Source organism: Pseudomonas mediterranea CFBP 5447 (assembly GCF_000774145.1).
Lineage (GTDB): Bacteria > Pseudomonadota > Gammaproteobacteria > Pseudomonadales > Pseudomonadaceae > Aquipseudomonas > Aquipseudomonas mediterranea.
In genome coordinates, this window is the sequence record NZ_KN322986.1 from 57,672 (window position 1) to 173,014 (window position 115,343).

Genomic DNA, 115,343 nt, shown 5'->3' on the forward strand with positions numbered 1-115,343 from the left:
CCGGCTTCAACAGCGCCCTGTCGGTGGACCGCTCGACCCTGGACCTGGGGATCTGGGTCAACCTCAACGAACGCAAACAGATGCTCGACCTGCTGCAACGTGACGGCTATGTCCGGGATTTCAGCTGCCATATCAGGCGCAACGATGGGCAGATACGGCTCTGCGAAGTCTCCAGCCGCCCGCTGCCCATCGGCAACGAAGACTGCATGTTGACCATCGCCCGGGACATCACCGAACGCCATCTGATGCAGGAAAAACTGCAACAGGCCGCCACCGTGTTCGAAAGCACGGCCGAAGGCGTGCTGATCACCGATACGCAACAGCACATCAGCGCCGTGAACCGCGCCTTTAGCGAAATCACCGGCTATAGCGAAACCGAAGCCTTGGGCCATACGCCACGCCTGCTGGCTTCCGGCTTGCACGACAGTGCGTTCTACGCCGCAATGTGGCACCAGTTGACGGCAGAGGGGCATTGGCAGGGGGAAATCTCCAATCGCCGCAAGAACGGCGAGCTGTACCCCAGTTGGCTGACCATCAGCGCGGTGCGCAATCGTGATCAGCAAATCACCCATTTCGTCGCCGTCTTCGCCGATATCTCCAGCCTCAAACACGCCCAGGCCAAGCTCGACTACCAGGCTCACCACGATCCGCTTACCGGCCTGCCCAATCGCACACTGTTCGAAAGCCGCTTGCTGACGGCCCTCAACAACCAGCAGGAGAACGGCGGACAGGGTGCCGTGCTGTTCCTGGACCTGGACCGCTTCAAGCACATCAATGACAGCCTGGGACACCCGGTCGGCGACCTGCTGCTCAAGGGCATCGCTGTGCGCCTAAGGGAACAACTGCGTGATATCGATACCGTGGCGCGCCTGGGCGGCGACGAGTTCATCATCCTGCTGCCGGGCCTGCAGCAGCCCAGCGACGCCGAGCACATCGCCCTGAAGCTGCTGAACTGTTTCGCCGCCCCCTTCCAGGCCGGCGAACACGAGTTCTTCATCAGCGCCAGTATCGGTACCAGCCTCTACCCTCAGGATGGCTGCGACGTCGCCACGCTGGTCAAGAACGCCGATGCGGCGATGTACCGCTCCAAGGCCAAGGGCCGCAACCGGGTGGAAAGCTACACCCGCGACCTCACCGCCCAGGCCAGCGAACGCGTAGCCATGGAATACGAATTGCGCAGAGCGATTGAACGTAACGAGCTGTCACTGTCTTTCCAACCGAAAATCAGCCTCGCCGATAATCGACTGGTGGGCGCCGAAGCCTTGATTCGTTGGACTCACCCGACGTTTGGCGACGTGCCACCGGAACACTTCATTCCCCTGGCGGAAGAAAACGGCATGATCCTGCAGATCGGCGATTGGGTCCTAGAACACGCCTGCCGGCAGTTACACGAATGGAACAGCGCCTACGAAAGCTTCGGTCCGCTGTCGGTCAACCTGGCAGGGGCGCAACTTCGCCAACCAAACTTGCTGGTACGCATCGAACAACTCCTGCGAGAGAACCATCTCAGGCCTGGTCTGTTGCAACTGGAAATTACCGAAAACTTCATCATGAGCCAGGCCGAAGAAGCCCTGACGGTGCTGCATCAACTCAAGAAGCTCGGCGTGCAACTGGCTATCGACGACTTCGGCACGGGCTATTCCTCCCTGAGCTACCTCAAGCGCCTGCCGCTGGACATCCTCAAGATCGACCAGTCTTTCGTCCGCGGCCTACCCGACGACCCCCACGATGCAGCGATCGTGCGGGCAATCATTGCCCTGGGCCGCAGCATGCAATTCACCATCATCGCCGAGGGCGTCGAAACCCTGGCCCAACAGCAATTCCTGGCTGAAGAAGGCTGCGAACAGATCCAGGGCTACATCGTCAGCCTGCCCCTGTGCGCCGACGAATTCGCCGCGACGTTTCTGCGTATGACCGTATCGGATTTTTCGGATAGCACAGCCGAGAAACCGTCGCTATAATCCGCGGCCTACTGAGGGCCTATAGCTCAGTCGGTTAGAGCAGAGGACTCATAATCCTTTGGTCCACGGTTCGAGTCCGTGTGGGCCCACCAACTCCAAAGCCGCGCATTGCGCGGCTTTCATCGTTTCAGATAGCTGAAAATCGCCATCTCCTCACCTTGCAAAACGCAGTTCCGTCTAAGGTCCGTCCAATTTAATTTGGACATCCCCATAGACAAAATCAGCCAAAGGTTTTCATAAAAGGCTCAGCACAGCGGCGGATCGCAGCCACCACATCAGGCGCCTGCTCACAAAGCTCAGTCGAGCGGGCCAGCACACGCTCCAATGCCTGTAATTGATTGCGGATTATCGTTTCCGGCTCGGCGATGTCACATACCTGAGCGAAGTCCAGCACGCCTTGTCGGGAAGCAAATAAGGACTTGTTTCCAACCAGATCAAGTGCCAAAACGTCCGCAGGAATGTACGCCGTTGTATTAACAATATCGTAGGCCGGAGCCAAGCGTGCGTCGCGCTGGGTTGGCTCGGAGTACAACAGTCCGAAGTTTTTCAGGTGGGCGTCACCATTACCAACGATACAGCTCAAGGCTACGATGGCAAATAGTTGCGCCAGTGAATCTTCTATATGCTCCGAAGGGCAGAACAGGCGTATAGCCTTGGCAATAGCCGAATAGCTCTTGCTATATTTTTGCTCGGCAGGAAGCCCCATCAGTACTGCCATATCCTCAAAGCCCACGGGATTGAGCTGCTCGTCCCGGTCAAAACGGCGCATGACAAACAGTTTGGCATTATCGGAAAGGTAAAACTCTGGAACAGGAATTCCCGCTTCTCTGGCCACGGACATGCACAGGAATTCGTTGATTGCCAATCCGGGAAATTCATCACGACCGCTTTTGATGATCAGATCAGAGGTCTTCGAGGTGGAACGCTGTGTGGCGCTAGCCTGACGCTCTGGAACCAGGACTTTTGGCTGCACACCCGATATCCCAGCACGCAAGATGTAACGATCGACCAAATCGACGAAGATGTCCTCCGCACCATCCCAAGCCAGGATTTCCTCCAGCTTTTCTCCGGGAAACTCTTGACGTCGCAGGAGCGCATCAACGTTCGCAGAGGTGATTGCTACACGCCCTATAGGCGAGCTGCTGCCAGACAAGGCCAGCAGCAACATGGGATCGACGTTTGCCACTTTAGCCAAGCGATTGCGCAACTGCTCCAGGACGTAACCCTCCGGCAAGTTCATCTGGAAGATTGGGTGCAGGTCCCGATGACGGTACTCATCCAGACGTACTGGCATCAACAAGCTGATCGCCGCCTGTGCTGCCGCATCCTCATGGTAGCGAAACAGATAGTACCCAGCGCTGCAGAGGATCTTTCCGCTGTCGCCTTCTGGCGTCGTGACCTGCAATGAGGCAACCATCAGTCAAACACTCCTTGGATTTCATCCAGCGTGGGCATAACTGCAGGAATTACAGAAAGTTCGCAGTCCAGGGCTGCCACAACCCGTGCATAAGCAGCCATGCCCACCGAGAGGTCACCCTTCTCGATTGCGATGACCTTCTGCCGGGTAATACCAGCTAATCCCGCTAGCCTGGCTTGTGTCAGCCCACGATTGAGGCGACGTTGCTTAAGCTGCTCGCCAAGGCGAGCTGTGATGAGAGGATAATCCATGTTCTGTATACATAACAATGCGAGACAAATGTAACGTATACAGAACTTTTCACGTAAGGCAAAACAAATTTTCTTCAAGATTAGGAAGCACGTGCGGTGTATAACCACGCATTGCACGGCTTTCCTGTTTTTGAGAGGGTAGCCGCCTCGCTTACCTACCTCCTCATCGAGATTCCATCATCGCCACCCCCACCCTCCCCCGACTGTTCCTGGAGCTGTTCTGGCAACTCGCCATCCTCCTGGTGCCGGCCTTTTTCGTCGCGGTCATGCCACCCCCGCTGGCACTGCTAACGGTGCTGTTCTTCGGCCTGTTGATGGGCATCGCGGCGAGGCTGGGCTCCTTATCAGTGGGGCGGGGCTGCGCCCGGTTGATGGTCGGCGCCGTGTTTGGCCTGGGTTTCAGTCTGGGCAGGGTGCTGTTCGAGTATTGGGGCATCCTGATAGCAATCGCCGTCATCATCGGCGGGCTCGCCTGCGTCAGCAAATGGGAACGACGCCTCGGCCTGGTGTCGGACCCTGTCAAAGGGCCAAGTGCCTGGGGCGGATCCGAGCCGCAACTGACGCCTGAGGGTGAGCCGATCCGGACGTTCAACCACGGCGAAATCGCCATGGGCGGGCCGACCTATTGCGACTATCTGTTTCCTGATGGCGTGCTCCTGCAAGGCCTCGGTTCCTCAGCGGTGTTTTCCAGCGATGGGCATTATTTCGCCGCGCCGGTGCCGTCCCGGCAGAGCTGGGGACTGGTCGTCCTGGATCGTCAACAGCGCCGGGTCTACCGCTGCGACAACAGTGAATTCTGGGAACTGGACACGTTGGACCTTGATAGCCTGAGCGGTCGTTATAGCCCGTTGGTGGACAACAGCGTTCGCCAGACTCGGATCGATGAGCTGTTGCGAGCCGCCAGCGTCACCGATCTGCTACCCGTTGCTGACCTTTGGCTGGAACCTGGTAGTTACCCGGACAATATTGCGCACACCTTCGAGCGACGCTCCGCTGACGGGCAACAATGCCTGGTAGGTGACATCGTCTTGCCTCCGGCTTTTCGCGATCTCCCCCAGCCTTTGGAACCATTGCGTTCACCGCGCTATGCCATCAGCGTCAATGGACAACCGTCGGCCCTGCTGATGGCTGCCGACACAGCATTGGTATGGAGCACCGATCAGCGCGCGTTGGTGTGTCAGGCCCAGGAACAAACCGGGCATCCAAGCGGCGACCGCTACTGGTTGTGGCAGGTTGACCAGGGCTGGCGCGCACTGCCTTCACCGTGGGTGAAGCGTGAGACCGAACCCTCTTTCTATTGGCATGACGTGTCGAGCCTCGACGAGCACCATGTGCATATCGAGTCGTACCTCGACTACCCGCGTCCATCCCTCGGTCGCTATGGCTATCGCCTCGACAGTATTCACAGCGACACCGAAATCCAGGCGGGCCATGACACCCAGGGGCGGGTGCAGGTCGCCGAGTTTCAATTGACCCGAATGAGCATTGCGATGCCGTTGGACAGCCAGGGCCGGCGGGGTGAGTCGTTCATAGCGACGCAGCCAATGCTGGGCGGTATCTGCGCGCATCTGATCTGGCTCTGCGACAACAACGAAGGGCTGGGGGCTTATCGCTGTCAGATCGGTGACTGGCAGTTGCCGGGGCGTTGGTTACTGGATCATCGGGTTTCCGACTGCGGTCGTTACCTGGCGCTGTTGCCCTTTGCAGAGTCGATGACCGTCGCGACCCACGCGGCGGTTGTCGACGTGAAGGCGCGTTGCCTGCTGGAAGGGCCCTCCATGTGGGTGGCCCGTCTACTCGATTTCCGCGATGGCCTGCTGAGTCTGGCGGCGATCACCGGCCGCATGGATCAGGACCTGAACGGCAATGCGCTGCAACGCTTCAATGTGCCTGCGCCGAAGGTCGGTGGCGATCCTTCGTTCTTTCACCCCGACCAGCCATCCCGTCTGTTCTACACCACCGTAGAGTTGCGGGTGACCGAGTCACAGCTCTACAGCGTTGCCCCTTGGCGCCTGGTGGATCGTCCGCAGGTAGCCGTTGCCGAGGGCGACTTCATCCAACCCTCGCCCACCCACCAGGATGCGGCCTGGCTGTTCGGCAGCGAGACGGAATATGCCGACAGTTGGGTCCGTGCGAATACACCGCGGCTCGGTGGCCATCTGTTGACCGCATCCGGCTGTGCGTTGAGTGACCTTGCGCCCTCGATGATCTGGTCGCCGGACGGTCGCTACCTCGCGCTGACCCGCATGGCCACCGATGTGACGGAGCTTTGTGGTAGCTATCGCGGCTGGCAGTTGCTGCTACTCGACGTTCAAGCGCACACGCTGCGGGTGCATCCACAATGGTTGGGCAACCGTCCGCTGTTTGAAGGTTTCGACGAACAACACGTGCACGTACGTTGCTTTGAACGGGATTGGGAAGCGGAGGACGATGAGGACCCAGGTTCCATACAGTCACTACCACTGGCGCTGCTGCAGCAACTGCCCGTTGAACAGTTGGTCTGCCAGGACGGTTTCTGGCTCAGGGCCTCGCACGTACATCTGGCGCCCGACTGGCAAGCGTTGGCATTACCCGCCAGCAGCTATTTCGGGCACCAGAGCCTGTAACATGCCCACCACCGATGCCCACGCCGGAGCCCACCTTGTCTGACACCCGCCCTCCCGTCCTCGACGAAATCGATCGCCAACTGATCGCCGCCCTGCAAATCAATGCTCGGGAAAGCGTCGCCATGCTTGCCCGGCAACTGGGCATTGCCCGGACGACCGTGACCTCGCGGCTGGCCCGACTGGAAAAAACCAAGGTGATTACCGGCTATGGCGTGCGCCTTGGACAGCGGGTGGTCGATGGCGGCCTACAGGCTTACGTCGGCATCAAGGTCCAACCGCGCTCCGGCAAGGATGTGCTACGGCGCTTGAGCGCCATGGCCCAGGTCCAGCAGTTGTGCGCGGTCAGTGGTGAATTCGATTATGTGGCCTGGCTGCGCACGGATTCGCCGGAACAGCTGGATCAATTGCTGGATCAGATCGGCAGCGTGGATGGCGTGGAGAAGACCACCACCTCGATCATTCTCAGCAGCAAGATCGACCGGGGCCAGCCGATCTAAAGGGCGAATCAATGTGGGAGCGAGCCTGCTCGCGATTGCGGTGTGTCAGTTCAGATGGATGTTGACTGGACTGACGCTATCGCGAGCAGGCTCGCTCCCACAGGGACTGAGTTTCGTCACTTTGTCTTGTGCACACTTCATAATGACTCCTAACAAACCAAAACGACGACACATTGCGTCTTATTAACGTGTTCCACGCTCTCTAGAATGGCCGGCATCTTTCCTATACTCAGACGCGAGCCAGCGTCGGGTCGCCCCTCAAGGTCAGCCATGAACAAGCACAATCGCCACCCAGCAGACGGTAAGAAGCCCATCACCATTTTCGGGCCGGATTTTCCTTTCGCCTTTGACGACTGGATCGAGCATCCGGCCGGTCTGGGCAGTATTCCGGCTGACAACCTCGGAGCGGAGGTGGCGGTCGTCGGGGCCGGGATCTCTGGACTGGTGGCGGCGTACGAGCTGATGAAGCTGGGCCTCAAGCCGGTGGTCTACGAGGCGTCGAAAATGGGCGGGCGGTTGCGCTCGCAGGCGTTCAATGGTGCCGAAGGGATTGTTGCCGAATTGGGGGGCATGCGCTTTCCGGTGTCGTCCACGGCGTTCTACCACTATGTCGACAAGCTGGGACTGGAAACCAAGCCATTTCCCAACCCGTTGACCCCGGCGTCCGGCAGCACCGTCATCGACCTCGAGGGCCAGACATACTACGCGCAGAAACTGGCGGACCTTCCCGCGTTGTTTCAGGAAGTGGCCGACGCCTGGGCGGATGCGCTGGAGGACGGCTCGCGCTTCAGCGAGATTCAGCAGGCGATTCGCGACCGTGACGTGTCGCGTCTCAAGGAGCTTTGGAACACCTTGGTGCCGCTGTGGGACGACCGCACCTTCTATGATTTCGTCGCCACCTCCAAGGCATTCGCCAAGCTCTCGTTCCAGCATCGTGAAGTCTTCGGCCAGGTCGGCTTCGGCACCGGCGGCTGGGATTCGGACTTCCCCAACTCGATGCTGGAAATCTTCCGCGTGGTGATGACCAACTGCGACGATCACCAACATCTGGTAGTGGGCGGCGTGGAACAGGTGCCCCACGGCATCTGGAAACACGTGCCGGAACGTTGTGCACACTGGCCGAAAGGCACCAGCCTGAGTTCGCTGCACCTGGGCGCGCCCCGCAGCGGTGTGAAACGCATCGCTCGCGCCGAGGATGACCGGTTCAGCGTGACGGACGTCTGGGGCGACACCCGGGAATATGCCGCGGTGCTGGTCACTTGCCAGAGCTGGCTGCTGACCACGCAGATCGAATGCGAAGAAGCATTGTTCTCGCAAAAGATGTGGATGGCCCTGGACCGCACCCGCTATATGCAATCATCGAAGACCTTCGTCATGGTCGACCGCCCGTTCTGGAAGGACAAGGACCCGGAAACCGGCCGCGACCTGATGAGCATGACCCTCACCGACCGCCTGACCCGCGGCACCTACCTGTTCGACAACGGCGACGACAAGCCAGGCGTCATCTGCCTGTCCTACTCCTGGATGAGCGACGCCCTGAAGATGCTGCCCCATCCCGTGGAAAAACGCGTGAAGCTGGCCCTCGATGCCCTGAAGAAGATTTACCCCAAGGTGGACATCGCCGCCCGGATCATCGGCGATCCGATCACCGTTTCCTGGGAAGCCGACCCGCATTTCCTCGGCGCCTTCAAGGGAGCCTTGCCGGGTCACTATCGCTACAACCAGCGCATGTACGCACATTTCATGCAAGACGACATGCCACCTGAACAAAGAGGGATCTTTATCGCAGGCGATGACGTCTCATGGACACCGGCCTGGGTTGAAGGCGCGGTACAGACCTCACTCAATGCCGTGTGGGGAATCATGAGGCATTTCGGCGGTGAAACTCACGCCGAGAACCCGGGTCCAGGTGATGTATTCAACGAGATCGGTCCGATCGCATTGCCTGAATGAAACGGCCCGAATAAAAGGAGTTGTCGATGCGCGTAGCCCTCTATCAATGCCCACCGCTGCCACTGGACCCGGTCGCCAACCTGCAACGCCTGCATCAGGTGGCGCTGGAGGCCAGGGGCGCCGATGTGCTGGTGCTGCCGGAGATGTTCATGACCGGCTACAACATCGGCGTCGACGCGGTGAATGTATTGGCCGAGGTCTACAACGGTGAATGGGCGCAGCAGATCGGCCGCATTGCCAAGGCCACCGGTTTGGCGATTCTCTATGGCTACCCTGAGCGCAGCGAGGACGGGCAGATCTACAACTCGGTCCAGTTGATCGACGCCCAGGGCGAGCGCCTGGCCAACTATCGCAAGAGCCATCTGTTCGGTGACCTCGATCATGCGATGTTCAGCGCGGGCGACGATTCATTGCCGATCGTGATCCTCAATGGCTGGAAGCTCGGTTTCCTGATCTGCTATGACCTGGAGTTCCCGGAGAACGCCCGACGCCTGGCCCTGGCCGGCGCCGAACTGATCCTGGTGCCAACCGCCAACATGCAGCCCTACGAGTTCATCGCCGACGTTACGGTGCGCGCCCGGGCTATCGAGAACCAGTGTTTCGTGGCCTACGCCAATTACTGCGGCCATGAAGGTGAATTGCAGTATTGCGGCCAGAGCAGCATTGCCGCGCCGGACGGCAGCCGCCCCGCCCTGGCGGGACTGGATGAAGCCTTGATCGTGGGTGAACTGGACCGTCAGTTGATGGACGATTCCCGGGCAGCCTACAACTACCTGCATGACCGCCGCCCTGCGCTTTACGGCGACTTACACAAGCACTGATTGAGAACATCGTCCAATCCGCTAGCATGAGCGCATCTCTGTTTTGGAAGCGCTCATGCCGGCCCCCGACTCCCTACGCCCCTCTACTGAAACCCTGGCCAACCGCCTGAGGGTGACATTGCGTCATGCATCCGGTCTCAAACGCAGCGCGGCCGTGCTGCGGGTGGCTGCTGGCAGTCATGATGCACCGCTGGCCTGGCCGGGCATGGCGCATTTCCTCGAACACCTTTTCTTCCTCGGTACTGAGCGTTTTCCTACGGGAGAACATTTGATGGCCTACGTGCAACGGCATGGCGGCCAGGTCAACGCGCGTACCAGCGAACGCACCACGGACTTTTTCATCGAGTTGCCACCCAGCGCCTTCCCCGGCGGACTGGACCGGCTGCAAGACATGCTTGCCCATCCGCGCTTCGACGAAGTCGACCAGTTGCGGGAGCGGGAAGTGCTGCAAGCAGAGTTCATCGCCTGGTCCCAGGAGGCGGCGGCCCAGCGTCAGATTGCCCTGCTCGAAGGCCTCTCGACAGCCCATCCGCTACGCGGTTTTCACGCGGGTAACCGTGACAGCCTGGCCGTGGAGCAGCCTGAATTCCAGACGGCACTGCGGGATTTTTACCGACGGTTCTACCACAGCGGTCAAATGACCCTGAGCCTGGTTGGCCCACAAAGCCTTGATGAGCTGGGCGCACTGGCTGAATCCTTCGCCAGAGACCTGCCCACCGGCGAAGTGGCTGCCCGGCAGTCGCCACCGAGACTGATGGAATCATCCGATACCGGCTATCGACAGGTTGACGACCGTTGCCTCGACCTGCTATTCGCCTTCGAAGACCTGCCCGGCGCCTCGCCCCAGGCTTTGGATTTTCTCTGCACCTGGCTGAGCAACGGCAAACCGGGCGGCTTGCTGGCCACCTTGCGCCAACGTGGGCTGGCCGACAGCCTCAACGCCAAGCCGCTGTATGAATTTGCCGGGCAGGCGCTGCTGCACATTGAACTCAAGCACGACGAACCTCAACGGCGCGACGAAATAGAGCCGTTGCTGCGCGACTGGTTGGGATTTTTTGCCGCTCAGGATGACTGGGCGTCCTTGCGCAAGGAGCTGGCCGCCCTGCTCCATTGCCGACAGGCCACAGGATCGGCGCTGCAACTGGCGCGCTCGGACAGTGAAGGGCGGGGAGCCCCGCTGTCGGAGAACGACCTCGTGCGGCTCAGGGAAATCCTCAGGCAATTGCAACCGGCGTCTCGCTTCACCGAAGCATGGCAACTGCCCGCGCCCAACCCGTTCCTGCAAACGACTTCCGAGCCACCCCGCGCCGGGCTGATACGCGGCCAGACGAGCGCCCACCGCGGTTTGCGGACCTTCGCCCAGGATCGCTCCCGGGGGCGGCGCGACCGCTCACCCATGCAGTTCAGACAAGGGCTGACGGATAACAGCCGCGAAGGCGTGGTGTACCTGCGCTGGCGTCTGCCGGCTCACGCACCGCATGACCTTCAAGCCAGGCTGGAACGGCACCTGCAGGATTTGCGAGAAGAGGCCCGGCAGGCCGGCGTGGAGGCCACTGTGGAAGCCACCGAAGGCCAATGCCTGCTGAAGCTGGTCGGTTTGCAGGCACCGATGCCGTTGGTGCTCGAACAGGTTCTGGCAAAATTGGGAGAACCGCTACCCAATGCGGTAAACCAAGCGCCGCTGATACCGATTCGACATTTGTTGAAAGCGCTGGCGGACCATTGCCGGCCGTCGTCCCGAGCGGAAACGCTGTCGCGGCCCGACAGCGACCAGAACCTGTGGGCAAGCGCCGGATGGGACGGCCTGGCCATCGGTCTTTCTGAAACGACCCAAGGCGTCATGGGTCCTATCCTGGCCAAGGTGCCCGGCATCGCCGGCCAGCCCGTCGAACCGGTGCCGCTCTTGGCCCAGCGCATCTGGCACACGTTGCCCACCCAGGGCGACGAACAGGCCGTGTTGCTGTTTTGTCCGACACCCACCCTGGCATTGTCCGACGAAGCCGCTTGGCGGTTACTGGCACAGCTGTGTCAAACGCCGTTCTACCAACGCCTGCGGGTCGAGTTGCAGTTGGGCTACGCGGTGTTCAGCGGATTGAGACAGATCGACGGGCAGACCGGCCTGCTGTTCGGTGCCCAATCCCCCCGCGCCTCGGCGGCTGAGTTGATCACTCACATCGACCTGTTCCTGAGGGGGTTACCGGAGTTGATCCAACAGATCGACGATCCGACCTTGCTTGGCCAACAACGGACACTCGCGGCCCAGTTCCACAGCGATGCCCTGCCCTGCGCCCAAGCGGCCGAGCTGCTTTGGCAGGGCAAGCTGGCCGGCCGCCCGTCGGATTACCTTGAGCAACTTTGCGCTGCGATCGCGGGACTGAATCGCGCGCAATTGCTCGATGCCGCCTGCCGCCTGAGCGATGCCGAAGGTGGCCGGTATTGCCTGAGTAACGGCGCTTGCCCGGACGAACATTGGCAGCGGCCGAAATGATCGTTACAGCGTCTGCAATGAGCTTTCTCGGAGAATCGAGGCGTACGAAATTGTTTAATTTAGTAACATAGCTGCCTAAGCATCTGAACATCTCCGAACGGAGGTGGACTATATGTATAGATCCGAACCGTCCCACCCCAACCAAAGGAGTATTTCCATGTCCTGGTCCAAACCCGCATATATCGACCTGCGTATCGGTTTCGAAGTCACCATGTACTTCGCCAACCGTTGATTGCTGCAGTCGGTTGAACGCGCAGCAAACGCCTCGGTCACCCGGGGCGTTTTTTATTTCGGTTTGCAGATGGAGCGGCCATGTTCGTCCAGATTCTAGGTTCCGCCGCTGGTGGCGGTTTCCCTCAGTGGAACTGCAATTGCACCAATTGCGCCGGCTTTCGCAACGGCAGCCTGCGGGCCCAGGCCCGTACTCAATCGTCCATCGCGATTTCCGATGACGGCGTGAGCTGGGTGTTGTGCAACGCCTCTCCGGACATCCGCGCCCAGCTCCAGGGCTTCGCTCCGATGCAGCCGGGCCGAGCCCTGCGGGACACCGGTATCGGCGCCATCATCCTGATGGACAGCCAGATCGACCACACCACCGGCCTGCTCAGCCTGCGTGAAGGCTGCCCGCATCAAGTCTGGTGCACCGACATGGTCCATGAAGACCTGAGCACGGGCTTTCCGCTTTTCAACATGCTGACCCACTGGAACGGCGGGCTGAGCTGGAACCGCATCGAACTCGACCAGAGCTTCACCGTACAGGCCTGCCCGAACCTGCGCTTCACCCCGCTGCCCCTGCGCAGCGCCGCGCCGCCCTATTCGCCACACCGCTTCGACCCGCACCCAGGGGACAACATCGGCCTGATCGTCGAAGACCTGCGCACCGGCGGCAAACTGTTCTACGCGCCGGGCCTGGGCAAGGTGGATGAGCCGCTGATGGAGATCATGGCCGGCAGCGATTGCCTGTTGGTGGATGGCACGATGTGGGACGACGATGAGATGCAACGCCGTGGCGTCGGCACCCGCACCGGTCGTGAGATGGGGCATTTGGCGCAGAACGGCCCCGGCGGCATGCTGGAAGTGCTGGAGCAATTGCCCGGGCCGCGCAAGGTGCTTATCCATATCAACAATACCAATCCGATTCTTGATGAAGATTCACCGGAACGGGCCGAACTTGTACGTCGAAAGATTGAAGTGGCCTACGACGGAATGAGTATTGAGTTGTAGGCGGAGCAGGACGATTGTGGGCTTGCAGCGTGTCAGCTGGGTTGATGATGGCTGGGCTGGCCCTATCGCGAGCAGGCTCGCTCCCACAGTAGTCCGAGTGCGCCACAGAACCCATGTGGGAGCGAGCCTGCTCGCGATGAGGCCAGCCCAGACACCACAGAACCCACGGTTATTCCCCGGAGAACCGCAATGATTGACACCCCCCTTTCCCCCGCCGAGTTCGAAGCGGCCCTGCGTGCCAAGGGCACGTATTACCACATCCATCACCCGTATCACGTAGCGATGTATGAGGGTCGTGCCACTCGCGAGCAAATCCAGGGCTGGGTCGCCAACCGCTTTTACTATCAGGTGAACATTCCGCTGAAGGATGCCGCGATCCTGGCCAACTGCCCGGATCGAGAGATCCGCCGCGAGTGGATCCAGCGCCTGCTCGACCACGACGGCGCACCCGGCGAAGACGGCGGCATCGAGGCCTGGCTACGGCTCGGCCAGGCAGTAGGGCTGGATCCCGATCAACTGCGCTCCCAGGAATTGGTGCTGCCTGGGGTGCGATTCGCCGTGGATGCCTACGTCAACTTCGCCCGCCGGGCCAGTTGGCAGGAAGCCGCCAGTAGCTCGCTGACCGAGCTGTTCGCCCCGCAGATCCACCAGTCGCGCCTGGACAGCTGGCCGCAGCATTACCCGTGGATCGATCCGACCGGCTATGAATACTTCCGTACCCGCCTGGGTCAGGCCCGCCGTGACGTGGAACATGGCCTGGCGATTACCTTGCAGCATTACACCACCCGCGCGGGCCAGGAGCGCATGCTGGAGATTCTCCAGTTCAAGCTGGACATCCTCTGGAGCATGCTCGACGCGATGAGCATGGCCTACGAATTGAACCGCCCGCCCTACCACAGCGTGACCGGACAACGGGTTTGGCACAAAGGAATCCCTTTATGAGTTTCGACCGCAGCAAAACCCCTCGCTGGCGCCCCGGCTATCGCTTCCAGTACGAACCGGCGCAGAAAGGTCATGTGTTGCTCTATCCTGAAGGCATGATCAAGCTCAACGACAGCGCTGCGCTGATCGGCGGCCTGATCGACGGTGAACGGGACGTCGCAGCCATCATCGACGCGCTGGCCAAGCAGTTTCCCGACGTGCCCGAACTCGGTGACGACATCGAGCAATTCATGGAGGTCGCCCGTGCAGAGCACTGGATCGAACTTGCCTGACCAGCCAGCGATCGGCTTGCCGCTGTGGTTGCTGGCGGAGCTGACCTATCGTTGCCCGCTGCAATGCCCCTACTGCTCCAACCCGCTGGACTTTGCTGAGCAGGGCAAGGAACTGAGCACCGAGCAGTGGTTCAAGGTCTTTCGCGAAGCCAGGGAAATGGGCGCCGCGCAGCTGGGCTTTTCCGGTGGCGAACCGCTGGTGCGCCAGGACCTCGCCGAACTGATCGGCGAGGCGCGCAAGCTGGGTTTCTACACCAACCTGATCACCTCCGGCATCGGTTTGACCGAACAGAAGATCAGCGACTTCAAGAAGGCCGGCCTGGATCATATCCAGATCAGTTTCCAGGCCAGCGACGAGCAGGTGAACAACCTGCTGGCCGGCTCGAAGAAAGCCTTCGCGCAGAAACTGGAAATGGCCCGGGCAGTGAAGGCCCACGGCTACCCAATGGTGCTCAACTTCGTCACCCACCGGCACAACATCGACAAGATCGACCGCATCATCGAGCTGTGCATTGCCCTTGAAGCCGACTTCGTCGAACTCGCCACCTGCCAGTTCTATGGCTGGGCGCAGCTCAACCGGGTGGGACTGCTGCCTACCCGGAAACAATTGGTACGTGCCGAACGCATCACCAACGAATACCGCGCCAGGCTGGAAGCCGAAGGGCATCCGTGCAAGCTGATCTTCGTCACGCCGGACTACTATGAAGAACGTCCCAAGGCCTGCATGAACGGCTGGGGCAGCCTTTTCCTGACGGTGACGCCGGACGGTACCGCGCTGCCTTGTCACGGCGCCCGACAGCTGCCGGTGCAATTTCCCAACGTGCGCGACCACAGCATGCAGCACATCTGGTACGACTCCTTCGGTTTCAACCGCTTCCGAGGTTATGACTGGATGCCCGAGCCGTGCCGCTCCTGCGATGAAAAGGAGCAGGACTTCGGCGGTTGTCGCTGCCAGGCGTTCATGCTCACGGGCGACGCCAGCAATGCCGACCCGGTGTGCAGCAAATCCGAACATCACGGGGTGATCCTCAAGGCCCGGGAAGACGCCGAGCATGCCACCCAGACCATCGAGCAACTGGCCTTCCGCAATGAACGAAACTCGCATCTCATCGCCAAAAGCTGACCCGTTCAGCGCCGCCCAGGCCGTTGCGGCGGGGATCGACTTCGCCGAGCTGCAGGTCGGCCCACTGGGCCTGTTCTGGAATGAATATCGCCCGGAAGACGGTGCCTGCCGGATCTGGCAATGGCAAGACGCCAAGGCCCGCTGCCTGACCCCGGACGGCTTCAGCGCGCGCAGCCGGGTCTATGAATATGGCGGTGGATCGTTCTGCCTGGGCGACAACGGCGTGCTGTTCGTCAACGACGCGGACCAGCAGCTGTACCACCAACTGTTGAGCGGCGAGACGCCCGTGGCGCTGACGTCGGGGGACTGTCGCTACGGCGATCTCAGTTTCGCCGCCGGCCAGGTATTGGCGGTGGAGGAACAGGCCAAGCGGCATCGCCTGGTCTCGATCGGCCTGGCAGATCGACAGCGGCACTTCTTGGCCGAAGGCGCTGACTTCTACGCCGCGCCGACTATGAGCCCCAACGGCCAGCGGCTGGCCTGGATCGAGTGGAGCCGTCCGCATCAGCCGTGGACGGCCACGCGACTGATGCTGGCCGAGCGCACCGCTTCCGGTTGGGGAGAACCACGCTGTGTGGCGGGCAACGCTGAAGAGGAATCCATCCAACAGCCGCGCTTCGACAGCACCAACCGCTTGTACTGCCTGAGCGATCGCGGCGGCTACTGGCAGCCGTGGGTTGAGTCGACCGACGGCTTGCAACCGCTGCCCTGCGCTGAAGCCGATCACGCTCCCGCGCCTTGGCAACTCGGTGGTTGTACCTGGCTGCCGTTGGATGGCACGACGTACCTGGCAAGCTGGACCGAAGCGGGTTTCGGGCGGCTTGGGCTGTGCCGCGAGGATGCTGGGCCGGAAGATTTCACCGGCGCCTACACCCGCTTTCGCAGCCTGGCGCTGGACGAGCGGTTCATCTACGCCATCGTCGCCTCACCGGTCAGCCCATCCGCCGTCATCGCGATTGAACGCAACAGCCACGACACACAGATCCTGGCCGGCGGCGTCGCGCCTCTGCCCGTCGAACAGATCAGCCGCCCGCAGACCCTGCACTATCCGTCGACCTCGGGCATGGCCCATGGGTTCTTTTACCCAGCCATGGGAGCGGAAACCAAGCCGCCACTGGTTGTATTCATTCATGGCGGCCCCACCTCGGCCTGTTATCCCCTGTTCGACCCGCGCATCCAGTACTGGACCCAGCGCGGCTTTGCCGTCGCGGACCTGAATTACCGTGGCAGCAGTGGCTATGGCCGGGCCTACCGGCAAGCGCTGCACTTGAACTGGGGCGTGGTAGACGTCGAGGATGCCTGCGCGGTGGTTGGCTACCTGGATGGACAGGGCCTGATCGATGGCCGCTGTGCGTTCATTCGCGGCGGCAGTGCCGGTGGCTACACAACGCTCTGTGCCCTGGCATTTCACGATGTATTTCGTGCCGGCGCCAGCCTTTATGGGGTCAGCGACCCGGTCGCCCTGGGCCGCGCCACGCACAAGTTCGAAAGCGACTACCTGGACTGGCTGATCGGCGACCCACAACGGGACGTCGAGCGTTACCGCGCCCGTACTCCGTTGCTACACGCCGACCAGATCCGCGCGCCGGTGATTTTCTTTCAGGGCGAACTGGATGCGGTAGTTGTGCCGCAGCAGACCCGCGATATGGTCAAGGCGCTGGAGAACAACGGCGTGACGGTCGAAGCGCATTACTACCCGGATGAACGCCACGGCTTTCGCAAGGCGGCGAACCAGGCCCATGCGCTGGAGCATGAATGGTTGTTCTATCGGAAGGTGATGGATCTGTAGGGAGATGAAGAATCTGTGGGAGCGACCCTGCTCGCGATAGCGCTGGATCAATCGACATCTACGTTGGATGACAGACAGCTATCGCGAGCAGGCTCGCTCCCACATGGGTTTTGCTGCAATGCTCAGCGCTTGGCGATGATATACACCGCATGCACGATGCCGGGAATGTAACCCAATAGTGTCAGCAGAATATTCAGCCAGAACGCCCCGCCGAAGCCGACTTGCAGGAACACGCCCAGCGGTGGCAACAGAATGGCGATGATGATGCGAATGAAATCCATGGTGGGCTCCTGATGGATGATGGCTACATTGCCACATAGCTCATTGACCCGTGACCGCTCGTCAGGGTTCAAACCATCAGTAATGAGTGCGAAGCCAGGCAGGAACAAAAAACGCAGGCAAAAGAAAACCCCGCCGAAGCGGGGCTTTGCAGACTGTTTCCCTGATATCCCTTTCACTCCACCATCCTGGTGGAATCCTACGTGTCCGTGTTGTTTCTCTGCGCATCCTGCGCGACGTCCATGTGAAGTAGATTAGCCTTGGATCCAATCGACCGATAGAGGGAAATCGACTTCACGTCATGTAAGCATTTGCTTACAAAGTGACATTTTTCAGAATTGCCCGGCTTCCAGCAGGAACAGCGACTCACTGCCAGCCTTCACCGAAGCACTCAAGGAATGAATCCGTGGCAGCAGGCGGGCGAAGTAGAACCTCGCAGTCCCCAGTTTGCTGGCGTAGAAGTCATCCTGGCTTTCCTTGCCCAGCGCCGCCTTGGCCATCAACGCCCACATATAGGCGTAGGCGGTGTAACCGAACGCCTGCAGGTACTCCACCGAAGCCGCGCCGATTTCGTTCGGGTTGCTTTTCGCCCGGTCCAGCAACCAGTCGGTCAGCTCATCCAAGGTACCGAGGGCATCATTCAACGGCTGGGTGAACTCGGCCAGATCGCTGCTCGCGGTGGCGGTGAAGTGGCGGATTTCGTCGGCGAACAGCTTGTAGAACGCGCCGCCGCTGCCGACGATCTTGCGCCCCACCAAGTCCAGCGCCTGGATACCGTTGGTGCCTTCGTAGATCTGGGTGATGCGCACATCACGCACCAACTGCTCCTGGCCCCACTCGCGAATGTAACCGTGGCCGCCGAAAATCTGCTGGCCATGCACGGTGGTTTCCAGGCCCAGATCCGTCAGGAACGCCTTCGCCACTGGCGTCAGCAACGCAACGAGGTCTTCGGCGCGCTTGCGAACGGCCGGGTCTTCGCTGAACTTGGCGGTATCCAGTTGCATTGCCACGTAGGTGGAGAATGCCCGCCCGCCTTCGTTCGAGGCTTTCATGGTCAACAACATCCGCCGCACATCGGGATGGACGATGATCGGGTCGGCGACTTTGTCCTTGTTCTGCGCACCGGTGGGAGAACGGCTCTGCAGGCGATCACGGGCGTATTCGATAGCGTTCTGGTAGGAGCGCTCTCCGGACGCCAGGCCTTGGATACCCACGCCCAGGCGCTCGTAGTTCATCATGGTGAACATCGCCGCCAGGCCTTTGTTCGGCTCGCCGACCAGATAACCCACGGCCTCATCGAAGTTCATCACGCAGGTGGCAGACGCCTGGATGCCCATCTTGTGTTCGATCGACCCGCAATTGGCCGCGTTGCGCGCGCCCAGGCTGCCGTCGGCGTTGACCATGAACTTGGGCACCAGGAACAACGAAATGCCTTTCGGGCCGGCCGGCGCATCCGGCAATTTTGCCAGCACCAGGTGAATGATGTTCTCGGTGAGGTCGTGCTCGCCGCCGGTGATGAAGATCTTGGTGCCGCTGACCTTGTAGGAACCATCGGCTTGGGGCTCGGCCTTGGTGCGAATAATCCCCAGGTCAGTACCGGCATGAGGCTCGGTCAGGCACATGGAGCCCGCCCAGATGCCGGCATACATGTTCGGCAGGTATGCCGCCTTCAACTCTTCGCTGGCGTGGGCATTGATCGACAGGCAAGCCCCGGCAGTCAGCATCGGGTACAGGCCGAAGGACAGGCTGGCGGAGTTGACCATTTCCTCGACCTGGGCCGAAACAGCCTTGGGCATGCCCATGCCGCCGTAGGCTGGATCGCCACCGACACCGACCCAACCGCCTTCAGCGTAAGTCTGGTACGCCTGTGGGAAACCTGCCGGCGTGGTGACGACACCGTTCGCCCAATGGCAGCCTTCTTCATCAGCCGCACGGCTGAGAGGCGCAATGCTTTTGCCGGTGACTTTGCCGGCCTCTTCCAGAATCGCTTCGACGGTTTCAGCGTCGACGGTCTCGGCCAGCGCCGGCAGCTCGGCCCAGAGTTTCGCGACCTCGAACACTTCATTGAGGACGAAGCGCATATCGCGCAGGGGCGCTTTGTAGTCAGCCATGGCAAACCTCGCAGGATCTAAAACAGTGGGTCCGTGGGAAAACGGTTTCGCAGTGGTCGGAGTGTACCTCAACAACTTTTGCGACACATAGGGTCAACCCATGACTGTTTTGTTATTTTTAGTCACCATCCGGAATTATCCATAAATCCCGTGGCGAGGAAGCCTGCTCCCGCTCGGCTGCACAGCAGCCCCATTGTGTGAGTACTGCGCACTCAAGCGGGAGCAAGCTCCCTCGCCACAGATGCTGCAACACATCAAAGGGCAAACAGCTCGGCCGGCAGATTCATCAGGCAGTCACTCCCCGCCTCGATGGCGGCCCGATGGGCAGCCGTGCGCGGCAACAGGCGCTTGAAGTAGAACTCGCAGGTCGCCAGCTTGCCTCGGCAGAAATCGGCATCGCCGCTACCACTGTCGAGTTGCGCCTGGGCCACCAGTGCCATGCGCAGCCACAGATAGGCCAGGATGAGGTAGCCGCTGTACATCAGATAATCCACGGAGGCGGCGCCCACTTCGTCTGGATTCTTCATGGCGGCCATGCCGACCCGGGTGGTCAGTTCGCCCCACTGCCGGTTGAGCCCGTCGAGTTGTGCGACGTAATCCTTGAGCTGCGGGTGCCCGGTATTCGTGGCGCAGAATGTATGGACGATCTTGGTGAACCCTCGCAGCAGCTTGCCCTGGCTGCCCAGCACTTTGCGCCCCAACAGGTCCAGGGCCTGGATACCGTTGGTGCCTTCATAGATCGGCGCGATGCGGCAGTCCCGCACCAACTGTTCCATCCCCCATTCGCGGATGAAACCGTGGCCGCCAAACACCTGCATGCCATGGTTCGTCACTTCCAGTCCGGTCTCGGTCATGAAGGCCTTGCAGATCGGCGTGAGGAACGCCAGCAGGTCCTCAGCCTCCTGACGGACGCTGTCATCGGCGCCCAGGTGCGCCATGTCCAGCAGTTGCGCGGTGAAGTAGGTCAACGCCCGATTGCCTTCGTTGAAGGCTTTCATGGTCAGCAACATCCTGCGCACATCGGGATGGACAATGATCGGGTCCGCGGCTTTCTCCGGCGCCTTGGGGCCGGTGAGCGAGCGCATCTGCAAACGGTCGTTGGCGTATCGGATCGCGCCCTGGAAGCTGGTCTCTCCCAGGCACAAGCCCTGCATGCCGGTGCCGAGCCGGGCATGATTCATCATGGTGAACATGCAATTCAGGCCCTTGTTGGGTTCGCCGATCAGGAATCCCTTGGCGTCGTCGAAATTCAACACGCAAGTGGCGGAAGCCTTGATGCCCATCTTGTGCTCGATCGAACCGCAGGTCACGCCGTTGCGCTCTCCCGCCTCACCCGTAGCGTCGGGCAGGAACTTGGGCACGATGAACAGCGAGATGCCCTTGGTGCCGGCGGGAGCGTCCGGCAGTTTGGCCAACACCAGGTGAACGATGTTTTCACTCATGTCGTGTTCACCGGCGGAAATGAAGATCTTGCTGCCGGAAATCCTGTAGCTGCCGTCGGCCTGGGGCGCGGCGCGGGTCTTGATGATGCCCAGGTCCGTGCCGCAATGGGCTTCGGTCAGGCACATGGTGCCGGTCCATTGACCGGCGGTGAGCTTGCTCAGGTAAGTCTGTTTCTGCTCTTCAGTGCCGTGGGCATGAATGGCCGACATGGCGCCGTGGGTCAGGCCCGGGTACATGCCCCAGGACGTGTTGCTGGAGGCGATCATTTCGCTGATGACCAGGCCCAGGGAACCCGGCAAGCCCTGGCCGCCATAGACCGGATCGGCGGCCAACCCGTGCCAGCCGCCCTCCACGTACTGTGCGAAAGCTTCTTTGAAACCTGTAGGCGTGGTCACCACACCGTTGTCGAAATGGCAGCCCTCTTCGTCGCCGGAACGATTGAGCGGCGCCAGTACGTTCTCACAGAAACGCGCACCTTCCTCGAGGATCGCGTTGACCATGTCCGGGCTGGCGTCGCTGGCCCCCAGTTCGGCATAACGGCCATGGAAATCGAAAACGTGGTCGATCAAAAAGCGCATGTCACGCAGGGGAGCTTTGTACTCGGGCATGGTGGTTTTCTCCGGTAGCAGATCGTTCAAACCTACTGCCGGCCACCGGGGCTCACAATCACAGTCCAGACGCTGAATGCGCCGTCATCACTCAACCCGCGGCGGTTTCCATGCGTACCGCGCCGCGGCGGTTCTGACCAAAGGCAACCACACAGTTGCGTCCGGCGCCCTTGGCGTTATAGAGGGCCTGGTCGGCGGACTTGAGAACTTCTTCAGGGGTACGCTGCTCGAGACGCTCCGCGACGCCGATGCTGACCGTTACCGATACGCTGGACGCACCCGCCCCGGAGCGGCGCTGGCGGCCTTGTTGGTCATCCTGGGGTCTGTCGGGATTGCGCAGTTGAATGGCGTAGGTCTCGATGGACTGACGGATGACCTCAAGATGAGGCATGCACTCGTCGATGGTTTTGCCTGCAAATACCAAGGCAAACTCCTCGCCACCGTAGCGATAAGCCCGACCACCGCCACCGATCTTCGACAGTTTGCTGGCCACCAGGCGCAGCACCTGGTCGCCCACGTCGTGACCGTGGGTGTCGTTGAATTTCTTGAAGTGGTCCACATCGCTCATGGCCAGTACATAGTTGCGACCCAGCCGTTGCATGCGCTCATTCAGCGCCCGCCGTCCCGGCAAGCCGGTCAGCTCATCCCGAAACGCCATCTGATAGGCCTCATGGGCAACCGCCGCCGCAATCATCAGCATCACCTGGCTGCACATGATGTTCAAGGTGAAGGGCAGGATGAAGGTTTTCGGCAACATCCAGAACAGCCCCAGCACACCCACCAGCTGCGCGGCGTGCAAGGGCCGGGGGTTGCGCCAGTATTGCCATGACAGCAACAGGAATACGCCGATGAACACTGGATAGGACAACTGGATCAGGCTCATCCACGCACCATGCAACGCCGGCCAGCGGATCTCTGAAAGCCACAGCAACAAGGCTTGGGGAAAGCTCTGCTCCAAGGCCAGGGCCACGCTGCCGAAGGCCAGCAGCACCGCAAAACGCGCCACCATATCCTGGAACAAGTGGGTGCGCTCCTGCCATGCCGCGAACAGGCCAAACAACAGCGGCAACAACAGGCAGACCAGGTGGAACACCACGGCGGCGTCTTCGCGCACCTTGCCGTTGTCCCGGTAGAAATCGGTCTGGGTGTCCAACAGGAAGTAGCCGATGTACACCGTAACCATCAGAAACAGCTCGCGTTGACGTCGGTAAACCGCGCAGTACGCGCCGCCCAACAGCAACACCAGGGTAGGAAGAACGTTGAACAACGAGGTGAAGAAGACGTTGAGATCCTTGACGTAGGCAGCCGCCAGCCCCGCCAGCAACAGCAGCAGCGAAGGTAGGAAATGACTGAAACGTACAGCGGAAGAACGCGGCAAGGGTAAAGCTCCAACCCGGCTGATCAAAGATGGCATTGTGCCTGCCATTGGGGCAATAAGGCACGAGAGATGTGACAGATGTCACACTGCCATCGCTGTAACGGCAGGAGGGAATATTTTCTTAGGGCTGGGCTGGATGAATATTGTTTCAGAATCAGTGCATACCCCTGTGGGAGCGAGCCTGCTCGCGATAGCGGTATATCAGACAGTATCTTGTCGACTGACACACCGCCTCGCGAGCAGGCTCGCTCCCACAGTTTTTCCGCGGGCATGAAAAAGCCGCTGCGTCCCGAAGGGAGCAGCGGCTTCTAGGAAGAACCGCTAAGGCTTAGTAGCCCAGTGCGAAGTCTTCTTCTTTCATGTCCATCAGGTTATTGGCACCCGACAACATGGCAGCCACGTGGGTACGGGTACGCGGCAGGATGCGCTGGAAGTAGAAGCGCGCCGTCTGCAGCTTGGCGGTGTAGAAGGCTTCTTCGGTGGTGCCGGCAGCCAGTTTTTCCGCCGCCAGACGCGCCATGTCGGCCCAGAAGTAGGCCAGGCAGGCGTAACCGGAGTACATCAGGTAATCCACCGAGGCCGCGCCGACTTCTTCGCGGTCCTTCATGGCTGCCATGCCGACCTTCATGGTCAGCTCGCCCCATTCCTTGTTCAGCGCGGCCAACGGCCCGACGAACTCCTTGACCGCTTCGTTGCCTTCGTTGCCCTGGCAGAACTTGTGGACGATCTTGGTGAAGCCCTTGAGCGCTTCGCCCTGGGTCATCAAGACTTTGCGGCCCAGCAGGTCGAGAGCCTGGATGCCGGTGGTGCCTTCGTACAGCATCGAGATGCGGCTGTCGCGAACGTTCTGCTCCATGCCCCACTCGGCGATGAAGCCGTGGCCGCCGTAGATCTGCACGCCGTGGTTGGCCGATTCGAAGCCGACTTCGGTCATGAACGCCTTGGCGATCGGCGTCATGAACGCCAATAGCGCATCGGCCTTTTTCTTCTCTTCTTCATCGACGCCGTACTTGACGATGTCGACCTGCTTGGCGGTGAAGTAGACCATCGCCCGGTTACCTTCGGCGAAGGCCTTCATGGTCAGCAGCATGCGGCGCACATCGGGGTGCACGATGATCGGGTCGGCAGCCTTGTCCGGCGCTTTCGGCCCCGTCAGAGAACGCATTTGCAAGCGGTCACGGGCGTATTTCAGGCCGCCCTGGAAACCGATTTCGGCGTGGGCCAGGCCTTGCAAGGCGGTGCCCAGGCGGGCGGTGTTCATGAAGGTGAACATGCAGTTCAGGCCTTTGTTCGCCGGGCCGATCAGGAAACCGGTGGCCGCGTCGAAGTTCATCACGCAGGTGGCGTTGCCATGGATGCCCATCTTGTGTTCGATCGAACCACAGCTCACCGCGTTGCGCTGACCGACAGTGCCGTCAGCGTTAGGCAGGAATTTGGGCACGATGAACAGCGAAATGCCCTTGGTACCGGCCGGAGCGTCCGGCAGGCGTGCCAGCACGATGTGGACGATGTTGTCGGCCATGTCGTGTTCGCCGGCCGAAATGAAGATCTTGGTGCCGGTCACCTTGTAGGAACCGTCGGCCTGTGGCTCGGCCTTGGTGCGCAGCATGCCCAGGTCGGTACCGCAGTGGGGTTCGGTCAGGCACATGGTACCGGTCCACTCGCCGGACACCAGCTTGGTCAGGTAGGCCTCTTGCTGCTCGGGCGTACCGTGCTCGGAAATCGTGTTCATCGCGCCATGGGACAGGCCCGGGTACATGCCCCACGACCAGTTGGCTTCGCCGACCATTTCGCTGACGGCCAGGCCCAGCGACTCCGGCAGGCCTTGGCCGCCATGCTCGACGTCATGGGCCAGGCTTGGCCAGCCACCTTCGACGAATTGCTTGTAGGCTTCCTTGAACCCGGTCGGGGTTTTCACGCCGGACTCGCTCCAGGTGCAGCCTTCGGTGTCACCCACGCGGTTCAGCGGAGCCAGCACCTGCTCACAAAACTTGGCGCCTTCTTCGAGAATGGCGTCAACCATGTCCGGAGTTGCGTCCTGGCAAGCCGGAAGGCTCTGATAATGCGCTTCATAGCCAAGCAGTTCGTCACGAACGAAGCGAATATCACGCAAGGGGGCCTTGTAGTCAGGCATAGCGATAACCTCTGCTGATGTAACCGGGGATGAACGACCGCGTGGATTTATTGTGACGGTCAAACAGTTGTTTGAAACATACGTTTACGCCTAAATCTTGTCAAGCGTCGATCTTTTGCCGTTCGTCATCGTCACATCGAAAAATGTCAGGCAAGTGAGTCCGGCGCGCTGTAAACCCACAGCCGTGCGTAGAAAAAGATTAGTTGAGCATGAAGGAGTCAGAGACGAAAACGCCGCGAATAGTCGCGGCGTTTTTTGCAAATCGGGAATTCAAGATCAAGCGAAGGTATCGATCAACGTACCCAGCATCTCGTTGGATGCCTTGGCTACATTCACGCCCGCTTGTACCTGGAACTTGCCCTGGGCCATTTCGACCATATTGCTGGTCAGGTCCGACTGCTGGCTGCGATCCACCGACCGCAGGCGATCGACCTGGACTTCGGACGACTGGCTGGTCACCGCACGCTCGATGGTGTTGTTGGCGATCTGGGAGGAGGCCTGATCGACGCGGTTCTGCCCTGTCTGAATAGTGCTCAGACCGGCATAGAATGCGGTATTTCCTGAGATTTCCATGGCAAGGCTCGTTTCTTGAAGGGTCGACGGAGCCATTGAATCAGAAGCAATAGAAAAAGGCCCGACAAAAACACTAATGGCACAGTGCCTTGTTATAGGTAAACCCTAATCCAGCAGGTCCAGATGCAGGTGCCCAGCCACGGCTTCCGCCGTCACGCCCTTGATTCGTGGCACCCGGCCCAGGCACGGTGCCGGAAGGCGCTCGGCGAGCGTGGCCAGGTTTTCCTCCAGGCGCGACGTCTTGGGGTCGACGATATTCGCCACCCAACCGGCCAATTGCAGCCCATCCCGGGCAATGGCTTCGGCGCTGAGCAACGCGTGGCTGATGCAGCCCAGCCGTACCCCTACCACCAGGATCACCGGCAGGCCCAGGGCCATTGCCAGGTCCGAGAGATTGTCCTGATCGGCCAACGGAACACGCCAGCCGCCCGCACCTTCAATCAAGGTGAAATCGGCTTGCAGGGCCAGTACGTCACGCATCGGCCCCAACAACGACTGAACCGTCAATGCCACGCCGGCTTCCCGGGCCGCCAGATGTGGTGCGATGGCCGGCTCGAACGCCACCGGGTTGACCTGGGCATACGTCAGTGGCACCGAGCATTCCGCGAGCAGGGCCAGAGCGTCGGCATTGCGTAGGCCTTTGGGCGTGACTTCGCAACCGGAGGCCACGGGCTTGCCGGCGGCGGTGCTCATGCCGGCCTGTCGTGCCGCGTGCAGCAAGCCAGCCGCAACAGTGGTCTTGCCCACGTCGGTGTCGGTGCCGGTGATGAAATAAGCCTGGCTCATAGGGATTTCTCCAGCACGGCGTAGACCACCTGATAGGTCGCGGGCAATCCTTCTGCCCGACGAAATCGCTCATAGGCTTCCATCATCCCCAGGATCCTCGCTCTGCCGGTCAACCCACCCGGGCGGCCGGGATTCAGATTATGAGCACCCAGGGATTTCAATTCATGGGTCAGGCTGCGTACGTCCGGGTAATACAACACATGGGGACGGTTCTCGAGGCTGACGACCTTCAACCCGCTTTCCATGCACAGCTGTCGATAGGTTTCGAATTCCCGGAAACGGTTGACGTGCACCAGGCCGTCCACCTGGCGCCAGCTGTCGCGCAATTCGTATAACGTACCGACACAGAGGCTGGTGAAGGCAAAGATCCCGTCCGGCTTCAGTACACGATGCACCTCACTCAACACCGAGGCAAAATCGGCACACCACTGCACTGCAAGGCTGGAGAACACCAGGTCGCAGCTCGACGCCTGCAAGGGCAAACGCTCCGCGTCACCGGCCACGAAATGCGCAGCCCCGCCCTGAGGCCGGGCATGAATGAGCATCCCTTCAGCGATATCCAGCGCAACGCCGCCCGCCACGCCGAAGCGCGCACCCAGCGCCCGGGTGAAGTGACCGGTGCCGCACCCCACGTCCATCCAGCGCCCCGGCACCAGCGAAGCAGGTAACTGCTGCAGCAACTGCTGACCGACGTCGCGCTGCAATTCGGCCACGCTGTCATAGCTGGCCGCCGCCCGGGAAAACGAAGCCGCCACCTGGCGCTTGTCAGGCAAGGCGCCGGGCAATTTGGGAAGGGATAGATCAGTCATCACCGGCCTCATGCAAAAAGGCCTGGATCGCCCCCGCGACACCGTGCGGGTCTTCCAGGAGGAATCCATGACCGGCCTGTTCGATCAGGCCGATTTCGACATCCGGCAACAATGCCAGCAGTTCACTCGCGGCCTCGGCCGGCACGAGGGCGTCGAGCCCGGCAAACAGATGCAGTTGCGGACCACGGAAGCGCTGCAAAGCGGCACGGGTATCCAACTGCGCCAGCACCTGCAGACCCGCCAACGACACTTCCGGTGCGGTGTTCGGTGCCCCGGCCAGTAGCAGCCTCGCCAACCCGCGGGGGTCGCTGCAACCCTGGGCACACAATAAACTGAAGCGTTTGAGGGTCTGGCGTGGATCGGCGGCACAGCCGGCGAGGAAGCCGTCGAACGTGTCTCTGGCCATCGCGCTCGGCCATTGTTCATGGGCCACAAACGCAGCATTGCTCGCCAGGGTCAGCAGCCCGCAGCAACGTTCGCCCCGGCGCGCAGCCAGCTCGGAGGCCAACATGCCGCCCAGGGACCAGCCGCCCAACCAGGCGTCCTGGGGCACGCAGGCGTCCAGTTCGTCGAGCCATTCTTCGGGATCGCTCGTGGTCAGGGCCGGCAACGGTTCGATCTCCACCCGCAGGTGTTCATCGAGCCCGTGCAGCGCAGCGGCCAGCGGCTCCAGCGGGGAAACGCCCAGACCCCAACCGGGCAGCAATATCAATCGATCACGCATGGCTTGCCTCCGGCCCCAGCAGGGCAAAACACTCGGCCAGTGCATTCAACAATAGTTGTACCTGGGCCTCGCTGTGGGCGGCTGTCAGGGTCACGCGCAAACGGGCGCTGCCGGCCGGCACGGTGGGCGGCCGTATTGCAGTGACCATCAGCCCCCGTTCGCGCAGCATCTGCGACAGGCGCATCGCTCGCCCGGCATCGCCGATCAGAATCGGCTGGATCGGCGTGAAGCTGTCCATCAGTTGCAGGCCGATCTGCTCCGCGCCATGACGGAACTGACGGATCAACACCTGCAGATGCTCGCGCCGCCAATGCTCGCTGCGCAACAGTTCAAGGCTTTTCAGCGTGGCGCAGGCCAGGGCCGGCGGTTGGCTGGTGGTGTAGATGTAGGGACGGGCAAACTGGATCAGGCTCTCGATCAGTTCTTCACTGCCGGCCACAAAGGCGCCAGCGGTGCCGAAGGCCTTGCCCAAGGTGCCGACCAGCACCGGCACGTCGTCCTGGCTGAGGCCGAAGTGTTCGACAATGCCGCCCCCGTTGGCGCCCAACGGACCGAAACCGTGGGCATCGTCGACCATCAACCAGGCGCCCCTGGCCTTGGCTTCACGGGCCAGGGCCGGCAGGTCGGCGATGTCGCCATCCATGCTGAAGACCCCGTCGGTGACCACCAGGGTATTACCGGTGGCCTTCTCCAGACGGCTGGCCAGACTTTGCGCATCGTTGTGCAGGTAACGGCTGAAACGCGCGCCAGACAACAGCCCGGCGTCGAGCAACGACGCATGATTGAGCCGGTCCTCCAGCACCGTATCGCCCTGCCCGACCAGCGCGGTCACGGCGCCGAGGTTGGCCATGTAGCCGGTGGTGAACAGCAGCGCCCGCGGACGACCGGTGAGATCGGCAAGGGCTTCCTCCAGGGCGTGATGCGGACCGCTATGGCCGATCACCAGGTGGGAAGCACCGCCACCCACTCCCCAACGAGCCGCTCCGGCACGCCAGGCTTCGATCACCTGCGGGTGATTGGCCAGGCCCAGGTAGTCGTTGTTGCAGAACGCCAGCAACGGTTGGCCATCCACCACCACCTCCGGCCCCTGTGGGCTTTCGAGCAGCGGACGCTGGCGGTAGAGGTTTTCGGCACGACGGGCAGCCAGGCGTGCGGCGAGATCGAAGGGCATGCTGGCCTCGGGGTGACCACTATTCAAAGATTGCAGGGTTCCCTTGTGGGAGCGAGCCTGCTCGCGATGGCGGTGTGTCATTCGACGTAAATATTGAATGCGCTATCGCCATCGCGAGCAGGCTCGCTCCCACAGGGCCCCCATTCCAAACAGAAAAATCGGGGATCGATCAGACAGCCGCGTTATAGAACTGCTCGCTGCTCTTCTGCTCCACCAGCGCCTGTTCAATCGCGGCCTGGTGCACTTCGTCGGCATGTTCTTCGCGGGCTTCGGGCTGGATGCCCAGGCGTGCGAACAATTGCATGTCCTTGTCGGCCTGCGGGTTGGCGGTGGTCAGCAGTTTGTCGCCGTAGAAAATCGAGTTGGCGCCGGCCAGGAACGCCAGGGCCTGCATCTGCTCGTTCATCGCCTCGCGACCGGCGGACAGGCGGACATGGGACTTGGGCATCAGGATCCGCGCCACGGCGAGCATGCGGATGAAATCGAACGGGTCGACGTCCTCGGCATTTTCCAGCGGCGTGCCGGCGACCTTGACCAGCATGTTGATCGGCACCGACTCCGGATGCTCCGGCAGGTTCGCCAGCTGGATCAGCAGGTTGGCGCGGTCGTCCAGGGACTCGCCCATGCCGAGGATGCCGCCGGAGCAGATCTTCATCCCGGAATCGCGCACGTAGGCCAGGGTTTGCAGGCGCTCGCTGTAGGTCCGGGTGGTGATGATGCTGCCGTAGAACTCCGGCGAGGTATCGAGGTTGTGGTTGTAGTAATCCAGGCCAGCCTGGGCCAGTGCCTCGGTCTGCTCCTGGTCGAGACGCCCCAGGGTCATGCAGGTTTCCAGGCCCATGGCCTTCACGCCTTTGACCATTTCCAACACGTAGGGCATGTCCTTGGCGGACGGGTGCTTCCACGCCGCGCCCATGCAGAAACGGGTCGAACCGATGGCCTTGGCACGCGCGGCCTCTTCGAGGACCTTCTGCACTTCCAGCAGTTTTTCCTTGTCCAGCCCGGTGTTGTAGTGACCGGATTGCGGACAATATTTGCAATCTTCCGGGCAGGCGCCGGTCTTGATCGACAGCAGCGTGGAAACCTGGACGCGGTTGGCGTCGAAATGCGCGCGGTGCACGGTCTGCGCCTGGAACAGCAGGTCATTGAACGGCTGGACAAAAAGTGCTTTGACTTCAGCCAAAGACCAGTCATGACGCAGGTTGGCAGTGGTGCTGGCGCTCATCGGTATTTCCTTGATTATGCTTGGCTGGCGACTGAGGGCACGCAATACCCACAGGCGCGACACGGATGTTCGGCATATTTAAGGAAGAGTCATGCGCTGTCAACCACGATACGAAGGACCGGTTTACATCTGGTTAAAAAACAAACAATCCTGCCTCCTGTGCGGCGACACCACCGATACGCAGCAGCCGATCTGCACACCCTGCGAAAGCGAATTGCCCTGGCTCGGTGATCAATGCGTCGTCTGTGCCCTGCCGCTGCCCATGGCCGGGCTGCGTTGCGGGCAATGCGCCGCGCAACCACCGGCCTTCGAGCGGGTCCTGGCGCCTTGGGCTTACGATTTCCCGGTGGACAGCCTGATCACCCGTTTCAAGCACCAGGCAAAATGGCCTCTCGGTCGACTCATGGGCGAACTGTTGGCGCAATCGCTGCAACATCATTTCGATGAAGGCCTGGAACGGCCCGACGCTCTTGTCCCGGTGCCGCTGGCAGGACGACGCCTGCGCCAGCGCGGCTTCAACCAGGCGACCCTGCTGGCGCGTTGGCTCGGCGCTGCGTTGCAACTTCCCTGCGAAGAGCACCTGCTGCTGCGCACCCACGACACCCCGGCGCAACAGGCACTCGATGCCAGGGCCCGGCGCCGGAATCTGCGCCAGGCCTTCACACTCGCGCCCGATGCTCCATTGCGCAACCGTCATCTGGCCCTGGTGGACGATGTACTCACCACCGGCGCAACCGCCCAGACGCTGGCCCAACTGCTGCTCGACGGCGGTGCCACCCGGGTCGATGTGTATTGCCTGGCGCGCACGCCCAAACCCGGTGAACCGGCTTGACGCGCGGCGACCGAGGCGCCAACGTCATTCATTCACCCTCGCGCACAGTTTCCGCCATGTCCTTACCCACGCTTCTGACCCAACACATTGTCCGGCGTCCACAACGCATCGCCCTGTTGCAGCACATCGCCGAGCAAGGCTCCATCACCCGTGCTGCCAAGAGCGCAGGGCTGAGCTACAAGGCGGCGTGGGACGCCATCGATGAGTTGAACAACCTGGCGAACCAACCGTTGGTGGAGCGCAGCGTCGGCGGCAAGGGCGGCGGTGGTGCCAGGCTATCGGAAGAAGGGCAGCGGGTGCTGCGCCTGTACCTGCGCCTGCAAACCTTGCAGGCGCAGTTGCTGGAAGCGAGCGAAGACGCCGGGGACTTCGGCCTGTTGAGTCGCCTGATGCTGCGCACCAGCGCCCGCAATCAGCTGCACGGCAAAGTCCTCGGCATCGAAACCCAAGGCCATAACGACCGGGTGCGCCTGGAGTTGGCCCGTGGCCTGGTCATCGATGCGCAGATCACCCACGACAGCACGGTACGCCTGGAACTGGCTATCGGCACCGAGGTGGTTGCGCTGATCAAGGCCGGCTGGCTGGAACTGTTTCCAAACGGGCCTTTGGAAACATCGGGCATGAATGTTCTGCAAGGCGTCATCGAGCATATCGCCACGGCCACCGACGGTCCCAGCGAAGTGCGCATCGGCTTGCCCAATGGCCAGACCCTCTGTGCCCTGGCCGACCCGCTCCAACTGCAAGCGCGCCACCTGAACACCGGTTCACCGGTGCAAGTGGTGTTTTCAGCAACGAATGTGTTGCTCGGGACCCCGCTATAAGCGCACTGAAACAAAAGCTTCATCGACCCGCTTTAAGGTGACTGCCAAAACCAGCAGGGAGCCTTAGATGAGCTTATTAGAAGAAAACCAATCCACCGACCTGGAAAAGATCGTCGGCCTGAGCCGCCGCAGCTTCATCAGCGCCGGCGCCCTGTGCGGCGCGGCGATGTTCCTGGGCGGCAACCTGCTCAGCCGCAGCGCCCTGGCCGCCGCCGTCAGCGAAGGCAACAGCAAGTTGCTGGGCTTCGACAGCATCGCCGCCGCCACGACCGACACCCTCACCCTGCCGCCCGGCTACAAGTCCTCGGTGCTGATCAGTTGGGGCCAGCCCTTGCAGAAGAACGCCGCCGCATTCGACCCCAGTGGCAATGGCACCGCCCGCGACCAGGAAATGCAATTCGGCGACAACAACGACGGCATGAGCCTGTTCCCGTTCCCTGGCGACGAGAATCGCGCGCTGATGGCGATCAACAACGAATACACCAACTATCGCTACCTCTTCGCCCATGGCGGCCAGCCGCAGTCGGCCGAAGACGTGCACAAGGCCCAGGCCAGCGAAGGCGTATCGGTGATCGAAGTGAAGCGCCAGGGTGGCCAATGGCAGTTCGTCCAGGGATCGCGCTACAACCGCAGGATCCATGGCAACACGCCGATTGAACTGAGCGGGCCGGCGGCCGGACATCAACTGCTGAAAACCAGCGCTGACAAGAGCGGCAAGAAAGTCCTCGGCACCTTCCAGAACTGTGCCAACGGCATGACGCCGTGGGGGACTTACCTGACCTGCGAAGAAAACTTCACCGACTGCTTTGGCAGCAGCACGTCCGATCTGCAGTTCGATGAAGCGCAAAAGCGCTACGGCGCCACCGTCACCAGCCGTGAGATCAACTGGCACCTGTTCGATCCGCGCTTCGACCTGGCGAAGAACCCCAACGAACTCAATCGCCATGGCTGGGTGGTGGAAATCGATCCGTTCGACCCCGAGTCGACGCCAGTGAAGCGTACCGCCCTGGGCCGTTTCAAACATGAGAACGCCGCCCTGGCACAAACCAAGGATGGTCATGCCGTGGTCTACATGGGCGACGACGAGCGTGGCGAATTCATCTACAAATTCGTCAGCCGCGAGCGCATCGATCACAAGAACCCCAAGGCCAACCGCAACCTGTTGGACCACGGCACCTTATATGTGGCGCGCTTCGACGCCGGCGACGGCAACCCGGACCATCCGAAAGGCAAGGGCCAGTGGATCGAGCTGACCCATGGCAAGAACGGCCTCGATGCCGGCAGCGGCTTCGCCGACCAGGCCGAAGTGCTGATCCATGCGCGCCTGGCTGCCAGTGCCGTGGGCGCCACACGGATGGACCGCCCGGAATGGATCGTGGTCAGCCCGAAAGACGGTCAGGTCTATTGCACCCTGACCAACAACGCCAAGCGCGGCGAAGACGGTCAACCGGTGGGTGGCCCCAACCCTCGGGCCAAGAACGTCTATGGACAGATCCTGCGCTGGCGCACCGACCGCGACGACCACGCATCCATGACCTTCAGCTGGGACCTGTTCGTGGTGGCCGGCAATCCGACCGTACATGCCGGCACGCCGAAAGCAGGTTCCTCCAACGTCAACCCGCAGAACATGTTCAATAGCCCCGATGGCCTGGGTTTCGACCAGGCCGGCCGGCTGTGGATCCTCACCGACGGCGACGTCAGCAACACCGGGGATTTCGCCGGCATGGGCAACAACCAGATGCTCTGCGCCGATCCCGACAGCGGCGAAATCCGCCGGTTCATGGTCGGGCCGGTGGGCTGCGAAGTGACTGGCATCAGCTTCGCGCCGGACCAGAAGGCCTTGTTCGTCGGCATCCAGCACCCTGGCGAAAACGGCGGTTCGACCTTCCCCGAGCACCTGCCCAACGGCAAGCCGCGCTCGTCGGTGATGGTGATTACCCGTGAGGATGGCGGCATCATCGGCGCCTGATAAGGCCCCATCGCGAGCAGGCTCGCTTGTATGGTAGGACTTGAAGGGAGGAGGAGGGACAAGGCTCGATTCTGACTGTTAGCCGCAGTACAGACCGTGGGAGATATCACCCCTCCTCCTTTCACCCAAGCGCCGATAAAGAATGCATCTGGCCTAGACCGACGATAGGAACAAGCCTGCGCCTCTGGGTGACCCCTTCAAGTGTTCAAACCTTAGCCCGGAGGACTTTCAATGGCAATGCCCGTCGCCATCACCCAGTCGATCGTAGGTGTCGATGTCGCCAAGGACGAGTTGGTGATTTATCACGCCGAATCTGATCGACTCGAAACGATCCCCAACACTAAAGCTGCGATCAAGAAGTGGCTCAAGGCATTGCCCGCGCCAGTGGATGTTGCCATCGAAGCCACCAATATCTATCACCAGGAATTCGTCAATCTGGCTTATGCGCAAGGCTGTGTGATCTATGTGATCGACGGTTACGAGCTCAGTCATTACCGCAAAGGTGTGAAGATTCGCGCTAAAACTGATGCGCTGGATGCTCGATTGCTGGCTCGCTACTTGAGCAACGAAGGCCACCTTCTGCACCCATGGACTCCACCATCGCCGCTGTATTGCCGGCTTATAAGCCTTTTCCGACGCCGGGCAGCTTTGGTTCAAGCACGTGTCAGCCTCAAGCAAAGCTGGGCGAACGAACCGTTGCTCAAAACGGCGTTCGAGAACCAGATAGCTGCAATGCAGAGACTGGAAACCTTGATCGACAAAACAATCCAGACGCAGTTGGAACAAGCCGGTTTGGCTCATCAGCTCAAGCGCTGCATGAAAGTCGAAGGCATCGGCTTGTTGAGTGGTGCCCGTTTAATCACGTCGTTTCAGCGTGGGGACTTCAGAAATGCCGATGCTTTCATCGCTTTTCTGGGCTTGGACTTGCGAATAGCGGACTCGGGGAAAAAGAAGGGGCGCCGTTGCTTGTCTAAACGAGGTGATCCAGAGGCGCGTCGTTTGCTGCACAACGCCGCAATGTCGGCGAGCCGCACCGCGGCGTGGAGGGGATTTTATGAGGCCCTAAGGGCTCGAGGACTTAGCACAACCCAAGCACTGGTGGCACTGGCCCGCAAACTGGCGCGAGTGGTATTCGCTCTGTTGAAGAACCAGAGCGAATACCTACCAAAATGCATCTAGGGGGCTAGTCCTGCACCATAGAATCTCCCACAAGGATCAGCAACATTGAAGATCCAATGTGGGAGCGAGCCTGCTCGCGATGGCTTCAGCACAGCCGCCACCTATCTGCCTCCGTCTGCGCTACCATGCTGGGCCGGACGCGGCAGCCCTGCCGCTGCGCAGGAGTCAGCATGTCCCATCCGTTCGAAACCCTCACGCCCGACCTGGTGCTCGATGCCGTAGAAAGTATCGGTTTCCTCAGCGACGCCCGTGTGCTGGCCCTCAACAGCTACGAAAACCGTGTCTATCAGGTCGGCATCGAAGACGCCGAGCCGCTGATCGCCAAGTTCTATCGTCCCCAGCGTTGGACCAACGAGGCGATCCTGGAAGAACACCGCTTCACTTTCGAGCTCGCCGATTGCGAAGTCCCAGTGGTGGCACCACTGGTTCACAACGGCGCCAGCCTGCACGAACACGCCGGGTTTCGCTTCACCCTGTTCCCTCGGCGCGGCGGCCGTGCACCGGAGCCAGGCAACCTCGACCAGTTGTATCGCCTGGGGCAATTGCTCGGGCGCCTGCACGCGGTAGGCGCCAGCCGTCCGTTCGAACACCGCGAAGCCCTGGCGGTGAAAAACTTCGGCCATGACTCACTGGCGACCGTGCTGGAAAGTGGTTTTGTCCCCCGCGGCCTGCTTCCGGCCTACGAGTCGGTGGCAAGGGATCTGCTCAAGCGTGTCGAAGACGCCTACGCTGCCACGCCCCACCAGAACATTCGCATGCACGGTGACTGCCACCCGGGCAACATGATGTGTCGCGATGAAATCTTCCACATCGTCGACCTCGACGACTGTCGCATGGGTCCGGCGGTGCAGGACCTGTGGATGATGCTGGCCGGCGACCGCCAGGCATGCCTGGGCCAGTTATCGGAATTGATGGATGGCTACCAGGAGTTCCATGACTTCGACCCACGGGAACTGGCGCTGATCGAACCCCTACGCGCCCTGCGCCTGATGCATTACAGCGCCTGGCTGGCACGGCGCTGGGACGACCCGGCGTTTCCCCGCAGCTTCCCGTGGTTCGGCAGCGAACGCTATTGGGGTGATCAGGTACTGGCGTTGCGCGAACAACTGGCGGCGCTCAATGAAGAACCGTTGAAGTTGTTCTGAAGGGCGCAGCCCCGACTATCACCATAAGTCCTTGTGGGAGCGAGCCTGCTCGCGATGGCGGTGCATCAGTCCAAACAGCTACCGACTGACACACCGCCATCGCGAGCAGGCTCGCTCCCACTGGAAGATTTGCGTTGTCGCCTATAAAGGTTCACCCCCAACCTGACAAATCTACTTACAATCACTCCTTTGTTAGCTGCCTAAGCAAGGATTCTGCATGCAAGCCGCCAATCCGCGTCGCGGGTATATCCTGGGCCTGAGTGCCTACATCATCTGGGGCTTGTTCCCCATCTATTTCAAAGCCATCGCCAGCGTGCCGGCCGTGGAGATCATCATCCACAGGGCGCTGTGGTCGGCGCTCTTCGGTGCGGCGCTGCTGATGGTCTGGAAACACCCGGGTTGGTGGCGCGAGCTGCGGGACAATCCGCGTCGCTTCGCGATCCTGGCCTTGAGTGGCACATTGATCGCGGCCAACTGGCTGATCTACGTCTGGGCGGTGAACAACGGTCGCATGCTCGAAGCCAGCCTGGGTTATTACATCAACCCGCTGGTGAATGTGTTGCTGGGGATGCTGATCCTCGGCGAACGGCTGCGGCGCATGCAATGGCTGGCGGTGGGGTTGGCGGCGGTTGGCGTAGCGCAGCAGGTCTGGCAGGTCGGCAGTTTGCCGTGGGTGTCCCTGGCGTTGGCGTTGACCTTCGGCTTCTACGGCCTGATTCGCAAGCAAGCCCCGGTCAAGGCCTTGCCAGGGCTGGTGGTGGAAACCTGGATGCTGGTACCGATCGCCATCGCCTGGTTGCTGTTCAATCCGACGGCCACCAGTGCCCAGGCAGCCTTCTGGACCACCTCCGAAGCCTGGTGGCTGGTGGCGGCCGGCCCGGTGACGCTGGTTCCGCTGGTGTGCTTCAACGCCGCCGCCCGGCACCTGCCCTACACCACACTGGGATTTCTTCAGTACATCGCACCAACATTGGTGCTGCTGCTGGCAGTGCTGCTGTTCGGCGAGCACCTGTCGTCCAGCACCTTGGTGGCATTCCTGTTTATCTGGGCCGGGCTTGCGGTATACAGCGTCGACGCCGTGATCAGTATGCGTCGACGCAACTGATCAAAAATCGTACACCCCTCTACAGGCCACGCCGGACGTGGCCTGCGTTGATCGGCCCCAAGGTTATCCACAGCGTCATCCCCGCCGGTTGTGCACAAGCCCTTGAAAACTGGCGATATTTTGATCATCGCCAGCAAAGGCACGCCGGGCCTGGGCTGGCGTCGGGTCTCTACAGGTTATCCACAGGGAGGTGCAGGTTTTTCTTGGATAACCGCGTCACCCCTCATCGCTGAGTTTAAGTTCCACCATCAATTCATCGGCCAGGGTTTCCAGACGTTCCTGCAAGGTGTCCAACGACAGGGTCAGCGGCACGCCCAGGATGGCTTCGGCGTGAAACAGCAATTCGCTGCTCATCGGCGCCGGCCCGACATGGGTCACCAACCGCTCGACATTGACGCCCTGCTCACTCAACAAGCGGGTGATGTCCCGCACGATGCCGGGACGGTCGTTACCCACCAGCTCCATGGCAATGGGTTTCCAGCTGCAGGACTCCTCGATCGTGCTCTCCGCGATGAGCACGCGGATGCCGTGGATCGACAACCCCTGCAAGGCTTCGATCAGTTCCTCATGGGCTTCGGCCGGGGCGCTGAGACGCAGGATGCCAGCGAACTGCCCGGCCAGATGCGACATGCGGCTTTCCAGCCAGTTACCGCCGTGCTCGGCAATGCATTGGGCGATGCGCTCGACCTGCCCGGGTTTGTCCGGAGCAAAAACAGTGATGACGAGATGGTCCATGGCGCAGCCCTCTTGTTGTGAGAAGCAAGAGTATAGGCAAGCCACGCCATCCGCACAGACACGCTCCCCGGCCACGATCATGTGTACGACTTGTAGAATTATATGGAACAATTCATAGGTTTTTTGAGAACATCAGATGTCTCGTCGTGACCGTACTGCTTTAGTCGGTCGCGGAACGACGCAATTAGTCTAATTTTCACAACCGCAACTGTTCATGTAGTATGCCCCAGCAGGCACTACATAACGTTGCACCGATGTCTGCTTAAGGCACAGTCGCATCCCTGAAAGCCCCGTCAGCAAGGCTTAACGCCCATGATAGGACCTACCCAGCCGCCAGCGATGGCATGTACTGGTTCCGGGGGTTGTGGTTTAAATGTCCCGAGGCTTCATTGTCAAAATCGAAGAGCTGAAAAGCGAAATAGCTGAGCAGAGTGAGAGGCAAGCAATGACTGAACACGTTCAAGTCGGTGGCCTTCGGGTCGCCAGAGTCCTGTTCGACTTCGTGAACAACGAAGCCATCCCCGGCACCGGTCTGACCGCCGACCAGTTCTGGGCCGGCGCCGACAAGGTCATCCACGACCTGGCGCCGAAGAACAAAGCCCTACTCGCCAAACGCGATGATTTCCAGGCTCGGATCGATGCCTGGCACCAGTCGAAGGCCGGCCAGGCCTTTGATGCCGTGGCTTACAAAGCCTTCCTGCAAGACATTGGATACCTGCTGCCAGAAGCCGCGGATTTCCAGGCTACGACCCAAAACGTCGATGACGAAATCGCCCGCATGGCCGGACCGCAGCTGGTGGTGCCGGTGATGAATGCCCGTTTCGCCCTCAACGCTTCGAACGCCCGCTGGGGTTCGTTGTACGACGCGCTGTACGGCACCGACGCGATCAGCGAGGCCGATGGCGCGGAAAAAGGCAAAGGCTACAATAAGGTTCGTGGCGACAAGGTCATTGCCTTCGCCCGCGCCTTCCTCGACGAAGCAGCCCCCTTGGCGGCCGGCTCCCACGTCGATTCCACTGGTTACAAGATCGTCGACGGCAAGCTGGTGGTCGCCCTCAAGGGTGGCAGCAACAGCGGTTTGCGTGACGATGCCCAACTGATCGGCTTCCAGGGCGACGCCTCGGCCCCCACCGCGGTACTGCTGAAGCACAACGGCCTGCACTTCGAAATCCAGATCGATGCCAACACCCCGGTCGGCCAGACCGACGCCGCCGGCGTCAAAGACATCCTGATGGAAGCCGCGCTGACCACCATCATGGACTGCGAAGACTCGGTCGCCGCCGTCGATGCCGATGACAAGGTGGTGATCTACCGCAACTGGCTCGGCCTGATGAAAGGCGATCTGTCGGAGCAGGTCGCCAAGGGCGGTCAGACATTCACCCGCACCATGAACCCGGACCGCGCGTACACCGCCGTCGATGGTTCCAGCCTGACGCTGCACGGCCGCTCGCTGTTGTTCGTGCGCAACGTCGGTCACCTGATGACCATCGACGCGATCCTCGACAAAGACGGCAACGAAGTGCCGGAAGGCATTCTCGACGGCCTGGTGACAAGCCTGGCGGCGATCCACAGCCTCAACGGCAACACCTCGCGCCGCAACAGCCGTACCGGCTCGGTGTACATCGTCAAGCCGAAGATGCACGGCCCGGAAGAAGCCGCGTTCACCAACGAGCTGTTCGGTCGCGTCGAAGACGTACTGAACCTGCCGCGCAATACCCTCAAGGTCGGGATCATGGACGAGGAGCGCCGTACCACGGTCAACCTCAAGGCCTGCATCAAGGCTGCCAGCGAGCGCGTGGTGTTCATCAACACCGGTTTCCTGGACCGCACCGGCGATGAAATCCACACCTCGATGGAAGCCGGCCCGATGGTGCGCAAGGCCGACATGAAAGCCGAGAAGTGGATCGCCGCCTACGAAAACTGGAACGTCGACATCGGCCTGAGCACTGGCCTGCAAGGTCGTGCGCAGATCGGCAAGGGCATGTGGGCCATGCCGGACCTGATGGCGGCGATGCTCGAACAGAAAATCGCCCATCCGATGGCCGGAGCCAACACCGCCTGGGTTCCATCGCCGACCGCCGCCGCGTTGCACGCATTGCATTACCACAAGGTCGACGTGTTCGCCCGTCAGGCCGAACTGGCCAAGCGGACTCGCGCCTCGGTGGACGACATCCTGACCATCCCGCTGGCGGTCGAGCCGAGCTGGACGCCGGAGCAGATCAAAAACGAGTTGGACAACAATGCCCAGGGCATCCTCGGTTACGTGGTGCGCTGGATCGACCAGGGCGTCGGTTGCTCCAAGGTGCCGGACATCAACGACATCGGCCTGATGGAAGACCGTGCGACGCTGCGCATCTCCAGCCAGCACATCGCCAACTGGCTGCGCCACGGCATCGTCACGCAGGACCAGGTGATGGAAAGCCTCAAGCGCATGGCGCCGGTGGTGGACCGTCAGAACGCCAGCGACCCGCTGTACCGTCCGCTGGCACCGGACTTCGACCGCAACATCGCCTTCCAGGCGGCGGTCGAACTGGTGATCGAAGGCACCCGGCAGCCCAACGGCTACACCGAGCCGGTGCTGCACCGTCGTCGCCGTGAATTCAAGGCGGCCAATGGGTTGTGATTGAGCGGTAGCGATAAACGAAGAAGGCCCTGATCTTGCGATCAGGGCCTTTTTTGTTTGCATAACCGCCTTTGTGGCGGATGGTCGCTTAAAGATCCATCCCCAACTCGCGCTTGACCAGCCCCAGCAATTTCTCCGTATCGATGGGCTTGAGCAGGAAGTCCACCACGCTCAGGTGCATCGCCTCGATGGCGTCCTTCACATCGGCATCGCCGGACACGATGATGATCGGCAGCGCCGCTCGCTCCGACTCGCGGATCAGGCGGATCAGTTCCAGGCCATCGACATTGCCCATGCGCAGGTCGGTGATCAACAGACCGATAGACGGCCGGGTTTCCAGCATCCTGAGTGCGGTTTCGCCACTGGCGGCGGTCATGCAGTGGATACCGTCCAGCGCCAGGATTTCCGACAGCAGCTCGCGAGCATCCTTGTCGTCATCGACGATCAAGACTCGCTGCGGCGGCAGATCAGGCTCCAGCATGACGGCGCTCAGCGCTTCGCGCTCGGCGTCACTCAAAATATCGTGGTCGGACATGATGCTCTCTACATTCCTTGAATCGATCCCCTGGCACAGTGGTCAGACATCGTTCGGCAGCGCTTCAATGTGCACTTCGTCGGATTTTTTTCCAAGAAAATTCAATGAAGATTTTTTCAGGGCTTGTGCCGGACTTTTCCGTAGGTCTGGCCCCGTTGCCGGAACCTAGACTTACGTCCAATGGGCACTCCCTCTTCAGAGGTCGACCATGGGGAACAGATCCGACCACAACAATTCAAAAAAGATTGCGCAATGGTTATGAAAAAAGCGGACGCCTTCATTCAGGCAGGGAAAACCGCGGTGTTGCAGAACATCCAGGGCACGTTGCAGTTCCTCCAGCGCTTCCCCCCGTTCAACCAGATGGAGAACGCTCACCTGGCCTTTCTGGTGGAACAATGCCTGCTGCGCTTCTACGCGCCGGGTGAAACCATCATCAAGCCGGCCGACGGTCCGGTGGAGCACTTCTACATCGTCAAGCAAGGCCGGGTGGTAGGAGAGCGTCCGCATTCGGCCAAGGGTGGCACCGAGACCACTTTCGAAATCACCACCGGCGAATGTTTTCCCCTTGCCGCCCTGCTGGGTGAGCGGGCCACGCGCACCGAACACCGGGCCGGCGAAGATACATTCTGCCTGCAGTTGAACAAGCAGGCGTTCATCAAACTGTTTGCCTTATCCAGCCCATTCCGCGATTTCGCCCTGCGCGGGGTCAGCAGCCTGCTCGATCAGGTCAACCAGCAGGTCCAGCAGAAATCCGCGCAAACCCTGGGCACCCAATACTCCCTGAATACCCGCCTGGGTGAACTGGCGATGCGGCATCCGGTGAGTTGCGGCCCAGACACACCTTTGCGCGAAGCCGTAAAGCTGATGCATGAACAGCAGGTCGGCAGCATCGTGGTAGTGGATGAACGCAAGGCGCCGGTGGGGATCTTTACCCTGCGCGACCTGCGACAGGTGGTGGCCGACGGTTCCGGGGACTTTTCCCAGGCCATCGCCGCGCACATGACCCAGGCACCGTTTTTTCTCTCGCCGGATCACAGCGCCTTCGACGCGGCGATTGCCATGACCGAACGCCACATTGCCCATGTCTGCCTGGTCAAGGAACAGCGTCTGTGTGGCGTAGTGTCGGAACGGGATCTGTTTTCCCTGCAGCGGGTTGACCTGGTGCACCTGGCCCGGACCATCCGCAGCGCTCCACGGGTGGAAAACCTGGTGGCCTTGCGGGGCGAGATCGGCCAACTGGTGGAACGCATGCTGGCCCACGGCGCGTCGTCGACCCAGATCACCCACATCATCACCTTGCTCAACGACCACACCGTGAGCCGGGTCATCGAGCTGACGCTGGCGGAGAAAGGCGATCCGGGAGTGCCATTCAGTTGGTTGTGCTTTGGCAGTGAAGGCCGGCGCGAGCAAACCCTGCACACCGATCAGGACAACGGCATCCTGTTCGAGGCCCGGGACGCGGCCCATGCGGCACAGATCCGCGGCCTGCTGCTGCCCATCGCCCAACAGATCAACCAGAGCCTGGCGCTGTGCGGTTTCACACTGTGCAAGGGCAATATCATGGCCGGCAACCCCGAACTGTGCCTGTCCCGCGCCGAATGGTCCCGACGCTTTGCCGCCTTCATTCGCGAAGCGACGCCGGAAAACCTGCTGGGCTCCAGCATCTATTTCGACCTGCGGGTGGTCTGGGGCGATGAGCAAGGTTGCGAACAGTTGCGTCGGCAGATTCTCGATCAGGTGGGGGATAACCGTCTGTTCCAGCGCATGCTGGCCGAGAACGCCTTGCGTCATCGCCCACCGGTCGGGCGTTTCAGGGATTTCGTGCTGAGCCGCAAAAATGGTGAGAAAGCCACCCTGGATTTGAAAGTGCAGGGCCTGACGCCCTTCGTCGACGGCGCCCGCCTGTTGGCACTGGCCAATGGCATCGAAGCCAACAACACTCTGGAACGCCTGCGGCAGCTGGTCGCCCGGGAAGTGATCGACCCCTTGGATGGCGCGGCCTATGAGGAGGCCTACCACTTCATCCAGCAGACCCGCATGCAGCAACACCAGTTGCAGACCCGCGAGAACCTGCCCTACTCAAACCGCGTCGACCCCGACAGCCTCAATCACCTGGATCGGCGGATCCTGCGTGAATCCCTGCGCCAGGCCCAACGCCTGCAAAGCAGCCTGACGCTAAGGTATCAACTGTGAACCTGTTTTCCTGGTTGCGCCCGGCCGCGCCGATGTTGCCGGACGCGTTGCAGCGACGCCTGGAAAACCTCTCGCCGCCGTCGCCCCTGGATGAGCGCAGCCTGCGGGAGCAGCGCTGGGTCGTGGTGGATCTGGAAACCACCGGCCTGAATCTGAACAAGGATCAGGTGCTGTCCATCGGCGCGGTGGTGATCGAAGACGGCGCCATCGACTTCAGCCAACAGTTCGAGCGCACCTTGCAATGCGAGAAGCAGAAGCTCGGGCCGAGCGTGTTGATCCATGGCCTGGCACCGAGCGCAATCGCCGCCGGCAGCGAGCCGGCCGAAGCACTGCTGGCGTTCATGGAGTTCGTCGGCGACAGTCCGCTGCTGGCCTTCCATGCGCCTTTCGATGCCCACATGCTCGGCCGCGCCCTGAAAGACCACCTGGGTTATCGCTTACAGCACGCGTTCCTCGACGTAGCCGACCTGGCGCCGATGCTCTGCCCCCAGGTAGCGCTGCGCAAGGCGGGCCTGGACGACTGGATCACCGCGTTCAAGCTGCAAGTGGTCGATCGACACAACGCCAGCGCCGACGCCCTGGCCACGGCCGAGCTGGCGCTGATCCTGTTCAGTCGTGCCCGCCAGCAACAGATCCATAGTCCGCTCGACCTGCAGCAATGCCTGGGTCAATGGAAGCGCCGGCAGCAGGCGCCTTCGATCTAGATCCCCTGACGATGAACACCCTACCCTGTGGGAGCGAGCAGGCTCGCTCCCACAGGTTTCCACACTCGATCATCCCGACCAGCACCAATTGCATTCCCGCCCCCGCCTCTGCCACAATCGCGAACAATTCTCGTTACTTAAAACATCGGTGATGCTCCGTGTCGTCAGTCCCTGGCTCCCACAACGATCTGGTTGGTGCGTTGTACCGCGATCATCGCGGTTGGCTACTGGCGTGGTTGCGGCGCAACGTGGCCTGTCCGCAACGGGCCGAGGACCTTAGCCAGGACACCTTCGTGCGCCTGCTGGGCCGTGATGAACTGACGGCACCCCGCGAGCCCCGGGCATTCCTGGTGGCCATCGCCAAAGGCCTGCTGTTCGATTATTTCCGCCGGGCCGCCCTGGAGCAGGCTTACCTCACCGAACTGATGTTGATTCCCGAGGGCGAACAGCCGTCGTTGGAAGAACAGCAATTGATCCTCGAAGACCTCAGGCAGATCGATCGCCTGCTCGGCAAGCTGTCGAGCAAGGCTCGCGCCGCGTTCCTGTATAACCGGCTCGACGGCCTTGGCCACGCCGAAATCGCCAGGCGCCTGGGGGTTTCGGTGCCGCGGGTACGCCAGTATCTGGCCCAGGGCATCCGACAGTGCTACATCGCACTCTACGGGGAGCCGACATGAGCCCGGCCCATTCCAAACCGGTCTCGGCCAGCGTATTGGACGCTGCCATTGCCTGGCAGTTGTCACTGGATTCAGGCAGTGGCAGCGCCCAGGAGCGCGAAGCGTTCGCCCGCTGGCATGCCGCCGATGAAGAACATGCCCGGGCCTGGCGGCAACTGGGCATGCTCGACCAGCGCGTCAGCGTTGCCAATGGACCGGCGCGGGCCGCGCTATTGCAGTCGCGAGTGAGTATCCGTCGCCGGATACGCAAGGTGGGCAGCGGCCTGGCCAGCATTGTCGCGGCCATCGGCCTGGCCTTGTTTGCCGGCGAACGTTACCTGCCGCTGGACTACTGGCTGGCCGACCAACGCACCGCCACCGGCGAACAGCGCACGCTGCGCCTGGCCGACGGCACGCTGATCAATCTCAATACCCACAGCGCCCTCGACGTGCGTTTCGACGAAAAACAACGCCGCGTTGTGCTCCAGGAAGGCGAGATCCTGGTGGAGACCGGCCACAATGACCCGCGTCCGTTTATCGTCGAAACCCGCGAAGGCAGCCTGCGCGCCCTGGGCACGCGGTTCCTGGTCAAGCGCGAGGACGACGGCACGCGCCTGAGCGTATTGAAATCCGCCGTGGCCGCCCATCCACAGGCCACGGCGCAAGAGCAGATCCTGCGCGAAGGCCAGCAGGTGCTGATGCGCCGCGACGGCCTTGGCCCCGCCCTGGCCCTGAGTCCCGGCGCCGATGCCTGGACCCGGGGCATGCTGGTGGTGGACAACGCTCGCCTCGAAGACCTGGTGCATGAGCTGGGGCGCTATCGACACGGCTACCTGGGCGTAGAGCCGAAAGTGGCGGATTTGCGCATCACCGGCAGCTTCCCGCTGCATGACACCGACCTGGCCCTGAGCGCGTTGCTGCCGACCTTGCCGGTGCAGATCGAACATCACACGCGTTGGTGGGTGGTGGTGCAACCCAGCACCGGGACCAAGGCCCGATAAAAGGTATTCATGAGATCGCCTTTGCGAGCAGGCTCGCTCCCACAATGTGTCTATGCACCTCCATCCATGTGGGAGCGAGCCTGCTCGCGAAGAGGCCGTCAGCTCCGCACAAAATGGATCTGGTCTCTTCATTGAAAGCCTGAATCTAAATAATTTTCATCTACCCCTATCACTTTTCCATTTTCATCCGGCATCCAGGCAATTGAGAAATATTTCCATTCAGGAGCCGCGCATGTCCCGCACCCTAGACACCCTGTTACGCCCCAGCCTGTTGGCCGTTGCGATCGTTCTTGCTGTCCCGTTGTCCAGCAGCCCCCTGCTGGCGGCCGAGCAGGCATCCAACGTGCGTGCCTATAACCTGCCCGCAGGGTCACTGGCCAGCACCCTGAACCAGATCGCCAGCCAGGCCGGTCTCGCCTTGAGCCTGGATCCGGCGTTGGCCGCAGGCAAAACCTCGGCACCGGTCCAGGGCCAGTTCGATGCCCCGGGTGCATTGCGCGAAGCCTTGCGCGGCACCGGTTTGCAACTGCTGCAGAGCAGCACTGGCACCTACAGCCTGGTGGCGGTGCCCGAAGGTATCATGGCCCTGCCGGAAACCAGCGTGATCGGCGCCGGTCTGAGCGAAAGCGCCTGGGGCCCGAGCGAGAGCTACGCGGCCACCCGCACCGCCGCGGGTACCAAGACCGATACGCCGATCGTCGAACTGCCGCGCTCGGTCTCGGTAGTGACGCGCCAGCAAATGGAAGATCGCTCGGTGCTCAACCTCAACGACGCCCTGCGCTACACCGCTGGCGTGCAGAGCAGCGGCTACGGCTCGGACTCGCGTAATGACTGGCTGTTGGTACGCGGTTTCGTGCCGACCCAATTCCTCGATGGCCTGCCGCTGCCCAAGGGCAACTACATCACACCGAAAATCGAGCCCTGGAACCTGGAGCGCATCGCCGTGCTACGTGGCCCGGCATCGTCGGTCTACGGCCAGACGCCCCCCGGCGGCATGCTCGACATGGTCAGCCGTCGCCCGCAAGCCGAGAGCAGCCACGAAGTCGAGTTGCAGGCCGGCAGCTATGAACACAAGCAGATCAACTTCGACAGCACCGGCAAGATCGACGACGAAGGCCAGTTTCTCTATCGGCTCAGCGGCACCGTGCGCGACAGCAACGCCCAGGTCGATCACATCCCGGATAAGCGCTACAACGTGGCGCCGAGCCTGACCTGGAACATCGACGACGACACCCGCCTGACCTTCCTGTCCCAGTACACCCGCGACGACACCGGGATCACCGGGCAATTCCTGCCCTTGCAAGGCACCAAGCTGTCCTCGCCGGCCGGCAAGATTTCCCATCACAAGAACCTGGGCGATCCGGACTGGGAATTCTACGACCGCACCTACTACGCCCTCGGCTATGCCTTCGAACATCGTTTCAACGACACCTGGCAGTTCCGCCAGAACCTGCGCTACACCAAGAGTGACCTGGAATTCCAAGGCCTCACCGCCGGCGGGTCGTTCTTCCCGGCGGGCCCCGATCAAGCCGTTAGCGCCGACGGCACCGTCAAGCGCAGTGCCGGTATCGTTGACGAAGACATCAGCCAGTTCGCCGTCGATAACAATTTCCAGGCGGACTTCCAGACTGGGGCGCTGAGCCATACCTTGCTGCTGGGCCTGGACCACCAGCGCTCCAATGCGAATTCAAAATGGCTCTGGGGTTCCAACGGCGTACCCGACAGCAACATCCACAATCCGATCTATGGACAGGATTTTTCCAACGTCCAGTACTTCACCATGTACGACTACAACCAGAAAACCCAGCAGACTGGTCTTTATGTGCAGGATCAGATGGCCCTGGACAACTGGCGCCTGACGCTCGGCGGTCGTGAGGACTGGATTCACACGGGCACCGAGTTTCACAACCTGAACAACGCCACCAACACTCAGCGCGACAAAAAATTCAGCGGTAACGCCGCCCTGAGCTACGTCTTCGATAACGGCGTGACACCTTATATTTCGTTCGCCCAGTCGTTCCAGGCGGCGGCCGGCTCGACCGTCAACAGCACCGACGCGTTCAAGCCGACCGAGGGCGAACAGTACGAGGCCGGCATCAAGTACCAGCCCCCAGGCACCAAGACCCTGCTGACAGCCGCAGTGTTCGACCTGACCCAGAAAAACAACTCCGTGACCGAAAACAACATCACTCGCCAAGTGGGTGAAGTCCGGGTACGCGGCCTGGAACTGGAAGCTTCCGGCGACGTCACCGACAACCTGAAACTGATCGGTTCCTATACCTACAACGACAGCGAAATCACCAAGGGCACCACTGCCGAGAAAGGCAAGCGCATGGCCCAGGTGCCGCGCAACCAAGCCACCGCGTGGGCCGACTACACCTGGCACAACGGCCCGCTCGATGGTTTCGGCGTCGGCGCCGGTGTGCGCTATGTCGGTGACACCTACGGCAACACCACCAATACCGATTGGGGCCATGTCGGCTCCTACACCGTCTACGACGCGTCGGCTCATTACGACCTGGGACGCGTGAGCCCTTCCCTCAAAGGCGTATCGGTGGCGGTGGACGCGAAGAACATCTTCAACAAGGACTACCTGTCTACCTGCGACGGCTTCTATTGCTACTACGGTGACCAGCGCAACGTCGTCGCGAGCGTGAATTACAAATGGTAATCAGTTAGCCTTGGCGCAAACCTTCATTCGAAGAGTCCGTGGGGAGAGAGGCTGCTCCCTCCCCACGACGAATACCCGGCTTTTGAATGAAGCCCCTCTGCATTCGGATCCTCCATGAAAAGCAAAACCATCCGCCGCTGGTCCTTCATCCACACCTGGAGCAGTCTGATCTGCACGGTATTCCTGCTGATGTTGGCGATCACCGGGCTGCCACTGATTTTCCATCACGAAATCGAGCACTTGTTGGGCGATGCCCCCGAGTTCCGGGAAATGCCCGCCGACACTCCACAGCTGGACCTCCAGCAACTGGTGGAGAAAGCCAAGGCCCATCGGCCGGGTGAGGTGGTGCAGTATTTTGGCTGGGACGAAGACGAACCCAACGGCGTCATCACCATCATGGCACCGACGCCGGGCACCGAGCCCAACTCCTCCCACACCTTCATGCTCGATGCGCGCACCGGCGAGGTCCTGGAAATGCCGTCGGCCAACGGCGGCTTCATGATGATCATGCTGCGCCTGCACGTGGACATGTTCGCCGGCCTGCCAGGCAAGCTGTTCCTGGCGTTCATGGGCCTGCTGTTCGTGATTGCCATTATCTCCGGCGTGGTCCTGTACCTGCCGTTCATGCGGCGCTTGAAGTTCGCCACCGTACGCCAGGACAAGTCGAACCGCCTGCGCTGGCTCGATCTGCATAACCTGATTGGCGTGGTCACGCTGGTCTGGGCGCTGACAGTAGGCGTGACCGGCGTGATTGCCGCGTGCGCCGAGTTGATCATCGCCGCCTGGCGCAACGACAGCCTCAGCACCATGATCGAACCCTACCGCAACGCCCCGCCGCTGACTCAGCTGGCGCCGGCCACCCGCCTGCTCGACATCGCCAAAGACGCTGCACCAGGCATGGAGCCGAGCTTTATCGCATTCCCCGGCACGCTGTTTTCCAGCCAGCACCACTATGGCGTGTTCATGAAAGGCGACACCCACCTGACCTCCCACCTGCTGACTCCGGTATTGATCGACGCCAGCACCCTGGATGTCACTGCCGTGGCCGAGCGGCCCTGGTACATGGACGTCATGAGCCTGTCGCTGCCGCTGCATTTCGGCGACTACGGCGGCAGGCCGATGCAGGTCTTCTGGGCGACTCTGGACGTGTTGACCATCATCGTCCTAGGCAGCGGCGTTTACCTGTGGGTGGTGCGGCGGCGAGCGACCCGGCGTACGGCTGTCGACAGGGAGGCACTCTCGTGAAGCCCCGACAGTCAAGTTTTTGGAAAGTGTTCGGCATACCCACAGCAATCGGCGCTCTTTGCGCAGCCGGGCTGTTCAGCGCGTTGCTCGGCGATGGTCCGTGGGATGCTGTGAGCTGGCTGGGGCTGGGCATCCCTTCTGTTGTGGCGGTGTGGGGACTGGTCCCGCGCCGCTGAGTTGGCAGAACGCTGCCATCGACAAACCACCCTTCAAACGTCAAGTCATACGATGACGCCCTCCCTGGGCGCCCTGAAAAGCACCCAAGCTCTGACATATTTGTTGACAAATTATTCCTTGCACTCCTATAAAGGCGCATGTTGTACGACAACCTACAACAGCGACACCAACTCCAAAAATAATCGATGGTGAAGTGATGAAAATCAAAGGCATCCGCTGGTGGATGGTCGGCCTGGTCACGGCCGGCCTGATGGTCAACTACCTGGCCCGCAATACCCTCTCGGTAGCCGCTCCGACCCTGATGAGCGAGATGAGCATCTCCACCGAGCAGTACTCCCACATCGTCGTCGCCTGGCAAATCTGCTATGCGCTGATGCAGCCGGTGGCCGGCTACATCATCGATGCCATCGGCACCAAGATGGGCTTCGCCATTTTCGCCTTTGCCTGGTCCATCGCCTGCGCCGCCGCAGCAATGGCCTCGGGCTGGCAAGGCCTGGCATTTTTCCGTGGCCTGCTTGGCCTGACAGAAGCAGCCGGGTTGCCCGCCGCCGTCAAGGCGTCGACCGAATGGTTTCCCGCCAAGGAACGCTCGGTCGCCATCGGCTGGTTCAACATCGGCTCGTCGATCGGTGCCGTCCTGGCGCCGCCGCTGGTGGTCTGGGCAATCCTGAACAGTGGCTGGGAACTGGCGTTCCTGATCGTCGGTGGCCTGGGCGTCGCCTGGACGTTTCTCTGGCTGCTCCTTTATAAGCACCCGCGTGACCAGAAGCGCCTGAGCGACACCGAACGCGATTACATCATCAGCGGCCAGGAAGCCCATTTCCAGGAACAGGACCCGAAGAAAGGCAGCTGGAAAAAAATCATCGCCAGCCGCAACTTCTACGCCATCGCCAGCGCCCGGATCCTCTCCGAGCCGGCTTGGCAGACCTTCAACGCCTGGATCCCGCTGTACCTGATGACCGAGCGGCACATGAACATCAAGGAGATCGCAATGTTCGCCTGGCTACCGTTCCTGGCCGCCGACCTGGGCTGCGTGCTGGGTGGTTACCTGAGCCCGTTCTTCCATAAGTACTGCAAGGTATCGCTGTTCACCTCGCGCAAGATGGTCTTGCTGTTCGGCGCGTCCTGCATGGTTGGCCCGGCCTGCATCGGCCTGGTGGACAGTCCGTATACGGCAATCGCCCTGCTGTGCATTGGCGGCTTTGCCCACCAGACCCTGTCGGGTGCGTTGTATGCCATCACGTCCGACTCGTTCGGCAAGAATGAAGTCGCCACCGCCACCGGCATGGGCGGCATGTTCGGTTACCTGGGCGCTGCGGCCTTCACGCTGTTGTTTGGTGTGATGGTGACGAAAATCGGCTACAGCCCACTGTTCGTGATGCTGGCGATTTTTGACGTGATTGCCGCGTTCATCGTCTGGACCGTCGCCCGGGAGCTCAAGCAACAACCGGCAACGCCAGCACCTTTGGAGCCACAGGCCCTTCAGCCAGCCGCCTGATCCAAGACACAGACTGGGTCATTGCGACCCGGTCACCCCTGCCTTGCGCCTAGACGATCGCGTTATGCTGCGCGATATCCTCCCCTGATCGAGACGTTGCCATGTCCGTTCCCAGCATGACGCTGTTCCACAATCCCGCCTCGCCCTTCGTCCGCAAGGTCCTGGTGCTGCTGCACGAAACCGGCCAGCAGGACCGCGTCGCGTTGCAGCTCAGCCAGCTCACGCCCGTCAAGCCGGACCAGAAGCTGATCGATGACAACCCACTGAGCAAGATTCCGGCCCTGCGCCTGGCCAACGGCAGCGTGATCCACGACAGCCGCGTCATCCTCGATTACCTCGACCACCAGCATGTCGGCAACCCGCTGATCCCCCGTGACGGCGCGGCCCGCTGGCGGCGCCTGACCCTGGCCTCCCTGGCCGACGGGATCATGGATGCAGCGGTGATGATCCGCTATGAAACCGCCCTGCGTCCGGCGGAAAAGCACTGGGACGAATGGCTCGATGCCCAACGGGACAAGATCCGCCGTGCCCTGGACATGCTCGAAGCCGAGGCGATTGCCGAACTGGCCAGCCATTTTGACGTGGCGTCCATCAGCGTCGCCTGCGCCTTGGGTTACCTGGACCTGCGCCATCCCGACCTGGAATGGCGCAAGGCCCATCCGCAGCTGGCGGCATGGTTTGCCGAGGTGAGCTTGCGGCCGTCGATGATCGCTACCGTGCCCAGGATCTAGTGTCCTGTCTCGGAAATACGTTCTCTTTTGGCGAGCGGCTTGGGTGTCCGGACAAGGCGCCGCGACGAGTCAAACAGTGAACAGCTTATTTCCGAGACAGGACACTAGATATTTCTCCAGATGTGATGGCCTCATCGCGAGCAGGCTCGCTCCCACAAAGGACAGCGCCGGACCTGTGGGAGCGAGCCTGCTCGCGATAGAGGCCCACAGGATCCAACGGAAACAACCCAGAGACAAGCGCCACGAGCACTTCCCTCACTCGCCGGTCTTCCCGCAGCCCCAGCGACCGGCTCATTTCACCTCTCCCAGATCGAAAGTCATGGCAGGCGCGGGCTTCGATCCGACCCCGTACCAGTCCAGTTTGCGGGTCAGCACCATGAACACACCCAAGAGACCGAACAGCAACAGCGAGCCCATCAACAATGCGTAGTCTTCGGCGCTCAACAGGCCGTAGAGCAAGGCATACAGCGCCGCCAATCCCGCCGAGAAGCCCAGGCCATGATTCACGCTGCGCAACACATGGCAGACATAGAACCCGATCAACACCACACAGGCGCTGGCCGACAACAGGTACGCCAGGGCAAAGCCGATGTGCTCCGACAGTGACAGCAGCAACAGGTAAAAGAAGGCCAGCGCCACGCCCACCAGGGCGTATTGGACCGGGTGCACCGCCAGGCTCTTGAGCACCTCGAACAGGAAGAAGCCGGCGAAGGTCAGGGCGATGAACAGCAGCGCATATTTGATCGCCCGGTCGCTCTTGAGGTACTGGTCCACCGGGTCGATGAAGCTCACGCCGAAGGCACGGCTGCGAAACGTTTCACAGCTCTCGCCCGACACGCAGTTCTGCAGCGCTTCTTCAAGGTTGGTCGAGAAGAACGAGGTCTGCCAGTCGGCGCTGAAGCCCTTCTCGTTGATGTCGCGGCTGGTGGGCAGGTAGTTGCCGATGAAGCTCGGGTGCGGCCAGTCGGCGCTCAGGTGCACCTTGCTGGTCTTGCCCACGGGCAGAATCTGCAACTCACCGGTGCCTTGCAGGCTCAGGTCGAAACCGAAGGTCAGTTCGGCACTGTTCTGGGCGTTGACCATCGGCAGCGGCACGTGCACCCCTTGCCCCAGCCAGCCAACCCGCGAGCCGGGCAGGAAATCCACCGTCTGCTGGTTGAGTTTCAGGGTCAGTGCATTCTCGATACCACGGATGTCGCTGATGCCCACGCTCAGGTACGGTTCGTCGAAGCGGTAATCGGCCAGATCCTTGGCGGCCAGGCCATAGCGCTCAGGCACCTTGAAGCGACCATCGATCCGGTTCTCGGCGTGGAACAACCGCGCCTCATAGATCCCCCGGGCACGGGTCTCGGTACGGACCTGGCCGTCGAGTTCGAACTGCTCCGGCAGGAAATACAATTCACCACTCTGCTCGACGGTTTCCAGGAAACGCACACCGGTCTTCTCGTTGGTATTCCAGACCCGCACGTCCTTGCGAAACGGCACCACGATCATCGGCCCGATGAGCTGCTGGCTGTGACTGGAACTGCTGGCGATCTCCTGCAACACACCGTCGCGCAGGGACTGGCGTTCGTCGATGAGGCCGTTGATCATCAACAGCGGAATCATCAGCAAGAGAATCAATAGGGCGATCATGCCCAGTTTTATGGCGAGGCTGCGGTTCATGTGGGGCTCTCCCTGTTCGAATGGGGAGAGTCTGGCGGCGCCGTGTGGGTTGTTTATGTGAGCAATGTGGAGATTGTGTGGAGACTGAAGAACCTGTGGGAGCGAGCCTGCTCGCGAAAGCGGTGCGTCATTGAGGATGATGTCGACGGGTTCACCGCAATCGCGAGCAGGCTCGCTCCCACAAAGGCTATGCGCCGATTTCAGGGCAACCGCAGCACCACTTCCACCCCACCCTCGACATTGCCGATACCGAATTCACCGCCATGCAACTGCACCACTTCCTCCACGAAGTTGAGCCCCAGGCCGGTGCTCTTGCGGCCGCTGTCCGGGCGCGGGAGGGAATAGAAGCGCTCGCTCAGGCGCGGCAGGGCGTAGTCGGGAATCGGGTCGGCCTGGTTGAACAGGCGGATCTCGACGCGGTTGCCGCTGCGCCCGGCACTGATGCGCAACAACCCGTTTGAAGGAGTGAAATCCAGGGCGTTGTCCAGCAGGTTGCCCAAGGCCTGGCGCAACAGAAACGCTTCGCCGGTCAGCGCCAGGTCGGCGGCGATGTGCCGGTCGACCCGCAATTGCCGGCGTTCGATCCAGCCGCTACGGGCCTCCAGCAGTTCATCCAGCAATCCCGCCAGCGGTACCGCGACCTGTTCTTCCAGGCCCTGGCGCTGCTCGACCTGGGCCAGGTTGAGCAAACGTTCGATCAGCTGTTGCATGCGCACGCTTTCACTGTCGATGTTGCTGACAAAACGCTGGTGCTGCGCGGTGGGCATGTCGCTCTGCAACAGCTCGGCGGCGCCGCGAATCGCCGCCAGCGGGCTCTTGAGTTCATGCGTCAGGGTGTGTACGTAGCGCTCGACGTAAGCCTTGCCTTCGAGCTGCGTGCGCATATGCTCCAGGGCGTGCGCCAGCTGCTCGAACTCGCCACCGCGATAATGCGGCACTTCCACCCGTTGCCCCTGACTGACGGCTTGGGCATAGCCGGTCAGGCGGCGCAGCGCCGAACTGAGCCACCACGACAGCAACGCCCCCAGTACCAGGCCGAGGCCGATCAAGCCGACACCGTAGAGCAGCAGTCGCCGTTCAGTGCGATCGATATAAGGCTGCAGCGAGCTATTGGGTTTGGCCACGGTGACCACGCCGATGATCCGGCCGTTATCGCGGATCGGCGCACCGACGTGCATCACCGAAGAGCTCGGGTCATCCGCCACGCTGCGACTCGAGCGGGCACCGTATTGACCGCGCAGGGTCAGGTAGACATCGTTCCAGCGCGAATAGTCCTGGCCCACGGCCACACCGCTGGAGTCAAGTACCACGATGCCCCTGGCATCCGTGACGTAGATGCGATGGCTGACCTGGTTCTTCGGCAGGCCCCAGATCGTCGCCGCCGGCTGACGCTCGCCGTAGGCCTTGAGCAGCTGTGGCCAGCGATTCTGGTTGAGGGTCCCGGCCTTGAAATCGTCCCGCAGGATCTCGGCCATCAGGTTGGCCGTGTCCACCAGGGTTTCCTCGGTGGACTGACGCACGCCGGGACGGATCTGCTCGATCACCGTGCCCAGCACGAAATACCCGGTCAGGCCGATGAACAGCACATAGACCAGAAAGATACGGATCCCCAACGGCATCAACTGTGCCCCGGGCTGTAGCTGTAGCCAAGGCCACGATGGGTCTGGATCGGTTCGGCCTCGGCCCTGACCAGGCGCAACTTGGCCCGCACGCTCTTGATGTGGCTGTCGATGCTGCGCTCGTAGCCGGCATCGCTGGCCACGCCCAGGGCGTCGAGCAGTTGTTCGCGACTGAATACCCGTTCCGGCTGCTCCAGCAGACAGTTCAGCAGGCGAAACTCGTGGCGGGTGAGGTTCAGCGGTTTGCCGCGATAGTTGATCTGCACGCGATCGCTGTCCACCTGGAACAACGCCGTGCCGAGTTCCGTGGCCGGGCGTGGCGCTGGCGCTACCCGCTTGAGGATGGCCCGGACCCTGGCCGCCACCTCGCGAGGGCTGAAGGGTTTGACCACGTAATCATCGGCGCCGATTTCCAGGCCCACGACCCGGTCGATCTCACCATCCCGAGCTGTCAGAAAAATGACCGGAACGTCGCTGAAACGTCTGAGATTCTTGCAAGTCTCAAAACCACTGATATCCGGCAGCCCCACGTCGAGGATGATCAGGTCCGCGGGGGTGTTTTTCTGGTGTTCCAGCGCGGCAACGCCAAGGCTCAGCCACGTGGTCTCGAAGCCCTCCCCTTGCAGGGCGAACACCAGCGTATCGGCGATGGCGGCTTCGTCTTCGACGATCAGAATATGAGGCATGTCTTGCGAGCCCGACAGTAAAGTTGCCGGAACGGTGCCCCAAGCCTTGGGGCACGTCAATCGGGGAAATCAGCAGTCGGGCTTGTCCGCCGTGAAACGTCGGGCCGGGTTCACCGCCGCACCGAATTCGCGCAGGGCCTTGGCGCCGATCAACAGCGGGTAATTGAAGCTACTGCGGTCGGTCAGGTTGACCTCGACCGTACGCTTGATGTTACCCAGGCACAGTTCCAGATCCACGACCGGGCGTTTGGTGGGGGCGATCTTTTCGTCCTCGTCCTCATCTTCCTCGGAACGGGTCTTGATTTTGCTGATACGCGCGATCTTGTGCTCGTAGACCTTGTTGCTCGCGTCCTTGGTCGCCAGGCGGAACCGCACCCAGTCATCACCATCACGGGTAAACGTTTCAATGTCCTTGGCCGACAGCGAGGCGGTCAGGGCCCCGGTGTCCATCTTGGCCTTGAGCACTTCACCGCCGATTTCCGGCAGCGCGATGTATTCGTAGCGCCCATAAAGGGTCGGTTCGGCGGCCAGCACGGGAAGGGCCACCAGGGAAAACAGGGCGAGAAGGGATTTCATGCAATAGGGCTCCTGTGTGGGTGGCTTTTTAGACCGTGAGCGGTGGATTCGTTCGGTTGCTCTAGAAAGGCACCCAGCATACCGGTCAAAAGGTGAAACATTCGTCCAGCACAATTTGGCCTGCCGCCCGAAGCTGCTTATCATGGCCCGCCAACCCGCTTGCAAGAGTCATCTATGCGCCGCCTGCTCACCGGCTGTTTCGTCACCCTGCTGCTGTTGCTCAACACCCTGGTGCTGTTCGGACCGTTGATGGTGTTCGCATTGCTCAAGCTGATCCTGCCCGGACGCTTTCGCGACTACGCCTCGTGGGCGGTGATGTGGATCGCCGAAACCTGGGCCGAGATCGACAAACTGATCTTCGCCCTGTGCATTCCCACTCGTTGGGATATTCGCGGCGACGTAGGCTTGCGTGGCGATACCTCTTACCTGGTCATCAGTAATCACCAGTCCTGGGTGGACATTCCCGCCCTTATCCAGGTCCTCAACCGGCGCACGCCGTTCTTCAAGTTTTTCCTCAAGAAAGAGCTGATCTGGGTGCCCTTCCTGGGCTTGGCCTGGTGGGCGCTGGATTATCCGTTCATGAAGCGCTACACCAGGGCCTTCCTCGCAAAGAACCCGGAACTGGCCGGAAAGGACCTGGAAATCACCCGCGCGGCCTGCGAGCTGTTCAAGCGCCAGCCGGTCACCGTGGTGAACTACCTCGAAGGAACACGTTTTACCGCAGCCAAAAGCCAGCAACAGCAATCACCCTTTGCCCACCTGCTCAAGCCCAAGGCCGGCGGCGTGGCGTTCGTGCTGGCAGCGATGGGCGAACAACTGGACGCGATCCTGGATGTGACCGTGGTGTATCCGCAGGCGCGGATTCCCGGGTTCTGGGATTTGATCAGCGGTTCCGTGCCAAGGGTCATTATCGACATCCAGACCCGCCCGCTGGACCCTGCGCTGTGGCGAGGCGATTACGAAAACGATCCCGTGTTTCGCCAGCACGTCCAGAACTGGGTCAACCAGCTCTGGACCGAAAAGGACCGACGCATCGTCGCCTTGCTCGACGAGCGCCGCTGATCAGATGCCGGCGCCGGTGCCCCAGATGCCACCGAGGTTCTGCAGCAATGAGCTGGCCACGCCTTGCTGACCGAGGTACTGGAGGATCACCGGGGCAAACTGGCCGATCATGCCGCTGTCCATGCCCAAGGCGCTGAAGGCATTGTTCAAGTCGTTGGTGTCCTTGACGTTGCCCAGCAGGCCGTCGAGCAGGGCATTCTTCTGCGAACCGCCACCGAGCAGGCCACCCAGGCCATTGAGTCCGCCGATGGCACTGTTGCCGGCAATCTGGTCCAGACCCGGCACGCTTTGGCTCAGTTCGGAAAACTGCGGCTCGCTGAGACGGTTCTTCGCCAGCCCCAACATCGCGCCGGCACCACCGATGGCCTGCTCCGGCGTGATCTTCAGCTCCGAACCCAATGTGTTGAGCAACCCGGCGGCCTCGGGCGCGGCGGCTACGGCGCCCTCCCCCTGCTCGCCCCGACCGCCCTGCATGGCCGCCACCGCATTGGCCGCATCACTGAGGCTGAACTGCGCGAAGGCCGGACCGGCCACCAGCGACAGCAGGCAGGACAGTGCGAAACCGCGTGAAACCTTCATTGCGAACGTCCTCTTGAACCATAAAAAACCGCCCGGATCAGGGCGGCACAAAATCGTGGATTGGACTGAGGAGAGTAAGGATTGTTCCACAGGCCCACATCCCCACCATCTTCGAAGTCCATCGCCGAAAAACGTTATGAACGGCGCCACATATTCTAAATAGACATAAAAAACTGTCAGGATTGACAGTAGCCCGATCGGCACCAATGACGACCATGTTCTATTGGACCCAATGGAGCCTGGACATGAAAAATACGCTGACGGGATGCACGTGGTTACTTCTATTGTTGATCGACCATGGCAGGGCCGGCGAAATAACCTGTCCTGCCATTGCGAATATCAGTGAACACATCAAACCCTGGGAAGTTAAGCCCATCGAAGTACAGGATGAACGAGAGTGGGCAAGTCAGAGCGCCATTAACATGGACGATCCGGCATCCATGAAATTCAACGGCGCCGAGTTTGCTCTCCATGACATTGACGACCCACAAACACCGGGAGGAACGACCCTCACTTGCGCATACGCATCCGTCAATCTGGCTCTCCAGTACCTTCAGATACAGCCGCCTGGTTCAGTGTGGACGAATCGGCGCTGCGAAAATCTTGCCCTTCAGGTGTGCAAGCTTATCGAGGCTGACGACTTCAACCTGAGTTTCTGATGGATCTATCACTCGCCCGCCGCTGGCAGATGACCCAGAGTCCGCTGATACCGTACAGTGCGCCACCCTCTGAAGAGTTTGCCTATGGACATAAAAATTGGTGGCGCCACCCTCGCGGTGATCCTGGCGGGCATGCTGATCGTGCTAGGTGTCAACGAATGCCAGCGAGGACCACTGAATCCGGAGGTGGCCGATGGTGTCAGCGAGGAACAGAAGACCTGGCTGACCATCGAACATCGCATCAAGCGCTACGACCCGTCCCTGATCTCGGTGACCCGCGACCAGCAAACACTCACCATCACCTATCGCCCGGACGCAGCCGCCGAGAATGACGAGGACTGGGTGCCGCGTCTGCTACGCGTTGTCGGCCATGGCCTCGCCGCGCTCAATAATGCCCCAGGGGGCAAGCAGTACATTCAGGTAACGGTCAAGGCCCGGCTGCTTGCCGACGACGACGTTGAACTGGTCTACGACATGCAGGGGTTCGATGCGATCAAGACCCAAAGGGATGGCTACACCACCTTCGCCAGCCTGCCCCGCAGCCTCACATTCGGCCGGGATGCGCTGGCCCAGGCCCAGCAAGAATGTCGGGACACGAATGTCTGGGGGTTCTACCCGGACTTCTGCGAGCGGGTCAAAACGGCAACGGTAACCCAGCCCTGAGTGGGGGATGGGAAATGGAACGAACAGCTTATGAACGAACAGGCAGCAGACACCTGCCACTACAGCCAAATAAAAAGGGCGACATCACTGTCGCCCTTTTTCCGTCTTGCCTACAGCCTTACGCCGCGCTGAACAACTTGTGCGGGTCGATCACGAATTTCTTCGGTACACCAGCGTCGAATTCGCCGTAGCCTTTCGGCGCGTCGTCCAGGCTGATGACCTGTACGCCGACGATTTCCGCGATGTTGATGCGGTCCCACATGATCGCCTGCATCAGCGCGCGGTTGTACTTCATCACCGGGGTCTGGCCGGTGTGGAAGCTGTGGGACTTGGCCCAGCCGAGGCCGAAGCGGATGCTCAGGGCACCGATCTTGGCGGCGGCATCGACCGCGCCCGGATCTTCGGTGACGTACAAGCCAGGGATACCGATCTTGCCGGCGACACGGGTCACTTGCATCAGGGAGTTGAGCACGGTGGCCGGAGCCTCCTGCTTGACGCCTTCATGGCCATGACCACGGGCTTCGAAGCCCACGGCGTCGACAGCGCAGTCAACTTCCGGCTCGCCCAGCAGGTCAGCGATCTGCTCGTGCAGCGGAGTGTCCTTGGACAGGTCGGCGATTTCGAAACCCTGGGCCTTGGCGTGAGCCAGGCGAACCGGGTTGACGTCGCCGACGATGACCACTGCCGCGCCCAGCAGACGAGCAGAGGCCGCAGCAGCCAGACCGACCGGACCGGCACCCGCGATGTACACGGTGCTGCCAGGACCCACGCCGGCAGTCACTGCACCGTGGTAACCGGTAGGCAGGATGTCGGACAGGCAGGTCAGGTCGCGGATTTTCTCCATGGCCTTGTCGCGGTCCGGCAGTTTCAGCAGGTTGAAGTCGGCATACGGCACCAGCACGTATTCGGCCTGGCCGCCGGTCCAGTCACCCATGTCGACATAGCCGTAGGCGCCACCGGCACGGGCCGGGTTGACGGTCAGGCAGACGCCGGTGTGCTGTTCCTTGCAGGAACGGCAACGACCGCACGCAACGTTGAACGGTACCGACACCAGATCACCGATCTTCAGGTTCTCGACGTCGCTGCCCTTCTCGATCACTTCACCGGTGATCTCGTGACCCAGGACCAGGCCGGTCTGAGCGGTGGTACGGCCGCGCACCATGTGCTGGTCGGAGCCGCAGATGTTGGTGGATACCACGCGCAGGATGACGCCGTGCTCGATCTTCCTGCCACGCGGGTCCTGCATTTTTGGATAGTCGATCTTCTGTACTTCGACCTTGCCGTTGCCGAGATAGACGACACCACGATTACCGGACATGCTTTCACCTCGCTGTTGTTTTTGTGGAACTGCGTCACCCAGGCAGGCAGCGCGTTTGTGCTCGGATTAGTACGGGGATTATCAAAGAAGAACTGCTCGCCAACGGGCCCCAGAGCGCCGCCAAGCATCTAAAGAACGACAGTGCGATTGGCGTTCAGGAACACCCGCCGTTCAATGTGGTACCCCACGGCCCGGGCCAATGTGAGCCCTTCGATATCCCGCCCCTTGGCAATCAGGTCCTCGGGGTAATGACTGTGGTCCACTACTTCCACGCCCTGGGCGATGATCGGGCCTTCGTCCAGATCGTTATTGATGTAGTGCGCCGTGGCACCCACCAGTTTCACGCCTTTGTTGTAGGCCTGGTGATACGGTTTCGCGCCCTTGAAACCAGGCAGCAGGGAGTGGTGGATGTTGATCGCCTTGCCGTCGAGCTTGCGACACAGCTCCGGCGACAGCACCTGCATGTAGCGGGCGAGAATCACCAGCTCGGCGCCGGTGTCTTCGATCACCTGCCACACCTGACGCTCCTGGGCCGGCTTGTCGTTCGGGTCCAGGGGGAAATGGTAGTAGGGAATCTGGTGCCAGTCGGCCAGCGGCTTGAGGTCCGGGTGATTGGACACCACCGCGACCACGTCCATGGACAGCTGGCCGATGCGCTGGCGATAGAGCAAATCGTTGAGGCAGTGATCGGCCTTGGACACCATGATCACCACTTTCGGCCGGTAGTTGGGCGGCGTCAGTTCGAAGACCATGCCAAAGGCTTCGGCACGCTCGGCCAGGCCGGCACGGAAATCCTGCTCGTCGAAACCATCGGGTTGGCGGAATTCCACACGAATGAAGAAACGCCCCGAAAGCCGGTCGTCGAAGGAGTGGTGCTCGGTGACATAGCAACCCTGCTCGAACAGAAAGCGAGTCACCGCGTCCACGGTGCCGAGCACGCTGGGGCAGTCGGCAGTCAAAATCCATGTGTCTGGGGCGCGGCTCATTCGTGATACTCCTCTGATCGTTCCCACGCTCTGCGTGGGAATGCCACCATGGACGCTCTGCGTCCGCCTTTGGGGACGCCGAGCGTCCCGGGATGCATTCCCACGCAGAGCGTGGGAACGATCAATCAGGCCTGCACGCTCAAGCCATACTCGGCCGACGCATCCTGCAGCCACAGCCACCAGTAATCGGAGAAGCTGCGACGGATCAGCAGTTCCCAGGTGTCTTCGGCAGTGTGGCGGATCACCAGTTGCGACTTGGCGAACACCGTGCCCACGGCCTTGCCTACCGGGAAGTTGCTTGGGTGTACATCGTAGCTGGTGGATTTCATCAGCACGTCGCGCACGTTCGGACCGGACAGCTCAAGGATCTGCTGGCCGCCACTGACGTTGACGATCTGGATGTGCAGGTCGCCCAGGGCTTCACGCAGCTTTTTCTCGACGGCGAACTCTTCACCGGTCGGCACGACCAGCAACCATTCATCCGGGCCCATCCATTGCAGGCTGGTCTCACCCTTGACGATCACGCTCAACGCGCCCGGCAATTCGATGCCCAGGGCCTTGTGCACGCCCGCGGCGAATGCCGCATCGTGGCCATCGCCACGGATGGTCAGGTGGCCCAGGAGTTTTTTCTCACGCACGGTCACACCGGCGTTCTTGCGTCCCTTGCCCACCAGGCTGGCGAGGTCGGCATGGTGCAGCGACGACTCGGCTTTGGCCCCGGTGGTTGGGCGTTGTTGGTAAACATTGGCTGCTGTCATATAGCACCTGTCATGAATGCTTGCTCGACCTGCCGGTGCGTGGCGCTGTGGGAGCAAGGCTTGCTCGCGATTAACGATAACTCGGTCTGATAGCTACCGTGTCGCCTGCATCGCGAGCAAGCTTTGCTCCCACACGCCCCCACCCACAGGGCTCAAGTGTTAGATATTCTGCCGATCGCCCTTCGGATCGAAGAACACCGAAGAAACGATCTCTGCCTCGATCACGCTGCCATCGGCCTGCGGCGAGAAGACCCGCTCACCGATGCGCTTCAGGCCGCCCTTGACCACACCCATGGCGAACGAATAGCCCAGGGAGTTGTGTGCGTAGCTGGAGGTCACGTGACCCACCATGGTCATCGGGATCGCCTGCTTGGGGTTGAAGACCAGTTGCGCGCCTTCCGGCAGCCAGACATTCGGGTCGATCGGCTTGAGGCCCACCAGTTGCTTGCGGTTTTCACGCACGCAATCTTCCCGGTTCATGCCACGCCAGCCGATCCACGAGAACGGTTTGGTACGGCCCACGCACCAGCCCATGTTCAGGTCGTCCGGGGTCATCGAGCCGTCGGTGTCCTGGCCGACGATGATGAAGCCCTTCTCGGCCCGCAGTACGTGCATGGTTTCAGTGCCGTACGGGGTCAGGTTGTACTTCTTGCCGGCCTCGACGATCTTCTCGAGCACGCCCATGGCGTAGTCGGCCTGCACGTTGATTTCGTACGACAGCTCGCCGGTGAACGAGATCCGGAACACCCGCGCCGGTACGCCAGCCACCAGGCCTTCTTTCCAGGTCATGAACGGGAAGCCGTCACGATCCAGGTCGATGTCGGTGACTTCGCTCAGCAGCTTGCGGCTGTTGGGCCCCGACAAGGTCATGGTTGCCCAGTGGTCGGTGACCGAGGTGAAGTACACCTTCAGGTCCGGCCATTCGGTCTGCTGGTAGATCTCCAGCCATTGCAGCACACGGGCCGCACCGCCGGTGGTGGTGGTCATGATGAAATGGTTGTCGGCGACACAGGCGGTCACGCCGTCGTCGAACACCATGCCATCTTCCTTGCACATCAGGCCGTAGCGGGCCTTGCCCACGTCGAGCTTGGTCCAGGCGTTGGTGTAGATGCGGTTGAGGAACTCACGGGCGTCCGGGCCCTGGATGTCGATCTTGCCCAGGGTCGAGGCGTCCAGCAGGCCGACGCTTTCACGCACAGCCTTGCATTCGCGCTTGACCGCGGCATGCATGTCTTCGCCGTTCCTCGGGAAGTACCAAGGACGCTTCCACTGGCCGACGTCTTCGAACTCGGCGCCGTTCTTCACATGCCAGGCATGCAGCGCGGTGAAGCGAACCGGTTCGAAGATGTGCCCGCAGTGCCGGCCGGCCACCGCGCCGAATGTCACCGGCGTGTAGTTCGGACGGAACATGGTGGTGCCCATCTGCGGGATGCTCACGTTCAGCGAACGGGCCGCGATGGCCAGGCCGTTGACGTTGCCCAGCTTGCCCTGGTCGGTACCGAAGCCCAGTGCGGTGTAGCGCTTGACGTGTTCCACCGACTCGAAGCCTTCGCGGGTAGCGAGCTCGATAGCAGCGGCGGTGACGTCGTTCTGCAGGTCGACGAATTGCTTCGGCGCCCGTGCGGTGGCTTTTTCGTGCGGCACCTGGAACAGCGCCAGGGTTGGCTCTTCGTGACGGCTCAGAGCCTTAGGCAGCACCCCTTCCACGGTTTTGAAGCCGGCTTCGCTGGCCGCGCGCGCGCCGCCCTCGAAACCATCGGCCAGGGTATCGCCGAGGCTGTAGACGCCATTCACGCCGCCGACACATACGCGTTTCTGCGGTGCTTCGCCCGGTACGAAACCGAGGATGTCTTCACGCCAGATCGGCTTGCCGCCCAGGTGCGAAGCCAAGTGGACCACCGGACTGTAGCCGCCGGAGCTGGCAACCAGGTCGCAGTCCAGCCATTCGCCGGGGCTGGTGACTTTTTGTCCGCGGACATCGATCGCGGCGACGCGAGCAGCGGTCACGCGCTTGCTGCCACGGGCCTCGATCACGGCGCTGCCGGTGAGGATGCGGATGCCTTTGGCGCGGGCTTCTTCCACCAGCGCGCCGCGTGGGTTGCTGCGGGCATCGGCGACGGCGACGACTTGCAGGCCGGCATCGAACCAGTCCAGCGCAACGCGATAGGCGTGGTCGTTGTTGGTGGACAGCACCAGCTTCTTGCCCGGTGCCACGCCGTAGCGACGCACGTAGGTAGAGACTGCACCGGCCAGCATGTTGCCCGGTACGTCGTTATTGCCGTAGACCAGCGGACGCTCGCAAGCACCGGTGGCCAGTACTACGCGCTTGGCGCGAACACGGTTGATGCGCTGACGCACCTGGCCGATCGGCGCGCGGTCACCGAGGTGGTCGGTGAGGCGTTCGTGGATGGTCAGGAAGTTGTGGTCGTGGTAGCCGTTCACCGTGGCGCGAGGCAACAACAATACTTCCGGCATCGAGCGCAGCTCAGCCACGACTGCCGCGACCCACTCGGTCGCCGGCTTGCCGTCCAGGCTCTCGCGGGAATCGAGCAGGCTGCCGCCGAACTCTTCCTGCTCGTCAGCCACGATCACCCGCGCACCGCTGCGACCGGCGGCCAAAGCGGCGGCCAGGCCCGCAGGGCCGGCACCGACGACCAGCACGTCGCAGTGACGGTTCATGTAGTCGTAGGTATCCGGATCGTTCTCGGTCGGCGAGCGACCCAGGCCGGCGGCCTTGCGGATGTACTTTTCGTAAGTCATCCAGAACGATTGCGGGTACATGAAGGTTTTGTAGTAGAAGCCCGGCGGCATCATCTTGCCGCCGACCTTGCCGAGAATACCCATCACGTCGTTGTTCACGCTCGGCCAGCCGTTGGTGCTGGTGGCGACCAGGCCCTGGTACAGCGCCTGTTGCGTGGCACGCACGTTAGGAATCTGCGTGGCTTCGGTGGCGCCGATCTGCAGCACCGCGTTCGGCTCTTCCGCGCCGGCGGCGAAGATGCCCCGTGGACGGGAATACTTGAAACTGCGACCGATGATGTCGACGCCGTTGGCCAGCAGTGCAGCGGCCAGGGAATCGCCTTCGAAGCCTTTGTAGGTCTGGCCGTTGAAGGTGAAGCTCAGTACTTTGTTGCGGTCGATCCGTCCGCCGTTGGACAGGCGATTGATCTGGCTCATACCTTCTCTCCCAGAGCCTGTGCGGCCGCTTTCGGACTGTCAGCCTTGTCAGTGAATTGCGGCTTTTGGCCGATCTTGTAGGTTTCCAGGATTTCGTAGGTCACGGTGTCGCGGGTCGCGTTGAAGTACTGACGGCAACCGGCAGCGTGGATCCACAACTCATGGTGCAGGCCGCGAGGGTTGTCGCGGAAGAACATGTAGTCGCCCCACTCCTCGTCGGTGCAGCTGTTCGGGTCCAGTGGACGCGGGATGTGCGCCTGGCCGGACGAATGGAATTCCTCTTCGGAGCGCAGTTCGCCGCAGTGAGGACAGAAGATGTGCAACATAGGGATTTCTCCTGTTAGTGGGCGACGGCAGCAGCGCCGTGTTCGTCGATGAGCGCACCGTTGTGGAAACGGTCGATGGAAAACGGTGCGGCCAGCGGGTGCATTTCACCCTTGGCCAGGCTGGCGGCAAACACGTTGCCCGAGCCCGGCGTGGCCTTGAAGCCACCGGTACCCCAACCGCAGTTGAAGAACATGTTCGGCACCGGCGTCTTGGAGATGATCGGGCAGGCGTCCGGCGTGGTGTCGACGATGCCGCCCCACTGACGGTTCATGCGCACCCGCGAGAGCACCGGGAACATCTCGACGATGGCCTGGATGGTGTGTTCGATCACCGGGTACGAACCGCGCTGGCCGTAGCCGACCCAGCCGTCGATACCGGCACCGATCACCAGGTCGCCCTTGTCGGACTGGCTGATGTAGCCGTGTACGGCGTTGGACATGATCACGCTGTCGATGATCGGCTTGATCGGCTCGGACACCAGGGCTTGCAACGGGTGGGATTCGACCGGCAGGCGGAAGCCGGCCAGTTTGGCCATGTGCCCCGAGTTACCGGCGGTCACCACGCCGACGCGCTTGGCGCCGATGAAGCCCTTGTTGGTCTCCACACCAATGCACACGCCGTTTTCCTTGCGGAAACCGATCACTTCGGTCTGCTGGATCAGGTCCACGCCGAGGGCGTCCGCGGCACGGGCAAAGCCCCAGGCCACGGCATCGTGACGGGCCACGCCGCCGCGACGCTGGACGGTAGCGCCCATTACCGGGTAGCGGGTGTTCTTCGAGCAATCCAGGTACGGGATCTCGTCGGCCACTTGCTTAGCGTTGAGCAGCTCGCCGTCCACGCCGTTGAGGCGGTTGGCGTTGACCCGACGCTCGGAGTCGCGGATGTCCTGCAGGGTGTGGCACAGGTTGTACACACCGCGCTGGGAGAACATCACGTTGTAGTTCAGGTCCTGGGACAGGCCTTCCCACAGCTTCATCGCGTGTTCGTACAGGTGGGCCGATTCGTCCCACAGGTAGTTGGAGCGCACGATGGTGGTGTTGCGCGCGGTGTTACCGCCGCCCAGCCAGCCTTTCTCGACCACGGCCACGTTGGTGATGCCGTGTTCCTTGGCCAGGTAGTAGGCGGTCGCCAGACCATGCCCGCCACCGCCGACGATAACCACGTCGTAGACCTTTTTCGGCGTCGGCGTGCGCCACATCCGCTGCCAGTTTTCATGATGGCTGAGAGAGTGTTTGAAGAGGCCGAAGCCCGAATAGCGTTGCATAGTCATTACTCCAAAACCGACTCAGCGATAAACCGGGAAATCCGCGCACAGGGCTGCCACTTGCTGGGCGACATTGGCCTCGACATCGGCATCGCCGAGGTTGTCGAGGATGTCGCAGATCCAGCCGGCCAGCGTCACGCACTGGGAAACCTTGAAGCCACGGGTGGTCACCGCCGGAGTACCGATGCGCAGGCCCGAAGTCACGAATGGCGACTGCGGATCGTTCGGCACGGCGTTCTTGTTGACGGTGATGTGAGCGCGACCCAGGGCGGCATCGGCGTCCTTGCCGGTCAGGCCCTGACGGATCAGGCTGACCAGGAACAGGTGGTTATCGGTGCCGCCGGACACTACATCGTAGCCGCGCTTGATGAACACGCCAGCCATGGCCTGGGCGTTTTCGATCACTTGCTGCTGATAGGCCTTGAAACCAGGCTCCAGCGCTTCCTTGAAGCACACCGCCTTGCCGGCGATCACGTGCATCAGTGGGCCGCCCTGAGCGCCCGGGAATACCGCGGCGTTGAGCTTCTTCTCGATCTCTTCGTTGGACTTGGCCAGGATCAGGCCGCCACGTGGACCACGCAGGGTCTTGTGGGTGGTGGTGGTGACCACGTCGGCGTAAGGCAGTGGGTTCGGGTACAGACCGGCGGCCACCAGGCCAGCGACGTGGGCCATGTCGACGAACAGCAAGGCACCGACCTTGTCGGCGATTGCACGGAAACGTGGGAAATCCAGGGTCTTGGAGTAAGCCGAGAAACCGGCCACGATCATTTTCGGCTTGTGCTCGACCGCCAGGCGCTCGACTTCATCGTAGTCGATCAGGCCGGTGGTGGTGTCGATGCCGTACTGCACGGCGTTGTAGAGCTTGCCCGAGGACGACACTTTGGCGCCGTGGGTCAGGTGACCGCCGTGGGCCAGGCTCATGCCCAGGATGGTGTCGCCGGCTTGCAGCAGGGCCAGGTACACGGCGCTGTTGGCCGAAGAGCCGGAGTGCGGCTGGACGTTGGCGTAATCGGCGCCGAACAGTTGCTTGGCGCGCTCGATGGCCAGGGCCTCGACCTTGTCGACGTGCTCGCAGCCACCGTAGTAGCGCTTGCCTGGATAACCTTCGGCGTATTTGTTGGTCAGGCCGCTGCCCTGGGCCTGCATGACACGCTTGCTGGTGTAGTTCTCTGACGCGATCAGTTCGATGTGATCTTCCTGGCGTTGCTCTTCGGCGTTCATCGCCGCCAGCAGTGCATCATCGTAACCTTGGATTTGGTCTTGCTTGCTGAACATCGCGTCTCTCCCAGCGGCGTCGGTACGCCTTTTTGTCTTGGTGAGGCACCGCCCGTTCGACAGTGCCCTTTGGATGCGATGGTATGGCTGGCGCAGGCAGGTCAAATGCCTATGGACGCCACGCAAAGGCGCGTTTACGACATGCACTTGCAGAGTTGAAGGTGTGGAGAGAACAAAGCTGTGGGAGCAAGGCTTGCCCGCGATGAAAACAACGCGGTCGCTCGGCTGACGAGGCGCCTGGATCGCAGGCAAGCCTTACTCCCACAACTGCACAGGCGTTACTGGATGACCTGGCGGACCGCAAGCAACACCAGGAAGTGTCCGGGATACAGGGCATACGCCCAGCGCCGCATCGCCGGCGGATGACAACGCCTCGCCCGGCGCAACAGCAACAGCCCGAGCCCTGGCGCAAACAAGCAAGCCAGCATGCCCCATACCGCCACCTCGTTCCCCAGCCAAGCGGCGCCATAGAGCACCCGCCACTGATTGGCCGCCAGGCACACCAGCCCTGGCAACCATGCGAAGTACCAGGGCCGACGAAACACCAGCAACATCGCCAGGGGCAGCAGCACGCCAAAGAAACCGAACATCAGTCGTGAAGCGCACAGCGCCGCCAGCAGCAACGCCCCCAATGCCAGGCACCGGGACTCCCATTGCGTTGCCTGCCAGCCGCGCGCCACCAACAGCCCCAGGATCAGTGTCGGCAGTACATTCAACGTAGAGGGGTCGGGGATGAACAATCGATAAGGGATTTCACTGATCGCGCCGAACAGCAACAGCCAGCCCAGATAACGCCACGGCATGACACCGGCTCCGTCCCGCGCCAGGTTTGCCGCCATCGCCAGGCAGAACCCAGGGAATGCCAGGCGCCCCGGCACGTAGAGCCAATCGGCGGAAAAACCGACATATCGCAGATGATCGAGCACCATCGCCAACAAAGCCAGCCATTTGAGCAGATCCAAGGCCCCGTCACGCCGATTCATGGGCACAGTCGTTCGGCAGCTTTGTGATTTCCTGACAGAAACATCCGGTGTGTTCCCCCGCTAATCTTGGGTAAAGTGCGCACCAATATCGAACACGGCGTCGTGGATCAAACACGCCGAACCACGAAACTCCCCACCCGGGAATTTCTGCCAGGGATCTTTACCCAGGACCTCTACTCCAGGAGCAAGGCCATGACCGACAAGAGTCAACAGTTCGCCAGCGACAACTATTCCGGCATTTGCCCCGAAGCCTGGGCGGCCATGGAAGAAGCCAACCAGGGCCACCAACGCGCCTACGGCGATGATGAGTGGACCCACCGGGCGGCCGATGATTTCCGCGCCCTGTTCGAAACCGACTGCGAAGTGTTCTTCGCGTTCAACGGTACAGCGGCCAACTCCCTGGCGCTGTCCTCGCTGTGCCAGAGTTACCATAGCGTGATCTGCTCGGAAACCGCCCACGTCGAAACCGACGAATGCGGCGCGCCGGAGTTCTTTTCCAACGGCTCCAAGTTGCTGCTGGCACGTACTGAAAACGGCAAGCTGACGCCTGACTCGATCCGCGAAATCGCCCTCAAGCGCCAGGACATCCACTACCCCAAGCCCCGGGTCGTGACCCTGACCCAGGCAACGGAGGTGGGCAGCATCTATACCCCAGATGAAATCCGCGCCATCAGCAACACTTGCAAGGAGCTGGGGCTGAACCTGCATATGGACGGCGCGCGGTTTTCCAATGCCTGCGCCTTCCTCGGCTGCTCACCGGCAGACCTGACCTGGAAAGTGGGCGTGGACGTGTTGTGCTTCGGCGGCACCAAAAACGGCATGGCCGTGGGTGAAGCCATTCTGTTCTTCAACCACGACCTGGCGGTGGACTTCGACTATCGCTGCAAACAGGCTGGGCAACTGGCATCGAAAATGCGCTTCCTCTCCGCCCCCTGGGTCGGCCTGCTGCAAAACGACGCCTGGCTCAAACACGCCCGCCACGCCAACCACTGCGCCCAACTGCTGGCGCAATTGGTCAGCGACATTCCCGGCGTGGAACTGATGTTCCCGGTCCAGGCCAACGGCGTGTTCCTGCAACTTTCGGAACCCGCCATCGCCGCCCTCACGGCCCGTGGCTGGCGCTTCTACACCTTCATCGGCAAGGGCGGCGCACGGTTCATGTGCTCGTGGGATACCGAAGAAGCGCGGGTACGGGAATTGGCGGCGGATATCCGGGAAGTGATGAGCGCCTGAAGCCAGGCGCCCGGCCTACCGATCGTTCCCACGCTCTGCGTGGGAATGCCGCCACGGACGCTCCGCGTTCGGCGCTGCAAACGAACCGACTATTCTCACCCGCCACGTACCCTTTTCGCCTATCACGAAATGAATCGGCAACTGCAATATGAGCATTCCACGCGCAACAAAGGAATGAACCCATGGGACGGAGCCGCTACGTCATCACCGAACCTGACAAACCGCACTTTCTCACCTGCACGCTCATGGAGTGGCTGCCGCTGTTTGTACGGCCTTACCTCGTCGATCATCTGCTCGATTGCTGGCGTTATCAGCAAGCCCACCAGAACCTGCAACTGCTGGGTTATGTCGTCCTGGAGAATCATCTGCATTTCGTCGCCCAGGCACCGAATCTGAACAAGTGCTTGCGTCAGTTCAAATCATTTACGGCACGCCAGATCATTGATGACCTGCAGAGCAAAGGCGCAGAGCGAGCGTTGCAACGCTTGAGATTCAGCAAGCGAGCACACAAGAAAGACCGGGTGTATCAGCTTTGGCAGGAAGGCTCACATGCGGAGCAGATTCATAGCGAAACGGTCATGCGTCAAAAGCTGGATTACATCCACTTCAACCCGGTGAAGCGTGGGTATGTGGAATTACCGGAACATTGGCGGTATTCCAGTGCGCGCAATTACGCGGGGATGGAAGGCTTGATCGAAATTCAACGATGGTAGCGTGCAGACGGCCGGGGAGCCGGGACGCGGAGCGTCCCTGGCGGCATTCCCAGGCAGAGCGCGGGAACGATCAGCACAATACCTGCCACCTCGTTTCCCACGCTCTGCGTGGGAATGCATCTCGGGACGCTCCGCGTTCCGGCTTCAGCGCCCCATGCGATCGACTCAGAAATCGATCCGCACATCCCCCTTCGGCACACTGCAGCACGACAGGATGTAACCTTCGGCCTCGTCGTCCTCGGTGATCCCGCCGTTGTGGTCCATCTCCACTTCCCCACCCAGCTTCATCACCTTGCAGGTGCCGCAGATGCCCATGCCGCAGGCCTTGGGTATCATCATGCCGAGCTTGGCGGCGGCGGCGTGGACGGTTTCTCCCGGTGCCACGCGGATGCTCTTGCCGGAAGAGGTGAATTCCACCAGGTGCAGGTCCGCGGCATCGACTTCGGGGGCGTCGGCGGCTTGTTCGGCCTGCTCCACCGCATCGGCACGGGCTTCCGGCGGCGTGGCGCCGAAGGATTCCTCGTGGTAACGCTTCATGTCGAAGCCGGCGGCTTCCAGCAGGCGCTTGACCGCGTTCATGTACGGCGTCGGGCCGCAGCAGAACACTTCGCGCTCCATGAAGTCTGGCGCCATCAGCTCCAACATCTTGTGGTTCAGGTAGCCGCGATAGCCAGCCCAGGGCTCGCCCAGGCCATGTTTTTCACAGATCAGGTGCAGGCTGAAGTTGTCGATCCGCGACGCCATGTGTTCCAGCTCGCGGTGATAGATGATGTCCTTGGGCGAACGGGCGCTGTGGATGAACACCATGTCGACGTTGCCGTTGGTGTCGTAGTACCAGCGCGCCATCGACATCACCGGAGTGATGCCGACGCCGCCGCTGAGGTAGAGCACCTTCGGGCTGGAGAAATCGATGGCATTGAACAGCCCCACCGGCCCGTGCACCGCCAGCTCCTGGCCTTCGTGCAGGGTGTCGTGCAGCCAGTTGGAGACCTTGCCCCCCGGCACGCGCTTGATAGTCACCGAAAAACTGTAGGGCACCGACGGCGAGCTGGAAATAGTATAGGAGCGCATGACCTGCTGGCCTTCGATTTCCAGCTCCAGGGTGACGAACTGCCCCGGCTTGAAAAAGAACATGATCGGCTGGTCGGCCATGAAACAGAATGTGCGCACATCCCAGGTTTCCTGGATGACTTTGACGCAACGCACGATATGTCGGCCATTGGCCCAGGTCTGGGTGGTGACCGGGTTCAGGAAATTATTGGACATGCTGATCTCCACGGCCGACTGTCGGCCTTCATGGTTGTGATTGTGCTCAGGCGCCGAAACAGCCATTTACCTATTCGCGACATTCACATACTTATCGCGACCAGCCCCTAACTACCGGCTCTGGCGCGTCGGGAACAGATTGGGCCATGTCGCCCATGGATAAGGTTCCAGCCCGGCGCGGCCCCACACTCGCCCCAACAGACAAACAACGTTTTCTGCCTTGCGTAGCACAACCGATTAGCCATATTTCGCCGGCCACACAGATGGCCATGAGGATAAAACGATGGACGTGACCACAACCCTGAGCCTGGGCGATCCACTGGAACCCGCACGCAAGGCCACCGTGCAGATGCTGCAGGAGCGCGAGCGCACCTATTCGCTGCCGCAGCCATTCTATAGCGACGAGCGCCTGTTCGACATCGACATGCAGGAGATCTTCCAGAAGGAATGGCTGATCGCCGGCATGACCTGCGAGATCCCGGCCAAGGGCAACTACCTGACCCTGCAAGTGGGCAAGAACCCGATCATCGTGATCCGCGGCGCCGACGGTGTGGTCCACGCTTTCCACAACGTCTGCCGTCACCGTGGCTCGCGCCTGTGCACCAGCGACAAGGGCAAGGTTGCCAAGCTGGTCTGCCATTACCACCAGTGGACCTACGAGCTGGACGGGCGCCTGCTGTTCGCCGGCACCGAAATGGGCGCCGACTTCGACATGAAGCAGTACGGCCTCAAGCCGGTGAACGTGAAGACCGCCGGCGGCTACATCTTCATCAGCCTGGCAGAGAATCCGCCGGCCATCGATGATTTCCTGTCGACCCTGGCCCATTACATGGAGCCCTACGACATGGAAAACACCAAGGTGGCGGTGCAAACCACCTTGATGGAAAAGGCCAACTGGAAACTGGTGCTGGAAAACAACCGCGAGTGCTACCACTGCGGCGGCTCGCACCCGGAATTGCTCAAGACCCTGCTGGAGTGGGACGACGTCACCGACCCGCGCGCCGACCAGGCGTTCAAGGACCACGTGGCCGCTTCCGCCGCCGCCTGGGAAGCCGAGAAGATTCCTTACGCCCACGCCAGCTTCGGCCTGCGTAACCGTATCGTGCGCATGCCGCTGCTCAAGGGCACCGTGTCGATGACCATGGACGGCAAGCAGGGCTGCGCCAAGCTGATGGGCCGCATCAAGAACCCGGACCTGGGCTCGATGCGTATCCTGCACCTGCCGCACTCGTGGAACCACTGCATGGGCGACCACATCATCGTGTTCACCGTGTGGCCGATCAGCGCCCAGGAAACCATGGTCACCACCAAGTGGATCGTGCACAAGGACGCGGTCGAAGGCGTGGACTACGACGTGGCGCGCATGCGCGAAGTCTGGGACGCCACCAACGACCAGGACCGTCGCCTGGCCGAGGAAAACCAGCGCGGCATCAACTCCACCGCCTACCAGCCGGGCCCATACTCCAAGACCTATGAGTTCGGCGTGGTCAACTTCGTGGACTGGTACAGCGGTCGCATGCTGAACAACCTGGGGGCCGAGCCTGCGCCGTACCTCAAGGGCATCAAGGTTCAGGCCTAAGGTAAACAGCATCGCGAGCAGGCTCGCTCCCACAGGGGATCTTTGGTGGACCGAAGATCGAGTGTGGGAGCGAGCCTGCTCGCGATAGCGGCCTGACTATCACCCGTTACTTCGAAGACCACCGCACCGACCCATCCTCGCCGTAGAACGTCTCTTCGATGTTCTCGCCCACCAGCCGCACCTTCACATAGCCATTCAGCACCCGCTCCGGATACACCTCATCCCCGGCCAGTTCCGTTTCCGACCACAATATCCGCGCATGCCCGTTCAGTTCGCTGGTGGTGCCATAGGGAATCGCCCCATGCCCGGCACACCGTGCGTGCAATCCGCCCTGGGTGGCGTAGCAGATACCGTTGTGCAGGTGACCCCAGTACCAGTAATCCGGCTCACGGCCCAGTGCATCGCACACCGGCTGGTACAACGCGGTCTTGTTGTGCCCGGAAATATCGAACCCCTGGTGGTGACTGAGCACCATCAACTTCTTGCGCTTGGGCAGGCTTTTCATCCAGTCGATCTGCTGGCTGTTGAGCGTGCCGTCCATGTACAGGTTCATGGCGTCCGAGGCGTAGGCGCTGTCGAGGCCGACCACCAGCCAGTCGTCGTTGTACAAGGCGAAGTAACTGGTGCCCTGCTGTCCCGGAAAACGCTTGGCCAGCTCCTTGAAATAGCCATGGGCGCCGCTGTACATCTCGTGGTTGGAATTGAGCGTGAACGAGCCATGCTTGCCCTGGGGCCAGCCGACCATGTCGACGTCTTCCTGGGAATGTGAACCGGCATAGTAGACATCCCCCAGGTGAATGGTGAAATCGGCCTGGGCCAGTTGCATCTGATTGGCCACCGCCACCGCCGGGGCGTGGCTGTCGAACGGGCCGGTACCCCAGTCGCCAGCGATGGCCAGCACTACGTCGCTGTCCATTTCCACCAGTGCCGGCGTGGTGCCGAACGTCGCGTGGTGGCGCAGGTTCTCGATCCACTTGAGCAGCGCCTCGCTCCACAGCAAGTCCAGCAATTCCCATTTGCGGCAGCCCAGCAAGGTACCGTCCTTGAGCACCCGGGTCGGCAATTCGTCCTCGCTTTGCGGCAAGGGCTTGGCGTTGCCGATCTTCAGGATCGACAGGCCGTGGGCCAGCTCCCACGGTACCGCCGGTTCGTCGTCCGGCAGGTCGCCATGCTCGATCACGTGCCGGGCCTGGTCGTGGCCCCGTTGCAACAGCTTGACGATGGCCTCGAACTCCTCGGGCTCCAGGTCGTTGACGAGTTTTTTCCAGGACATCTCCAGCCGCGTGACCAACCCATGCAGGCGGACCTTGACCTTGTCGATCTCATGTTCCCAGTGGTGCAGTAATGACATGTGGACGCTCCTTCGCAGTGCCCTGGGCTACAGGGTCTTCATGAATTCGATCAGGGCTCGCTTGTCGGTGTCCGACAGCTGCGTGCCATACAGGTGGCCGCCGTTGTGGTTGCCCTCCAGGCGGGTGTCGTATTTGAAATCCGCCGACGCCTTCATCTGCGCGCCGCTGGTGACAAAGCCGACCTTCTCCGGGTCGTAGATGTCGGAGCCGGTGTAGAACACTTGCGGACGCTGCTCCGGCGGCAGCAACAGGTCCCACAAGGTCGGCACCGAGCCGTTGTGCAGGTACGGCGCACGCAACCAGACGCCGTCGGTGGGGGTGTTACTGTAGCTTTGGGTCTTGCGGTAAGCGTTGAAATCGAATGGCGGCTTCTTGAAGCCGTGGAACGCCGTCACCAACCCGGTGGTGAAGGAGTCCAGGCGATGGGGATCGGTGCCCAACTGGTCGATGTTGGTGGTGACCTGGCCCGTGTCGGTGCGGCCGAAGTCGTGGCAACCGGCACAGTTCTTCTCCCAGATCGGTTTGCCCTGGGCCACCTTCGCCTGGTCCAGGGCGAACGGCCAGGCCGGCGCCTTGTGCCCCAGCAACCAGTTGGTCACCCGGTTGAAGCTGGGCGGCAGCACCGATTCCGGCGTCGCCCCCACAGCCATGGCGGCGGCGTAGTTGCGCTCGTGGATATTGTTGTTATTGCCGTCCCAGTGCAGGTACATCGACTCGCGGGGTTTCTGGTTCCAGACCTGCGGCAGGTCCACGGTGCCGATGGTGGAGTCATCCGGGAAGCCGAACACCACCATTTTGGTCGGGTTGAAGGTGTCGGTCCGACCGGGCCCCTGGGCCGGACGCAGTTTCTGCCAGGCGTAGGCCTGCTTCTGCTTGAGCAGCGCGCTCTTGGCCATCGGGATGATCAGGTAGCGGTTGTACAGCTTCTCGAAAAAGCCCAGTTGGAACTTGCCGTTGATCGCTGCCATGACCGCATCGGGGGTGAATTTCGGGTCGCTGGCGCAATCGTAGGCGAACCACTGGAAGGCTTGCAGCTGCAAGGTATTGGCCGGAGCGCTCGCGACCGGAACCGCGACATCAGTGGCGTTGGCCCGGTAGGAGCCGGTGTGGCACAGGGCGCAGTTCGGCTCCACGGTGGGGTAACCCAATTGCCGCTTGGCCATGCCGATGGGCAGGTCCCTGCCGTTCTCGTAGAGGAAACCGAACACTTCGTAACCGCCGGGCTTGGGCATCTTCTCCGGGCACATCTGCGGCAGCACGGCGAACAGGTAGTAAGGAATCCGTGCCTCGATACCGAGGCCGATGGCGGCGTATTTGTAATGGTCTTCGTCGGATGCGAAGTCCGGTTGCGGTACCTCGCGGATCATCTGGTACCAGGTCTGGTAGCCGATAAAGCCCAGTACCAGCACCACGACCAGCGCGCCGGTCCTGAAGCGGGGACTGTGCCAATGCCGTATCCAGCCATCGCGCCACTCCCGGCAACCGGCGCAGATCAAGGCCAGCGGACGATTGGCAACCGGGCTGCCCAGGTACAGCAGCACGCCCAGGATCAGGAACATGCTCAGGTCGCCCATCAGCATCGGTACGAACAACGGGCCCTGGTTGTTGGTGTTGATCAGGTAGATCCAGAACACCACCGCTACCAGTCGCGAGAGCACGCACAACCACGAATTCACCACGAAACGCGGCGCATTGAACCCCGAGGGCATGTAGAACAGGCTGATCCCCACCAGCAACATGCCAGTGTTTTCCAGCCAGGGATCGGACAGCACAGGCGGTAGCCCGAGCATGGACGTCAGCAACGCCGGCGCGAACAGCGCCGGAATCGCGAAGAACATGTTCATGACAATCCCGACCCAGATGATGCGTTGGTACCAGCGGATGTAAGTGTTCATAGCATTTCCCCAGATCGTGCCCACGCTCTGCGTGGGCATGCATCCCATGACGCTCTGCGTCACAAAAGCGGACGCGGAGCGTCCGTGGCGGCATTCCCACGCAGAGCGTGGGAACGATCCCGGCTAGCCGAGTGCTGTCTTCTCCAGGTGTTCGAGGATGATCGGATACACATCCACCACCGCATCCTTGCCGAAGATGCAGTCGATATGGCCGTAGCCCGGCACCTCGTGGCGGCTGAACAGCTGCGGGCCGTGCATGTCGCACAGCCGCTCATAGGTCTTGAGGGTGCTTTGCGGCAGGTAGCACTGGTTGTCGGCGCCGCTGATGAAGCAAATCGGCAACTTCAACCGATCGAAATGCGGCATGTAGACGTCGTTGCCCTTGAAGTCCACCAAGTGCCCCTTGCGCACGATCAGCGCCAGGTGCTCGAAAGTGTGCATGTTCGACTCGCCGAACAGTTCATGCAGGTTGTCGTGCAGGGTTTCGTTGAGGGTGTCGTGGCGGTACAGCGACGCATACATGAAGGTGATGCGATGGCAGACCGGGTTGGTGCAATAGCCCTGGGCCTCGATCCGGGCGTAGCCGTTCAGCGCTTTGTCATAGAGCTTGTTGAACCAGTTCTCCTTGGTGTCGGCGTAGGCGGTCAGGGACTTGATGCCGATGGCGTCGAGCATGCCCGGCAGGTGCAGGCCGGCCTTCAGGCCGGTGGCCGTGGCGACCACCGTATCGGCGGCGATCTGCGAGCAGACCACCGAGCGCACGCCTTGCAGGCCCGCCAGCATCGACATGAAGAAGGTCGTCGCACCGTAGCAATGCACCACGCATTGCACGTCGCGGGCGAGGGTCGCCTGCTGGATCTGTTCGATGGCTGCCTTGAAGTCGTACTGGGCCACCTGGTCGCCGTTCCACTCATGCTTGCTGGCGGGCAGCAGGATGCTCACCCGCAGGTCCAGCAGCCAGACGTCGTACTCATGCTTGCACAGGTACTCCAGCAGGTTGGTGTGAATGGTATCGGTGGAGAAGATGTTCGAGCCCACGCCCAGGCCGTGAACCAGCATCACCGGGCCTTTGCTGCCCGCCTGATAGCGGGTCAGGCGCAGTTGGACGCTGTCTTCGGTCTCGAAGAAATGCACGGTCGGCGCCGGTGCGTCCAGCGGCCGCTTGATCCGCGGCGGCGCATCCGGATTGAAGTAGATATCCCCGGCGAACACTCCGCCGTAACTCTCCCACAGGATGCCGGCGAAGAACTTGCCGAACCGGGCCAGGGCCTCGACCCGTTCGCGCTCGTTACGGGCGTTGAGCACCTTCATGGTGGTCATCTGCTTGGCAAAGTCCGCCGGCAGGATGTGCATCACACCCGAGCCGAGTACCGCGCCGGTCTTGTCCGGCCCGCGATAGAGGGTGACATAGAGGGTGCTGGTGTCATGCCAGACGTTCAGCACGCCGTTGTCCTCGGGCACGGTCTTGAAGGCGCTGAAGTAATAGTCGCTGCCGTCCTCGGCGGTCAGCTTCATGTCGTAGTTCATGTGCCGCACGCCCACCTGCTCCTGGTATTGCTCGAACAGGTTGAATACGCCGTTGCTGGCGACCAGCGGCTTCGGCGAGAGCAGGGGCGCATCCAGGGTACCCACCAGCGTCGCCGCGTGTTCCGGCTCCTTGATCATGCGATTGAGGTCGTCGGCGGTGATGGTCAGGGTGAACTCGATGGTCGAGTTGTCGGTTTTTCCGCGTTTCGCCGCCGCTTCGTAAAGCGTGAGATCGGTGCCCTGGGCCTGGGTGAAAGCGGTGGAGAAATAGCCCTTCATGGTTTCGGTGAACTGCACGCCGAGGGTTGGCGGCGTCACCGACTTTTGCGGGGCCGAAGGCAATGTGTAATCGATCAGCCAGCCACGATCGGCCGCCAACAGGCCCATGTTGCGCTCGCTCACCGCCGAAATGGTCAACAGCGGATTGACCGCCAGGGACGTCGGAATCACCGCACCGTCGGCCACGTACAGGCCGGGGTAGACATCCGTGCCGCTGGTGCCACTGAACACCTGGCCCTTGTGGTTGACCACGCCTTGCGTCGCATCCTCGCCCATCACGCAACCGCCCAGGGGGTGAACCGAGACGATGCTGTGTTTGAGCAGCTTGGTCCAGATCGGGTTCTCGACCCAGATCCCGCCCAGCGCCTTGGTGCTCTGGTGCAGCCGTTCATTGCCGAGGGTGACGTTCTCCTGTTCGCCGACACCGGGCCAGTCGATGCGCAACTGGTCCTTGCTGTCGAGCAGCATGCGGCCCTTGCCGTTGTCGTGGCTCATGATCAGGTAGGTCTGCATGTTGTGCAACGCGCCGTAATACGGGCCGCGCAGGAAGCTTTCGGCTTCCCGTCCCTTGTATTTCAGGCTGGCACCGAAACCTTTATCGGTGGGCACGCCAATCATCTCGGCGAACGCCGCCATGCTCGGCACCATCGGCCGGCCGAGGGCGCCGGGGATCGAACCTTCCTCGATGACCATGCGACTGCGCCAGTCGCCCTCGGTGCGCATGTCGATGATCGAGGTGATGCACGGCCCCACCGGCTCCAGTTCCTTGGCCGAATGGGCGCCGAAACCGATGCCGTTGATGACCTGGTCGCAGTTGTGGCCGAACCCGAGGATGTCACCGTTGCCGCTCATGTTCTCGCCCAGCTGATTGGACATCGACAGGCCCTTGTCCCGGGAGCGCAACATGATCTCGGTGGAACCCAGGGTACCGGCGGACACCACCACGATGTCGGCCCGCACGAACAGGGTCGGTGCCGAGAACAGTTCGCGGCCGCTGTCCAGGTACTGGAAGTGCACGATCCAGCCGTCGCCGTCGCGCTCCAGATGCCGCACCTCGGCCTGGCAGAAAATTTCCGCGCCATGGTTCCAGGCATCCGGCAGGTAATTCATCAGCGTGGTGTTCTTGGCCTTGTTGTTACAACCGGAGACGCAGTCGCCGCAGCCGTTGCATGGCAACTGTTCGACGCCGACGTGGTTGAGGTTGTTGGGCAGCTTGTCGAACGTGACGTTGATGGGTGGCCGATAGAAATGGGCCGTTTGCTTGAGGTAGTCGGCCGACTTGCGGTGGGCTTCGAGCTTGGGCAGCTTCGGCTCCGAAGACGGGTAGGCGTTGGGCTTGAGCATTTCCCTGGCCCGTGCATAACCATCCTTGAGCAACGTGTCACGGTGCTCGCGCACCTCCAACGGCCAGCGCGGGTCTTCGAACACGCCGGGCTCCGGTTCCAGGGAGACGTTGGCGTTGATCAGCGAAGTGCCGCCCAGGCCGCAACCCACCACCACGTTCTGCTGGGCATTGACGTGCAGGTCGAACATGCCGGTGCGCGAGCCGATGTGGCCGTCCGGGTCATGCACCTGCAACTCTTCGGTGGCCGCCAGCATGGTGTTGGGATATTCGCCGGGTTGCATCTCGCGGCCCCGTTCCAGCAGGCACACCTTGCGCCCGGCCCGGGACAATCGTGAAGCGGCGATGCCGCCGCCGTAACCGGAGCCGATGACGATCACGTCATAGTGTTCCTTGATATCGCTGATGGGGGTCGAGATCCGTGTCATGTCCAAGTCCTCTCAGGCAGAAAGGGCAACTCTGCGGTTGCCTGTAAATCGAAGGCGTACAAACGCCCGGCCACGGTCCCGCAGGGGGACGCGCGGCAGTCAACGGTGTTGCGGGTGAAACGGGGCGTGGGTGAACGCTATTGGCGTGCACGCTGATTGGCGGCGCGGCGACGAATACGCCTGGGCAACAACATGGGCGGCGTCGGGATGCAATTCACCGAGGGGGGAAGGTACGAGTGAGGGTGTCGGCTATCCATCCTGTTCTCCCTGAACCAGATGTGGATAAAAACGCTGATGTCCTTGTGGGTTGGAGTGAAGACACGCGACAGGTTTGCGTCAAGGCAGTTCCTTAGAACTGTATGAAATTTGATCTATAGCGTTTGAGACTATGCCCGTCGGGCCCCACAGCCTTTCACAAACAAGTTATCCACATGACCACCCACAGCTAATGGGGACAAGTGCGTCCGGGAGAGATGACTCCTGGGAAAAAACTCAGCAAAAACCGCGATTTATGCACAGCGAAAGTTTTTACTTCATATTGGCTATATTTTAACCAAACCTCGCAAAGGCTTGATCTGTATGGCTTGCAGAGGTGAGCGAACACCTTATCCACAGAAGCGCCAACAGCGTTTGGGGGTAAATTTGACGAATCTGTGGAAAAACGCTGCAACGAGCCTTAAACCGAGGTTCTATGGGGAGTTTTTCAATCGGATAGATGAATTGATCATTTAATGATCAATGGAGTGAAAGGCCCGTCTCGCGTGGCTTGCAGAGGACGGCGAACATCTTATCCACAAAAGCGCCAACAACTATTGGGGGCAAAACGTGCATCACCTTCGCCCGCATGGCCAGGAAAAAGCCAATAAAAACCGTGACTTGGGCTGATCAATTTTTGAGCGCAGCCTTGGAAGGCTTGATTGGCAAGGGCTATGGCAAGGAACGAACAGGTTATCCACAAGTGGATGAACAGCAATTGTGGGTAAGCACCGGTCCCGAGTGAAGAACCCGCTCGCTTCCCACGGTATCCATCTCGCAGCGGTCAGGGCCGATGCATGAGATACGCTTCTCCCGTCACCCGAATCATCGGATGCGGAAAAATCTGACAGGTTTTAACGATTTCAAAACCATGGCGCTCGTAGAAGCGCCGGGCGCCGGTATTCGCTGCGTAGTCGATCAGGCTCAACCCCTTGAGCTCCAATCGATCAGCCCGCTGTTGGGCCAGCTCGAGAAAGCGCACGCCCAAGCCCTTGTTGCGCCAACCTTCATGCAGGGCCAGGCTCGATATATAGAGCGTATCGGGAATTTCCATATCAGCGTAAGGCGCCAGCACCGGATCCGTGACGGGAGTCGCCAGCGGATCATGACGCATCACGTAACAATGCATCATCCCGATGACTCGACCCTCAGCCTCCGCAATGACGCAGTTCTGGTAGGAGAAATCGACACCCTCACGTGCATAGCGAGCTGCGCCCACCTCTACGAGGTCCTGCCCAGGCTCCGCCAGCTGGCTCCAGATGTAATCCGAAGCACCTTCGGAGGAAATCTGGAACAAGCGAGCAATGTCGGACGTATCCGCGGGTAAAGCCGGACGAAATTCAATATTCATGAAAGGGGATTCCAATGGCTATCAGACGCCTTGGGGGGTTATCCACAGGCGCATGCGGAATTGTGGCTAAACCCGATCCTCTGTGGGAGCGAGCCTGCTCGCGATAGCCGCATATCAGACAACATGGTTGTCGCTGACACGCCGCTATCGCGAGCAGGCTCTCTCCCACATGGGGTTTCGCGGGGATGTGGGGTTAGCGAACCACCCCTTCCTCCACCAACAGCTTGAGAATGGCTTCAGCACCGGCCTCCGGGCTCACGCCCTTGAGCACTTGCCCGCCTCCGCCGCTGGCCTTGGCCGTGGCGGCTTTCATGCGATCGGCACCGCTCTTGGCCTTGATCACTTTCAGGCGCTTGGGGCGAGGCTTGGCCGGTTGCAGCGTTGCCGCCGCGAGCAACTCGTCGTCGATCACTTCGACTTCTTCGGCATGCAAGGCGCCACGTCGGGCCGGACCGTAGGCACTCTGACGAGGTTTTGGCGCCGCGTTATCCACAGTAGCCAGAAACGGCAGGCGCACCTTCAGCCGGCGCCGTTGACCACGGGGCAATGCCTGCAACACCAGCGCCACGCCATTATCGATGGACTCCACCTGGGCCAACCCCACCACCAACGGCCATCCCAGGTTCTCCGCCAGCAGGAAAGGCAGCATTCCCGAGCCTTCGCCGGTTTCCGCCTGGCTACCGGTAAGCACCACCTGGGGCCCCGCGTCGCGCAGATAATCGGTCAGGGCCGGTAGCGCGTCGGCCCCCGCCGGGTTTTCCAGCACGCGAAGCTCGTCCAGGCCCATGCCCAAGTAAGCGCGCAGGGCCGGTTCGGCCACGTCGCCGGCATGCAGTACTTGCAGGTCGCTTCCGGCCAGTTGCAAGCCCAGCTCAACGGCCCTGGCGTCCTGATCGGCACGCCTTGGCCGACCGGAGGTAGGGTGGGCACCGATGGAGACGAGGCTGATCACTTGAATCGTCATGGTTGAATCCTTAACTTAAGCCGCATCGCGTTTGGCTTCGTTGCGGTAAGCCTCTACGGCCGCGATCAACGCCTGGAGAATCGCCGCGCTGTCACCGATCACCGACAGATCCGCCCGCTTGATCATGTCGCAACCCGGATCGAGGTTGATCGCCACCACCTTGTCGCAGGCACCGATGCCTTGCAGGTGCTGGATCGCCCCGGAAATCCCCACGGCCACATAGACCCGCGCGGTGACCCAGGTACCACTGGCACCGACCTGACGGTCCCGGGCCATGAACCCATCGTCCACCGCCACCCGCGAAGCGCCTTCGGTGGCGCCCAGGGCCGCAGCGGTCTGGTGGAACAGCGCCCAGTCCTTGACCCCGTTGCCGCCGGAGAAAATGAATTCGGCTTCGGCCATCGGAATCGCACCCGGATCCACCGCCACCGCACCGAGATCCTCGATACGCGACAGGCTGCGCGCCACGCTTGTGGATAACTCCACCGGCAACGCCTCGTGTCGGGTTTCGCTGACCGGTTCGGCGCATTCGGCGGCGGCCAGGATCAACCGGGCCAAAGGCCGGGCCAGGTCTTGCAGGCCCGCGCCGGCGCGACCGATGCACTCCTCGCCCTTGACCTGCCAGACGCGGGTAGCCGGACGCTCGCCCAGGGCCGCGGCGAACCGCCGGCCCAGCTCGGCGCCACCGCTGCGGCTGTCGGGCAGCAGCCAATGCCGCGGGTTGAACTGGTTATCCACAGCGCGCAGGCCTTGCACCCGTTGTTCCGGTGCATAACCGCTGAATTCCTCGCCGTCCAGCACCAACAAGCGGTCGACGCCGGCCGTAGCGAACGCGTTTTCCTTATGCTCGCCGAAGACCACTGCCAGCACGGCACCGTCCGTACCGGCCAGCTGATGAGCCAGGCCGAGCAGATCGCGGTCGTGACTGCTGAGGCGTCCGCCCACCATGTCCGGTACCACGCAGATGTGGAACGCCGGCTGCGTCACTTGATGCAACGGCAGTTGCACTTCAGCCGCGGCACTGCGCTTGGCCGTGCCGCCCTGTTGGGCGCCGCTGCGGTCGATACGCTTGATACCGTTGGGGCCGATGAAGCCGACGCCATGGACGTTCTTGCGAATGATGCCGTTGGGCCCCATCCAGCTATGCTGGACCGGTTGCATGGCCGCGTGCAGCGGGTGCAGGCGGTTGCGGGCGATCCACTCGGCGCGAGGGTCGCGGCGGATGATGTCGCTCATTAATGCACCTCCGCAGGTTCACGTTTGGCCGGGGCCGCAGACTTGCTCGGCGCCGCCTCTTCGAGCAGGGCATCGGCCACCAGCTCGGCGATGTCCTTGATCATCGGCCGGGGCTCGACTACGCCTTCAAGCATGGCGGTGCACTGTGGGCAACCCACGGCCACCAACTCGGCGCCGGTTTCGCGGATATCTTCCATGCGCATGTCCGGGATCCGCTGCTTGCCCGGGATGTCGGTGATCGGCGCACCGCCGCCACCGCCGCAGCAACGCGAACGGAAACCGGAACGCTGCATTTCCTTGACCTCGATGCCCAGGGCGCGCAGCACCTGGCGTGGTGCCTCGTATTCGCCGTTGTAGCGGCCCAGGTAGCACGGGTCGTGATAGGTCACGCTGTCACCCTTGTGCTGGCCGAGGCTGAGGGCGCCGGCGTCGATGATCTCTGCCAGGTAGGTGCTGTGGTGCTGCACCAGGTAGTTGCCATCGAAGGCGCCGTATTCGTTTTTCAGCACGTGGAAACTGTGGGGGTCGCAGGTCACGATGCGGTTGAAGCTGTATTTGCCCAGGGTCTGGATATTGCGCTTGGCCAACAGCTGGAACGTCGCTTCGTCACCGAGGCGCCGGGCCACGTCGCCGCTGTCGCGTTCTTCGAGACCGAGCACGGCGAAATCGATATTCGCGGCCTTCAGCACTTTGACGAAGGCGCGCAAGGTGCGCTGGTTGCGCATGTCGAAGGCACCGTCGCCGACCCAGAACAGCACGTCGGTGGATTTCTTCTCGCTGAGCAGGTTCAGGTTCAGGTCCGCCGCCCAGTTCATCCGGCCGCCCGGGGCGAAGCCGCCAGGGTTATCGGTGGCGATGAGATTTTCCAGCACCTCGGCGCCCTTGTTCGGCGTAGCGCCTTTTTCCAGGGTCAGGTGCCGACGCATGTCGACGATGGCGTCGACGTGCTCGATCATCATCGGGCACTCCTCGACGCAGGCACGGCAGGTGGTGCAGGACCACAGCGTCTCGGCGTCCACCAGGCCGTTGACGATCGGCTGGTGCGGATTGCCGCCGTGCTCGCCCACCGGTTTGCCAGGATACGGGCTGCCGGCGAACTTCGCATCGGTGCCGCCGGCCAGGCCGACGACCATGTCCTGGATGAGTTTCTTCGGGTTCAGCGGCTGGCCGGCGGCGAACGCCGGGCAGGCCGCCTCACACTTGCCGCACTGCACGCAAGCGTCGAAGCCGAGCAACTGGTTCCAGGTGAAATCCTTGGGCTTTTCCACGCCCAACGGCGCGGTTGGATCGTTCAGGTCCAGCGGTTTCAGACCAGTAGAACGACCGCCGCCAAAGCGCTCGGCACGGCGGTGCCAGGCCAGGTGCAGGGCACCGGCGAAGGCGTGCTTCATCGGCCCGCCCCAGGTCATGCCGAACAACAGCTCCGACACGCCCCACAACACGCCGACGCCCAGGATGGCCGCCAACAACCAGCCACCGAAGTTTTCCGGGAGGATACCGGCCACCGGCAAGGTCACCAGGAAGAACGAAGCCGAGAACGCCAACAGGCTTTTCGGCAGGCGCATCCACGGGCCTTTCGACAGGCGCGCCGGCGGATTGCGCCGACGCAGGTAGACAAAGATCGCACCGACGAACATCACCGCCGACATCAACAGCAGTGCATAGCCAAGGATACGGTTATGCAGGCCGAAACCGTGCACCAGGATCGCCAGCACCAGCGACGCCACCGCACCACCGGCCGTGGCAACGTGGGTGTTGGCAATGTATTTGTCCCGCGCCACCACGTGGTGCAAATCCACCATGTAGCGCTTGGGCATGGCAAAGAGGCCGCCGATCAGGTTGACCTTGGACGGTCGCCCCCGACGCCACATGTTCACCCGCCGCAAGGCGCCGAGGACCGCGAGGCCCAGAGCGGCGAACAGCAGGATCGGAAGAAGGGTGTTCAGCATAGGTGTTGCTCCCAAAGACCTCAGGGTCTTGCAGGTCGAGATGCCTTACTCGGTTCCTGTGGGAGCGAGCCTGCTCGCGATGACGGATTCAAACCCGACATAAGTGTCGATTGATCCACCGCTATCGCGAGCAGGCTCGCTCCCACAGGGTCATGTGCAAGCCGTTAGAAATCCTTGCACAGCCGCAGGGCGTCGTAGATCGCGGCGTGGGTATTACGCTGCGCTACACAGTCGCCGATGCGGAACAGCAGGTAGCCATCGCCGCTCTGCTCCAGGCATGGTTGAGGCTTGATCGCGAACAGGGCTTCGACATCGATCTGGCCCTTGTTGCGCGAACCTTCCTTGAGGGCGTAGTAGATTTCTTCGTCCGGACGCACGCCGTTCTCCACTACCACCTGGTCCACCACGCGTTCTTCCTTGGCCCCGGTGTATTCGTTCTCCAGCACCGCCACCAGCTTGTCGCCTTCGCGGTAGACCTTCTCCAGCATCATGTCCCCGGTCATGATCACTTCTTTCGGGTACATGCTGCGGTAGTAGGTAGGGAACGACGTCCCGCCAATGGCCACGCCCGGCTTGATGTCGTCAGTGACGATCTCGACCTGGCTGCCCTTGTCGGCGAGGAAGTCGGCCACCGACATGCCGGTGAATTCGCAAATGGTGTCGTAGACCAGCACGTTCTTGCCCGGTGCGACCTTGCCGTCGAGCACGTCCCAGCTGCTGACCACCAGCCCTTCGGCGGCGCCCCAGTGCTCGTTCTGCTCCAGGTTCGGATGACCGCCCACCGCCAGCACTACCACATCCGGACGCAGGTCCATGATGGTTGCCGCGTCGGCCGCCACGCCCAGGCGCAGGTCGACTTTCAGTCGCGCCAGCTCCAGTTGGAACCAACGGGTGATACCGGCGATCTGGTCCCGTTGCGGGGCTTTCGAAGCGGTGGTGATCTGTCCACCGATGAATTCCTTCTTCTCGAACAGGGTCACGTCGTGCCCACGTTCGGCCGCCACACGAGCGGCTTCCATCCCGGCCGGGCCGGCACCGACCACCACCACCTTGCGTTTCGGCCCGGTGGATTTCTCGATGATGTGCGGCACGCCCATGTATTCACGGGAGGTCGCGGCGTTCTGGATGCACAGCACGTCCAGGCCCTGGTACTGACGGTCGATGCAGTAGTTGGCGCCGACACACTGCTTGATCTGGTCGACCTGGCCCATCTTGATCTTGGCGATCAGGTGCGGGTCGGCGATGTGGGCGCGGGTCATGCCGACCATGTCGACGTAACCGCCCTCCAGGATCCGCGTAGCCTGGTTCGGGTCCTTGATGTTCTGTGCGTGCAGCACAGGGACCTTGACCACTTCCTTGATGCCGGCAGCCAGGTGCAGGAACGGCTCCGGTGGATAACTCATGTTCGGGATGACGTTGGCCAGGGTGTTGTGGGTGTCGCAACCTGAACCCACGACGCCAATGAAATCCAGCATGCCAGTGTCGTCGTAGTACTTGGCGATCTGCTTCATGTCCTCATGGGACAGGCCGTCTGGGTGGAACTCGTCACCGCAGATACGCATGCCCACGCAGAAGTCGTCGCCCACTTCGGCGCGCACGGCCTTGAGCACTTCCAGGCCGAACTTCATCCGGCCTTCGAAGCTGCCGCCCCACTCGTCGGTACGCTTGTTGACCCGCGGGCTCCAGAACTGGTCGATCATGTGCTGGTGCACGGCGGACAGCTCGACGCCGTCCAGGCCACCGGCCTTGGCCCGGCGCGCGGCCTGGGCGTAGTTGCCGATCACCCGCCAGATTTCTTCCGGCTCGATGGTCTTGCACGTGGCACGGTGCACCGGCTCACGGACACCGGACGGCGACATCAGGGTCGGCCAGTTGAAGCCGTCCCAGCGCGAGCGACGACCCATGTGGGTAATCTGGATCATGATCTTGGCGCCATGCTTGTGCATGGCGTCGGCCAGGTTCTGGAAGTGCGGGATGATGCGGTCGGTGGACAGGTTCACCGAGCTCCACCATTCCTGCGGGCTGTCGATGGCGACCACCGACGAGCCACCGCAGATCGCCAGGCCGATGCCGCCCTTGGCCTTCTCTTCGTAATACTTCACGTACCGGTCGGTGGTCATCCCGCCGTCAGTGGCATAGACCTCGGCGTGAGCGGTGCTGAGCACGCGGTTGCGGATGGTCAGTTTGCCGATCTGGATCGGCTGGAACATTGCTTCAAAAGCCATGGCGCAATCCTCGACTTACAACGGCTTGGTGATGAACAGGCCGTCGTCGTGGCCTTCTTCGGAACCACCGTAGACCTGCTCGGCCACGGTACGGATCGAACTGCCGCGAGCAGCGAGGATCTGGTCCATGGCACCGGCGAACCAGCCGGTGAACATGTAGTCGACCTTGCGTCCGACCTTGCCGTACACATAGACGAACGCCGAGTGTTCGAGCTTGACGCTGCAGGTACCTTTGTCGAGATCGATGTCCTGGATCTTGAACAGGCCCCAGCCACGTTGCGACAGGCGCTTCATGTAGTGTTCGAACACCGCGACGCCTTCCAGGCCGTGACATTCGGCTTCTTTTTCACACCAGTGCCAGGCGGATTTGTAGCCGGCCTTGTAGAGGATCTCGGCGTAGGCGTCGGCGCCCAGTACTTCCTCGATGCCCATGTGGTTGTTGACGAAGAAGTGACGCGGCACGTAGAGCATCGGCAGGGCGTCGGAGGTCCAGACACCGGTTTCGCTGTCGACTTCGATAGGCAGTTGAGGGGCAATTTTGGCCATTGAAACTTGACTCCGGAAATTCGTGATGTTGCCTGCGGCGCGGGCGGCCGCAGGTAAAGGATTCAGCGATGCGGTGGCGTTTATTCGCCCCAGACGTCCTTGAGAACGTTCACCCAGTTTTCGCCCATGATCTTGCGCACTACTCGCTCGGAGTGACCGCGCTTGAGCAGTGTCTCGGTAAGGTTCGGGAACTCGCCCACAGTGCGGATACCCAGCGGGTTGATGATCTTGCCGAAGCTGGTCAGGCGGCGGGCGTAGCCCTTGTCGTGGGTCAGCATTTCGAAGAACGCCTGGTCGTGACCCTGGGTGAAGTCAGTACCGATGCCGATGGCGTCCTCACCGACGAGGTTCATGGTGTACTCGATGGCCTCGGCGTAGTCGTCGATGGTCGAATCGATGCCCTTGGCCAGGAACGGCGCGAACATGGTCACGCCGACGAAACCGCCGTGGTCGGCAATGAACTTCAGTTCTTCATCGGACTTGTTGCGCGGGTGCTCTTTCAGGCCGGACGGCAGGCAGTGGGAATAGCAGACCGGCTTCTTCGACTCGAGGATGACCTCTTCGGAGGTCTTGGAACCGACGTGGGACAGGTCGCACATGATGCCGACACGGTTCATCTCGGCGACGATTTCACGACCGAAGCCCGACAGGCCGCCGTCGCGCTCGTAGCAGCCGGTGCCGACCAGGTTCTGGGTGTTGTAGCACATCTGCACCACACCGACGCCGAGCTGCTTGAAGATCTCGACGTAGCCGAGCTGGTCTTCGAAGGCGTGGGCGTTCTGGAAGCCGAAGATGATGCCGGTCTTGCCCTGCTCCTTGGCGAGGCGGATGTCGGCGGTGGTTTTCACCGGGATCACCAGGTCGCTGTTTTCACGGATCAGTTTCTGGCTGGCTGCGATGTTGTTGATGGTGGCCTGGAAGCCTTCCCATACGGACACGGTGCAGTTGGCTGCGGTCAGGCCGCCCTTGCGCATGTCTTCGAACAGTTCGCGGTTCCATTTGGCAATGATCAGCCCGTCGATAACGATGCTGTCGGCGTGCAATTCGGCTGGGCTCATCAGGCAGTCCCCTTTTATCGGATTTCATGCGCCGAATCGTCTGCCGGCGCTTTGGGGCCAGCATATGCCTGAGGGCCGTGGCGACCCGGTGCAAAAACGACAGGGGAATTGCCGAAAGCGTCAATACGCGACAAAGGGCTGCGCGAGGCCCACCCTCGCCGTCTGTTCTTTGCCCGGCGCTTGCGCCAGAATCCGCTGCATCACTGGTTTTCACTGGACTTGAGCGGCAACGCAATGAAATCAATCTTCCTGGCTTTGGCACTGATCAGCACTGTCGCCCACGCGACCGAAGACACCGAACAGAACCCCTGCGACGCCGTCGAAAACGACGTCCAGACCCTCGCCTGCTCCGCCTACGGCAAGACGGCCGCCGAACAGCTGCTGAGCGAAAACCTGCAAAGCCTCAACGAACGCCTGCAGACCCGCTACGGCAGCGACAAGGCCCAGCTCAACGACATCACCGCCAGGATCAAGGCCGCCCAGCAACTGTGGCAGAAACAGCGCGATGCCGACTGCGCCATCGCCGCCTTCCCGGCCAAGCCGGGCAGCGAAGCGTACAAGATTGCTGAAAACGACTGCATGGCCCAGGTGAGCGATGATCGGTCGGAGTTTTTGGAGTCGATCGGGCAGGAGTGATGACGGGGCAATATCCAGACACCGTTCATGCATTGGCGTCTGAAAAAATATAAGTCAGGATTCGCAAATCTTATAAAAGACTTATATTTTTTCATGAACGCTATTTACTGGACACGCGATGAACGTACCTACTGATATTCAGATCATCAACGATGCCGAGGGAAATCCAGAATTTGTGGTGATTCCATACGCACAGTACGTTGCACAAAAACTGGAGCCGGAGCTGATTCCCCATGAGGTGGCCAGCCGAATCGTAGACGGCGCAACCCCCATCCGTGCCTGGCGCGAACATCTGAACCTGACCCAGGACGACGTTGCCAGGCGCCTGGGCATCTCGCAACCGGCCTTCGCCCAGCAGGAGTCCGTTGCAAAACCCCGCCGGGCCACTCGCGAGAAAATCGCCGCGGCATTTGGTATCCATGCCGATCAGCTTGAGTTGTAACCCCACGTCATCTTGCAGGAAGGGCAGTTCACATCCCGCCTACTGTCAACTCTGACAGTAGGCGAGTTACGAAGAGAATCTTAGGATGAGGCCACGATTCGCTTTGCGGTATGCCCTGGCATCGTCGGGTCCCGCCGTACAGACGAGCCGAGCACGACAATCAAGGGATTCTCGTATGCACGCGCTTACCGTCCTGCCTTTCTACGGCGTGGCCATCTTCATCGCCATCGTGCTGGGCATCGAGGCGGGTCGCCGGATCGGCAACCGTCATCTGGCCCAGGATCCGGAGGGTGCCCGCCAAGGCATTGGCGCGATTGAAGGCGCGGTGTTCGGCCTGCTGGCGCTGCTGATTGCCTTTACCTTCTCCGGTGCGGCCTCGCGACTGGACCAGCGGCGCGCGCTGATCGTTGCCGAAACCAACGCCATGGGCACCGCCTGGCTACGCCTGGACCTGCTGCCGACCAGCGAGCAACCGGCGGTACGCCAGGCTTTCAGGGATTACGTCGACGCCCGGATCGACTACTACCGCGACTTGCGCGAGGACCAGATCGACGAAGCCGCCCATGACCGGGCCAACGAGTTGCAGCGCACCATCTGGAACCGCGCCATCGCCGCCCAACAGCAGATGCCCACGCCGACCCTGGGGGTCAGTGTGCTGCAGGCCCTGAACGAAATGATCGACATCACCACCACCCGCGCCGTGGCCCACGAAACCCATCCGCCACTGATCATCTACCTGATGCTGGTGACCATGACCCTGGTCAGCGCCGTGCTGATCGGCTACGGCATGGCCGGTACGGCGCAGCGCCACTGGTTGCACAGCCTGGGCTACGCGGTGGTCATGGTCTGCGTGTTGTATGTGATCCTGGACTTCGAGTACCCCCGCTTCGGCGTCATCCGGGTCGACTACTTCGACAAGATCATGCTGGACCTGCGCAAGAGCCTGGACTGAGGCTGGAAAAATCACCAGACCTCCCGGTTCCGATGCAGATAGACTTAAGCTTTCCACCTACCAGTCCCGAAGGCTCGAATGATTATCTGCGGCATCGAAATCAAAGGCAGCGAAGCGATCATTGCCGTCGCCTCGCTGGATCAACAGGCATTGAGCCACGTTGCCCTGAATACCCGAAAAATTGCCCTGGACGACGATGACGAAGCCGCTAACGTCAAGGCCTTCGCGACCCAGGTACGGGCATTCGTCGCCGAAAACGGTATCGAACGCATCGCCATCAAAAAGCGCAGCAAGAAAGGCGAATTTGCCGGCGGCCCGACGACGTTCAAGATCGAGGGGGTCTTCCAGTTGCTGGAAGGTTGCGAGGTGACGCTGCTGTCACCGCAGACAATCAACGCGCAACACAAGAAACACGACTTCGCCCTGCCAGCAACGCTGAACAAGTATCAGCATGAGGCGTACAAGGCGGCGTGCGCGGCGTTGATGAAGCAATAAGCAGATTTCCTGTGGGAGCGAGCCGGCTCGCGAAGGCGGTGGATCAGTAGGTATCCATATTGGATTTGCCACCGTCATCGCGAGCAGGCTCGCTCCCACAGAGGCCCGTGTTCGGCCATCAGACCACCTTGCGCCGATCCTCCCGAGGACACCGCTCGAACCTCGCCCGGTAACTGCGGGTGAAGTACGACGGTGACTCGAATCCGCAGGCGATGCTCACTTCCAGCACGCTCATGTCGGTCTGGCGCAGCAGTTGCCGGGCCTTTTCCAGGCGCAGGCGCAGGTAGAAGTTGCTGGGGGTGTCGTTCAGGTGCAGGCGGAACAGCCGTTCGAGCTGGCGCCGGGTGACCCCGATGGATTCGGCCAGCTCAAGGGTGCTCAGGGGCGGTTCGCTGTGGGTTTCCATTTCACCGATGACATGCACCAGCTTCTTGTTGCGGATGCCGTAGCGGCTGGCGATTTCCATGCGCTGGTGATCCTTGCGCGGGCGGATGCGGCCGAGCACGAATTGTTCGCTGACCTGAATCGCCAGGTCCGCGCCGTGGGCCTGGCCGATCAGGTCCAGCATGAGATCGATGGAGGCAGTGCCCCCGGCACAGGTGATGCGGCGACGATCGATTTCGAAAAGCTCCTGGGTCACGCTGAGCTGTGGATAAGACTCCTTGAACGCCTCGATGGCCTCCCAGTGAAGGGTGACCCGATGCCCTTCCAGCAACCCCGCATCGGCCAGGACTACACTGCCCGTATCGATGCCGCCGAGGGTCACGCCCTCCTTGTCCAGCCGATGCAACCAGCGCTCCAGCGCCGGCGTGGCGAACTTCAGCGGTTCGAACCCCGCCACTACCCATAAGGTGGCGCCTTTCTTCAATGGTTCCAGCGCAGCATCGGCGTTGACCGACATGCCGTTGCTGGCCAGGACCGCGCCGCCATCGGCACTCAATACATGCCAGCGGTACAGTTCACCGCGAAAGCGATTGGCGACCCGCAACGGCTCGATGGCCGAAATGAAACCGATGGCCGAAAAACCCGGCATCAGCAAGAAGTAGAAGTCCTGGGACATGGCGCACTCGGTCGACGGGCAGCGTGGAGATCTTGATACGCCACTTGCCGGGGCCGTTCAAGAGGTCGCCGCAGTGCAAGTGCGAGTCGCCGCAGTGCGTTTTGCGAAGAGGCCGGCTGCGTAACTTGGCATCACCGGCGCGCAGACGCCGGAACCCATAACAATAAGCTGCCGAGGAACCCGACATGAAACGACTGATCAGCTCCTGCGTTCTTGCACTCAGCGGTACCACTTTCCTGGGCATGAGCGCCGCCACCCTGGCCGCCGAACCCGCCGCGTGCCAGAACGTGCGCCTGGGCGTGGTCAACTGGACCGACGTCATCGCCACCAGCGCCCTGACCCAGGTGATGCTCGACGGCCTCGGCTACCAGACCAAGCAGACCAGCGCCTCCCAGCAAATCATCTTCGCCGGCATCCGCGACCAGCGCCTGGACCTGTTCCTGGGCTACTGGAATCCACTGATGACCCAGACCATCACGCCGTTCGTCGAGGCCAAGCAGGTGAAGGTTCTGGAGCAACCCAGCCTGAAAGACGCCCGCGCCACCCTGGCGGTGCCGACTTACCTGGCCGACAAGGGCCTGAAGACCTTCGACGACATCGCCAGGTTCGAGAAGGAACTGGGTGGCAAGATCTATGGCATCGAACCCGGCTCCGGCGCCAATACCCAGATCAAGGCGATGATCGCCAAAAACCAGTTCGGCCTGGGCAAGTTCCAACTGGTGGAGTCCAGCGAAGCCGGCATGCTCGCCGCCGTGGACCGTGCCGTGCGGCGCAAGGAGGCCGTGGTGTTCTTCGGCTGGGCGCCGCACCCGATGAACGTCAACGTACAGATGACCTACCTCACCGGCAGCCAGGATGCCCTCGGCCCGAATGAAGGCATGGCCACCGTATGGACCGTTACGGCACCTAACTACGCCCAACAGTGCCCGAATGTCAGCCGATTGCTGAGCAACCTGACTTTCACCGCCGAGGACGAGAGCCGGATGATGCAGCCGCTGCTGGATCACAAGGACCCGCTCGAATCGGCCCGGCAGTGGCTCAAGGACCATCCCCAGGACAAGCAGCGCTGGCTCGAAGGCGTGACCACCTTCGACGGCAAGCCGGCCGCCGACAACCTGAAACTGACCAGTAACTGATCGAACGTTATCCCCCTGCGCAGCCCTCGACTGGCTGCGCAGTGACTCACTACGCCTGAAGGAAACCGCACCATGAACCACGACGTCATCATCACCTGCGCACTCACCGGTGCTGGCGACACCACCGCCAAGAGCCCCCACGTACCGGTCACGCCGAAACAGATCGCCGAGGCCGCCGTCGAAGCCGCCAAGGCCGGGGCCACGGTGGTCCATTGCCACGTCCGCGACCCGCAGACCGGCAAGTTCAGCCGCGACGTGGCGCTGTACCGCGAAGTGATGGAACGCATCCGCGAGGCGGACGTGGACATCATCGTCAACCTCACCGCCGGCATGGGCGGCGACCTGGAGATCGGGCCCGGCGAGCGGCCGATGGAGTTCGGTCCCAACACCGACCTGGTGGGACCGCTGACCCGTCTGGCCCACGTCGAGGAACTGCTGCCGGAAATCTGCACCCTGGATTGCGGCACTCTGAATTTCGGCGACGGCGACACCATCTACGTCTCTACCCCGGCGCAGCTGCGGGCCGGGGCCAGGCGCATCACCGAGCTGGGGGTGAAAGCCGAGCTGGAAATCTTCGACACCGGCCACCTGTGGTTCGCCAAGCAGATGATCAAGGAAGGCCTGCTGGACAACCCCCTGTTCCAACTCTGCCTGGGCATCCCATGGGGCGCACCGGCCGACACCACCACCATGAAAGCCATGGTCGACAACCTGCCGGCGGACGCGGTGTGGGCCGGCTTCGGCATCGGCCGCATGCAAATGCCGATGGCCGCCCAGGCGGTGCTGCTGGGCGGCAACGTGCGGGTCGGGCTGGAAGACAACCTGTGGCTGGATAAAGGCGTGCTCGCCACCAACGGCCAGTTGGTGGAACGGGCCAGAGAGATCCTCAGCCGCCTCGGTGCCCGCGTGCTCACGCCCGCCGAAGGCCGCAAGAAAATGGGCCTGATCAAGCGCAGTTGACCCGAGCCTTTGCATACCCCTGTGGGAGCGAGCCTGCTCGCGATAGCGGTGCAACAGCCTATCGATGTGCCGACTGACACTCCGCCATCGCGAGCAGGCTCGCTCCCACATTTGGATCATCGAACAACTTCAGGAAACCACCATGAGCTTTATCACCGACATCAAGACCTTCGCCGCCCTGGGCAGTGGCGTCATCGGCAGCGGCTGGGTCAGCCGCGCCCTGGCCCACGGCCTGGACGTCGTGGCCTGGGACCCGGCACCAGGTGCCGAGGCAGCGCTGCGCAAACGCGTCGCCAGTGCCTGGGGCGCACTGGAGAAACAAGGCCTGGCGCCTGGCGCCTCCCAGGACCGGCTGCGCTTTGTCGCAACCATCGAAGAGTGCGTACGCGATGCCGACTTCATCCAGGAAAGCGCCCCCGAGCGCCTGGAGCTCAAACTCGACCTGCACAGCCGGATCAGCGCCGCCGCCAAGCCCAACGCGTTGATCGGCTCCAGCACCTCAGGCTTGCTGCCGAGCGAGTTCTACGAAGGCTCCACTCATCCCGAGCGCTGCGTGGTCGGGCACCCGTTCAACCCGGTGTACCTGCTGCCACTGGTGGAAGTGGTCGGTGGCAAGAACACCGCGCCAGAAGCCATCCAGGCCGCCATGCAGGTGTATGAATCGCTCGGCATGCGTCCCCTGCACGTGCGCAAGGAAGTACCCGGTTTTATCGCCGACCGTCTGCTTGAAGCGCTCTGGCGCGAGGCATTGCACCTGGTCAACGACGGCGTGGCGACCACCGGCGAAATCGATGATGCCATCCGTTTTGGTGCCGGGCTGCGCTGGTCGTTCATGGGTACGTTCCTGACGTACACGCTGGCCGGCGGCGATGCCGGGATGCGTCATTTCATGGCCCAGTTCGGCCCGGCGTTACAACTGCCGTGGACCTACCTGCCGGCACCGGAACTGACCGAGAAGCTGATCGACGACGTGGTGGAAGGCACCAGCGATCAGTTGGGCAGCCATAGCATTTCAGCATTGGAGCGCTACCGTGACGATTGCCTGCTGGCGGTGTTGGAGGCGGTGAAAGCCACCAAGGCCAGGCATGGGATGGCCTTCACTGAGTAAACCTTGATTTCCGGGCCTGCCCCTCAGGCCTCATCGCGAGCAGGCTCGCTCCCACAGGTATCTGGCGGTGTGAACATGATTGATTTCACTCAGTAGAACCCTGTGGGAGCGAGCCTGCTCGCGATAGCGTCCGCCCAGCCAACATAATTGTCGGAACCTGAACCATGCCCACCCTCACCACCTACCAAACCCACATCCGCCCCGAATGGGTCGATTACAACGGCCATCTGCGCGACGCCTACTACCTGCTGATTTTCAGCTACGCCACCGACGCGCTGATGGACCTGCTCGACATGGACAGCCTGAATCGCGACGCCAGCGGCTACTCGCTGTTCACCCTCGAACTGCACCTCAATTACCTGCACGAGGTGAAGGTCGACGCCGACGTCGAGGTGCATACGCAGATCATCGGTCACGATGCCAAGCGCCTGCATCTCTACCACAGCCTGCACCTGGTTGGCGGGGACAAGGCGTTGGCGGGCAACGAGCAGATGCTGCTGCACGTGGACCTGGCGGGCCCGCATTCGGCCCCCTTCACGGAGCCTACCCTGGGCAAACTCAAGGCCTTGATCGCCGAACAATCCGACCTGCCAGCGCCGGCCTACATCGGTCGGGTCATCGCCCTGCCACCTGCCCGCTGAGCTTCGAAAAGGAGATCGCCATGAACAGCGCCGCCGCTTTTGCCGACTTCCGTCGCTATCCCCGGGTTTGCGCGTTGACCGCAGCTAGTCCCTTCGCCGACCGGATCCAGGTCACCTGGGCCGACGGCCGGCTCAGCCCGTTTCATCATCAATGGCTGCGGGATAACTGCCCCTGCCCGCAGTGCGTCTATACCGTTACCCGGGAACAGGTGCTGGAAATCGTCGATGTGCCCGAAGACCTGGCTCCTGGTGCGATCCGCCTCGATGCCGAAGGCTGCCTGTGCGTGGATTGGCAGGACGGCCACCGCAGCCGTTTCGATCCGGGCTGGCTGCGCGCCCACGCCTACGATGATGAATCCAGGGCCGAGCGTCTGGCAGGCAAGGCCAAGCGTCAACTGTGGAAACACGATCTGCAATTGCCGGTATTCGATTACCTGACGCTGATGGAAGATGCCGACGCGCTGCTGCAATGGCTGCTGGCGGTACGGGACATCGGCCTGACCCAGGTCCGCGGCGTGCCCACCGAACCCGGTTCGCTGAAACAGCTTGCCCAGCGCATCTCGTTCATCCGCGAGAGCAACTTCGGCGTGTTGTTCAATGTGCAATCCAAGGCCGATGCCGACAGTAACGCCTATACCGCCTTCAACCTGCCGCTGCACAGCGACTTGCCGACCCGGGAGTTACAACCGGGCCTGCAGTTCCTGCATTGCCTGGTCAATGACGCGGACGGCGGCGAGAGCATTTTCGTCGACGGTTTCGCCATCGCCGAAGCCCTGCGCCAGGAAGACCCCGAGGCTTTTACGGCGTTATGCGAGATTCCGGTGGAGTTCCGCAACAAGGATCGCCACAGCGACTATCGCTGCCTGGCGCCGATCATCGCGCTGGATGCGCTGGGGCAGGTAGCGGAGATCCGCATGGCCAACTTCCTGCGCGGGCCGTTCGACACCTCGGTCGAGCAGATGCCCAGGCTCTACCGCGCCTACCGACGCTTCATCGCTCTGACCCGCGAACCGTCATTTCGCCTGATGCAGCGGCTGGAGCCCGGCCAGTTGTGGTGCTTCGACAACCGCCGCACCCTCCACGCCCGCAACGCCTTCGACCCGGCCACCGGGGCACGACATTTCCAGGGCTGCTATGTGGATCGGGATGAGTTGCTGTCGCGGATCCTGGTGTTGCAGCGCTAGACCGCGAAGGCTGATGAAGTGATGGAGCGCCACGGGCTGCCCCCCACGCATAGGACGGGAACGATCAAGAACACCTTAAAGCCATTGATCAGAAAACGTCTTGACCTGTCAGAAATTACAGTAGACGGCCATCACTCGCGGATGAATGCTTAGCTTGTGTTTACCAATCATCAGCTTTCCCAGTCAGGAGAACTTCCATGAACCGCACCCTGGCGAAATTTAAAAGAGAAAACTTCAGAAACTCACTTCCAGGCAATGTTGATGCACAAATATCTGGCGAACCCAATTTTTCTGCCACGTTCATTATGCGTTACTTATATGAAGATAAGGATGGCAATAAAAGTGAAGAAATAGTGGCGCGCGACGCCAATCGGGAACTGGTTTTTGTCTTTCAAAGAGATATACGCGCCGGCACTTACCGATTATTACCCCTCATAGATGGGCCTATTCCCTCAGGAAAGATTTACTCTTATTTCAAGAGCAGCGGGGCTCTTCTGTACCCCGTCCCAGAGGGTAATCCTAACAGCATAACGTTTGATTCGGGTGGCGGACGCCCCACGATTGGTGGCACCTTCACATTCACAATATCCAGCTCGCCCGGCGATTCACCAAAAGCCATTTCCGGAGAATTTGGTATTGTCGGCTTTTCTAAATGACGCTACACCGCGTCATCGTTCATCGCGAGCAGGCTCGCTCCCACAAAGGATCGCATGCCCCCTGTGGGAGCGAGCCTGCTCGCGAAGCGGTCTGTCCGACCCCCATCACTCCCAGTCTCACGCAGGCAAAAAAATCCCCGATCAAGCCGTGACAGGATCGGGGCAGGAGGCGTTACTGGAGGAGCTGTCGCGCGAGGGTGACCAAACCATCGTGATTCAGCTTGAGGCCAGTGTGCCCAGTCCCGAACAGCGTCAGTTAGCCGAAAACGACACGCTCATAGCCATATAGGTCATCGCGACGATTTGCCCTTGCCGCCGCTTCGGGTGGCTACCAGAATCGGATCACGCCCCCATCCATGAACAAGGAAAAGCGTCATGATGCACGCCGATTTGATCGACCAGGAAGACCTGCTGGGCCAGCTCAAGGCTCTCGGCCTCCAGATACCCAGCGGTTCTACCGCCGAGCAGGCCTGCGAGTGTGCGGTGCGCGGCCTGGACAAGGCCCGTGCCAATGAACTGCGCCGGATGGTCAAGGAGATGTACACCAGCAGCGCCACCATCCTGCCGGCCGTGCGCCAGGCGATCGATAAGCAGCTGTTGCCGGCATTGGCGCAATACCAGCAGAACCACAGCGCCTGAAAAAATCCATCGCGAGCAAGCTTTGCTCTCACAGGTTTATCGACATGCCTGGACTACCCCAAGAAGTTGGACACAAATCCAACCCTTTGGGGCAGTCCGGGCCTGTGGGAGCAAAGCTTGCTCGCGACGAACGCGCCTCGGTCTAGAGCCTCACACTGGCAAACGTCGACTCGTTACGCGCCTGGCTCAACGCCGACAACGGGCCGGACAACGGCGACAGCACCAGCGCCTGCGGCAACGGCATCATTGCCACCTGTTGCGTGGTGTTGGAACCGACGCGCTCGTCCCGCGGCGGAATGCCGAAGTATTCGCGGTAGCACTTGGAGAAGTGCGGCGTGGAAACGAAGCCGCACACCGATGCCACTTCGATGATCGACATCGGCGTCTGCTTGAGCAGTTGCCGTGCACGGATCAGTCGCAGCTTGAGGTAATAGCGCGACGGCGAGCAGTGCAGGTATTTCTGGAACAGCCGCTCCAGCTGACGCCGGGACACGGCGACATATACCGCCAGTTCGTCCAGGTCGATCGGCTCTTCGAGGTTGGCCTCCATCAGCGCGACGATTTCCTGCAACTTCGGCTGGTTGGTGCCGAGCATGTGCTTGAGCGGCACACGCTGGTGATCCTGCTCGTTGCGGATGCGCTCATAGACAAACATTTCCGAGATGGCCGCCGACAGCTCGCGACCGTGATCGCGACTGATCAGGTGCAGCATCATGTCCAGCGGCGCGGTGCCGCCGGAGCTGGTGAAACGGTTACGGTCGAGGGTGAACAGGCGGGTGCTCATCGACACCCGCGGGAAAGCTTCCTGCATCGCCGCCAGGCATTCCCAGTGCACGCTGCAATCGAACCCATCGAGCAGACCGGCGCAGGCCAATGCCCAACTGCCGGTGCAGACCGCGCCAAGGCGGCGGGACTGGCGGGCCTGACCTTGCAGCCAGGACACGTGTTCACGGGTAACGGTGCGCTGGATGCCGATGCCACCACAGACGATGACGGTATCCAGGGCCGGTGCCTTGTGCATGGACGCGTCCGGAGTGATCTGCAGACCGTCACTGGCCCAGACCTGCCCGCCATCCACGGTGAGGGTGGTCCAGCGATACAGCTCGCGACCGGATAGCTGGTTGGCCATGCGCAGGGGTTCCACTGCGGACGCCAGGGAAATCAGCGTGAAATTGTCCAGCAGCAAAAAGCCGATGGACTGAGGCGCACGGTTCTGGGGTTGGGCCCCGGAGTGGGTCGACGTCATCGCGGTATCTCCTCACACAAAGCGGGTGATGGCCTCAGGCGGAGGCTCTTTTTATTGGTGATTGCCCTCGGTCTCTACGCAGGAGACGGGCTTTGTTATTGATAGAGCAATTGCCGTGCCTAAATTTGAATACGCATTCAATAAATCCTGAAAACGACATGCCGAGCCGTCTATATAAGGCGCATATCGCGTGTGGATTATCGGGGTCTTCAAAGGCTTCCGGCGCCTGTCCCAGCGGGCAGTGAGCAGTTCGGTAGCACTTGTGGTAACTGGGCTGCGCCGTTTTCGGCACAGTGTCACCGCAAGCGCGGGGGACGAACGGTCGAAGCTGCGCGACGACTGATCCGAGAACAGGGTCTTATCTGATTGCGACGCGCTAAAAGGTGGCGGGTTTGTGTGGTTGTGTTCGTTTCTTGAGCAGTTTCGACTACCTGTGGCGAGGGAGCTTGCTCCCGTTCGGCCGCGAACCGGTCGCCAACCTACCTTGCGAGGTATATCTGATACACAACGACAACAGGTTTAGGGGGCTTCGCCCCCAGCGGGAGCAAGCTCCCTCGCCACAGGGGCAGTTGCCAGTCTTCTATCAGCACTCCACCGCACTGACCGCCAACCCGCCGCGCGACGTCTCTTTATACTTGTCGTGCATGTCGGCGCCGGTATCGCGCATGGTGCGGATTACCCGGTCGAGGGAAATGAAATGCTGGCCGTCACCACGCAGCGCCATTTGCGCCGCATTGATGGCTTTTACCGCGGCAATCGCGTTGCGCTCGATGCAAGGCACCTGGACCAGGCCGCCCACCGGGTCGCAAGTCAGGCCGAGGTTATGTTCCAGGCCGATTTCCGCCGCGTTGCATAGTTGTTCCGGCGTGGCCCCCAGGATCTCCGCCAGGCCCGCCGCCGCCATGGCACAGGCCGAGCCCACTTCACCCTGGCAACCGACTTCGGCACCGGAAATCGAGGCGTTCTTCTTGCACAGAATGCCCACCGCTGCCGCGCCGAGGAAATAATCCACCACGTTGGCGTCGGTAACGTCCTCGCTGAACTTCATGAAATAGTGCAGCACGGCTGGAATGATCCCGGCCGCGCCATTGGTCGGCGCCGTCACCATGCGTCCGCCGGCGGCGTTTTCCTCGTTGACCGCCAAGGCGAAGAGGTTGACCCACTCCATCGCGCTCAGGGTCGAGCCGATGACATTCGGCTTGTTCAATTCCTGCAGGCTGCGGTGCAACTTGGCTGCACGGCGGCGCACGTTCAACCCGCCGGGCAGGATGCCTTCGTGCTTGAGGCCATGCTCGACACAATCCTGCATGGCCCGCCAGAGCTTCATCAGCCCACTGCGGATTTCTTCTTCCGAACGCCAGGCCTTTTCGTTGGCCATCATCAGTTCGGCCACGCGCAGGTTGTGGGTGCGGCACAGCGTGAGCAGTTCTTCGGCGCTGGAGAAGTCGTAAGGCAACTGAGTGGTGTCCAGGTCCGCTACGCCACTGGAAGCCTGGGCCTCGTCGACGACAAAGCCACCGCCGACCGAATAATAGGTGTCGCGGAACAACTCACCGCTGGCGCCTTCGGCCACCAGCGTCATGGCATTGGGATGGAACGGCAGGTTTTCGTCGATCAGGCGCATGTCCCGCGCCCATACGAAAGGTACCGGCAAGCGACCGTCCAGTTGCAGGGTCTCGGTTTCGCGCAACAGGGCGATGCGCGGCGCAATCTGCGACGGATCGATCGCATCCGGCCACTCGCCCATCAACCCCATGATGACCGCAGTATCGCTGCCGTGGCCGATGCCGGTGGCCGACAGCGAACCGTAGAGCTGCACCTCGACCCGCCGCACGTCGTTCAACAGCGCCTTTGCCCGTAACGCCTCGACAAACAGCGCCGCGGCGCGCATCGGGCCGACCGTGTGAGAACTGGACGGGCCAATACCGATTTTGAACAGGTCGAACACACTGATTGCCATTGCCTAGAACCTCCAGAACGGGCATATCCGGGCGCAGGAGCGCCCGGTGACGGAGCTGCTACGCTCAACGCCGGATGGCCGCATCATCCGGTTTTTGCCGCAGGGGTCGACGTCTGACACCGACGCAATTATGCCCACCAACGTCGCCGGCCCCATGACAGGGTTCTACGCCGTTTTTTTGCGTGTCAGAGACCTGCCAGAGGCGGAAAAAATCTGTAAACGACGTCACCGACACTGGATGCGACCCTCCCTGTACTGGATACGACTCACCCTGTAGGCGACAGATTTGCGCTGGTACATGATCGGTTACGGCTCGTTTTCAAGGCCGCGTGTCGAGACAGTGTTCACGCGCCCCAACCGCAACATCCAATACAAAGCGCGGTTGTCCGACCGGACACCGCCGATAAAACACCAGGAGTCCACTCATGAAAGGTTCCAAGAGGTTGTTGTTGGCCGCCATGCTGAGTCTTCCCATGCTGGCCAACGCTGCAGAACCCGCACAGTGCAGCACTGTTAACTTCTCCGACGTCGGCTGGACCGACATCACCGTGACGACCGCCACCACCAGCGTCATTCTCGAAGCCCTGGGCTACAAGACCAAGACCACCATGATTTCCGTGCCGGTGACCTACAAGTCCCTGGCCGACGGCAAGAACATGGACGTGTTCCTCGGCAACTGGATGCCGACCATGGAAAACGACATCAAGGCCTACCGCGACGCCGGCACCGTGGACACCGTGCGCACCAACCTCAAGGGCGCCAAGTACACCCTGGCCGTGCCCAAGGCCCTTTACGACAAGGGCCTGCACGACTTCGCCGACATTGCCAAGTTCAAGAAGGAACTCGACGGCAAGATCTACGGCATCGAACCGGGCAACGACGGCAACCGCCTGATCCAGAGCATGATCGACAAGAACGCCTTCGGCCTGAAAGACGCCGGCTTCAAGGTCGTCGAGTCGAGCGAAGCGGGCATGCTGTCCCAGGTCGACCGTGCTTCCAAGCGCGGTACCGACGTAGTGTTCCTCGGCTGGGCACCGCATCCGATGAACACCCGTTTCAACATTGAATACCTGACCGGCGGCGACGAGTTCTTCGGTCCGGACTTCGGCGCCGCCACCGTGGCGACCAACACCCGCAAGGGTTACACCCAGGAATGCAGCAACGTTGGCCAGCTGTTGAAGAACCTCGAGTTCACGGTCGACATGGAAAGCAAACTGATGGGCAACGTCCTGGACGACAAGATGAAGCCCGAAGCTGCCGCCAAGGCATGGCTGCAGAAAAACCCACAGGTACTCGATACCTGGCTCGCTGGCGTGACCACCATTGACGGTAAACCTGGCCTGGAAGCCGTGAAAGCCAAGCTCGCACAGTAATAGTTATGCCGGGCGGGTCCACCCGCCCGGGCTGTTTATCCCTTGCATGCGGACGTTCACTACCATGCTGATTGATCAGAAAATACCCTTGGGCCAGTACATTGCGAGCTTCGTCGAATGGTTGACGCAACATGGCGCCAGCACCTTTGACGCCATCGCACTGCTCCTGGAAACGATGATTCACGGCGTGACATTTGCGCTGACCTGGTTCAACCCCCTGGCCTTGATTGGCCTGATTGCCCTGCTGGCGCATTTCATCCAGCGCAAATGGGGCCTCACCGTATTCGTCATTGCCTCGTTCCTGCTGATCCTCAACCTGGGTTACTGGCAGGAAACCATGGAAACCCTGGCCCAGGTGATGTTCGCTACCCTGGTCTGCGTTGTGATCGGAGTGCCGCTGGGCATTGTTGCCGCGCACAAGCCGATGTTCTACACCATGATGCGTCCGGTACTCGACCTGATGCAGACCGTACCGACCTTCGTCTACCTCATTCCTACCCTGACCCTCTTCGGTCTGGGTGTGGTCCCGGGTCTGATCTCCACGGTGGTGTTCGCGATTGCCGCGCCCATCCGCCTGACCTACCTGGGCATCTGCGACGTTCCGGAAGAACTGATGGACGCCGGCAAGGCCTTTGGCTGCTCCCGTCGCCAGCTCCTGTCGCGCATCGAACTGCCCCATGCGATGCCAAGCATCGCGGCCGGTGTCACCCAGTGCATCATGCTGTCGTTGTCGATGGTGGTGATCGCCGCACTGGTAGGTGCCGACGGCCTGGGCAAACCCGTGGTCAACGCACTGAACACCGCCGATATCGCCCTGGGCTTCGAAGCCGGCCTGGCGATCGTACTGCTGGCGATCATGCTCGACCGTATCTGCAAACAACCCGACGCCAAAGTAGGGGGTGACGCATGAGCATAATCCGCTTCGACCAGGTCGATGTGATCTTCGCCAAGGATCCACGCGAAGCCCTCAAACTGCTCGACCAAGGCCTGACCCGCAACGAGATCCTGAAGAAGACCGGGCAAATCGTCGGCGTGGAAAAGGCCAGCCTGGACATCGAGAAAGGCGAAATCTGCGTTTTGATGGGCCTCTCCGGTTCCGGCAAATCCAGCCTGCTGCGCTGCATCAACGGCCTGAACACCGTGAGCCGTGGCAAGTTGTTCGTCGAGCATGAAGGCCGGCAGATCGACATTGCCTCCTGCAGCCCCGCCGAACTGAAGATGATGCGCACCAAGCGTATCGCCATGGTATTCCAGAAGTTCGCCCTGATGCCTTGGCTGACGGTGCGCGAGAACATCAGCTTCGGCCTGGAAATGCAGGGCCGTCCGGAAAAGGAACGGCGCAAGCTGGTGGATGAGAAACTCGAGCTGGTGGGCCTGGCCCAATGGCGCAACAAGAAGCCCGACGAATTGTCCGGCGGTATGCAACAACGGGTCGGCCTGGCCCGCGCCCTGGCGATGGATGCCGACATCCTGTTGATGGACGAACCGTTCTCGGCCCTCGACCCGCTGATCCGCCAAGGCCTGCAGGACGAACTGCTGGAACTGCAACGCAAGTTGAGCAAGACCATCGTGTTCGTCAGCCATGACCTCGACGAAGCCCTGAAGCTGGGCAGCCGCATCGCGATCATGAAAGACGGCCGGATCATCCAGTACAGCAAGCCGGAAGAAATCGTATTGAACCCGGCGGACGACTATGTGCGCACTTTCGTCGCCCATACCAACCCGCTCAACGTCCTGTGTGGCCGCAGCCTGATGCGCACCCTGGACAACTGCAAGCGCATCAACGGTTCGGTGTGCCTGGATCCGGGCGGCGACTCCTGGCTCGACCTGGCCGAAGGCAACACCATCAAAGGTGCACGCCAGAACGGCGCGGCACTGGACCTGCAGAACTGGGTCCAGGGGCAGCCCGTCGAAGGCCTGGGCCGTCGCCCGACGCTGGTGGACTCCAACATCGGCATGCGCGACGCGCTGCAGATCCGCTACCAGACCGGTAACAAGCTGGTGCTCCACGACAACCAGAAAGTGGTCGGGATCCTCGGCGACAGCGAGCTGTACCACGCGCTGCTGGGCAAGAACCTGGGCTAAACCTCAACCCTGTGGGGGAGAGCCCTGGGGGGCCGAGCTTGCTCGCGATGGAGTCGACACGGTTCATCTGCAAACCGCGTCATCGTTCATCGCGAGCAAGCTCGGCTCCTCCGGGGCTCGCTCCCACAGGGTTTTGCATTCCTGGAAAGCGATCTCTGAGCCCTGACGTACGTCCGATTTTTTATTGATTGAACGTTCAATCAAAACAAAATAGACTGCTCATCAGCTCCATCGGGCAACTCTCTGCCCGCTGGATGATCGAGGAGAGAGACCCCAATGCCCAAGGTCGGTATGCAACCCATCCGCCGCCAGCAATTGATCGAAGCCACGTTGCAGGCCGTCGATCAGGTCGGTATGGGGGACGCCAGCATTGCGCTGATCGCCCGTTTGGCCGGGGTGTCCAACGGCATCATCAGTCACTATTTCCAGGACAAGAATGGCCTGATCGCGGCTACGGCCCAGTACCTGATGACGGTGCTGAGCGAGAACGTCACCGCACGCCGGCTGGCACTGGAGGACAAAAGCCCGCGGGCACACCTGAAGGTAATCATCGAGGGCAACTTCGACGCCAGCCAGGTCAATGGCCCGGCAATGAAAACCTGGCTGGCCTTCTGGGCCACCAGCATGCATCACCCGTCATTGCACAGGTTGCAGCGGATCAACGATCACCGTCTGTATTCCAACCTGTGTTGCCAGTTCCGTCGCGCCCTGCCCCTTGATGAGGCACGCAGCGCGGCACGGGGCCTGGCCGCGCTGATTGACGGCTTGTGGCTGCGCGGGGCGCTGTCGGGAGACGCGTTCGACACCGCCCAGGCACACCGGATCGCTTACGAATACATGGATTTCCAACTGGGCAAGGCAGGGGCGCCAGAGCAGACAGAACCGCTCGACTCCTGAACCGCCGCCGAACCGCGTAGTCAGCTTTAGAAGACGCGCACGGGGGCAGCCAACCACTTATGCACTTGCGAGGACTTTATGGCCCGTTTCGAACTGCAAAAACTCTACATCGATGGCGCGTACAGCGATGCCAGCGGCGACGCCACTTTCGAAGCCATCAACCCTGCCAACGGTGAAGTGCTTGCCCAAGTGCAGCGTGCGACGAAAGAAGACGTCGAGCGCGCCGTGGCCAGTGCCGAAAAAGGCCAGAAAATCTGGGCCGCCATGACCGCGATGCAGCGCTCGCGGATCCTGCGCCGCGCCGTGGACATCCTGCGCGAGCGCAACGATGAGCTGGCCGCCCTGGAAACCCTGGACACCGGCAAGGCCTACTCCGAAACCCGCTACGTCGACATCGTCACCGGCGCCGACGTGCTGGAATACTACGCCGGCCTGGTGCCCGCCATCGAAGGCGAGCAGATCCCGTTGCGCGATACCTCGTTCGTCTACACCCGTCGCGAGCCCCTGGGCATCGTGGCCGGCATCGGCGCGTGGAACTACCCGATCCAGATCGCGCTGTGGAAGTCCGCTCCGGCCCTGGCCGCCGGCAACGCGATGATCTTCAAGCCAAGCGAAGTCACTTCGCTGACCACCCTGAAGCTGGCCGAGATCTACACCGAAGCCGGCGTTCCGCCTGGGGTGTTCAACGTGTTGACCGGCAGCGGCCGTGAAGTCGGTACCTGGCTGACCGAGCACCCGCGCATCGAGAAAGTCTCCTTCACCGGCGGCACCGACACCGGCAAGAAGGTCATGGCCAGCGCCTCGAGTTCGTCGCTCAAGGACGTGACCATGGAACTGGGCGGCAAGTCGCCCCTGATCATCTGCGACGACGCCGACCTGGATCGCGCTGCCGACACTGCGATGATGGCCAACTTCTACAGCTCCGGCCAGGTCTGCACCAACGGCACCCGCGTGTTCGTGCCAAGCCACCTCAAGGCGGCGTTCGAAGCCAAGATCGCCGAGCGCGTGGCGCGCATCCGCATCGGCAACCCAGAGGACGAAAACACCAACTTCGGCCCGCTGGTGAGCTTCGCCCACATGGAGAGCGTGCTGGGCTACATCGAGAAGGGCAAGGCCGAAGGCGCCCGCCTGCTGTGTGGCGGCAAGCGCCTGACCGACGGCGAGTTCGCCAAGGGTGCGTTCGTCGCACCGACCGTGTTCACCGACTGCACCGACGCGATGACCATCGTGCGGGAAGAAATCTTCGGCCCGGTGATGGCAATCCTCAGCTACGAAACCGAAGAAGAAGTGATCCGTCGCGCCAACGACACCGAGTTCGGCCTGGCCGCCGGCGTCGTGACCCGCGACCTGAACCGCGCCCACCGCGTGATCCACCAACTGGAAGCCGGTATCTGCTGGATCAACGCCTGGGGCGAGTCCGACGCGAAGATGCCGGTGGGTGGCTACAAGCAGTCGGGCGTGGGTCGCGAGAACGGAATCAGCTCGCTGAACAACTTCACGCGCATCAAATCGGTACAGGTTGAAATGGGCGAGTACGTGTCGGTGTTCTGATCGGCGTCCGCCCATGAGGCCGTCATCGCGAGCAGGCTCGCTCCCACATGAGTTCCCATTCCAATGTGGGAGCGAGCCTGCTCGCGATGGAGTGCAAAGCGCTCCCCGGCCCTGACCTGAAGCCAATTAAAAGAGGGTGCATTTCATGTCCCAAGAATTCGATTACATCATCATCGGTGCCGGCTCCGCCGGTAACACCCTGGCCACCCGCCTGACCGAAGACGAAGGCGTCACCGTTCTGCTGCTCGAAGCTGGCGGCCCGGACTATCGCCTCGACTTTCGCACGCAGATGCCCGCCGCCCTGGCGTTCCCGCTGCAAGGCCGACGCTACAACTGGGCCTACGAGACCGATCCCGAGCCACACATGAACGGCCGGCGCATGGAATGCGGTCGTGGCAAGGGCCTGGGCGGTTCTTCGCTGATCAACGGCATGTGCTACATCCGGGGCAACGCCCTGGACTACGACAACTGGGCAAAACTGCCCGGCCTCGAGGATTGGACCTACCTGGACTGCCTGCCCTATTTCAGGAAGGCCGAGACCCGGGACATCGGCCCGAACGACTATCATGGCGGCGACGGCCCGGTCAGCGTGACAACGCCCAAGCCCGGCAACAACCCGCTGTTCCACGCCATGGTCGAGGCCGGCGTGCAGGCCGGTTACCCACGTACCGAGGACCTCAACGGTTACCAGCAGGAAGGTTTCGGCCCGATGGACCGAACCGTCACGCCGAATGGCCGACGCGCCAGCACCGCGCGCGGCTACCTGGATGTGGCCAAGAAGCGTTCGACCCTGACCATCGTCACCCATGCCCTGACCGACAAGATCCTGTTCGAAGGCAAGCGTGCCGTGGGCGTGCGTTACCTGGTGGGCGCCGCTGAAGAGCGCGTCGAAGCCAGGGCGCGCAAGGAGGTGCTGCTGTGCTCCGGCGCCATCGCCTCGCCGCAGATCCTGCAACGCTCCGGCGTCGGCCCGGCAAGATTGCTGGAAAGCCTCGACATCCCGGTGGTCCACGACCTGCCGGGCGTCGGTGAAAACCTCCAGGATCACCTGGAGCTTTACCTGCAATACGCCTGCACCCAACCGGTCTCGTTGTACCCTTCGCTGCTCTGGTACAACCAGCCGGCCATCGGTGCCGAATGGCTGTTCAACGGCACCGGCATCGGTGCCAGCAACCAGTTCGAGGCCGGCGGTTTCATCCGCACCCGTCCGGAATTCGAATGGCCGAACATCCAGTATCACTTCCTGCCGGTGGCGATCAATTACAACGGCAGCAACGGTGTGAAGGAGCACGGTTTCCAGGCGCACATGGGTTCCATGCGCTCGCCGAGCCGGGGGCGGATCCAGGCGAAGTCCAAGGATCCTCGCCAGCACCCGAGCATCCTGTTCAACTACATGGCCACCGAGCAGGACTGGCAGGAATTCCGCGACGGCATCCGCCTGACCCGCGAGATCATGCAGCAGCCGGCGCTGGACCCGTTCCGTGGGCGCGAGATCAGCCCGGGTATCGAGGTGCAGACCGACGAGCAACTGGACCAGTTCATCCGCGAACACGCCGAGACCGCCTTCCACCCATCCTGCTCGTGCAAGATGGGCACCGACGACATGGCGGTGGTGGACGGCGAAGGCCGCGTGCATGGTCTGCAAGGCCTGCGGGTGGTGGATGCCTCGATCATGCCGATCATCACCACCGGCAACCTGAACGCGCCGACGATCATGATCGCCGAGAAAATCGCCGACAAGATCCGCGGCCGCAAGCCACTGCCACGCAGCACCGCGCCGTACTATGTGGCCGGCGATGCGCCGGTCAAGGGCAAGCCGGTGCGCGAGGTGGCGCCTGCCGCTCAGTAACACCGCAGCGTGGCTATCGCGAGCAGGCTCGCTCCCACAGGGATCTCCATGGACACAACTCTTGTGACCACTAAGGTCCAATGTGGGAGCGAGCCTGCTCGCGATGGCGGTAGCCCCTGACATTCAGTATTCCTCTCTACCTTGATCCCTCCCCCGCCCAGGCCTACTCTAGAGCCGCCGCGTCAATGCGCCGCACCTCGCTGCACCGCCACTCCAGACAAGGAGGTTTCATGTTCGACTTCCACCCCCAGCTCAAGCAGCGCTTTGCTGCCTTGCGCACGGGCGCTGAATTTTTTTCCCTGCGTTACGTGCGCGAATCCGGCCAGCATCTGTCGGTGCGCAAGAACATCGCCGAACCGCCCAGCCTGGGCCGTGACGAAGGAGCGATGCTCACCGTGCGGGTCAACGGTGTCGAAGCCTATGCGGCCACCAACGACCTGTCCCAGGCCGGCCTGCAAGCAGCGCTCGAACAAGCCGAGCAACGCGCCCGTCGGCTCAAGCCCTACGCTTTGCTCGACCTGCGCGGGCAGCCGGTGGCCAGCGACCGCGCCGATTACTTCTCGCCGCATTTCGACCAGGTGTTCCCCTCCCTGAGCGATTGCTACCAATTGCTCGGCGACGAATCGGCGGCGGTGCCCCAGGACGAGCGCCTGGTGAACTGGCAGGTCAGCATCGGCCTGACCCAGGTCGAGCAGATCTACCTCAACAGTGCTGGCGCCGAATTACGCCAGGCCCAGCGCTTCGTCTACCCGGCACTGGACGTCACCGCCTTCGACGGACATGACAGCCAGACCCGCACCCTGGGCCGCGAAAACTTCGGCCAGCAAGGTGGCTTCGATGTGATCAGTCGTTGCGGCCTCATCGGTGCCGGGCCGAAAATCGCCGATCAGGCCCTGCAGTTGCTGATGGCGCCGAACACGCCGCAAGGCCCACGGGACCTGCTGTTGATGCCCGACCAGATGATGTTGCAGATCCACGAATCCATCGGCCACCCGCTGGAGCTGGACCGCATCCTGGGGGACGAGCGCAACTACGCCGGCACCAGCTTCGTCAAGACCAGCGACTTCGGCCAGTTGCAGTACGGCTCCAACCTGCTGAACGTGACGTTCGACCCGGACATTCCCGAGGAACTGGCGAGCTACAGCCATGACGACGACGGCAGCCCCGCCAGCAAACAGTTCCTCATCCGCGAAGGCTTGCTGCTGCGTCCATTGGGCGGCGCCCTGTCACAGTTTCGCGCAGGCCTGGACGGCGTCGCCAACAGCCGCGCCTGCGGCTGGAACCGCCCGCCCATCGACCGCATGGCCAACCTGAACATCGAACCGGGCGATCAATCCCTGGAACAGTTGATCCAAGGCATCGAACACGGCGTGCTGATGCGCACCAACCGCTCGTGGTCCATCGACGACGCCCGCAACAAATTCCAGTTCGGCTGCGAATGGGGCCAGTTGATCGAGAACGGCGAGCTCAAGGGCGTGGTGAAGAACCCCAACTACCGCGGCATCTCCGCGCAATTCTGGAAGAGCCTGCGGGCCGTGGGCGATGCCAGTACCTCCCAGGTGCTGGGCACGCCGAACTGCGGCAAGGGCGAGCCGAACCAGGTCATCCGCGTCGGTCACGCGTCGCCAGCCTGCGTGTTCGGCAACGTTGATGTGTTTGGGGGAGACGCTTGATGAGTACCGTCAACAATCAGACCGAGGCATTCAAGGCGCTGGTCGACTGGCTGCGCGCTGCGCTGCACGGGTCCGAACAATTCACCCTGGGTTACGCTGCGGAGTCCTCGGCCTTCGTGCGCTTCAACCATGGCAAGGTGCGCCAGGCCGGCCAGGTGCAACAGGCCAATGTCAGTTTCAAACTGATCGACGACGGGCGCCATGCCGACCTGCAGATCACCTTGTCCGGCGAGACCGAAACCGATTTGCAACGCTTGAGCGAAGGCCTGCAACAATTACGCGATACCCTGCCACTGCTGCCGCGCGATCCCTATCTGCTGCTCAACCACAATCACTGGCAGAGCAACAGTGTGCAGGACCATCCGCTGCCGGAGGCCGAACAGGCTGTGGCCGAAATCGCCCAGGCCGCCGAAGGCGTGGACCTGGTGGGGATCTACGCCGCGGGTCCCATCAGCCGCGGTTTCGCCAGTTCTTCGGGGGCGTTTGGCTGGCATCAGGCCAATAGCTTCAACTTCGACTTCAGCCTGTTCCACGAAAATGGCCAGGCGGTGAAGGCCAGCTACGCCGGCCATGAATGGAACAGCGAAGGGTTTGCCCAGCGCTTTGCCCAGGCCCGCGAGCAACTGGCGTTTCTCGGCCGGCCGCTGCGCACGCTGCCGCCCGGTGAGTATCGCGCCTACCTGGCACCGGCCGCGCTGGAAGAGATCATGGGCATGCTCAGTTGGGGCGGCTTCTCGGCCCGGGCGATTGCCAGCAAACAGAGTCCGTTGCAGAAGTTCTATGCCGGCGAGTCCACCTTCAGCCCCGTGGTAGAGCTGAGCGAGCAGGTGAGCGGTTCCTTGAGCCCGGCGTTTTCCGATGAAGGCTATCCGCGCGACGACCTGACACTGATCGCCAAGGGCACGGCCGACGCCCGGTTGGTCAATTCACGCAGCGCCGCCGAGTACGGCCTCACCGCCAACGGCGCGAGCAGCTACGAATACCCCACGGCGCTGGTCATGCAGGAAGGCCGGTTGGAGCAGAAAGACATTCTCGAGCGCCTCGGCACCGGTTTGTACATCAGCAACCTCTGGTATCTGAACTATTCGGACCAGCCAGCGGCACGCATGACCGGCATGACCCGCTTCGCCACGTTCTGGGTCGAGAACGGCCAGATCCAGGCACCGGTCAGCACCATGCGCTTCGACGACAGCGTCTACCGCCTGCTCGGCTCGCAACTCGAAAGCCTGACACGGGAGCGGGAACTCCTGCTCTCGGCCAGCACCTATAGCCAACGGGCCACGGCCTCAATGCTGTTGCCGGGGGCGTTGGTCAAGCGGTTGACGTTGACGCTGTAAAAAGCATCGCGGGCAAGCCTTGCTCCCACAAGGACAGTGACATCCGGTGGGAGCAAGGCTTGCCCGCGATAAAGCCACCACGAACACCCTGAAACCCAGCAAGAGGCCCCATGCCCAACCGCGCCCCGCTCGACGCAACCACCGCCCGCTGGCTTCCGTGGGTCGTGGCGATCGCCTTCTTCATGCAGTCCCTCGACGGGACGATCCTCAATACCGCGCTGCCCGCCATGGCCAGTGACCTGGCGGAGAACCCGCTGCGCATG

At 61.6% G+C, this 115,343-nt stretch carries 96 protein-coding genes and 1 tRNA gene (2 of these 97 cut by a window edge); 55 read left to right on the plus strand and 42 right to left on the minus strand.

Annotation, left to right across the window (positions count from 1 at the left end):
* Together N005_RS17135 and N005_RS17140 are read left to right on the plus strand one after the other, a co-directional pair.
* Positions 1-1,961 carry the 3' portion of a bifunctional diguanylate cyclase/phosphodiesterase gene (locus tag N005_RS17135; protein ID WP_047702300.1) on the plus strand. The gene continues 1,783 nt to the left of window position 1, outside the view, so only the last 1,961 of its 3,744 coding nucleotides appear in the window; the start codon falls outside the window, past its left edge; the stop codon is at positions 1,959-1,961.
* Positions 1,962-1,976: 15 nt separating this feature from the next.
* Positions 1,977-2,053 (plus strand) — tRNA-Ile (locus N005_RS17140).
* Positions 2,054-2,181: 128 nt separating this feature from the next.
* Here the strand turns inward: N005_RS17140 and N005_RS17145 are convergent.
* Both N005_RS17145 and N005_RS17150 read right to left on the minus strand, forming a co-directional pair.
* Positions 2,182-3,378 carry a type II toxin-antitoxin system HipA family toxin gene (locus N005_RS17145; RefSeq protein WP_047702301.1) on the minus strand — a complete coding sequence of 399 codons (1,197 nt, stop codon included), beginning with the start codon at positions 3,376-3,378 and terminating at the stop codon, positions 2,182-2,184.
* The gene (locus N005_RS17150; protein ID WP_047702789.1) at positions 3,378-3,629 is read right to left on the minus strand and encodes a helix-turn-helix transcriptional regulator; all 252 of its coding nucleotides are present in this window, start codon (positions 3,627-3,629) and stop codon (positions 3,378-3,380) included. The genes N005_RS17145 and N005_RS17150 overlap by 1 nt, the downstream gene beginning before the upstream one ends.
* Positions 3,630-3,895: 266 nt before the next feature.
* Here N005_RS17150 and N005_RS17155 point away from each other — a divergent pair, with 266 nt between their 5' ends.
* The 11 genes from N005_RS17155 to N005_RS17200 all read left to right on the plus strand — a co-directional run bounded on the left by N005_RS17155 (position 3,896) and on the right by N005_RS17200 (position 17,344).
* The gene (locus tag N005_RS17155; RefSeq protein WP_231983257.1) at positions 3,896-6,235 is read left to right on the plus strand and encodes a hypothetical protein; all 2,340 of its coding nucleotides are present in this window, start codon (positions 3,896-3,898) and stop codon (positions 6,233-6,235) included.
* Positions 6,236-6,270: 35 nt separating this feature from the next.
* Positions 6,271-6,732, plus strand: coding sequence for an Lrp/AsnC family transcriptional regulator (locus N005_RS17160; RefSeq protein ID WP_047702303.1), 462 nt, complete (start codon positions 6,271-6,273; stop codon positions 6,730-6,732).
* Between the two features lie 270 nt (positions 6,733-7,002).
* Positions 7,003-8,685, plus strand: a complete 1,683-nt coding sequence (locus N005_RS17165) for a flavin monoamine oxidase family protein (RefSeq protein WP_047702304.1) — start codon at positions 7,003-7,005, stop codon at positions 8,683-8,685.
* Between the two features lie 26 nt (positions 8,686-8,711).
* Positions 8,712-9,506, plus strand: a complete 795-nt coding sequence (locus N005_RS17170; protein WP_047702305.1) for a carbon-nitrogen hydrolase family protein — start codon at positions 8,712-8,714, stop codon at positions 9,504-9,506.
* A 55-nt stretch (positions 9,507-9,561) separates the two neighbouring features.
* Complete coding sequence (gene pqqF, locus N005_RS17175) at positions 9,562-11,994, plus strand: pyrroloquinoline quinone biosynthesis protein PqqF (RefSeq protein ID WP_047702306.1); 2,433 nt, start codon at positions 9,562-9,564, stop codon at positions 11,992-11,994.
* Between the two features lie 157 nt (positions 11,995-12,151).
* Positions 12,152-12,226, plus strand: a complete 75-nt coding sequence (gene pqqA, locus N005_RS28275; RefSeq protein ID WP_053156473.1) for a pyrroloquinoline quinone precursor peptide PqqA — start codon at positions 12,152-12,154, stop codon at positions 12,224-12,226.
* Between the two features lie 80 nt (positions 12,227-12,306).
* Entirely contained in the window at positions 12,307-13,218 is a 912-nt protein-coding gene (gene pqqB, locus N005_RS17180) for a pyrroloquinoline quinone biosynthesis protein PqqB (RefSeq protein ID WP_047702307.1), read from the plus strand.
* Between the two features lie 189 nt (positions 13,219-13,407).
* Complete coding sequence (gene pqqC, locus N005_RS17185) at positions 13,408-14,160, plus strand: pyrroloquinoline-quinone synthase PqqC (RefSeq protein ID WP_047702308.1); 753 nt, start codon at positions 13,408-13,410, stop codon at positions 14,158-14,160.
* On the plus strand, positions 14,157-14,432 hold the full coding sequence (gene pqqD, locus N005_RS17190; protein WP_047702309.1) for a pyrroloquinoline quinone biosynthesis peptide chaperone PqqD: 276 nt from the start codon (positions 14,157-14,159) through the stop codon (positions 14,430-14,432). Before pqqC ends, pqqD begins: the two co-directional genes overlap by 4 nt.
* Positions 14,404-15,555, plus strand: coding sequence for a pyrroloquinoline quinone biosynthesis protein PqqE (gene pqqE / locus N005_RS17195; RefSeq protein WP_047702310.1), 1,152 nt, complete (start codon positions 14,404-14,406; stop codon positions 15,553-15,555). Before pqqD ends, pqqE begins: the two co-directional genes overlap by 29 nt.
* A complete protein-coding gene (locus N005_RS17200) occupies positions 15,521-17,344 on the plus strand; it encodes a S9 family peptidase (RefSeq protein WP_047702311.1) in 1,824 nt (607 codons plus the stop codon). Before pqqE ends, N005_RS17200 begins: the two co-directional genes overlap by 35 nt.
* Positions 17,345-17,466: 122 nt before the next feature.
* Here N005_RS17200 and N005_RS28280 read toward each other — a convergent pair whose 3' ends face one another.
* The 11 genes from N005_RS28280 to bioB all read right to left on the minus strand — a co-directional run bounded on the left by N005_RS28280 (position 17,467) and on the right by bioB (position 30,585).
* Positions 17,467-17,625 carry a YqaE/Pmp3 family membrane protein gene (locus N005_RS28280; RefSeq protein ID WP_003177654.1) on the minus strand — a complete coding sequence of 53 codons (159 nt, stop codon included), beginning with the start codon at positions 17,623-17,625 and terminating at the stop codon, positions 17,467-17,469.
* Between the two features lie 330 nt (positions 17,626-17,955).
* Positions 17,956-19,734 (minus strand): acyl-CoA dehydrogenase C-terminal domain-containing protein, encoded by a 1,779-nt coding sequence (locus tag N005_RS17210; protein ID WP_047702312.1) that lies wholly within the window; start codon positions 19,732-19,734, stop codon positions 17,956-17,958.
* A 254-nt stretch (positions 19,735-19,988) separates the two neighbouring features.
* Positions 19,989-21,785 (minus strand): acyl-CoA dehydrogenase C-terminal domain-containing protein, encoded by a 1,797-nt coding sequence (locus tag N005_RS17215; protein WP_047702313.1) that lies wholly within the window; start codon positions 21,783-21,785, stop codon positions 19,989-19,991.
* Positions 21,786-21,876: 91 nt separating this feature from the next.
* A complete protein-coding gene (locus tag N005_RS17220) occupies positions 21,877-23,163 on the minus strand; it encodes a GGDEF domain-containing protein (protein ID WP_047702314.1) in 1,287 nt (428 codons plus the stop codon).
* Between the two features lie 328 nt (positions 23,164-23,491).
* The gene (locus tag N005_RS17225; protein ID WP_047702315.1) at positions 23,492-25,297 is read right to left on the minus strand and encodes a phenylacyl-CoA dehydrogenase; all 1,806 of its coding nucleotides are present in this window, start codon (positions 25,295-25,297) and stop codon (positions 23,492-23,494) included.
* A gap of 276 nt (positions 25,298-25,573) precedes the next feature.
* Complete coding sequence (locus tag N005_RS17230) at positions 25,574-25,870, minus strand: hypothetical protein (protein WP_047702316.1); 297 nt, start codon at positions 25,868-25,870, stop codon at positions 25,574-25,576.
* 105 nt (positions 25,871-25,975) lie between these two features.
* On the minus strand, positions 25,976-26,656 hold the full coding sequence (bioD, locus tag N005_RS17235) for a dethiobiotin synthase (RefSeq protein ID WP_047702317.1): 681 nt from the start codon (positions 26,654-26,656) through the stop codon (positions 25,976-25,978).
* Positions 26,653-27,465: a malonyl-ACP O-methyltransferase BioC gene (gene bioC / locus N005_RS17240; RefSeq protein ID WP_047702318.1), complete on the minus strand. Its 813-nt coding sequence runs from the start codon at positions 27,463-27,465 to the stop codon at positions 26,653-26,655. The genes bioD and bioC overlap by 4 nt, the downstream gene beginning before the upstream one ends.
* Positions 27,458-28,189 carry an alpha/beta fold hydrolase gene (locus N005_RS17245; RefSeq protein WP_047702319.1) on the minus strand — a complete coding sequence of 244 codons (732 nt, stop codon included), beginning with the start codon at positions 28,187-28,189 and terminating at the stop codon, positions 27,458-27,460. The genes bioC and N005_RS17245 overlap by 8 nt, the downstream gene beginning before the upstream one ends.
* The gene (bioF, locus tag N005_RS17250) at positions 28,182-29,360 is read right to left on the minus strand and encodes an 8-amino-7-oxononanoate synthase (protein ID WP_047702320.1); all 1,179 of its coding nucleotides are present in this window, start codon (positions 29,358-29,360) and stop codon (positions 28,182-28,184) included. Before bioF ends, N005_RS17245 begins: the two co-directional genes overlap by 8 nt.
* Positions 29,361-29,529: 169 nt before the next feature.
* Positions 29,530-30,585: a biotin synthase BioB gene (gene bioB / locus N005_RS17255; RefSeq protein ID WP_024779415.1), complete on the minus strand. Its 1,056-nt coding sequence runs from the start codon at positions 30,583-30,585 to the stop codon at positions 29,530-29,532.
* 91 nt (positions 30,586-30,676) lie between these two features.
* Between bioB and N005_RS17260 the strand changes: the two genes are divergently transcribed.
* The 6 genes from N005_RS17260 to rarD all read left to right on the plus strand — a co-directional run bounded on the left by N005_RS17260 (position 30,677) and on the right by rarD (position 37,636).
* Complete coding sequence (locus tag N005_RS17260; RefSeq protein WP_047702321.1) at positions 30,677-31,417, plus strand: ComFC family protein; 741 nt, start codon at positions 30,677-30,679, stop codon at positions 31,415-31,417.
* Positions 31,418-31,473: 56 nt separating this feature from the next.
* Positions 31,474-32,238: a TOBE domain-containing protein gene (locus N005_RS17265; protein ID WP_047702322.1), complete on the plus strand. Its 765-nt coding sequence runs from the start codon at positions 31,474-31,476 to the stop codon at positions 32,236-32,238.
* Between the two features lie 67 nt (positions 32,239-32,305).
* Positions 32,306-34,207, plus strand: coding sequence for a PhoX family protein (locus N005_RS17270; protein ID WP_047702323.1), 1,902 nt, complete (start codon positions 32,306-32,308; stop codon positions 34,205-34,207).
* Between the two features lie 231 nt (positions 34,208-34,438).
* On the plus strand, positions 34,439-35,386 hold the full coding sequence (locus N005_RS17275) for an IS110 family transposase (protein ID WP_047702324.1): 948 nt from the start codon (positions 34,439-34,441) through the stop codon (positions 35,384-35,386).
* A gap of 170 nt (positions 35,387-35,556) precedes the next feature.
* Complete coding sequence (locus N005_RS17280) at positions 35,557-36,531, plus strand: serine/threonine protein kinase (protein WP_047702325.1); 975 nt, start codon at positions 35,557-35,559, stop codon at positions 36,529-36,531.
* Positions 36,532-36,748: 217 nt separating this feature from the next.
* Positions 36,749-37,636, plus strand: coding sequence for an EamA family transporter RarD (rarD, locus tag N005_RS17285; RefSeq protein WP_047702326.1), 888 nt, complete (start codon positions 36,749-36,751; stop codon positions 37,634-37,636).
* 216 nt (positions 37,637-37,852) lie between these two features.
* Here rarD and N005_RS17290 read toward each other — a convergent pair whose 3' ends face one another.
* Positions 37,853-38,371, minus strand: a complete 519-nt coding sequence (locus N005_RS17290; protein WP_047702327.1) for a glycine cleavage system transcriptional repressor — start codon at positions 38,369-38,371, stop codon at positions 37,853-37,855.
* A 445-nt stretch (positions 38,372-38,816) separates the two neighbouring features.
* On the opposite strand from N005_RS17290, the gene N005_RS17295 reads away from it, so the two are divergent.
* Positions 38,817-40,994: a malate synthase G gene (locus N005_RS17295; RefSeq protein ID WP_047702328.1), complete on the plus strand. Its 2,178-nt coding sequence runs from the start codon at positions 38,817-38,819 to the stop codon at positions 40,992-40,994.
* Positions 40,995-41,082: 88 nt separating this feature from the next.
* Here N005_RS17295 and N005_RS17300 read toward each other — a convergent pair whose 3' ends face one another.
* Positions 41,083-41,529, minus strand: a complete 447-nt coding sequence (locus tag N005_RS17300; protein WP_047702329.1) for a response regulator — start codon at positions 41,527-41,529, stop codon at positions 41,083-41,085.
* 252 nt (positions 41,530-41,781) lie between these two features.
* Here N005_RS17300 and N005_RS17305 point away from each other — a divergent pair, with 252 nt between their 5' ends.
* From N005_RS17305 to N005_RS17340, 9 genes are all read left to right on the plus strand, one after another.
* Positions 41,782-43,722, plus strand: coding sequence for a putative nucleotidyltransferase substrate binding domain-containing protein (locus tag N005_RS17305; RefSeq protein ID WP_047702330.1), 1,941 nt, complete (start codon positions 41,782-41,784; stop codon positions 43,720-43,722).
* The gene (locus N005_RS17310; RefSeq protein WP_047702331.1) at positions 43,719-44,426 is read left to right on the plus strand and encodes a 3'-5' exonuclease; all 708 of its coding nucleotides are present in this window, start codon (positions 43,719-43,721) and stop codon (positions 44,424-44,426) included. Before N005_RS17305 ends, N005_RS17310 begins: the two co-directional genes overlap by 4 nt.
* Positions 44,427-44,584: 158 nt before the next feature.
* Complete coding sequence (locus N005_RS17315; RefSeq protein ID WP_047702332.1) at positions 44,585-45,103, plus strand: RNA polymerase sigma factor; 519 nt, start codon at positions 44,585-44,587, stop codon at positions 45,101-45,103.
* On the plus strand, positions 45,100-46,083 hold the full coding sequence (locus N005_RS17320) for a FecR domain-containing protein (RefSeq protein ID WP_047702333.1): 984 nt from the start codon (positions 45,100-45,102) through the stop codon (positions 46,081-46,083). Before N005_RS17315 ends, N005_RS17320 begins: the two co-directional genes overlap by 4 nt.
* A gap of 232 nt (positions 46,084-46,315) precedes the next feature.
* The gene (locus tag N005_RS17325) at positions 46,316-48,754 is read left to right on the plus strand and encodes a TonB-dependent siderophore receptor (RefSeq protein WP_047702334.1); all 2,439 of its coding nucleotides are present in this window, start codon (positions 46,316-46,318) and stop codon (positions 48,752-48,754) included.
* A gap of 114 nt (positions 48,755-48,868) precedes the next feature.
* Positions 48,869-49,999: a PepSY-associated TM helix domain-containing protein gene (locus tag N005_RS17330; RefSeq protein WP_047702335.1), complete on the plus strand. Its 1,131-nt coding sequence runs from the start codon at positions 48,869-48,871 to the stop codon at positions 49,997-49,999.
* Positions 49,996-50,175 (plus strand): hypothetical protein, encoded by a 180-nt coding sequence (locus N005_RS29710; RefSeq protein ID WP_081993285.1) that lies wholly within the window; start codon positions 49,996-49,998, stop codon positions 50,173-50,175. Before N005_RS17330 ends, N005_RS29710 begins: the two co-directional genes overlap by 4 nt.
* A gap of 197 nt (positions 50,176-50,372) precedes the next feature.
* Positions 50,373-51,674, plus strand: a complete 1,302-nt coding sequence (locus N005_RS17335; RefSeq protein WP_047702336.1) for an MFS transporter — start codon at positions 50,373-50,375, stop codon at positions 51,672-51,674.
* Positions 51,675-51,775: 101 nt separating this feature from the next.
* The gene (locus N005_RS17340; protein ID WP_047702337.1) at positions 51,776-52,405 is read left to right on the plus strand and encodes a glutathione S-transferase; all 630 of its coding nucleotides are present in this window, start codon (positions 51,776-51,778) and stop codon (positions 52,403-52,405) included.
* A 291-nt stretch (positions 52,406-52,696) separates the two neighbouring features.
* Here the strand turns inward: N005_RS17340 and creD are convergent, their stop codons facing one another.
* The 4 genes from creD to rloA2 form a co-directional block, all read right to left on the minus strand.
* Positions 52,697-54,070, minus strand: a complete 1,374-nt coding sequence (creD, locus tag N005_RS17345) for a cell envelope integrity protein CreD (RefSeq protein ID WP_047702338.1) — start codon at positions 54,068-54,070, stop codon at positions 52,697-52,699.
* Between the two features lie 200 nt (positions 54,071-54,270).
* Positions 54,271-55,689 (minus strand): two-component system sensor histidine kinase CreC, encoded by a 1,419-nt coding sequence (creC, locus tag N005_RS17350; RefSeq protein ID WP_047702339.1) that lies wholly within the window; start codon positions 55,687-55,689, stop codon positions 54,271-54,273.
* Positions 55,689-56,375, minus strand: coding sequence for a two-component system response regulator CreB (gene creB, locus N005_RS17355; protein WP_047702340.1), 687 nt, complete (start codon positions 56,373-56,375; stop codon positions 55,689-55,691). The genes creC and creB overlap by 1 nt, the downstream gene beginning before the upstream one ends.
* A gap of 69 nt (positions 56,376-56,444) precedes the next feature.
* Positions 56,445-56,951, minus strand: a complete 507-nt coding sequence (gene rloA2, locus N005_RS17360) for a retropepsin-like aspartic peptidase RloA2 (protein WP_047702341.1) — start codon at positions 56,949-56,951, stop codon at positions 56,445-56,447.
* Positions 56,952-57,125: 174 nt separating this feature from the next.
* Between rloA2 and N005_RS17365 the strand changes: the two genes are divergently transcribed.
* Positions 57,126-58,013, plus strand: coding sequence for an acyltransferase (locus N005_RS17365; RefSeq protein WP_047702342.1), 888 nt, complete (start codon positions 57,126-57,128; stop codon positions 58,011-58,013).
* On the opposite strand, the gene N005_RS17370 is transcribed toward N005_RS17365, so the two are convergent.
* Entirely contained in the window at positions 58,014-58,592 is a 579-nt protein-coding gene (locus tag N005_RS17370) for a DUF2780 domain-containing protein (RefSeq protein WP_047702343.1), read from the minus strand. It abuts the gene before it with no gap.
* Positions 58,593-58,837: 245 nt separating this feature from the next.
* Between N005_RS17370 and N005_RS17375 the strand changes: the two genes are divergently transcribed.
* Together N005_RS17375 and N005_RS17380 are read left to right on the plus strand one after the other, a co-directional pair.
* The gene (locus tag N005_RS17375) at positions 58,838-59,251 is read left to right on the plus strand and encodes a hypothetical protein (protein WP_047702790.1); all 414 of its coding nucleotides are present in this window, start codon (positions 58,838-58,840) and stop codon (positions 59,249-59,251) included.
* Between the two features lie 84 nt (positions 59,252-59,335).
* Positions 59,336-59,914 (plus strand): hypothetical protein, encoded by a 579-nt coding sequence (locus N005_RS17380; RefSeq protein ID WP_047702344.1) that lies wholly within the window; start codon positions 59,336-59,338, stop codon positions 59,912-59,914.
* 118 nt (positions 59,915-60,032) lie between these two features.
* Here the strand turns inward: N005_RS17380 and fdhA are convergent, their stop codons facing one another.
* The 8 genes from fdhA to N005_RS17420 form a co-directional block, all read right to left on the minus strand.
* The gene (gene fdhA, locus N005_RS17385) at positions 60,033-61,232 is read right to left on the minus strand and encodes a formaldehyde dehydrogenase, glutathione-independent (protein WP_047702345.1); all 1,200 of its coding nucleotides are present in this window, start codon (positions 61,230-61,232) and stop codon (positions 60,033-60,035) included.
* 128 nt (positions 61,233-61,360) lie between these two features.
* The gene (gene purU, locus N005_RS17390) at positions 61,361-62,218 is read right to left on the minus strand and encodes a formyltetrahydrofolate deformylase (RefSeq protein ID WP_047702346.1); all 858 of its coding nucleotides are present in this window, start codon (positions 62,216-62,218) and stop codon (positions 61,361-61,363) included.
* A 125-nt stretch (positions 62,219-62,343) separates the two neighbouring features.
* Positions 62,344-62,976, minus strand: a complete 633-nt coding sequence (locus tag N005_RS17395; protein WP_047702347.1) for a sarcosine oxidase subunit gamma — start codon at positions 62,974-62,976, stop codon at positions 62,344-62,346.
* A 159-nt stretch (positions 62,977-63,135) separates the two neighbouring features.
* Positions 63,136-66,153 carry a sarcosine oxidase subunit alpha gene (locus tag N005_RS17400; protein ID WP_047702348.1) on the minus strand — a complete coding sequence of 1,006 codons (3,018 nt, stop codon included), beginning with the start codon at positions 66,151-66,153 and terminating at the stop codon, positions 63,136-63,138.
* Positions 66,150-66,479, minus strand: a complete 330-nt coding sequence (locus N005_RS17405) for a sarcosine oxidase subunit delta (RefSeq protein ID WP_024779445.1) — start codon at positions 66,477-66,479, stop codon at positions 66,150-66,152. The genes N005_RS17400 and N005_RS17405 overlap by 4 nt, the downstream gene beginning before the upstream one ends.
* A gap of 14 nt (positions 66,480-66,493) precedes the next feature.
* Positions 66,494-67,744 carry a sarcosine oxidase subunit beta family protein gene (locus N005_RS17410; RefSeq protein ID WP_047702349.1) on the minus strand — a complete coding sequence of 417 codons (1,251 nt, stop codon included), beginning with the start codon at positions 67,742-67,744 and terminating at the stop codon, positions 66,494-66,496.
* A gap of 21 nt (positions 67,745-67,765) precedes the next feature.
* The gene (glyA, locus tag N005_RS17415; RefSeq protein WP_047702350.1) at positions 67,766-69,019 is read right to left on the minus strand and encodes a serine hydroxymethyltransferase; all 1,254 of its coding nucleotides are present in this window, start codon (positions 69,017-69,019) and stop codon (positions 67,766-67,768) included.
* Between the two features lie 278 nt (positions 69,020-69,297).
* Positions 69,298-70,002, minus strand: coding sequence for a TraX family protein (locus N005_RS17420; RefSeq protein WP_197678633.1), 705 nt, complete (start codon positions 70,000-70,002; stop codon positions 69,298-69,300).
* Positions 70,003-70,194: 192 nt separating this feature from the next.
* Between N005_RS17420 and N005_RS17425 the strand changes: the two genes are divergently transcribed.
* Positions 70,195-71,235, plus strand: a complete 1,041-nt coding sequence (locus N005_RS17425) for a threonine aldolase family protein (RefSeq protein WP_047702352.1) — start codon at positions 70,195-70,197, stop codon at positions 71,233-71,235.
* Positions 71,236-71,417: 182 nt separating this feature from the next.
* Positions 71,418-71,948, plus strand: coding sequence for an REP-associated tyrosine transposase (locus N005_RS17430; RefSeq protein ID WP_047702353.1), 531 nt, complete (start codon positions 71,418-71,420; stop codon positions 71,946-71,948).
* A 165-nt stretch (positions 71,949-72,113) separates the two neighbouring features.
* On the opposite strand, the gene gbcB is transcribed toward N005_RS17430, so the two are convergent.
* Positions 72,114-73,214, minus strand: coding sequence for a glycine-betaine demethylase subunit GbcB (gene gbcB / locus N005_RS17435; RefSeq protein ID WP_047702791.1), 1,101 nt, complete (start codon positions 73,212-73,214; stop codon positions 72,114-72,116).
* A gap of 283 nt (positions 73,215-73,497) precedes the next feature.
* Between gbcB and gbcA the strand changes: the two genes are divergently transcribed.
* Positions 73,498-74,793, plus strand: coding sequence for a glycine-betaine demethylase subunit GbcA (gene gbcA, locus N005_RS17440; RefSeq protein ID WP_047702354.1), 1,296 nt, complete (start codon positions 73,498-73,500; stop codon positions 74,791-74,793).
* Positions 74,794-74,899: 106 nt separating this feature from the next.
* Here the strand turns inward: gbcA and N005_RS17445 are convergent, their stop codons facing one another.
* From N005_RS17445 to N005_RS17490, 10 genes are all read right to left on the minus strand, one after another.
* Complete coding sequence (locus N005_RS17445; RefSeq protein WP_047702355.1) at positions 74,900-76,144, minus strand: metallophosphoesterase family protein; 1,245 nt, start codon at positions 76,142-76,144, stop codon at positions 74,900-74,902.
* A 27-nt stretch (positions 76,145-76,171) separates the two neighbouring features.
* A complete protein-coding gene (locus N005_RS17450) occupies positions 76,172-78,040 on the minus strand; it encodes a c-type cytochrome (RefSeq protein WP_047702356.1) in 1,869 nt (622 codons plus the stop codon).
* 123 nt (positions 78,041-78,163) lie between these two features.
* On the minus strand, positions 78,164-81,616 hold the full coding sequence (locus N005_RS17455) for a GMC oxidoreductase (RefSeq protein ID WP_047702357.1): 3,453 nt from the start codon (positions 81,614-81,616) through the stop codon (positions 78,164-78,166).
* 1,039 nt (positions 81,617-82,655) lie between these two features.
* Positions 82,656-83,222: a GNAT family N-acetyltransferase gene (locus N005_RS17460; RefSeq protein ID WP_047702358.1), complete on the minus strand. Its 567-nt coding sequence runs from the start codon at positions 83,220-83,222 to the stop codon at positions 82,656-82,658.
* Positions 83,223-83,415: 193 nt separating this feature from the next.
* Positions 83,416-84,186 (minus strand): electron transfer flavoprotein subunit beta, encoded by a 771-nt coding sequence (gene etfB, locus N005_RS17465; protein ID WP_047702359.1) that lies wholly within the window; start codon positions 84,184-84,186, stop codon positions 83,416-83,418.
* 15 nt (positions 84,187-84,201) lie between these two features.
* The gene (gene etfA / locus N005_RS17470) at positions 84,202-85,422 is read right to left on the minus strand and encodes an electron transfer flavoprotein subunit alpha (protein ID WP_047702360.1); all 1,221 of its coding nucleotides are present in this window, start codon (positions 85,420-85,422) and stop codon (positions 84,202-84,204) included.
* Complete coding sequence (gene dgcB / locus N005_RS17475) at positions 85,422-87,371, minus strand: dimethylglycine demethylation protein DgcB (protein WP_047702361.1); 1,950 nt, start codon at positions 87,369-87,371, stop codon at positions 85,422-85,424. The genes etfA and dgcB overlap by 1 nt, the downstream gene beginning before the upstream one ends.
* A 164-nt stretch (positions 87,372-87,535) precedes the next feature.
* Positions 87,536-89,596 carry a dimethylglycine demethylation protein DgcA gene (dgcA, locus tag N005_RS17480; RefSeq protein ID WP_047702362.1) on the minus strand — a complete coding sequence of 687 codons (2,061 nt, stop codon included), beginning with the start codon at positions 89,594-89,596 and terminating at the stop codon, positions 87,536-87,538.
* A 15-nt stretch (positions 89,597-89,611) separates the two neighbouring features.
* A complete protein-coding gene (locus tag N005_RS17485) occupies positions 89,612-90,142 on the minus strand; it encodes a DUF5943 domain-containing protein (protein WP_041021573.1) in 531 nt (176 codons plus the stop codon).
* A gap of 80 nt (positions 90,143-90,222) precedes the next feature.
* Positions 90,223-91,200 (minus strand): dipeptidase, encoded by a 978-nt coding sequence (locus tag N005_RS17490; protein ID WP_047702363.1) that lies wholly within the window; start codon positions 91,198-91,200, stop codon positions 90,223-90,225.
* Positions 91,201-91,434: 234 nt separating this feature from the next.
* Between N005_RS17490 and N005_RS17495 the strand changes: the two genes are divergently transcribed.
* The 4 genes from N005_RS17495 (at position 91,435) to N005_RS17510 (ending at position 93,725) form a co-directional block, all read left to right on the plus strand.
* A complete protein-coding gene (locus N005_RS17495; protein WP_047702792.1) occupies positions 91,435-91,836 on the plus strand; it encodes a lysozyme inhibitor LprI family protein in 402 nt (133 codons plus the stop codon).
* A gap of 118 nt (positions 91,837-91,954) precedes the next feature.
* The gene (locus N005_RS17500) at positions 91,955-92,278 is read left to right on the plus strand and encodes a helix-turn-helix domain-containing protein (protein ID WP_047702364.1); all 324 of its coding nucleotides are present in this window, start codon (positions 91,955-91,957) and stop codon (positions 92,276-92,278) included.
* Positions 92,279-92,453: 175 nt separating this feature from the next.
* Positions 92,454-93,230, plus strand: a complete 777-nt coding sequence (locus N005_RS17505; RefSeq protein WP_047702365.1) for a bestrophin-like domain — start codon at positions 92,454-92,456, stop codon at positions 93,228-93,230.
* Between the two features lie 78 nt (positions 93,231-93,308).
* Positions 93,309-93,725, plus strand: coding sequence for a DUF3010 family protein (locus N005_RS17510; RefSeq protein WP_047702366.1), 417 nt, complete (start codon positions 93,309-93,311; stop codon positions 93,723-93,725).
* A 118-nt stretch (positions 93,726-93,843) separates the two neighbouring features.
* Here the strand turns inward: N005_RS17510 and N005_RS17515 are convergent, their stop codons facing one another.
* Positions 93,844-94,785 carry a GlxA family transcriptional regulator gene (locus tag N005_RS17515; protein ID WP_047702367.1) on the minus strand — a complete coding sequence of 314 codons (942 nt, stop codon included), beginning with the start codon at positions 94,783-94,785 and terminating at the stop codon, positions 93,844-93,846.
* A gap of 185 nt (positions 94,786-94,970) precedes the next feature.
* Here N005_RS17515 and choX point away from each other — a divergent pair, with 185 nt between their 5' ends.
* The 7 genes from choX to N005_RS17550 all read left to right on the plus strand — a co-directional run bounded on the left by choX (position 94,971) and on the right by N005_RS17550 (position 101,109).
* Entirely contained in the window at positions 94,971-95,921 is a 951-nt protein-coding gene (choX, locus tag N005_RS17520; RefSeq protein ID WP_047702368.1) for a choline ABC transporter substrate-binding protein, read from the plus strand.
* A gap of 72 nt (positions 95,922-95,993) precedes the next feature.
* Positions 95,994-96,881: a 3-dehydrocarnitine:acetyl-CoA trimethylamine transferase CdhC gene (gene cdhC, locus N005_RS17525; RefSeq protein ID WP_047702369.1), complete on the plus strand. Its 888-nt coding sequence runs from the start codon at positions 95,994-95,996 to the stop codon at positions 96,879-96,881.
* Positions 96,882-97,023: 142 nt separating this feature from the next.
* Positions 97,024-97,989 carry an L-carnitine dehydrogenase gene (locus N005_RS17530; protein ID WP_047702370.1) on the plus strand — a complete coding sequence of 322 codons (966 nt, stop codon included), beginning with the start codon at positions 97,024-97,026 and terminating at the stop codon, positions 97,987-97,989.
* 164 nt (positions 97,990-98,153) lie between these two features.
* Positions 98,154-98,630, plus strand: coding sequence for a thioesterase family protein (locus tag N005_RS17535; RefSeq protein ID WP_047702371.1), 477 nt, complete (start codon positions 98,154-98,156; stop codon positions 98,628-98,630).
* Between the two features lie 20 nt (positions 98,631-98,650).
* Positions 98,651-99,814, plus strand: a complete 1,164-nt coding sequence (locus tag N005_RS17540) for a gamma-butyrobetaine dioxygenase (RefSeq protein ID WP_047702372.1) — start codon at positions 98,651-98,653, stop codon at positions 99,812-99,814.
* A gap of 197 nt (positions 99,815-100,011) precedes the next feature.
* On the plus strand, positions 100,012-100,470 hold the full coding sequence (locus N005_RS29090; RefSeq protein ID WP_144402696.1) for a hypothetical protein: 459 nt from the start codon (positions 100,012-100,014) through the stop codon (positions 100,468-100,470).
* 375 nt (positions 100,471-100,845) lie between these two features.
* Complete coding sequence (locus N005_RS17550; RefSeq protein WP_024776555.1) at positions 100,846-101,109, plus strand: hypothetical protein; 264 nt, start codon at positions 100,846-100,848, stop codon at positions 101,107-101,109.
* Positions 101,110-101,251: 142 nt separating this feature from the next.
* On the opposite strand, the gene gbdR is transcribed toward N005_RS17550, so the two are convergent.
* Entirely contained in the window at positions 101,252-102,355 is a 1,104-nt protein-coding gene (gbdR, locus tag N005_RS17555) for a choline metabolism transcriptional regulator GbdR (protein ID WP_024776554.1), read from the minus strand.
* Positions 102,356-102,938: 583 nt separating this feature from the next.
* Positions 102,939-104,315, minus strand: coding sequence for an L-serine ammonia-lyase (locus N005_RS17560; RefSeq protein WP_047702373.1), 1,377 nt, complete (start codon positions 104,313-104,315; stop codon positions 102,939-102,941).
* A 425-nt stretch (positions 104,316-104,740) separates the two neighbouring features.
* Here N005_RS17560 and N005_RS17570 point away from each other — a divergent pair, with 425 nt between their 5' ends.
* The 9 genes from N005_RS17570 to mdtD all read left to right on the plus strand — a co-directional run.
* On the plus strand, positions 104,741-105,688 hold the full coding sequence (locus N005_RS17570) for a choline ABC transporter substrate-binding protein (RefSeq protein ID WP_047702375.1): 948 nt from the start codon (positions 104,741-104,743) through the stop codon (positions 105,686-105,688).
* A gap of 64 nt (positions 105,689-105,752) precedes the next feature.
* A complete protein-coding gene (gene choW, locus N005_RS17575) occupies positions 105,753-106,598 on the plus strand; it encodes a choline ABC transporter permease subunit (RefSeq protein ID WP_047702376.1) in 846 nt (281 codons plus the stop codon).
* Positions 106,595-107,773 carry a choline ABC transporter ATP-binding protein gene (gene choV / locus N005_RS17580; protein ID WP_047702377.1) on the plus strand — a complete coding sequence of 393 codons (1,179 nt, stop codon included), beginning with the start codon at positions 106,595-106,597 and terminating at the stop codon, positions 107,771-107,773. The genes choW and choV overlap by 4 nt, the downstream gene beginning before the upstream one ends.
* A gap of 276 nt (positions 107,774-108,049) precedes the next feature.
* Entirely contained in the window at positions 108,050-108,670 is a 621-nt protein-coding gene (gene betI, locus N005_RS17585) for a transcriptional regulator BetI (RefSeq protein WP_047702378.1), read from the plus strand.
* A 78-nt stretch (positions 108,671-108,748) separates the two neighbouring features.
* A complete protein-coding gene (gene betB, locus N005_RS17590) occupies positions 108,749-110,221 on the plus strand; it encodes a betaine-aldehyde dehydrogenase (protein WP_047702379.1) in 1,473 nt (490 codons plus the stop codon).
* A 145-nt stretch (positions 110,222-110,366) separates the two neighbouring features.
* Entirely contained in the window at positions 110,367-112,070 is a 1,704-nt protein-coding gene (betA, locus tag N005_RS17595) for a choline dehydrogenase (RefSeq protein WP_047702380.1), read from the plus strand.
* A 230-nt stretch (positions 112,071-112,300) separates the two neighbouring features.
* Positions 112,301-113,743, plus strand: coding sequence for a TldD/PmbA family protein (locus tag N005_RS17600; protein WP_047702381.1), 1,443 nt, complete (start codon positions 112,301-112,303; stop codon positions 113,741-113,743).
* Positions 113,743-115,080, plus strand: coding sequence for a TldD/PmbA family protein (locus tag N005_RS17605; protein ID WP_047702382.1), 1,338 nt, complete (start codon positions 113,743-113,745; stop codon positions 115,078-115,080). The genes N005_RS17600 and N005_RS17605 overlap by 1 nt, the downstream gene beginning before the upstream one ends.
* 110 nt (positions 115,081-115,190) lie before the next feature.
* Positions 115,191-115,343 carry the beginning of a multidrug transporter subunit MdtD gene (gene mdtD, locus N005_RS17610; protein WP_047702383.1) on the plus strand. It continues 1,275 nt past the right edge of the window, so 153 of the gene's 1,428 nt are visible here — the first part of the coding sequence; it begins with the start codon at positions 115,191-115,193; its stop codon lies off the right edge, out of view.

Bases quoted from the DNA above. Each gene is read 5' to 3' on its own strand.
- N005_RS17145 (WP_047702301.1), bottom strand. From the start codon at position 3,378: ATGGTTGCCTCATTGCAGGTCACGACGCCAGAAGGCGACAGCGGAAAG.
- N005_RS17150 (WP_047702789.1), bottom strand. From the start codon at position 3,629: ATGGATTATCCTCTCATCACAGCTCGCCTTGGCGAGCAGCTTAAGCAA.
- N005_RS17155 (WP_231983257.1), top strand. From the start codon at position 3,896: ATGCCACCCCCGCTGGCACTGCTAACGGTGCTGTTCTTCGGCCTGTTG.
- N005_RS17165 (WP_047702304.1), top strand. From the start codon at position 7,003: ATGAACAAGCACAATCGCCACCCAGCAGACGGTAAGAAGCCCATCACC.
- N005_RS17170 (WP_047702305.1), top strand. From the start codon at position 8,712: ATGCGCGTAGCCCTCTATCAATGCCCACCGCTGCCACTGGACCCGGTC.
- pqqF (WP_047702306.1), top strand. From the start codon at position 9,562: ATGCCGGCCCCCGACTCCCTACGCCCCTCTACTGAAACCCTGGCCAAC.
- pqqB (WP_047702307.1), top strand. From the start codon at position 12,307: ATGTTCGTCCAGATTCTAGGTTCCGCCGCTGGTGGCGGTTTCCCTCAG.
- pqqC (WP_047702308.1), top strand. From the start codon at position 13,408: ATGATTGACACCCCCCTTTCCCCCGCCGAGTTCGAAGCGGCCCTGCGT.
- pqqD (WP_047702309.1), top strand. From the start codon at position 14,157: ATGAGTTTCGACCGCAGCAAAACCCCTCGCTGGCGCCCCGGCTATCGC.
- N005_RS17200 (WP_047702311.1), top strand. From the start codon at position 15,521: ATGAACGAAACTCGCATCTCATCGCCAAAAGCTGACCCGTTCAGCGCC.
- N005_RS28280 (WP_003177654.1), bottom strand. From the start codon at position 17,625: ATGGATTTCATTCGCATCATCATCGCCATTCTGTTGCCACCGCTGGGC.
- N005_RS17210 (WP_047702312.1), bottom strand. From the start codon at position 19,734: ATGGCTGACTACAAAGCGCCCCTGCGCGATATGCGCTTCGTCCTCAAT.
- N005_RS17215 (WP_047702313.1), bottom strand. From the start codon at position 21,785: ATGCCCGAGTACAAAGCTCCCCTGCGTGACATGCGCTTTTTGATCGAC.
- N005_RS17225 (WP_047702315.1), bottom strand. From the start codon at position 25,297: ATGCCTGACTACAAGGCCCCCTTGCGTGATATTCGCTTCGTTCGTGAC.
- N005_RS17230 (WP_047702316.1), bottom strand. From the start codon at position 25,870: ATGGAAATCTCAGGAAATACCGCATTCTATGCCGGTCTGAGCACTATT.
- bioD (WP_047702317.1), bottom strand. From the start codon at position 26,656: ATGAGCCAGGCTTATTTCATCACCGGCACCGACACCGACGTGGGCAAG.
- bioC (WP_047702318.1), bottom strand. From the start codon at position 27,465: ATGACTGATCTATCCCTTCCCAAATTGCCCGGCGCCTTGCCTGACAAG.
- N005_RS17245 (WP_047702319.1), bottom strand. From the start codon at position 28,189: ATGCGTGATCGATTGATATTGCTGCCCGGTTGGGGTCTGGGCGTTTCC.
- bioF (WP_047702320.1), bottom strand. From the start codon at position 29,360: ATGCCCTTCGATCTCGCCGCACGCCTGGCTGCCCGTCGTGCCGAAAAC.
- bioB (WP_024779415.1), bottom strand. From the start codon at position 30,585: ATGAGCGCCAGCACCACTGCCAACCTGCGTCATGACTGGTCTTTGGCT.
- N005_RS17260 (WP_047702321.1), top strand. From the start codon at position 30,677: ATGCGCTGTCAACCACGATACGAAGGACCGGTTTACATCTGGTTAAAA.
- N005_RS17265 (WP_047702322.1), top strand. From the start codon at position 31,474: ATGTCCTTACCCACGCTTCTGACCCAACACATTGTCCGGCGTCCACAA.
- N005_RS17270 (WP_047702323.1), top strand. From the start codon at position 32,306: ATGAGCTTATTAGAAGAAAACCAATCCACCGACCTGGAAAAGATCGTC.
- N005_RS17275 (WP_047702324.1), top strand. From the start codon at position 34,439: ATGGCAATGCCCGTCGCCATCACCCAGTCGATCGTAGGTGTCGATGTC.
- N005_RS17280 (WP_047702325.1), top strand. From the start codon at position 35,557: ATGTCCCATCCGTTCGAAACCCTCACGCCCGACCTGGTGCTCGATGCC.
- rarD (WP_047702326.1), top strand. From the start codon at position 36,749: ATGCAAGCCGCCAATCCGCGTCGCGGGTATATCCTGGGCCTGAGTGCC.
- N005_RS17290 (WP_047702327.1), bottom strand. From the start codon at position 38,371: ATGGACCATCTCGTCATCACTGTTTTTGCTCCGGACAAACCCGGGCAG.
- N005_RS17295 (WP_047702328.1), top strand. From the start codon at position 38,817: ATGACTGAACACGTTCAAGTCGGTGGCCTTCGGGTCGCCAGAGTCCTG.
- N005_RS17300 (WP_047702329.1), bottom strand. From the start codon at position 41,529: ATGTCCGACCACGATATTTTGAGTGACGCCGAGCGCGAAGCGCTGAGC.
- N005_RS17305 (WP_047702330.1), top strand. From the start codon at position 41,782: ATGGTTATGAAAAAAGCGGACGCCTTCATTCAGGCAGGGAAAACCGCG.
- N005_RS17320 (WP_047702333.1), top strand. From the start codon at position 45,100: ATGAGCCCGGCCCATTCCAAACCGGTCTCGGCCAGCGTATTGGACGCT.
- N005_RS17325 (WP_047702334.1), top strand. From the start codon at position 46,316: ATGTCCCGCACCCTAGACACCCTGTTACGCCCCAGCCTGTTGGCCGTT.
- N005_RS17330 (WP_047702335.1), top strand. From the start codon at position 48,869: ATGAAAAGCAAAACCATCCGCCGCTGGTCCTTCATCCACACCTGGAGC.
- N005_RS17335 (WP_047702336.1), top strand. From the start codon at position 50,373: ATGAAAATCAAAGGCATCCGCTGGTGGATGGTCGGCCTGGTCACGGCC.
- N005_RS17340 (WP_047702337.1), top strand. From the start codon at position 51,776: ATGTCCGTTCCCAGCATGACGCTGTTCCACAATCCCGCCTCGCCCTTC.
- creD (WP_047702338.1), bottom strand. From the start codon at position 54,070: ATGAACCGCAGCCTCGCCATAAAACTGGGCATGATCGCCCTATTGATT.
- creC (WP_047702339.1), bottom strand. From the start codon at position 55,689: ATGCCGTTGGGGATCCGTATCTTTCTGGTCTATGTGCTGTTCATCGGC.
- creB (WP_047702340.1), bottom strand. From the start codon at position 56,375: ATGCCTCATATTCTGATCGTCGAAGACGAAGCCGCCATCGCCGATACG.
- rloA2 (WP_047702341.1), bottom strand. From the start codon at position 56,951: ATGAAATCCCTTCTCGCCCTGTTTTCCCTGGTGGCCCTTCCCGTGCTG.
- N005_RS17365 (WP_047702342.1), top strand. From the start codon at position 57,126: ATGCGCCGCCTGCTCACCGGCTGTTTCGTCACCCTGCTGCTGTTGCTC.
- N005_RS17370 (WP_047702343.1), bottom strand. From the start codon at position 58,592: ATGAAGGTTTCACGCGGTTTCGCACTGTCCTGCCTGCTGTCGCTGGTG.
- N005_RS17375 (WP_047702790.1), top strand. From the start codon at position 58,838: ATGAAAAATACGCTGACGGGATGCACGTGGTTACTTCTATTGTTGATC.
- N005_RS17380 (WP_047702344.1), top strand. From the start codon at position 59,336: ATGGACATAAAAATTGGTGGCGCCACCCTCGCGGTGATCCTGGCGGGC.
- fdhA (WP_047702345.1), bottom strand. From the start codon at position 61,232: ATGTCCGGTAATCGTGGTGTCGTCTATCTCGGCAACGGCAAGGTCGAA.
- purU (WP_047702346.1), bottom strand. From the start codon at position 62,218: ATGAGCCGCGCCCCAGACACATGGATTTTGACTGCCGACTGCCCCAGC.
- N005_RS17395 (WP_047702347.1), bottom strand. From the start codon at position 62,976: ATGACAGCAGCCAATGTTTACCAACAACGCCCAACCACCGGGGCCAAA.
- N005_RS17400 (WP_047702348.1), bottom strand. From the start codon at position 66,153: ATGAGCCAGATCAATCGCCTGTCCAACGGCGGACGGATCGACCGCAAC.
- N005_RS17405 (WP_024779445.1), bottom strand. From the start codon at position 66,479: ATGTTGCACATCTTCTGTCCTCACTGCGGCGAACTGCGCTCCGAAGAG.
- N005_RS17410 (WP_047702349.1), bottom strand. From the start codon at position 67,744: ATGCAACGCTATTCGGGCTTCGGCCTCTTCAAACACTCTCTCAGCCAT.
- glyA (WP_047702350.1), bottom strand. From the start codon at position 69,019: ATGTTCAGCAAGCAAGACCAAATCCAAGGTTACGATGATGCACTGCTG.
- N005_RS17420 (WP_197678633.1), bottom strand. From the start codon at position 70,002: ATGAATCGGCGTGACGGGGCCTTGGATCTGCTCAAATGGCTGGCTTTG.
- N005_RS17425 (WP_047702352.1), top strand. From the start codon at position 70,195: ATGACCGACAAGAGTCAACAGTTCGCCAGCGACAACTATTCCGGCATT.
- N005_RS17430 (WP_047702353.1), top strand. From the start codon at position 71,418: ATGGGACGGAGCCGCTACGTCATCACCGAACCTGACAAACCGCACTTT.
- gbcB (WP_047702791.1), bottom strand. From the start codon at position 73,214: ATGTCCAATAATTTCCTGAACCCGGTCACCACCCAGACCTGGGCCAAT.
- gbcA (WP_047702354.1), top strand. From the start codon at position 73,498: ATGGACGTGACCACAACCCTGAGCCTGGGCGATCCACTGGAACCCGCA.
- N005_RS17445 (WP_047702355.1), bottom strand. From the start codon at position 76,144: ATGTCATTACTGCACCACTGGGAACATGAGATCGACAAGGTCAAGGTC.
- N005_RS17450 (WP_047702356.1), bottom strand. From the start codon at position 78,040: ATGAACACTTACATCCGCTGGTACCAACGCATCATCTGGGTCGGGATT.
- N005_RS17455 (WP_047702357.1), bottom strand. From the start codon at position 81,616: ATGACACGGATCTCGACCCCCATCAGCGATATCAAGGAACACTATGAC.
- N005_RS17460 (WP_047702358.1), bottom strand. From the start codon at position 83,222: ATGAATATTGAATTTCGTCCGGCTTTACCCGCGGATACGTCCGACATT.
- etfB (WP_047702359.1), bottom strand. From the start codon at position 84,186: ATGACGATTCAAGTGATCAGCCTCGTCTCCATCGGTGCCCACCCTACC.
- etfA (WP_047702360.1), bottom strand. From the start codon at position 85,422: ATGAGCGACATCATCCGCCGCGACCCTCGCGCCGAGTGGATCGCCCGC.
- dgcB (WP_047702361.1), bottom strand. From the start codon at position 87,371: ATGCTGAACACCCTTCTTCCGATCCTGCTGTTCGCCGCTCTGGGCCTC.
- dgcA (WP_047702362.1), bottom strand. From the start codon at position 89,596: ATGGCTTTTGAAGCAATGTTCCAGCCGATCCAGATCGGCAAACTGACC.
- N005_RS17485 (WP_041021573.1), bottom strand. From the start codon at position 90,142: ATGGCCAAAATTGCCCCTCAACTGCCTATCGAAGTCGACAGCGAAACC.
- N005_RS17490 (WP_047702363.1), bottom strand. From the start codon at position 91,200: ATGAGCCCAGCCGAATTGCACGCCGACAGCATCGTTATCGACGGGCTG.
- N005_RS17495 (WP_047702792.1), top strand. From the start codon at position 91,435: ATGAAATCAATCTTCCTGGCTTTGGCACTGATCAGCACTGTCGCCCAC.
- N005_RS17500 (WP_047702364.1), top strand. From the start codon at position 91,955: ATGAACGTACCTACTGATATTCAGATCATCAACGATGCCGAGGGAAAT.
- N005_RS17505 (WP_047702365.1), top strand. From the start codon at position 92,454: ATGCACGCGCTTACCGTCCTGCCTTTCTACGGCGTGGCCATCTTCATC.
- N005_RS17510 (WP_047702366.1), top strand. From the start codon at position 93,309: ATGATTATCTGCGGCATCGAAATCAAAGGCAGCGAAGCGATCATTGCC.
- N005_RS17515 (WP_047702367.1), bottom strand. From the start codon at position 94,785: ATGTCCCAGGACTTCTACTTCTTGCTGATGCCGGGTTTTTCGGCCATC.
- choX (WP_047702368.1), top strand. From the start codon at position 94,971: ATGAAACGACTGATCAGCTCCTGCGTTCTTGCACTCAGCGGTACCACT.
- cdhC (WP_047702369.1), top strand. From the start codon at position 95,994: ATGAACCACGACGTCATCATCACCTGCGCACTCACCGGTGCTGGCGAC.
- N005_RS17530 (WP_047702370.1), top strand. From the start codon at position 97,024: ATGAGCTTTATCACCGACATCAAGACCTTCGCCGCCCTGGGCAGTGGC.
- N005_RS17535 (WP_047702371.1), top strand. From the start codon at position 98,154: ATGCCCACCCTCACCACCTACCAAACCCACATCCGCCCCGAATGGGTC.
- N005_RS17540 (WP_047702372.1), top strand. From the start codon at position 98,651: ATGAACAGCGCCGCCGCTTTTGCCGACTTCCGTCGCTATCCCCGGGTT.
- N005_RS29090 (WP_144402696.1), top strand. From the start codon at position 100,012: ATGAACCGCACCCTGGCGAAATTTAAAAGAGAAAACTTCAGAAACTCA.
- N005_RS17550 (WP_024776555.1), top strand. From the start codon at position 100,846: ATGATGCACGCCGATTTGATCGACCAGGAAGACCTGCTGGGCCAGCTC.
- gbdR (WP_024776554.1), bottom strand. From the start codon at position 102,355: ATGACGTCGACCCACTCCGGGGCCCAACCCCAGAACCGTGCGCCTCAG.
- N005_RS17560 (WP_047702373.1), bottom strand. From the start codon at position 104,315: ATGGCAATCAGTGTGTTCGACCTGTTCAAAATCGGTATTGGCCCGTCC.
- N005_RS17570 (WP_047702375.1), top strand. From the start codon at position 104,741: ATGAAAGGTTCCAAGAGGTTGTTGTTGGCCGCCATGCTGAGTCTTCCC.
- choW (WP_047702376.1), top strand. From the start codon at position 105,753: ATGCTGATTGATCAGAAAATACCCTTGGGCCAGTACATTGCGAGCTTC.
- choV (WP_047702377.1), top strand. From the start codon at position 106,595: ATGAGCATAATCCGCTTCGACCAGGTCGATGTGATCTTCGCCAAGGAT.
- betI (WP_047702378.1), top strand. From the start codon at position 108,050: ATGCCCAAGGTCGGTATGCAACCCATCCGCCGCCAGCAATTGATCGAA.
- betB (WP_047702379.1), top strand. From the start codon at position 108,749: ATGGCCCGTTTCGAACTGCAAAAACTCTACATCGATGGCGCGTACAGC.
- betA (WP_047702380.1), top strand. From the start codon at position 110,367: ATGTCCCAAGAATTCGATTACATCATCATCGGTGCCGGCTCCGCCGGT.
- N005_RS17600 (WP_047702381.1), top strand. From the start codon at position 112,301: ATGTTCGACTTCCACCCCCAGCTCAAGCAGCGCTTTGCTGCCTTGCGC.
- N005_RS17605 (WP_047702382.1), top strand. From the start codon at position 113,743: ATGAGTACCGTCAACAATCAGACCGAGGCATTCAAGGCGCTGGTCGAC.